Consider the following 113,928-nt stretch of genomic DNA (forward strand, 5'->3'; position numbering starts at 1 on the left):
GCAGCAGCCGCAGGCGTCCCCGCGATACGGCCGGCAGCAGGCTGCCTACACCCTCATTGGGATTGTCCAATAGTGGGCGATCGCAGGCACTATCCCTGACTCACATAGCGTAGCAGGGTCGAACGGGCACCCACGCCCAAACGGAAAGCACCACCGCCCGAGCCACCAACACCGTGAAATTGATTGCCAGCCGCACAGGCGACGCGCTTTTTGGTTACTTTTTGGCGCTCGGCCAAAAAGTGACTCGCCGGCTACGCCGGCGAAACAGCAGCGCCCGCCAAGCACGACGCCCTACCGCAAGCCAAAAAGCCGCTCCACCCCTTAATCCGGCACCGCCATCACCCCACTCTTCAGCAACGCCGCCACCAGGTCCGACTGCGTCACCATCCCCACCACGCGCCGCTGATCATCGATCACCGGCGCATGATGCAGCCCGCCGTCGGAGAACGCCTGCGCCAGTTCCACCATCGGCTGCTCGGGCCGCGCCGTGACCACGGCATGCGTCATCAGGTTGCGCACGGTGCCGGCCAGACGCCGTGCCCCGGTATCGCGCTGCGCCGCAAAAAAATCGCTTTGCGTGACGATCCCCACCAGCTTGCGCGTCGCGTCCACCACCGGCAGGGCCTTGATGCGATGCCGCGACAACAGATGCCCGGCTTCATGCGCGGGCTGGTCCGGCGTCACCGTGATCACGTCGCGCGACATGATTTCGCCGCACAGCACGTTGCCGAAATGACGGCGATACGCGCGCAACTGCGCCGCCACCAGGATCTGCTCGAGGTCGTCTTCCTCGATATCCAGGAATTCGCCGCGCACCTTCAGCGCCGCATCCAGGTCCGCGCGGGTCACGCCGACGCGCTGGGTGGGCGGTAAGTCCCGGGTGCCATGCTGAACCGCGGGTTCGGGCGGACGATGCGGGTAGCGCCGGCGCGACAGGTTGTTGAAGGCCAGCGCCATCATCAGCATCAGCATCGAATTGAACAGCACCGGCACGGCCACGAAGCCGAAGCCCAGCGCACTGACCGCCGGCCCGCCGAAGACGGCGGTGATGGCCACCGCGCCGCTGGGCGGATGCACGCAATGGAACTGGAACATCAGGGCAATGGCGACGGCGACCGCGACGGCGGCAGCCAGGCCGGGATCAGGGATCCAGCGCGCGCAGGCCACGCCGACCACCCCGGCGATCAGGTTGCCGCCGATGATCGACCACGGCTGCGCCAGCGGTGAGGCCGGCACCGCGAACAGCAGCACCGCCGAGGCGCCCATCGGCGCGACAAACCAGGGGTTGAAGCCGCCCAGGGTCTGGTGGCTGATCCATTCGGTGCAGAGCAGGCCCAGCAGCGCGCCGAAGCAACTTTTGAGGCGCTCCTTGCGGCTGGCAGCGACCGGCAAGGGAACGAATGTGCGCAGCCAGGCACGGGCGTTATGCGCCAGGGCGGAGACGGGGGCGGTTGGCATTCTTGTAACGGGGGGCGCTTTGGAATGGTGCACGTAATATATCACGGGGTGATATATCGGGTTGCCCTTGGTGCAGCGCATCCCGCTGATGGGGCATGCCGCACCGCACAAGGGCACGGCAGGGCAAGCCCGCCCTCGAGAGGTAGCGCCGCGGCGGCCCTATTTATAGGTCGACAGCAGGATGCTGGTCTCGGTGGCGCTGATGCCGTCGATCAGCCGGATCCGGTCGAGCGCGCGGTCGAAGGCCTCGAGCGTGTCGGCGCGCAGCTCGGCGATGATGTCCCAGCGGCCGTTGGTGGTGTGCAGCGCCTGCACGTTGGGCTCGCCGCGCAGCGCCTGCAGCACGGTGCGGGTCTTGTTGCCGTCGACGGCAACCGTCATCCAGGCGCGGATGCGGTGCGCCTCGGCCTCGGGCCGCAGGCGCACGGTGTAGCCGACGATGAGCCCTTCCTGTTCCAGTTTGTCGATGCGGTTCTGCACCGTCGCGCGCGACACGCGCAGCGCCTGCGCCAGTGCCGTCACCGGCGTGCGTGCGTTGTCGCGCAGGAGGGAAATCAGCTGCTGGTCGGTGGCATCCATGGGGCGGGGCGGGGGTGATTGGCAAAGCGCCAGCGACATCTGGCATTTTGCTTAATGGTAGGCGCAAACTGGGCAGTTTGCTGGCTTTTGGCTAACGCGGGCTTGCGCCAGAATTCAATCGAGCGATGGATTTCCAGACGCAACCCCCGCCCCGCCACCCCAACCAGGAGCCGCCGTGATCCAGACCCCGACCATCTTGCTAGTCGAGCCCACCTTCTACGACGTGTCTTACAGCATCAACCCGTGGATGGATCCGGCCGCGTGGGCGCGCGATCCGCACGGCATGCACCGCAATGCGATGCAGTCGTTCCACGCGCTGCGCGACGCGCTCGGGCGCGCGGGCTTCGCGGTGGAGCTGGCGCCGGGCGCGCCGGGGCAGCCCGACATGGTGTTCCCGGCCAACGCCGCCGTGGTGCTGGACGGGCGCGCGTTGCTGGCGCGCTTCCGCTATCCGCAGCGCCGCGGCGAGGAAGCGCCGTTTGCCGACATCTTTGGCAAGCTGCGCGAGCGCGGTCTGCTCGACGAAGTCGCGCTGCTGCCGGAAGGGTGCTACCAGGAAGGGGCCGGCGATTGCATCTGGGACGCGGGGCGCGGCCATTTCTGGGCCGGCTTCGGACCGCGTTCGTCGCACGAGGCGGCGCAGGTGGTGTCGCGCTATTTCGGCAAGGACGTGGTGGCGCTGGAGCTGGCCACCGAGCAGAGCTATCACCTCGACGTGTGCTTCTGCCCGCTGTCGGGCGGCGAGGTCCTGTACTACCCGCCGGCCTTCAGCGCAGCGGCGCTGCGCGAGCTGCGCGCGCGCGTGCCGGCGCGGCTGCGCATCGAGGCCAGCGCCGACGACCTGCGCCATTTCAGCGTCAATGCGGTCAACCTGGACGACCAGGTGGTGATGACCCGCACCACGCCGCACCTGCGCACCGAGCTGGGACGGCGCGGCTACCAGTTGCATGAGGTCGACCTGTCGCCGTTCATGCTGTCGGGCGGCGGCGCCTATTGCATGACCTTGCGGCTGGACCGCAGCAGCGGTCGCGGCGTCGCCGCGGCGGCCGCCTGAGCGCAGGGAGAGGGTCATGAAGAACACCGTCCGATCATTGTTTCTCGACGCCACCGACGTCGCCCGGCTGGTGGCCGCGATCGGCCCGCAGGCCGCCATCGTCGACCTGGCCGTACAGGTGCGCCAGGCGTTCGCGCGCTGGGCCGATTTCGACAAGTCCGCGCGGCTGGCCAGCCATTCGGCGCGCGGGGTGATCGAGCTGATGCCGGTCAGCGACGGCAGCCAGTATGCCTTCAAGTACGTCAACGGCCATCCCCGCAATGCCCAGCACGGCATGCCCACGGTGATGGCGTGCGGCCTGCTGGCCGAGGTGGAAACCGGCTTCCCGCTGATGCTGGCGGACCTGACGCTGGCCACAGCGCTGCGCACCGCGGCTACCTCGGCGCTGGCGGCGCGCGCCATGGCGCGACCGGGCGCGGCCACCATGGCGCTGATCGGCAATGGCGCGCAGGCGGAATTCCAGGTGCTGGCCTTCCATGCGATGCTGGGCGTGCGCGAGATCGCCGCCTATGACATCGACCCCGCTGCCAGCGCGCGGCTGATGCGCAATCTTGCCGCCGTGCCCGGCCTCGCGATCCGGCGTGCCGATTCGATCGAGGCCGCGCTGGCCCGCGCCGACATCGTCTCCACCGTCACCGCCGACAAGACCCGCGCCACCATCCTGACGCCGGACCTGGTGCGGCCCGGCATGCACCTGAACGCGGTCGGCGGCGATTGCCCCGGCAAGACCGAGCTGCATGCCGATATCCTGCGCCGCGCCCGCATCGTGGTGGAGTACGAACCGCAGACCCGCATCGAGGGCGAGATCCAGCAACTGCCCGCCAACGCGCCCGTGACCGAGCTGTGGCAGGTGCTGGCGGGCCAGGCCCCGGGCCGCGCGGCGGCGGACGAGGTGACCGTATTCGATTCGGTGGGGTTTGCGCTGGAAGATTATGCCGCGCTGCGCTGGCTCTATGCCGCGGCGCAGGCGCATCGCGCCGGCACCGCGGTGGAACTGGTGGCGATGCCGCCCGACCCGCGCAACCTGTACGGCTGGATGCTGGCGCAGGCGGAGGGCGGCGGCGCCGGCCGGCCAGTGCCACTGCCGGCGGCCGTGGCCTGAAGCGTGGCCTGAAGCGTGGCCTGAAGCGTGACCCGAGGCGTGCCCCGGGGCTTCAGGCGGCGCGGCCCATCATCAGCTGCGCGCGCAGGAAGCCCTTGACCTCTTCGAGCGAGGGCGTCTTCAGGAACACCATGATGCCCCAGTGCTGCAGGGCATCGGCCACGCCGTCATAGGCCTGGCGGTTGGTGATGACGGCAAAGATGACGTGCTGGCTGGCAAAGAAGTTCTGCAGCTTCTCGACGGTGGCCGACTCGGCATCGTTGAGCTCGTCGACGTAGTAGAGCACCACGCGTGGATGCTCGCTGACCGAGGTGATGACGGTGTCGAGCACATCGTCCACCACCACGCTCTTGAGCGGAAGGCCCCATTTGGCGAGCTGGCCGTGGATGCGCTGCGCCTCCTGGTGGTTGGGGTGGAACACCACCAGGTCGAGCCCGTGCGGCGACGCCGACTCGGGCCCGATGCGCGTCGCCAGCAGGCGATGCACGGTTTCCTTGTGGATGCGCCGATGGCCGCCGTTGGTCTTCCAGGCCCCCAGTTCGCCGCGCTCGACCATCTTCTGGACGGTGCCCAGTGAGACGTTGAGCAGTTTTGCCGCTGTCCGCGTGCTGTAGTAAGGCTTTTCAGCCAGTGCCGGATCAAGTTTCATCCCATCACCCGTAGTCCATAGGCAGTCGCGCCCTCATGGCGCACGCGGCCCCTGGCACTGGCGCCGCGCGTTTGTCACTGCCAACAGTTGACTGACCCTGTGTGCCCGGCCCGCTCCCCCGCCGGCCAGGCTGCTTTTTGTGGTTGTTTTGATCTTTTGTGCATTTCCAGCAAGCGCAGCGCGATCCCAATGTATTGGATGTCTCGATGCTGGATTTGCTGGAAGCTAATAATATGCCGCAAACGACAAAGTATCTGTAGGAAAAAACATAAATCTGCGGGGCTTTTGTTTTTTAACGCACATTGAGTGCGTTGTGATGACATCAGGTTGTCAGTGCAGACCTGCCAGCATCGTCATGGTTCCCATGACTGCAATGTCTGCAGCGCTTGCTGAATTCAGCGGGTGCTTCACAGCTTCACAATCCGTGCTTGCGCACCTTGTCGAACAGCGTGGTCTTGGCCACGCCCAGCGCTTCGCTGGCGCGGCTCAGGTTGCCGTCGTGGCGGCGCATGGCGTCGGCAATCAGCGCGCGCTCGAACTGCTCGACGGCCTGCGCGAGCGGCATGGCCTCGGGTGCGGTGGCGCCCTGGCCGGGGTTGCAGCCGAGGCCCAGCACATGGCGCTCGGCGAGGTTGCGCAGCTCGCGCACGTTGCCCGGCCACGGGTAGGCCACCAGCGCCGACAGTTCCGCCGGCGTGGCCGGCACCGCGTCGCGCTCGAAGCGCAGCGCGGCCTGCGCGACGAAATGTTCAAACAATGCCGGCACGTCCTCGCGCCGCTCGCGCAGCGGCGGCAGTTCCAGCGTGATCACGTTCAGTCGGTAGTACAGGTCGGCGCGGAACTGGCCGGCATCGGACAGCGCGCGCAGGTCGGCCTTGGTGGCGGCCACCACGCGGGTGTTGACCGGCACCGGCTGGTTCGAGCCCAGCCGTTCCACCACGCGTTCCTGCAGCACCCGCAGCAGCTTGATCTGCAGCGGCATCGGCATGCTCTCGATCTCGTCGAGAAACAGCGTGCCGCCTTCGGCATGCTCGACCTTGCCGATGCGGCGGCGCGCGGCGCCGGTGAAGGAGCCGGCCTCGTGGCCGAAGATCTCGCTTTCGAACAACTGCTCGGGCAGGCCGCCGCAGTTGATCGCGACAAAGTTGCGCGCATGGCGCTGGCTGGCCTCGTGCAGGCAGCGCGCGACCAGCTCCTTGCCGGTGCCGGTCTCGCCGTGGATCAGCACGTTGGCGTCGGTGCCGGCCAGGTCGGCGATCAGGCGCCGCAGCCGCTCGACCGCGGGCGAATGGCCGATCAGGCGGGTTTCGAGTTTCTCGCGGCCGGCCAGCCGTTCTCGCAGTTCTGATACTTCCAGCGCGAGCCGGCGCTGCTCCAGCGCGCGGCGGGTGGCATCCACCAGTTGCTCGGGCGAGAACGGCTTTTCCAGGAAGTCGTAGGCGCCTTGTTTCATCGCCTGCACCGCCAGCCCGACGTCGCCGTGACCGGTGATCATGATCACCGGCAGTGCTGGGTCGCGTGCGCGCAGTTGCGCCAGCAGCGCCATGCCGTCCTGTCCGGGCAGGCGGATGTCGCTGACCACCACGCCGGCGTAGCCGGGACCGGCCTCGCGCAGCGCGGCCTCGGCGCTGCCGACGCCGCGCGTGGCGATGCCTTCCAGGCGCAGTGCCTGCTCGCAGCCCAGGCGCACGTCGGCATCGTCCTCGACGACCAGTACGGTCAGATCAGCCGGCATGTTCGGCATCCTGTGAATAGGATTCCAGCGCCAGCGGCAGCACCAGCGTGAAGCAGGCGCCGCCGTCCGGATGGTTGGTGGCGGACAGGCTGCCGCCGTTCTCGTTGAGGATGCCGGCCGACAGCGTCAGCCCCAGCCCCAGCCCCTGCCCGGCGGGCTTGGTGGTGAAGAACGGTTCGAACAGCCGCGCGAAGGCTTCCTCGGACAGGCCGGCGCCGTTGTCGCGCACGGTCAGGTGGACCATGCCCCCGGCCACGTGCGCATGCAGCGCGATGCGCGGGCCAGGCCTGCCGGCCACCGCGTCGAGCGCGTTGCCGAGCAGGTTGACCAGCACCTGTTCCAGCCGGTTGGGGTCGCACACTACCGTTAGCGCCGGGTCGACATCGCGCTGCAGCGCCGGCTGCACCGCCTCGACGCGGGTCTGCAGCAGGAACAGCGCGTTGTCCACCGCCTCGGCGAGTTCCGCCTGGCGCCTGCCGTTGCCGGGCTTGCGCGCGAACGACTTGAGTGCGCCGGTGATGCGGCCCATGCGCTCGACCAGACCGATGATGGTGTCGAGGTTGGCACGCACCGTGGCGTAGTCGCCGCGCTCGAGGAACTTGCCGGTATTGCCGGAGATGGTGCGCAGCGCCGCCAGCGGCTGGTTCAGCTCGTGCGCGATGCCGGTCGACATCTGCCCGACCGCGGCCAGCTTGCCGGCCTGCAGCAGCCCGTCCTGGGTCTGGCGCAGCACGGTCTCGGCGCGGATGCGCTCGGTGACTTCGGCCTGCAGGCGCTGGTTGGTAGTGGACAGGTCGGCGGTGCGCTCGGCCACCTTGCGTTCGAGTTCGCTGTTGGCCGCCTCCAGCGCGGCGCGCGCCGCCAGGCGTTCGTTGATGATGCGCCGGCGCACGTTCCAGGCCGCGCCCAGCAGCAACACGAAGGCGGTCAGCACGCCGGCCAGCGCCGCGGTGTTGAGCGCGGCCACGCGCGCCTGCGAGGTATTGGTCAGCAGCGTCAACTGCCAGTCGGTGCCGGGCAGCGCGGCATGCTGGGCCAGCATCGGCGGGCCGCGGCGCAGGCGCACCAGCTCGTCGCTGCTGCTGCCGTTGCCGTTGTCGAGCTTGCGCACCAGGTCCAGCGGCAGCTGCGGCAGCGGGGCCCGGTTGTACTGCAGGCTGCGCGCCAGGCGCTCGCGCGCCTCGGCCGACAGCGGGCGCAGCGCGGCCAGCTTCCACGACGGGTCCGAGGCCAGGATCACCACGCCGTTCTCGTCGGTCAGCAGCATCTGGCTGTCGGCGCCCTGCCAGCGGTTTTCCAGCGGCTCCAGGCCGATCTTGACCACCGCCACGCCCACCGGGTTGTCGCGCTCGCCCAGCGGCGCCGACAGGTAGTAGCCGGACTCGCTGCGCGTGGTGCCGACGCCGTAGAAGCGGCCCAGCTGGCCCTCCATGGCCGAGCGGAAATACGGGCGGAAGCTCAGGTCTTCGCCGAGATAGCTGTCCGGGCGCTGCCAGTTGCTGGTGGCCAGCACCTTGCCGTGCGCATCCAGCACATAGATCACGCGCGTGCCTGCGCGGGTATTGAGCGCGCTCAGGTATTCATTGGCGCGCGCGGTGCGCGCGGCATCGTCGGGGCGCAGCAGCAGCGCGGCGATGCGCTCGTCCAGCGACAGCAGGCCGGGCACGTAGTCGTAGTGCGCCAGCTCGCTTTCCAGTGCCTGCGTGTACAGCCGCAGTTGCACCTGGCCGCGTTCGGCCTGGCGCGCCAGCGCGCCGTCATAGGTGTAGCGATAGCCGAGCGCGCCCGCCAGTCCGACCAGCACGGCCAGCGCCAGCAGCGCCAGCAGCGGCGCGGCGCCGCGCAGGCCGTGGGGCAGGCGCGCGCCGTTGGCCGCGCCAGGGGCAGCGCAGGCCGCCGAAGCCGCAGGGCTGGCGGCGGGGGCGCGGGGGGTATCGCCGGGAGGGTGTAACGGGCCAGTCATCAGGTGTTGGGCGAGGCAGGTGGCATAGCCGCCGCGCCGGCAATGGCTGGAGCCGGGCGCGGGAGCCTACTTTTACCACACCAATGGGGGGTGCCGGCCGCCGCAATGCAAAAAGGCCCGGTTGCCTGATCGGCAACCGGGCCCCTGGCACGCCAGGCGGACGGTGTTACTTGGCCGCCAGGGCCTGGGCAGGTGCCAGGCCGGTGGTGGTATCCGCGGCGGGTTCATCCTCCTCGGACGTTACCGGCGCGCCGATGGCGCCTTCGCTTTTGGCGACGACGGCGGTGGCAATCGCATTGCCGAGCACATTGGTCACGGTGCGACCCATGTCGAGTACGTGGTCGATGCCAAGCACCAGCAGGATGCCGGCCTCGGGCAGGCCGAACATCGGCAGCACGGCGGCGACCACCACCAGCGAGGCGCGCGGTACGCCGGCGATGCCCTTGCTGGTGACAAGCAGGACCAGCAGCATGGTGATCTGCTGGCTCAGCGACAGCTCGATGCCATACACCTGCGCCACGAACAGCGCGGCAAACGAGGTGTACATGATCGAGCCGTCCAGGTTGAACGAGTAGCCCAGCGGCAGCACGAAGTTGGTGATGCGCTCCTTGACGCCGAAACGGGTCAGCTGGTCGATCACCTTCGGGTAGGCCGATTCGCTGCTGGCGGTGGCGAAGCCGATCATCAGCGGCGCGCGCATCTGCTTGAGCAGGCGGAACACGTCACGGCCCAGGAAGAAGTAGCCGCCGGCGATCAGCGCCACCCACAGCAGCGCCAGCGCCAGGTACAGGCTGCCCAGCAGCTTGGCGTACACCACCAGCACGCCCAGGCCCTGCGCGGTGATCACCGCCGCGATCGCGCCGAACACGCCCACCGGGGCAAATGCCATCACGTAGTTGGTGACCTTCAGCATCACGTCGGCCAGGCCCTCGATGCCCTGCAGCACCGGCTTGCCGACGCCGTCCTTGACGGTGCCCAGCGCAAAGCCGAAGAACAGCGAGAACACCACGATCTGCAGGATCTCGTTGTTCGCCATCGCCTCGACGAAGCTCTTGGGGAACATGTGCGCGATGAAGTCGCGCAGGTTCAGCGCCCCGGTCTTCAGGTTCGAGCTGGCGTCCGCGGCCGGCAGCGCCAGGTTCATGCCGTGGCCGGGCTGCAGCAGGTTGGCCATGACCAGGCCGAGCAGCAGCGAGGTGACCGAGGCGCCGATGAACCACATCATCGCCTTCATGCCGATGCGGCCGACGGCGCGGCCATCGCCCATGCTGGCGATGCCGGCCACCAGCGTCGCGAACACCAGCGGGCCGATGATCATCTTGATCATCCGCAGGAAGATGTCGGTCAGGATGGACAGGTGGTTGGCAATCGATTTGGCGGTGGCAGCATCCGGCGCCAGGTTGTGCGCGGCGGTGCCGGCCAGCACGCCTAGCAGCATCGCAATGAAGATCAGGGTGGGCAGTCGATTCAGTTTCATCGTGGATCAGGCCTGTGCGACCGTTCCCGGGAAGGGACGGGCGACTGTATTGCAGGAAGGCTGGGCGACGTCGGGGCGCCGGGCCGGCCGTGTCAGGGTTCAGCGCGGCAACAGGTGCCGGGGGTGCGCCGGGATGGCGACGGGGGTGGGCAAGGCGGGGTCGGTCATGGGTGTGTCCTCCTTTGTTTTTTCGGCATCGGCCGGGACGCTGGGGGCGTGCCGGCGTACCTGTCTGGCGCTGTGAGCGGCGGCCTATATTGCACGCGCCGTGCCAGCACAGAGGTCTCGCAGGAGCACTGCAAGCCATTGAATGCAAAGGAGAAAATAAAGTGATTCCGGCGCACGGTTCGGGAAACCGGATGATCTGGCGGAAGCCCGTTCGGTAATCCGAACGGCGTTCTAGGTGTAAACCCTGGGGTTTTGGGGGCGGAGGGGGATGGTTTGCCGCAGGCTTGCTCCCCTCTCCCGCAGCGCGGGAGAGGGGCCGGGGGGAGGGGCCGGTGGGGAGGGAAGAGAGAGTAAGCCGTCGCGGGACGAGGACCGTGCCGCTTGTTCAGCCGCCCAGCAGCCGGTAGCACAGCCTTGCCGCTACCCGCGCGCCGCAGCCGTCGCGGTCGTACAGCGGGTTGAACTCGGCAAGGTCCGCCACGCGCAGCTTGCCGCTGTCGCGCAGCAGCGTGGCGATGGCCTCGACCACCGCCAGCGGCACGCCGTAGGCGGCCGGGGCCGAGACGGCGGGCATGACCGCGGCGGGCAGCACGTCGAGGTCGATGCTCAGGTAGACGTGGTCGGCATCGGCGACCCAGCGCTCCAGTTCGGCCAGGCGCGCGTCGAGGTGGCGCTCCTGCAGGTCGGTGTCCTCGACCTGGCGCACCCCCAGCGCGTGCGCGCGCGCGAACAGCGCGGCGGTATTGGCCAGCCGGCTGACGCCCAGGCAGGCGTAGTCGAACGGCAGGCCGCGTTGCCGGCAGTCGTCGGCGATCTGGTCGAACGGCGTGCCCGAGCTGCCGGGGCGGCTGCCGCGCAGGTCGAAATGCGCGTCGAGGTTGACGATCAGCACGCGGCCGCGGTCGCCGCGCGCATCCAGGTGCAGGCGCAGGCCCTGCCACGTGCCCCAGGCCACTTCATGCCCGCCGCCCAGCACCAGCGGCCAGGCGCCGACCGCCAGTTCGGCGGCGACGGCGCGGCCCAGGCGCTGCTGCGCGGGCTCCAGCGCATCGCCTTCGCAGTGGATGTCGCCGCCGTCGATCAGGCGGCCGATGCCGTGCGCCGGCACGCCGGCCAGCGCGCGGCGGATCTCGCGCGGGCCGGCGGCGGAGCCGGGCCGGCCCTGGTTGCGCACCACGCCGGCGTCGCAGCAGAAGCCCAGCAGCACCGGCACGCCGGGCGTGCGCGGCGTGGCGGGGCCGGTGACGATCTCGAACAGGCGGCGCGTGTCGCCGGCCTCGCCGGTATCGCGGCGGCCGCGCCAGACCATCTCGTGGCCGCTGACGGCGGCAGCGTCGGTGGCCGGCGCGAAGTCTGCCAGGTCGCTCATTTCAGCCGCCGCCCCAGCGTTTCGGGCACCATCAGCAGGCCGAGCAGCGACACCAGGCCGCAGCCGATCACGTACAGCGCCGGGGCGTTGGCGTCGCCGGTGGCCTGGATCAGCTGGGTCGAGAAGTACTGCGCGAAGCCGCCGAAGATGGCGATGGCGACGCAATAGGCGATCGACAGGCCGGTGGCGCGCAGGCGCTTGGGCAGCACCTCGCTGACCAGCACCATCGATGCCGGCGCGGTCATCGACATCGGCACCGACAGGCATGCCACCACCACCAGCAGCCGCGCCAGCGAGGGCTCGGCATTGATCAGCACGAAGGCCGGGTAGATCATCGCCAGCAGCGCCACGCGCGACCACAGCACCACCGGCTTGCGGCCGACGCGGTCGGCCAGCCAGCCGGCGAACGGCGACAGCGCCACCTGCACCGCCGCGGCGACGCAGCCCGCCCAGATGCCCAGCGACAGCGGCATCTTCAGCACGCTCACGGCGTAGTTGCTGAGGTAGTAGACGACGATATAGGTGGAAGAGGCCAGGCCGATCATCAGCAGGATGCTGGCAAAGACCTCGCGCGCATGCTGGCGCAGCAGCGGCCATTGCGCGGCGTGCTCGCCGTGGTGCGCGGGCGTGGCGGTCTCTTCCAGGCGGCGGCGGATCAGCAGGCCGACCGGGATCACCAGGATGCCAATCAGGAAGGCCAGGCGCCAGCCCCAGGATTCCAGCTCGGCCGGCGCCAGCAGGTTGCTCAGCACCAGCCCGGTGACGGCGCCCAGCAGCGCCGCCAGGCCCTGGCTGAACGGTTGCCAGGCGGTATAGAAGCCGCGCGTGCGGTCGTCGGCGTATTCCAGCAGCAGCGCGGTCGACGCGCCCATCTCGCCGCCGATGGCGAAGCCCTGCACCAGCCGCGCGATCACCACCATGATCGGCGCCAGGATGCCGATCTGCGCGTACGGCGGCGTGACCACGAAGATCAGCGAGCTCAGGCCCATCAGCCACAGCGTCAGCGCCACCGCGGGCTTGCGCCCGGCACGGTCGGCATACATGCCGATCAGCAGGCCGCCGAGCGGACGCATCAGGAAGCCGACGCCGAAGGTGGCGAACGACATCAGCAGCTGGCCGCTGGGGTTGTCGACGGGAAAGTACAGGCGGCCGATCAGCGTGGCAAAGAAGCTGTAGACCACGAAATCGTAGAACTCGAGGCCGTTGCCGATGGTGATTGCGGCAATGGCGCGGGTGCGCGACAGGGCTGGGTTGTGGGCGCCGGCCTGAGCGCCGGCTACACCATCGTAGGCGGGCGCAGTGGTATTGGATGGCATGCGGATTGTCTCCCGGTGAGGCTTGGTGTAATCAGCTTGTTTTCTCCCCTCTCCCACGCAAGTGGGAGAGGGGCGGGGGTGAGGGCGGGAGTTTCCACGAAGTGGGGCGTCATCATGCTTGGCGCACGCCGCCCCTCACCCCCTGCCCCTCTCCCGCAAGCGGGAGAGGGGAGCAAACATTGGGTTCTTGAACGCTCGTCAGCCGCGCAGCATCGGCAGGTCCAGGCCCTGCTCGCGCGCGCAGTCGACGGCGATCTGGTAGCCGGCGTCGGCATGGCGCATCACGCCGGTGGCGGGGTCGTTGTGCAGCACGCGGGCGATGCGCGCGGCGGCTTCATCGGTGCCGTCGCACACGATCACCACGCCGGAATGCTGCGAGAAGCCCATGCCCACGCCGCCGCCGTGGTGCAGCGAGACCCAGGTCGCGCCGCTGGCGGTGTTCAGCAGCGCGTTCAGCAGCGGCCAGTCGGAGACGGCGTCCGAGCCGTCCTGCATGGCCTCGGTCTCGCGGTTGGGGCTGGCGACCGAGCCCGAGTCCAGGTGGTCGCGGCCGATCACGACCGGCGCCGACAGCTCGCCGCTGCGGACCATCTCGTTGAACGCCAGGCCCAGCTTGGCGCGCAGGCCCAGGCCGACCCAGCAGATGCGCGCCGGCAGGCCCTGGAAGCTGATGCGCTCGCGCGCCATGTCGAGCCAGCGGTGCAGGTGCTCGTCATCGGGGATCAGTTCCTTGACCTTGGCGTCGGTCTTGTAGATGTCCTGCGGATCGCCCGACAGCGCGGCCCAGCGGAACGGGCCGATGCCGCGGCAGAACAGCGGGCGGATATACGCGGGCACGAAGCCGGGGAAGTCGAAGGCATTGGCCACGCCTTCTTCCTTGGCCATCTGGCGGATGTTGTTGCCGTAGTCGAAGGTCGGCACGCCCAGCTTCTGGAAATCCAGCATGGCTTGCACATGCGCGGCCATCGAGGCCTTGGCGGCCTTCACCACCACGGCCGGCTCGCGCTGGGCGCGCTCGCGGTATTCGTCCCAGCTCCAGCCGGCGGGCAGGTAGCCGTTGAGCGGGTCGTGCGCGCTGGTCTGGTCGGTGACCATGTCGGGGCGCACGCCGCGGCGCACCAGTTCGGGCAGCACTTCGGCGGCGTTGGCGCACAGCGCGATCGAGATCGCCTTGCCTTGCGAGGTGTAGCGGTCGATGCGGGCCAGCGCGTCGTCCAGGTCAGTGGCCTGTTCGTCGACGTAGCGGGTCTTCAGGCGGAAATCGATGCGGCTCTGCTGGCATTCGATATTGAGCGAGCAGGCGCCGGCCAGCGTCGCGGCCAGCGGCTGCGCGCCGCCCATGCCGCCCAGGCCCGCGGTCAGCACCCAGCGGCCCTTCAGGTCGCCGTGGTAGTGCTGGCGGCCGGCTTCGACGAAGGTTTCATACGTGCCCTGGACGATGCCCTGGCTGCCGATGTAGATCCAGCTGCCGGCGGTCATCTGGCCGTACATGGCCAGGCCCTTGGCGTCGAGCTCGTTGAAGTGTTCCCAGTTGGCCCAGTGGGGAACCAGGTTGGAGTTGGCGATCAGCACGCGGGGGGCGTCGCGGTGGGTGCGGAACACGCCGACCGGCTTGCCCGATTGCACCAGCAGGGTCTGGTCGTCTTCCAGGCGGGTCAGGGCTTCGACGATGCGGTCATAGCATTCCCAGTTGCGCGCGGCGCGGCCGATGCCGCCGTAGACCACCAGTTCCTTCGGGTTCTCCGCGACCTCGGGATCGAGGTTGTTCATCAGCATGCGCAGCGGCGCTTCGGTCAGCCAGCTTTTCGCCGTCAGCGTGGTGCCGCGCGGGGCGCGGATTTCGGTGTCGCGGAAACGCGTGGATTGGGTCGGGGTCTGGGTCACGGGAAACTCCTTCGGTCTTGCGGATCTGGAACGCGCGCTTTGGGTCAACGCATAGGCATGTATATTCCTGTATATACAAGTTGGGTTGAATCGGGGTATTCCCGAAGGGCGTTCGTTGCCGTTGTGTCGTTTGAGGCGCTTATGCGCGCGCGACCGGCGGCAGTCGGCGTAGAACCGCCTGCTCGATTACCTGGACCCGAGAGGCAGCGCGGCGACGGTGGTCGTGATCACGATCCGCGCAGCGTAAGGGCCAGCGCGCCGGCCGCTGCAAGGATCAGGACGTGAACCGGCCTTCCAGCCGATGCAGCGAACCGGGATGCACCAGCCGCACCGACGTCACCACCCGGCCGGCGGACCAGGTGCGGCGGCGGATCAGCAGGCACGGCTCGCCGCGTTCGATGGCGAGCAGTTCGCACTCTTCCGCCAGCGCCAGCACGGCCTCGACCACGTGCTCGCCCTCGGTCAGCGGGGCGATGCGCGACAGGTACTGGTAAGGGGTTTCGCTGGTGAAATCCTGCGCCAGGTAGTCCGGGGCGACCGCGGCGTTGACATAGCGGTCTTCCAGCTGGATCGCCACGTCGTCCTCGTAGTGGACGATCACCGAATGGAACACCCGCGCCTCCAGTGCGACCTCCAGTGCCGCGGCCTGCGCCGGACCCGCGCGCTCGGCCGCCAGGCTGACCACGCGGGCGCGATGGCGGTGCCCGCGCGCGGCGATGTCGTCGGCGATATTGTTGACGGCATACAGCGCGGTGCGCCGCTTGGGTTCGGCAACGAAGGTGCCGACGCCCTGCAGCCGCACCAGCATGCCCTCGGCGGTCAGCTCGCGCAGCGCGCGGTGCACGGTCATGCGGCTGACGCCGAGCGCCTCGACCAGCTCGGTCTCGGACGGCACGCGGTGATGGGGCGGCCAGCTGCCGTCAGCAATCCGGCTGCTGATGTGCTGCTTGACGCGCGCATACAGCGGCGCCGGCATCGGGTCGGACACGAGCGACAACGGGTTCCCCTTGGTTTCGGCCAGGCGGCCAGGCGGCCAGGTGGCCACGCGGACAGGCGCCGAATGTATCACGGCCGCTGCGTGGGCAGTCCGGCGGGCTATGAGGCCTGCGCGTTGCGCTGCGCGTATCCGGCCAGGAATACGTCCAGCGCCACCGGCCGCCCGATCGCATAGCCCTGCGCGTAATCCACGCCGATCGCGCGCAGCGCATCGAGGGTGCGTTCGTCCTCGACCCATTCCGCCACCGTGCGCACGCCCAGCCGGTGCCCGATGTCGTTGATCGAGCTGACGATCTCGCGGTCCACCGCGTTGTCGGCGAGCTGCCGGATAAAGCTGCCGTCGATCTTGAGGAAGTCCACCGGAAACTGCTTCAGGTAGGCGAACGACGACAGGCCCGAGCCGAAGTCGTCCAGCGACACGGTGCAGCCGGCGCGCCGCATCTCCGCCACCAGGCGGTTGGCCGCCGCCATGTTGTTGATCAGCGCGGTTTCGGTGATCTCCAGACGGATGCGATCGGCGGGCAGCGCGCTGGCTTCGAGCTCGGCATGCAGGAACGGCAGCAGGAAGGGCTCGCCCAGCGAGTTGGCCGACAGGTTGATCGATACCGACAGCCCCGGCACCGCGCGCAGCCGCTCGCCGTAGCCGCGCAGCACGTTGCGGATGACCCAGCGGTCGACATGGCCCATCAGGTCGTAGCGCTCGGCGGCGGGAATAAAGGCGCCGGGCAGGATCAGTTCGCCGTGCTCGTCGACCATGCGCACCAGGATCTCGATATGGCGGTGGCCGCTGCCGTCTTCGCCCGGTTCCGGCTGCAGCGCGCGGATCTCCTGCGCGAACAGGCGGAAGCGGTTGGCTTCCAGCGCCGAATGGATGCCGGCGGCGACTTCCAGCTCGCGGTGGTGGCGGCGCGCGTCGCTCTCGTCGCGGCGGTAGACCGAGACCCGGCTGCGGCCCGCGGCCTTGGCCGCATAGCAGGCCACGTCGGCACGGCTCATCAGCTCGCTGACCGGCGGCACGTCGAGGTCGATGGCGGCGATGCCGATGCTGGCGCCGACGTCGTACACGCGCCCCTCCCACGGGAAGCGGCGCCCGCGGATGGCGTCGATCACGCCCTGGCAGACCTGCTCGGCCTGGTCGACGGTGCAGTCCTTGAGCAGCAGCGCGAACTCGTCGCCGCCCAGGCGCGCCAGCACGTCGTCCGGTCGCACATGGTTGCGGATCATGTAGCCCAGCTCGCGCAGCAGCACGTCGCCGGCGCCGTGGCCGGCGGTGTCGTTGACGATCTTGAAGCGGTCCAGGTCGATAAAGCACAGCGCCGCGCGATGGCCATGCAGCCGCGCGGCGTCGCACGACTCGCGCAGGCGCTTCTCGAACCAGGTGCGGTTGGGCAGGCCGGTCAGCGCATCGTGCATGGCCGAGCGCGCCAGCTCGCGCTGCAGCGCGCGCGCTGCGGTGATGTCCTGGAACACCAGCACCGCGCCCAGCACCTCGCCGCGCGCGGTCAGCACCGGCGCGGCCGAGTCCTGCACGTCGTGGCGCTCGCCGGTCAGGCTCTGCAGCACCGCGCCCTCCTGCAGGTAGGCCGGCGTCAGCGTGCGCAGGCAGGCCTCGACCGGGCTCGGGATGGGCTCGCCGGTGCTCTCGTCGAGGATGCGGAAGACCCGTTCCAGCGGCAGCCCGGTGGCGGCGGCCATGGTCCAGCCGGTCAGCTGTTCCGCGATCGGGTTCATGAAGGTCACGTGCATGGTGGCGTCGGTGCAGATCACCGCATCGCCGATCGAGCGCAACGTGATATGCAGGCGTTCCTTCTCCTCGAACAGCGCCTCGGTCAGCCGGCGCTGGTCGGTGGTGTCCCAGTTGGTGCCGACCAGCGCGTGGGCGGCGCCGTCGGCGCCGCGGGCCACCATCGCCATGGCGCGCACGTGGCGCACCTCGCCGCCCGGGCGCACGATGCGGTATTCGGTGTCGAACGCGGCCTCGCCGCGGATGGCGCGGCGCATCTCGCCACGCACGCGGCTGGCATCGTCGGGGTGCAGCAGCGCAATCCATTGCTCCGACAGCGGCGCGCCGCCGGCCGGGTCGGTGCCGTGCAGCGCATGCATGCGCGCATCCCAGGTGATGCCGGCGCTGGCCAGGTCCCATTCCCAGATGCCCACGCCGCCGGCTTCGACCGCCAGCTGGATGCGCCGCGACAACCGTTCCAGCTCTTGCTGCGCCAGCTTGCGCGCGTGGATGTCTTCCACCTGCGTGATGAAGTGCTGCGGCTCGCCGGTCTGTTCGTCGCGCACCAGCGAAACCGCCAGCAGCACCCAGCGGTAGTGGCCGTCCTTGTGGCGGTAGCGCTTCTCCAGGCGATAGGCCTCGACCTTGCCGGACAACAGGTTGGCGACCTGGCGCAGGTCGCCGGTCAGGTCGTCGGGATGGGTCAGCTGCTGGTAGCTCAGCTCGCGCAGTTCGGCCGCGCTGTAGCCAAGCAGCTCGATCATGGCGCGGTTGACGGTCTGCCAGCGGCCGTCCATGTCGACCAGCGCCATGCCGATGGCCGAATGCTCCATGGCCTGGCGAAAGCGCTTGTCGCTGCTGCGCAGGCTGGCGCGGCCGTGCCGGTTCTGCTCGGTCAGGTAGGCGATGCAGACCGGCAGCACCATGATCACCGCGGCCGACAGCGGCACCGCTTCATGGCGGTGCGACAGCAGCATCAGCGCCTGCAGGCACAGCGTGGCCACCAGCGCCAGCAGCGCGGTGGCAAAGGGGTTGCCGGCCAGCGCCAGCAGCACCAGCGGCAGCGACATCGCGGCGAACGGGTCGTGCCCCTGCCATTGCGCCAGGGTGCCGATGGCCAGGCTCAGCGCCAGCGCGCCCGCCTGCGGCGCCAGCATCGGCCGCGCCGCGGCGGCGCGCACGCGCACCGCGGTCATCGACAGCATCAGCGGCAGCAGCAGCGCCATACCCAGCGCGCTGGCCTGCCACCAGGTCCACCACACCGGCGCGAAGCGGCTGCCCGCGACCGCGGCGATGGCCGCCGCGCCGGCGGTGGCACCGACCGTCGGCGCCAGGATGCCGCCGACCGCCAGCATCACCGCGAACGCGGCCAGCGGGCCGTGGCGTCCGGTCACGCCATGCCGGTCCAGCAGGCGCAACAGCAGCAGCGCGGACAGTATCTCCGCCAGGTTGGCCCCGGTCAGCAGCAGCGCCGTGCCGACGCTGTCGCCGGCGCCGTGGTTGGCCAGCACGCTGGCCACCAGCATGCCGGCCAGCAGCCACGGCGCCTCCGCGCGCGGCCGCTGCAGCAGCAGGCCCAGCCCGAACGCGTTGGGCAGCCACACCGAGGCCACGGTACCGGGCAGCCGCGCCAGCCAAAGCGCCGCCGCCGCCAGCACGAAATAGCAGGCGCCGGCCAGCAGCAAGGGCAGCCATCGGCGCGGCGCGGCGGAAGGGGCTGGAGCGGCCGGGTGGCTCGGCGGGGCCGTATCGGGCGTCATGGACGAGATCGAGGCAAAGGCGGTGCGATGCGGTGGGAGGGAGGCGGCATGCCCGGCGCGGCCCGGCGGCATGCCCCCGGAACGCCCGGACAGACTGCCGCCCAGCGTAGGGGCAATGTAGCGAGGATAAGCGCGTGGCCATCGGCAGGACAGGGGGCAGGTTGGGGGTTACTTGCCTCTGGTGTTGGGGGCGATTTTTTGGTAGGGGATGCAATTCCGGCGCGAGCCGGCCGGTCCGGGCTGCCGCATGCCTCGCCGATCTGCCTTCCGATAACCTCCCCGGTAATCGCGCCGCCGCGCCCCCGCGCCGATCATGCAGCCATGGCCTGACGCCAGGCCCCGAGAGCCTGACCACCAACCCCCAAGGAGAATGCCATGTCCGCTGCCACCCAGTCCCACCAGGCTGAACACGCCGCCACCCTTGCCGACCGCTACCTCGCCGCCTGGAACGAGACCGATGCCGCGCGCCGGCGCGAGCTGATCGCGGCGGCGTGGACGGAAACGGCGTGCTATGTCGATCCGCTGATGCGGGGCGACGGCCATGCCGGCATCGATGCGATGATCGCCGCGGTGCAGGCGAAGTTTCCCGGTTTCCGCTTTACCCGGGTGAGCCCGGTCGATGCGCACGGGGAGCACCTGCGCTTTACCTGGGAGCTGGGCCCCGCCGGCGAAGCGGCGCTGGTGGTCGGCACCGACTTTGCCACGGTGTCGGCCGACGGCCGGCTGGCGCGCATGACCGGCTTCATCGACCGCGCCCCGGCCGGGCTGGCCTGAACGCCGCCGGCGCTGCGCTATGTTGCCTTTCCCACCGACAGCCCCCGGGGCACTGGCCGCAAGCTGCGGCATCCAGTGCGGCGGACAGGGGAAGGCAAATGGCGCGGGTTCTGCGGATGGCGGCATGGGGGCTTGCCGGCACGGCCGTCGTGGTGGCCGCGGCGGCGTACGGCGCGGCATGGGTCGGGGAGCGCAAGGCACAGCGCGTGGTGGAAGTCCCGGTCGCCCCCGTTGCCATCCGCGAGGATCCCGCCGCGATCGCCCACGGCAAGTACCTGTATGAATCGCGCGGCTGCATGGAATGCCATGGCGCCGGCGGGGGCGGCAAGCAGGTGATCGACGACCCCGGCGGCCTGCGTGTGCGCGCGCCGGACCTGACCCGCGCCAACCCGGCCATCGCCGCCTACCAGCCGGTGGACTGGGTGCGCAGCATCCGCCATGGCGTGGCGCCCTCGCTGCGCCCGCTGCAGGTCATGCCCAGCGAAGACTACAACCGCCTCAGCGACGAGGACCTCGGCGCGCTGATCGGCTACCTGCGCAGCCTGCCCGCGGCGATGGGCGCGCCCGCCGAGATCACCATGCCATGGCTGGTGCGCGCGCTGTATGGCGTGGGGGTGGTGCAGGACGCGGCTTCGAAGATCGACCACAGCCTGCCGGCGCAGGCAGCGATGGCGCCCGAGCCGACGCCGCGCTATGGCGCCTATGTGGCCAATGTCTGCCTGGGATGCCACGGGCCGGCGTTCCGGGGCGGCAAGATCCCTGGGGCGCCGCCCGACTGGCCCGCGGCCGCCGACCTGCGCCCGGTGCCCGGCGGCGCCATGGCGCGCTACCGCGAGCCTGCGGCGTTCATCGAGATGATGCGCAGCGGCAAGCGGCCCGACGGCACCGCGCTCAGCCGGGTGATGCCGTTCGATTCCTTCGGGCGCATGAACGATACCGAACTGACCGCCTTGTACCTGTTCCTGGCCGGTCTGCCGCAACGCTAGCCGCGTGCCAGCCGGCGCCCGGCCGCGATGCCGGGCAGCTCGACCCAGCGGTGCAGCAGCCAGGCCAGCGCCAGCGCCAGGCCGGCGTCGATGGCAAAGCGCAGCAACTGCATGGCGGTCTGGTCCGCGCCCAGCTCGGGCATCAGGCGCTTGACCGCTTCGATCACGGTGGGATGGGTCAGGTAGAGGGCGTAGGACAGCTCGCCCAGCCAGATCAACGCGCGCGGCACGCGCAGCATGCCGGTGTGCTCGGCGGCGACCACCCCGGCCACCAGCAGCGCCGCCGGCAAGCCGCGTCCCGCCAGGCTGAAATCCGGTCCCACCAGCGGCAGCGACAGCGCGAACGCCGCGCTGCCGATTGCCAGCATTGACAGCGCGGACGCCGGCGTCAGCAAGTGGCGCCAGCGCGCGTAGGCCCATGCCAGCCCGCAGCCCAGCAGGAATTCGAGCACCAGCGGATTGCTGACCATGGCCAGCCACGGTGAAGCGAACGCATAGCCCTGGGCGGGATCGGCCACCAGCGTGCCGAAGCGCCACCACGGCAGCACCAGCGTGAGCAGCGCGAACACCCCCAGCACCACCAGCAGCGCGCGCCGCCCGGCCAGCAGCAGCCCGAGCGCAAACACCGCGTAGAACGCCAGTTCGTAGTTGAGCGACCAGCCCACGTACAGCGCCGGATAGCCGTAGTAGGGCGCATGGCTGGTGGATGTCGGCAGGAACGCCAGCGACGCGGCGAACAGCGCCGGCGTGACCGGGTTGAGCAGCAGCGCATGGATGGCCGACATGGTCCAGTACGGCGGCGCCAGCCGGCACAGGCGCCGGACCATGAAGCTGAGCGGACGCTCCGGCCGGGGCCGCGCCAGCACCGCGACCCAGGCGATGATGAAGCCGCTGATGACGAAGAACACATCGACGCCGACATGGCCGCGCTTGATCACGTTGTGGGTCAGCCAGTTCAGCACCGGCGCGTTGGCACCGCCCAGCGTGAGCCCGGAGTGGTAGAGCACCACCATGGCGGCGGCCAGTCCGCGCAGGGCCTGGATGCTGTCGAGCCGCGCTATCGAAGGTGACGATGCGGTGCGAGTGCGGGCCGCTGGCAAGGCGGTCGTGCCGGGCGCGGCAGCGGTGTTCGGAGCCGAGGCCGTGCCGGCTGCGGGAAACGAATTTTCTGGAATAGTCGATGGCACTGTTTCAGCGGCGGGAATCCGATCACACCGGAATCCCGTCGGGATGGCAAGGCAATCCATGAGGGACAGCCGTTCGTTGCACAAAGTTCGTGCAACCGGCGATGACGGGCACGTTAGTGCGCAAAGTGTCCGGCAAGGTGCCGCAAATTGCACTATCCTCACTTGTCCGTTGCGCCAGGCTGCGGCGCACAGGCAATGACCAGCGGGCAACGTACCCAAGGAGTGTCCCCCAAATGACCACCCTCTCCATCAACGTCAACGGCAAGACCCGTGAAGTCGACGTGGACCCGTCCACGCCGCTGCTGTGGGCGCTGCGCGACAACCTCGAAATGACCGGCACCAAGTTCGGCTGCGGCATGGCCGCGTGCGGTGCCTGCACCGTGCACGTCAACGGCCAGGCCACGCGCAGCTGCGTGACGCCGGCCTCGGCGGTCGCCGGGGCACGCATCACCACCATCGAAGGCATCGGCGCCGACCGCGTCGGGCGCGCCGTGATCGACGCCTGGCTCAAGCACGATGTCGCGCAGTGCGGCTACTGCCAGAACGGCCAGGTGATGAGCGCCGTCGGCCTGCTGCGCAGCAAGCCGCGGCCCACCGACGCCGACATCGACCAGGCCATGGCCGGCAACCTGTGCCGCTGCGGCACGTACCAGCGCATCCGCGCGGCGATCAAAGACGCCGCCCGTGCGCTGGCCTGAGCGGGAGGAACCGATATGCGTATCCGAGGCATCGAAGCCCTGGCTGGCGGCCAGGCAGGCAACAGCGGCGAAGCGCGTGCCGACGCCGGCGTGGCGACGCTGGACCGCCGCAGTTTCTTGAAGCTGACCGGCCTGGCCGGCGGCGGGCTGGCGCTGGGCGTGGCACCGCTGGCGCAGGCCCAGGAGGGCGCCAAGCCCAAGGCGCCGCCGGCAGCGCCGCAGGCGTTCCTGATCATCGCACCCGACAACACCGTGACGGTGGCGGTGAACCGGCTCGAATTCGGCCAGGGCGTGCATACCGCGCTGCCGATGGCGCTGGCCGAAGAGCTGGATGCCGACTGGCGCAATGTGCGCGCGGCACTGGCCCCGGCGGGCGATCCGTACAAGGACCCCGGCTTCGGCATGCAGATGACCGGCGGTTCCACCGCGCTGAACCACTCGTTCCAGCAGTACCGCGAACTGGGCGCGCGTGCCCGCGCGATGCTGGTTGCGGCCGCGGCGCAGCGCTGGAAGGTCGACCCGGCCAGCTGCAAGGTCGAGCAGGGCGTGATCACGTCCGGCAGCCAGCGCGCCACCTTTGGCGAACTGGCGCCGGCGGCGATGGCGCTGCCGGTGCCGCAGCAGGTCACGCTGAAGGATCCGGCGCAGTTCCGCATCGTCGGCAAGCCCACGCCGCGGCTGGATGCGCGCGGCAAGATGGAAGCGACCACGCCGTTCGGCATCGACACGCAGCTCAAGGGCATGGTGGTGGCGGTGGTGGCGCGGCCGCCGCGCTTCGGCGGCAAGGTAAAGAGCTTCAGCGCCGACAAGGCCCGTGCGGTGCAGGGCGTGCGCGGCGTGCTGCAGGTTCCGGTCGACCGCGGCGGCAGCGGCGTGGCCGTGATCGCCAGCGGCTACTGGCCCGCCAAGATGGGCCGCGATGCGCTCGAGGTCCAGTGGGAGGACGCCGGCTCCAAAGTATCGTCGCAGGCCTTGTTCGATGAATATGCGAAGCTGGCCGGCCAGCCGGGCACGGTCGCGCGCGCGGGTGAGGGCGATATTGCCGCGGCGATCCAGCGTGCGCCGCGCAAGATCGAGGCCGACTTCCGCTTCCCGTACCTGGCGCACGCGCCGATGGAGCCGCTGAACTGCACGCTGCAGCCGGAGGTGGCCGGCGGCAAGGTGCAGTCGGTCAAGGTCTGGGTGGGCTCGCAGTTCCAGACCGTCGACCAGGCCGCGGTGGCGCGCACGCTCGGGCTGGCGCCGGACAAGGTGGTGCTCAACACCATGATGGCCGGCGGCGGCTTCGGCCGGCGCGCGGTGCCGACCTCCGACTACATCGTCGAGGCGGCCAACGTGCTCAAGGCCTGGGTCGCCGCGGGACACACCGAGCCGCTCAAGGTGGTGTGGAGCCGCGAGGACGATATCCGCGGCGGCTACTACCGCCCGCTGCATCTGCACCGCGCCCACATCGGCCTGGACGCGCAGGGCAAGGTGATGGGCTGGCAGCACACCATCGTCGGCCAGTCGATCCTGAAGGGCACGCCGTTCGAGCCGTTCATGGTCAAGAACGGCGTCGATGCCACCATGACCGAGGGCATAGTCGAGAACGACTACGACCTGCCGCTGCAGATGTCGGTGCACCACCCGCAGGTGGACGTGCCGGTGCTGTGGTGGCGCTCGGTCGGCAATACGCATACCGCCTTCGTCAAGGAAACGCTGGCCGACGAGATGGCCGCCGCCGCCAAGCAAGACCCGGTGGCATTCCGCCTGGCGCGGCTCGACGAAAAGAAGCACGCGCGCCATCGCGCCGCGTTGCAACTGGCGGTGGACAAGTCCGGCTACGGCAAGCGCAAGCTGCCCAAGGGACATGCCTGGGGCGTGGCGGTGCATGAGTCGTTCAGCACCGTGGTGGCGTATGTGGTCGACGTCTCGGTGGTGAAGGGCGAGCCGCGCGTGCATCGCGTCACCGCCGGCGTGCATGCCAACCGCGTGGTCAATCCGTTGTCGGCGGAAGCCCAGATCCAGGGTGCCTGCGTGTTCGGGCTGGCCATGACCCGGCCCGGGTTTGCCATCGAGATCGAGAACGGCGCGGTGAAGAACAGCAACTTCCCCGACTATCCGCCGCCGCGCATCACCGACGCGCCGGTGGTGGACGTGTTCTTCGTGCCGTCGCAGGACAACCCCACCGGGCTGGGCGAACCCGGCGTGCCGCCGATCGCGCCGGCGGTGGCCAATGCGCTGTTCACGCTGACCGGCAAGCGCCAGCGGCAATTGCCGTTTGTGATGGCCTGAGCGCGGCCAGGCGGTGCACTGGCGCTGTTGTAATCGCGCCAGTGTCCGCCCGGCCGTGGCAGCACCTATTGCCTTTGCGGGGCGAGCCGCGTAGAACGGGGAAAACCGCGCGCGCCAGGCAGCGCGGGCAAGAGTGACCCCCGCATCGCCCCCGCCGCCGCGTATCGCCCGGCCGGGGTGCCGTGCCCGGACCGAGGTGTGATCATGGAGACCCAGGAAAGTACCCTGACGCTGGCGCTGATGACCGAACCCGCGCGCATCCGCATCTGCCGCGCGCTGCTCGACGCCGGCGAGGCCGGGCTGCCGGCCTCCGAGCTGGCGCAGGTGGCGCGACTGAGCCTGGGGCGCGCCGGCCACGTGTTCTCGGAGCTGGTGCAAGCCGACGTGCTGGCGCTGTCGATCCAGGAGCGGCGGGTCTGCTACGTGCTGAAGGCGCGGCGCGCCGTTACCGAAGCGCTGGGCTATATCGACGCCAGCGGACTGGCCGACTGACACGGCAAAACGGGCCCCGCGGGGCCCGTTTGCATTGGGGCGGCGGTGTGCGCCGCGACCGCTGCGTCACTGCTTGGGCGCGGTCATTTCCTGGCGGGCCGCTGCGTCCGCAGCCTTGTTCTCGACCTTGCGTTCCTGCTTGGCCGCGCCGACTTCGTCCTTGTATTCGCCCTTGGCGGCCTTTTTCTTCGCCTTGTATTCGGCGGCAGCCTCGCGGCGCGCCTCGCGACGCTCGACCAGCGGGTCCTTCGGCGGCTGGATCTGGGTCACGCCGGGAGCGGTGCCCTGGCCGGCGGGGCTGGCCGCGGTGGCCGGCACGGCAGGCGTTGCAGGGGTTGCGGGCGTTGCCGGCATGCCCTGCGCGGCGGGGGTTGCCGGCGTGGCGGGGGTGGCAGGCGTGGCGGTCTGTGCGATGGCCGCGGCGCAGCTGAGGCCTGCCAGGCCTGCCGCAATCACGCTGGCGATTCGGGTATGGCGAGCGGGTTGTTTCGGATCCATGGAATACCTCCAGGGTTAGGGTCGGAAGCGCCGGCCCGGTCGGGGCCCAGCGCGACGTATGCCGCACATGCTGGCCTGGGCGGGCTTGTGGCGACAAGGCCAGTCTAGGCAGCGGCCAGGCTTGGCGCTGTCGGGCAGGCGCCGATGAGACGCCGGAATTGCTCCTACAAGCGCACCGTCGCGGCCGCGCACACCGGTTTCAGGCGTCTTTCATTTCCTTTAATTCCGCGGCAAGAAGATTCACTTCTGCCGACGCGGCACTTCCGCCACCATGGCCCCCAGAAAGCGTGACGCGCGGTCCGCCAGCCTGGACCCGCTGCCGATGACGCTGTTGTCACGATGCTGATGCAGCGTGCAATGGCCCAGGACCGGATGAGGGAATCGATGCGAGCGCAAGGCCCCCTGGTGTTGACGTTGCTGGCCGGCCTTGCGGCCGCGCCGGTGCCCGCGCTGGCGCAGACCGAGCCGGCGTTTCGCGTGGTCGGCACCAATGTGCAGAAGCACGCCAGTGCGGTGCTGACGCTGATGTCGTTTGCGGTCGTACCGGACCTGGCGTCCAGCTCGCTTTCCATCAGCAGTGCCAGCACCGACAACCCTGACCTGACCCTGTGGCAGCTCGGCGGGGGCTTTACGCTGAGCCAGTCGTTTCCGCTCTATCTGGAAGGGTCGATCGCCTACAACCGCTACGACCCCGCCTTTGTTGCCTCCAACGGGCTGGAATCCCGCACGCTGCCGGCCAAGTGGAACACCTTCGCCGGCACCGTTGGCGTCGGCTGGGATTTTCCGCTGATCCCAAGCAAGGAGCTGGTGTTCCGCCCCATCTTCAACGCTTCGCTGGGCCGCGTCGCCAGCGACCTGTCCATCGCCCAGTTCGCGGTCGAGCACAAGACCGGGCGCGACATCGCCTTCCTCGACGACGGCGTCATGAATGCCTATGGCCTGGGCGGATCGGTGATGCTCGACTGGGAAAGCCACCGCGACAACCGCGATATCGACGTGGAACTGCGATATACCAACATCTACCTGCGCAGCTTCGGCGACTCGTCCGGCCTGGAGGCCTCGTCCGTCGCGCAGACCGCCAGCCTGTACGCGCGCTGGCGCGCGCCAACCGGGTTGCGCGCGCTCGACCGGCCGGTGCGCTACGTGCTGGAGCTGTCGCACTCGCATTACCTCGGCAACCAGGCGGGTGCGCTAGGGTTCAACTACCTCACCACGCTGGGCACCGGCCTGGAACTCGACACCAGCGCCCACGAAGTGTTCGTGACCCGGATCCGCGCGGTGGTGCGCTATGTCTTCGGGAACAACGTCTCGGGGGTGTCGTTCGGGCTTGCCGCGAGCTTCTAGCCCTGCGCGCCTGTCCCCGCAGCGCCGGGGCTACCGCTTCCGGGCACAGCCGACGGCGCGCCGGCATCGACGGCCGGCACGATCACCGCAATGGCGTCACGCACCAGCGCATCGATCTCTGTGTCGTCCGGACGGATGCCGGTGGCCAGCGTACGGTGCAGCACGCTGGCCAGCACCATGCCATGGAACAGCCGGGCGCTGACCTCCGGGCTGGCCGAAAGCCGCGCGCCTCTCGCCTGCTGGCTGTCAAGGAAGGCCGCCACATAGGCGCAGGTCGCCGCCGGGCCGCGCGTATACCAGGCGTTACCCAAGGCCGGAAAACGCCGCGATTCGGCAAAGATCAACCGCAGGAAGGCCAGGTGGCGTTCCTCCAGCAACGACTGCAGGAAGCTGTGGGCGATCTTGTCGAGCCCCTCCGCCGCCTCGCAGTGCGACACATCCACGCTCTTCTCGGTCTTTTCAAGGAAGCGGTCGCACAGCCGCTCCACCACCGCCACGAACAAACCGTCCTTGCCGCCGAAAAAGCTGTAGACGTTGGTCTTGGAGCCCCCGCACGCCTTGACGATGTCGTCCAGGCTGACGCCGTCGTAGCCGTGCTCGAGAAACATGTCGGCGGCGGTGCTCAGGATCAGCGCGCGCTTCTCTTCGCCACGGCGCGTCATGCGCTGGGGCGGGCGGTGCGCAGAGTTGTCGGTAACGCTTGCGGGTGATGCCATCGGGTAGCCGGGAGTGACAAGGGACGGGCGCTGGCGCCTCGCGCAGTCTACCAAATGCCGGTGTGATGCCAGCGGCCGCCAGGCCGTCGCACCGTTCTTCAAAAACTTTGATTGATACCTTCTGATTAATTTAGTACCGTACGGTACGGTTTTACTATATTTGGACCGTGAGAGGCGCGCGGCAAGTGCCCCGCCTGACACAAGTTCTTCTCAAATGGAAAAGGAGTATGTGATGAAAAAAGCATCGATTGGCGCAGCCCTGCTGGTAGTGATGGCGGCCGGAGCGCAAGCCGCGGTGCGTGCCCCCGAGGTCTACACGAACGGTGGGCATGTCGCTCAGGCATTGCAGCGTTCGCAGTCGGGCCGCCTGGCTGACGAGCAGTTTCGCCGGATCGCCGTACGCAAGGCGGATCCGTTCACGGATGGCGCGCGCCAAATGGATCCGTTCACCGACGGCGCAGCGCGCCAGGTGGATTTGTTCACCGACGGCGCCCTCGCAAGCATCGGCAACACAGACCCGTTCACGGATGGCGCCTGACTGGCAAGCGGTCCTGCACGCCGAAGGGCAGTGCCGGCCGCACGCGGACGATGGTTGGTGCGGGTTTACCGTTCTTGCGGAGCCTCGCACCTCCACCTAAAATAATTCGCATATCGCATTTGATTGCGCACAGCGCAAAAAAGGGAGACGACGTGGCGGAGACGAAACACCCCCGGGCAGCCGGGCAGACCAGCATCGCGCAGGTGGATATCCACGGCGTGTCGGTACATGGCAAAGACCTGAGCGAGGCCCTGATCGGCAAGACTGGCTTCACTGCCTACTTCCTGTTCCTGCTCACCGGCCGCGAGCCTGACGCAAAGCTGGTGGCGATCACCGATGCCTGCCTCGTCGCGATCGCCGAGCATGGCCTGGTCCCCTCGGTGCAGGCCGCGCGCATGACGCTGGCCGCGGCGCCGGATGCGTTGCAGGGCGCAGTGGCGGCTGGCGTGCTGGGTTGCGGCTCGGTGATCCTTGGCGCATCGGAAAGCGCGGGCCAGCTGCTCGCGGAAGTGCTTGCCGGCCGGGAACACGGCACGCTGGCCGAAAGCGCCAACTCCGTGGTCCGGGCCGTGCGCCAGGCGCGCAAGCCGCTGCCTGGCTTTGGCCATCCGACGCACAAGCTAGGGGATCCGCGCGCGCACCGGCTGCTGGCCATCGCGCGTGAGCGGGGCATCGCGGGCGACCACGTGGCCGCGCTGGAAGCGGTAGCCGCCGCCGTGCCCGAGCACTACAGCAAGCCCCTCCCGCTCAATGTTTCGGGCGCGATCCCCGCGGTCCTGCTGGACGCCGGCTATCCCGCCACCGCGCTCAAGGGCGTGCCGCTGCTGGCGCGCGTGGCCAGCCTGATCGCCCACCTGCAGGAGGAGCGCCGCCAGCCCATCGGCTTCATCCTGGCCGAGGCCGCCGAACACGCCATTGCCTACAGCGCCGCGCCGGCGCAAGCATCATGAACGCGCCCGCCAGCCACATCGGCACGATGGCGCCGCTCGACGTGCTCCGGCAGTACCCGGCGCACGACTTCACGCTGACCGGTTTCCTCGCGGCTCGCGTGGCGGCGCATCCGGACAAGCCGGCGTTGCTGTTCGAGGGCCAGGCCTGGAGCTATCGCGAGCTCGATGCGCGGATCGCAGGGGCCGCGCAATGGCTGGCGCACGCCATGCATGTGCGCCGCGGCGACCGCGTCGGCGTGCTGTCCGCCAACCATCCGTCCACGGTCGTGCTGATGTTCGCGCTGGCGCGCCTGGGCGCGACCATGGTGCCGGCCAACCCGGAATACCGCCTGGACGAGGCGCTGTACGTGTTCGGGCATGCGCAGGTGTGCGGGCTGGTGTGCGCGCCGGCCACGCTGGCAACCGGCGCGGCCATTGCCCGCGCGCTCGGCGGCGAAGTCTGGCTGTGCGCCAACGAGCCCGGCGACCATGGCGTGCCGACGCTGGCGCAGTCGATGGCGGCGGACACCGGTGAGTTTGCCGACGAACTTGCCGACCACGGCAGCGAGCGGGACACCGCGCTGATCATCTATACCTCCGGCACCACGGGCTTTCCCAAGGGTGCGATGCACAGCCACCGCGGCTATGTGCTGACCGCCGAAGCCTTCGTCGGCCGGCTGCAGCTGCAGCCCGACGAGCGCGTGATGTGCGTGATGCCGCTGTTCCATATCAATGCGCTGATGTACTCGGTGGGCGGGGCGCTGGCATGCGGCGGCTGCCTGGTGCTGATGCGCAGGTTCTCGGCGTCGTCGTTCTGGCGCTTTGCCGCCGAGACCGGCGCGACGGAGGTGAACCTGGTGGCAGCGGCCGGCAGCATCCTGGCCCGGCGCCCGCGGGCCGAGTTCGTGCCCGCTCACCGCATCACCAAGATGTTCATCGCGCCGCAGACCGAGGAAATGGTGCGCGTGATGAAGCAGGAGTTCCACGTGCCGCGTCTGATCGAATGCTACGGCATGACCGAGATCCCGGGGGTGATCGCCAATCCGTTCGACGGCCCGCACAAGCTCGGCACCATGGGCCTGATCTCGCCGCATCCGGATCCGGCGGTGCCGCTGCCGCAGGCCCGCATCGTCGACGACGAGGGCGGCGAGGTGGCTCCCGGCGGCGAGGGCGAATTGCTGATCCGAACGCCCACGCTGATGCAAGGCTACTACCGCGACCCGGCGCAGACCGAGGCGGCGTTCCGCGACGGCTGGTTCGCCACCGGCGACCTGGTGCGCCAGGACGAGGATGGCTACTACGTCTTTGTCGCGCGCAAGAAGGATGTGATCCGGCGCAAGGGCGAGAACGTATCGGGTGCCGAGCTCGACCGCATTTTCGGCGAACACCCCGCGGTGGAAGAGGCGGCGGCCATCGGCGTGCCGGCGGACCTTGGCGAGGAAGAGATCCTGCTGGCGGTGCAGTTCCGCCCGGGCCAGTCGGCCGATGCGGCCGAACTGCTCGACTGGGCGCGCGGCCGCCTGGCCGTGCACAAGCTGCCGCGTTATATCGCCACCGTCGAGGCGATCCCGCACACACCGACGCACAAGCCCGCCAAGCACAAGCTGAAGGCCGACCGGACACTGCTGGCGCGCGCGGTGGATCTGTCAGCCACGGGCCAATAGGCGCGAACCAAGGAGACAACCATGAGCACCCAGGACAACTACACCCTGCAGCGCGCGCTGGCCGCCATGTGCACCGGCGCGCCAGGCTCGGACGCTGCCCTGCAGGCGCAATTCGGCGTGGCGCTGCGGCATTTCCACGCCATGCTCGACGAGCTGCAGCTGACCGATGCACAGCTCTACCGCATTGCCGCCTGGCTGGGCCGGGTGGCCGCGCAGGATGAGCTGATCATGCTGTGCGACATGATGGGCCTGACCATGCGCGCGCTGGACCTGGCGCGCACCGGCGCGCAAGCCACGCCGCAGAACGTGACCGGCCCGTTCCCCAAGGACCAGGTTGCCGAAGGCAGCAACCCCTGCCACCTGGCGACGGCGGAGGAGCCCGGGCAGCGGCTCGAGGTGCGCGGCCGCGTGCTGGATGCGCGCACGGGCCAGCCGGTGCCGGGGGCGACGCTGATCGTGTGGCAGCCCAACCAGTTTGGGCGCTACGAAAACGAAGACGACTCCCAGTCCGAAGACAACCTGCGCGGCAAGCTGCGTTGCGATGCGGAAGGCGGCTTCCGGATCTTCACCGTGCGGCCGGGCGGCTACATCATCGGGCGCGAGGACACCGAGGTCGGCGTGCTGATGCGGCGCCTGGGTCGCAACCGCCAGCGCGCGCCGCATATCCACTACCGGGTGGTGCAGCCGGGATACCGCACGCTGACCTCGCAGATCTATTTCAAGGGCGACCCCGCCAACCCGGTCGACTGCATCTTCTCGACCATCGACGACCACATCGTCGAGGTCGGGCCCCATCCGGAGCGAGACGGCTACCAGCTGGTGATGCTGGAGGTGTTGATCGAGCCCGGGATCGCGCCAGTGGCGGTCTGAGTCGTGCGCAGCTCAGGAGGCCGCCAGGATCGAATGCGCCAGCGTGGGCGCGCGGCGGATGGCGGCCTCGATCATCGCGGCCGCCTCGCGCAGTGCCGGCAGCCGTGTCGCGACCAGCTCGTCGGGGCTGGTGCGCTCGGTCTCGGTGGAGCAGTTGATGGCGGCGATCACGCGCTGCTGGGGGTCGCGCACGGGCACGGCGATCGACAGGACGTTGAGTTCGAGCTGGCCTTCCTGGACCGCATAGCCCTGTTCAAGCGTGCGTGCCAGCGCCGCGCGCAGCGCATCCGCATCGCTGAGCGTCTTCGGCGTGAATTTCTGGAACGGTGCCTGGTCCAGGACCTTGTTCTGCTGGGCCTTGGGCGCATGGGCCAGCAAGGCAAGGCCGAGCGAGGTGCAATGCACCGGCAGCCGGTAGCCGACCGAGGCGCGGAACGCGATGCGGCGCTGGCTGGGCACATGCGCCAGGTAGACCACGCTGTCGCCGTCGAGGATGGCGAGCGAGACCGAGTCGCGGAAGCGCTCGGCCACTTCCTGCAGGAAGGGCTGGACGATGTCGCGCAGGTTCATCGAGCTGAGGAAGGCGGCACCCAGCGACAGCACCTTGGGCAGCAGCACGAAGCGCCGCCCGTTGGCGCCGATGTAGCCCAGCGCCTGCAGCGTCAGCAAGGCACGGCGCGCGCTGGCGGGCGTCATGCCGGTGGCCTGGGCGACTTCGCTCAGTGTCATTTCCGGCGTGGTGTCGGTAAATGCCTGGATCACCGCCAGGCCGCGCGCCAGCGCCGCGACGTAGTCGCGGTGGCCTTCTTCGAGCTTGCGCGGGGTGTCCTGGTCGGCGGGGGCGGTGGGTTTGGCGGCGGACGTCATGCACGCATTCTATCCGCAACGTCCAGGCCTGAACAAAAGGCGGGCCGGCGTGCCGCAGCACTGAATTGAGGACAAGCAAGGAGACATCATGACCGAACCCAACCGCCCCGCGAGCCTGCTCGACAAGCTCTGGGCCAGCCACGTGATCCACCAGGAAGCCGGCGGCCCCGCGCTGGTCTATATCGACCGCCACCTCGTCAACGAGGTGACCAGCCCGCAGGCCTTCGAAGGGCTGCGGCTGAACGGGCGCAAGGTATGGCGCGCCGCCTCGGTGCTGGCCACCGCCGACCACAACGTGCCCACCACCGCGCGCAGCCAGGGCATTGCCGATCCGGTGAGCCGCGCGCAGGTTGATGCGCTCGACCGCAACTGCGAGGAGAACGGCATCGTCAACTTCGGCATGGACGATCCGCGCCAGGGCATCCTGCATGTGGTGGGGCCGGAGCGGGGCGCGACCTTGCCCGGCATGACCATCGCCTGCGGCGATTCGCATACCTCCACCCACGGCGCGTTCGCGGCGTTCGCGTTCGGCATCGGCACCTCGGAAGTGGAGCAGGTGCTGGCGGCGCAGTGCCTGTGGATGAAGAAGCCGAAGTCGATGCTGGTGCGCGTCGAGGGCGAGCTGGGCAAGGGTGTTGCCCCCAAGGACATCGCGCTCGCGCTGATCGGTCGCATCGGCACGGCCGGCGCGACCGGCCATGTGATCGAATTCGCCGGCAGCACCATCCGCGGCCTGAGCATGGAAGCGCGCATGACGGTGTGCAACATGGCGATCGAGGCCGGCGCGCGCACCGGCATGGTAGCCGTGGACGAGACCACGCTGGACTACCTGCGCGGACGCCCGCAGGCACCGCAGGGCCGGCTGTGGGATGCGGCCGTCGAATACTGGCGCACGCTGCGCAGCGACCCCGGTGCGACCTTCGATGCCGTGGTGGAGCTCGACGCCGCCACCATCCGCCCGCATGTGACCTGGGGGACGTCGCCGGAAATGGTGGTGCCCGTCGGCGCCCGCATTCCCGATCCGCGCGACGAGCGCGACCCGGTGCGGCGCAAGGGCATCGAGGCGGCGCTGCGCTACATGGGCCTGCTGCCGAATACGCCGATCGAAGCGGTCGCGGTCGACAAGGTCTTTATCGGGTCGTGCACCAACGCGCGCATAGAAGACCTGCGCGCCGCGGCGGAAGTCGTGCGCGGCCGGCATGTGTCGCCGCGCATCCGGCAGGCGCTGGTGGTGCCGGGCTCGGGGCTGGTCAAGTCCCAGGCCGAGGCCGAGGGGCTCGATCAGGTCTTTGTCGCGGCGGGCTTTGAATGGCGCGAGCCGGGCTGCTCGATGTGCCTGGGCATGAACGACGACCGCCTTGCCGCGGGCGAACGCTGCGCATCGACGTCGAACCGCAATTTCGAAGGCAGGCAGGGACCGGGCGGACGCACCCACCTGGTGAGCCCACAGATGGCGGCCGCAGCCGCCGTCGCGGGCCACTTCGTCGATGTCCGCACGTTGTAACAGCAGAGGAAGCCGAGCAATGAAAGCCTTTACCACCCTCGATGGCCTGGTCGCGCCGCTGGACCGCGCCAATGTCGATACCGATGCCATCCTGCCCAAGCAGTTCCTGAAATCCATCCGGCGCAGCGGCTTTGGGCCCTACCTGTTCGACGAATGGCGCTACCTCGACCACGGCGAGCCCGGGCAGGACTGCAGCGCGCGGCCGCTGAACCCGGATTTCGTGCTGAACCAGCCGCGCTATCGCGGTGCGTCGATCCTGCTGGCGCGCGAGAACTTTGGGTGCGGCTCCTCGCGCGAGCATGCGCCGTGGGCGCTGGAAGACTTCGGCCTGCGCGCGCTGATCGCGCCAAGCTTTGCCGACATCTTCTACAACAACTGCCTGAAGAACGGCCTGCTGCCGATCGTGGCGGCGCCAGAGGTGGTCGACCGCCTGTTTGCCGAAGTGGCTGCCACGCCGGGCTACCGGCTGAAGGTAGACCTGGCCACGCAGCAAGTCATCACGCCGGCCGGTGACGTGATCCCTTTCATGCTCGACCCGTTCAAGCAGCATTGCCTGCTCAACGGGCTGGACGATATCGCCCTCGCGCTGCGCCATGCCGCGCAGATCGACGCGTACGAACAAGCGCGGCGGCAGCGTGAACCCTGGTTGTTCAACTGAACGGAGATCCGGCCGCACGAGCCGGAACGCCTCACAACGACAGATGGAGACATGATGGACCGGAACACCCACATCCCTCGCGCGCTGTGCGCCGCCATGCTCGGCCTGGCCTGCTGCGCCGGCGCAGGCGCCGCCCTGGCACAGGCCTATCCCGCACAGCCGATCCGCATGGTGGTGCCCTACGCGCCCGGCGGTACGACCGACATCATCGCCAGGCAACTGGCCCAGCGCATGTCCGAGAAGCTGCGCCAGCCGGTGGTGGTGGAGAACAAGAGCGGCGCCAACACCGTGATCGGCGCCGACGCGGTCGCCAAGGCGCAGCCAGACGGCTACACGCTGCTGCTGACCAACGACGCCACCTTCGTGCTCAATCCGGTGGTGCTGCCATCGGTGTCCTACAACGTCGCGCGCGATTTCGCGCCGGTGGCGGCGATCGGCTATGTGCCGCTGGTGATGGCGGTATCGGGCAGCCTGCCGGTGGACAGCGTGAAGGAGCTGGCGGCCTATGCCAAGGCCCGCCCGCAGGCGCTCAGCTACGGCTCGTTCGGTGCCGGCAGCCAGCCGCACCTGATGGGCGCGCTATTCAACAAGCTGGCCGGCACGGACCTCGTGCACGTGCCGTACAAGGGCTCGGCCCCCGCCGTGGCCGATGTCGTCGGCGGACAGATCCTGATGACGTTCCCGGCGCTGCCGACGATCCAGAGCTTCGTCGCGGCGAAGAAGCTCAAGGTGCTGGCGGTCAGCGGCGACAAGCGCACGCGCGCATTGCCGCAGGTCCCCACCTTCGAAGAGGCCGGCTACAAGGAGATGAATATCTCCGCGGTCTACGGCGTGCTGGCGCCGGCCAAGGTGCCGCGCGCGGTGGTCGACAAGCTCAATGCCACCATCCGCGAAATCCTCGACGAACAGGATTTCGTGGAGAAGCACTTTGCGGCGCAGGGGATGGTGCCGATGAAGCTGACCCCGGAACAGTTTGCCCGCTATATCGAAACGCAGACGCAGCAGACGCGCAAGGTCGTTGCCCTGTCGGGCGTCAAGGTCGAGTGACCGGAAGGCAAGGACATGAAAGACGTGAATCACGAACGCACCTCGTCCTCGCCGCGCATCGGCTGGATCGGTATCGGAGCCATGGGCAGGCCGATGTGCCTGAACCTGCTGAAGGCCGGCCACGCGCTGACGGTGTTCGACAAGGTGCCCACCCAGTGCGAGCCGGTCGTTGCAGCGGGTGCCCACGCCATGCCGTCCGCGAGGGATGTGGTAGCGCAATCCGATGTGGTGTTCTCTACCATCTTCGATGACAGCAGCTTGCGCGCGCTGTTCCTGTCCGACGGCGGCATTGCCGCTGCGGCGGCCACGGGCCAGGTCTTTGTCGACATGAGCACGGTATCGCCAGAAGCCTCGGCTGAGGTGGCCGAGGCACTGGCGCGGCGCGGCGCCAGCTGGCTGCGCGCGCCGGTGTCCGGCACGGTGTCGCTGGCCGCGAGCGCGCAGCTGAGCTGCTTTGTGTCCGGGCCACGCGAGGCGTTCGCTGCGGTGCAGCCGCTGCTGGCCTGCCTGACCGCGCGCCAGTCTTATGTCGGCGGCGGCGACGAGGCGCGCGTGATCAAGCTGATGATCAACATGATGGTGTTCATGAGCACCGCGGTGATCGGCGAAGGGCTGGCCTTCGGCGAGCGCGCCGGGCTGGACCGCGCGCTGATGGTCGATGCGATCAATGACAGCATCGTCGGCAGCGCGCACTACCGCACCAAGGCCGACAAGCTCAAGCAGCGCGAATACGGCGCGGCGGGGCCGATCTCGCTGGTGGCAAAGGACCTGGACCTGGCCCTTGCCGTGGCGCGCGACAACGCCGTGGCCCTGCCGATCTCGTCGCTGGTGCGGCAGTACCTGGCGATGATGCAGCAGCGCGACCTGGGCCATCTCGACATTGCCGCGCTGGCCGATGTGCCGGCGTGGAGCAGTGCGCCGGGCGGGGTGGCGCGCTAGCCGCCTTCAACTGAGGCGCGCCGCGAGAGCGCGCCCAAGACCCATGAATCATGACAAAAAGGATGGAGACATGAACCTCAAGCAAATCATCCGGACGCCGCAGGGCGTCCTGTGCGCCGCGGTGGCCGGAGTGATGTTCGGACTGGCGCAACAGCCGGCGCTGGCCCAGGCCAGGACCGGCGCGGAGCCGGTGCGCATCGGCGGCCTGTTTTCAACGACCGGCGGCCTCGCCGCCGTGGGGCTGGCCGAGCGCGAAGGCGCGCTGCTGGCGCAAAAAGTCATCAATGCCGGCGGCGGCATCGGCGGGCGGCCGCTGGAGCTGGTGGTCGAGGACGACGGCTCCAGCCCGGATAGCGCCGTGGCCAAGGCCAACGCGCTGCTGCACACGCACAAGGTGCGCGCCATCGTCGGCCCGTCCGGCATCGCGCAGACCGTGGCCATCGGCGGCATCACGCAGGCGCAGAAGGTGCCGCTGTTTGCGTTCTCCGGACTCGGGCCGGCGGTGGAACGCGAGCGTACCTGCGTCTTCCACCTGACGCCCTCGCAGGAACTGAATGCGCGCGCGGTGCTGTCCTATGCGCGCGACAACGGCCTCAAGCGCATCGGCGTGCTGCACGATTCGGGCTACGGCCAGGTGGTGTGGAGCAGCATGAAGACGCTGGATCGGCAATACGGCGTCGCCTTCGTGCAGGTCGAGAAATTCGAGATCGCCGCCACCGACGTCACCACGCAGGCTGCCAAGCTCAAGGCCGCCACGCCGGACGCGATCGTCGTCATCTCGACCTCGCCCGCGCCGTTCCGCAATGTGCGCCAGCTGAAGGTCGGCGCGCCGATCATCTCCGTGCACGGCACCGCTACCTACGAGACCGTCAAGGGCATGGGCGAGGCCGCCGACAACATCATCCATCCCGAGTTCATCGTTTCCGAAGATCCGCTGCCGGCGCAGAAGGAGTTTGTCGAGGCTTACCGCAAGGAGTACGGCAAGCTGCCCAAGCATTTCGCCGCGGTGGGCTGGGATGCGGTGATGGCGCTGGCCAGCGGCCTGAAGGCGGCGGGCGCCGATGTGGCCGGCGACAAGCTCTGCAGCGCGCTGCGCCGGCCTTACCAGGGCGTCACGATGGGCTATGACTTTTCTGCGCCCGATATGGGCGGCATGACGCTGGCCGGCTTTACCTACTCGAAGCTGCAGAAGGGCCAGTTCGTGCGGCTGGACTACAAGGCCCGGCCCTAGCCGGTGTAGCGGCAAAACGCATCGGCAAAAGGATCGGCAATGTCTGACACCCTAGTTATCCAGGCGGTCCTGTCCGGGATCACCAACGGTTTCGTCTACGCGCTGATCGGCGTGGGCATATCGATCATCTTCAAGGGCACGCGCATCGTCAATGCGATGCAGGGAGAGTTTGCGGTGATTGGCGCGCTGGTTGCGGTATTCGCGCTCAAGACGCTGGGCTTGCCTTATCCGGTGGCGATTGCCGGCGGCATTGCCGCCGGCGCTGCCAGCGGCCTGGCCATCGACACGTTGTTCGTGCGCCCGATGATGCGGCGCGGCGCCGGCGAGGAGAGCTTCCTGCTGCTGACCATCGGCCTGGCGTTCGCGCTGTCGGCCGCGGCGCTGTATTTCGGCGGGCGCGATTCGCACCTGCTGCCGGCCATCGGCGGCGAAGGCGTGGTGGAGCTGCTGGGAGCGACTGCGCCCATGCATGCCCTGGCGCTGGTGGGCATTGCGGTGCTGCTGGTGGCGGCGTTGCGGCTGTTCTACACCAAGACGCTGGTGGGCCTGGCCATGACGGCGGCGTCGCTGGACCCCGACGGTGCCACCACCACCGGCATCAACGTCCGCCGCATGCGCACGCTGACCTTCCTGCTCGGCGGCGGCTTCGGCGCGGTCGCAGGTGTGCTGGTGACGCCGCTGCTGTCGATGAACTACCAGATGGGTATCGGCCTGACGCTGAAGGGCTTTGCCGCGGCCATCCTCGGCGGGCTGGGCAATCCGCTGGGCGCGGTGGTGGGCGGGTTGCTGCTGGGTCTGACCGAATCGCTGGCGGTGGTGGGCTTTCCGTCGGGCTATCGCGACGTGGTCGCGCTGTCGATCCTGGTCGTCATCATGATTCTGCTCCCCAACGGCGTGCTGGGCCGCGCGGGGCGCAAGGGAGGATAAGCATGAATGCATCATCCAACGCCACGCGCTGGCTGGTGGTGGCCGCGGTGGTAGTGTGGGCGCTGGCCGGGCAACTGCTGTCGCGCCACCACATCGACCTGCTCAACTTCGCCGCCATCCTGGCCGTGGGCGGCCTGGGCGTCGGCCTGCTGCTGGGGCAGTGCGGCATCGTCAACCTCGCGCAGGCCTCGTTCTACGGCATCGGCGCCTATGCCTCGGCCTACTGCACCACGGTGCTGGGATGGCCGGCCCTGGCCGGTGCCGCGGCAGGCCTGCTGGCCAGCGCGGCGCTGGCGGCGGCGATCGGCCTGCCGGTGCTGCGCCTGGGCGGCTTCTTCCTGGCACTGGCGACGCTGGCCGTCGGCAGCATCGCCAGTGTGCTGTTCTTCGAATGGGACTGGCTGACCGGCGGCACGCTGGGCATCGGTGGCATCCCCAAGCTGTCGCTGTTCGGCTTCCTGCTGGATACGCCGGAGCGCTACCACTACTTTGCCTGGCCGCTGGTGGCGCTGCTGCTCTGGCTGGTGGACAACCTCGTCAAGGGCCGCCCCGGCCTGGCCATGCGGGCCATGCGCGACGCGGCGCCGGCCGCACAGGTGCTCGGCATCGACATGCACCGGCTGAAGACCGCGATGTTCGTGCTGTCGGCCATGCTCGGCTCGCTGGCGGGAACCCTGTTTGCGCACTACGTGTCGTTCGTCAGCGTGCAGAGCTTTACGGTGGAGCGCTCGATCGTGTTCCTGCTGGTACCGGTGGTGGCAGGGGCGCGCTCCACCTACGGCGTGGTGATTGGCGCATTGTTTGTGTCGCTGGTACCGGAGCTGCTTAGCGGACTGGGAGACTTCCACCAGGTGCTGTTTGGCGCGGCGCTGGTGCTGGTGGTCACGTTGATGCCCGGCGGGATCATGGGTGGGCTCGCGGGCGTGATTAGCCGCATGCATCGCCGCACCGTCGGCCGCACGCAGAACCCCGCATTGAAGGAGGTCCGATGAAATCCGCCATCGCTGAATTCGGCGCCAGTGCAGCGGGCGCGGCACAAGCGCAAGCCCTGCTGCGGGTCGAAGCGGTCGCGCACAGCTTTGGCGGCCTTGACGTGCTGCGCAATGTTGCGTTCGATGTGCCGGCCGGCAGCATCGTCGGCCTGATCGGCCCCAACGGCAGTGGCAAGACCACCTGCTTCAACATCATCTCCGGCTTTCTGCGCCCCAAGGGCGGCAAGGTGCTGCTGGCAGGGCGCGACATCACCGCCGACAGCGTGCAGCAGCGCAGCCGCGCCGGACTGGTGCGCACATTCCAGACGCCGCAGGTGTTCGAGCACATGACGGTGCTGGAAAACCTGATGGCCGGCTGCCACAAGGCCACGCGCTCGGGCGTGGTGCATGCGATGCTGCGCTCGCCGCTGTCGCGCCGCGAGCTGCAGTCGATGCACGAGGCCGCGCTGGCATGCGCACGGAAGTTCGGTCTGGAAGGCCTGCTGCAGCACCGCGCCGGCACGCTGCCTGCGGGCCAGCGGCGCATCGTGGAACTGGCGCGCGCCTGCATCGGCGAACCCAGCCTGCTGTTGCTGGATGAACCGTCCTCGGGGCTGAACAGCGAGGAAATCGAATTGCTGCGCGCGTGGATCCTGCGCCTGAACGGCGAAGGCATGACCATCCTGCTGGTGTCGCACGACATGGGGCTGATGACGATCTGCGGCAGCGCCCACGTGCTGTATTACGGGGAAATCATCGCCAGCGGCACGCTGCAAGCCGTGCAGGCCGACCCGCGCGTGCGCGAAGCCTATATGGGAGTCTGACCATGCTGAAAGTGAAAGGCCTGCACGCCGGCTACAGCCCGGTGCCAGCGCTGCATGACATCAACATCGAGGTCGGGCCGGGCGAGGCGGTGGCCGTGGTAGGTGCCAATGGCGCGGGCAAGACGGCGCTGGTGCGCACGCTGTCCGGGCTGGTGCGGCCGATGGCGGGCAGCATCGTCAAGGATGGGGTGGAAATCGGCCACGTGCCGGGGCATCGCCGCTTCGAGCATGGCATTGCCGTGGTGCTGGAGAACCGCAACCTGTTCGGCGAGCTGTCGGTGCGCGACAACCTGCGCCTTGCCGAGCAAGCCGGCAGGCGCGCGCGTGGCGGCGCGATGCGCTTCACGCACGACGAAGTCTGCGAACTGTTCCCGCTGCTGCGCGAGCGCGGCAGCGGCCAGGTTGGCCTGCTCTCGGGCGGGCAGCAGCAGATGGTGGCGATCGCCCGCGCGCTGCTGCTGCAGCCCGACCTGCTGATCATGGACGAGCTGACCACGGGCCTGGCGCCGCGCATTGTCAAGGAAATCCTGGCCGTGCTCAACCGGCTGCGCGAGCGCGGGCTGAGCATCGTGCTGGTGGAACAGAGCGTGGCGATTGCCGCGGAGATGACCGACCGCGCCTACGTGCTTTCGGTGGGACGGGTGATCCACGAAGTGCGGCGCGGAGAGTGGCAGGCGCTGCTGAACGACAAGACGCTGGTGAAGGCGTATCTGCATGGCTGAGGGCACCGACATGGGCAAGACGGACACGAAGACCGGAGGGTATATGGAAGATCTCGCTGCGCTCAGGCAGGCGGATGCCGCGCGATACCGCGCAATGCTCGCCGGCGATATCGCGGGGCTGGAAGACCTGCTTGCGGATGAACTCAGCTATACCCACTCCTCGGCGTTGCGCGAGGACAAGCAGGCATACCTGGCATCGCTGCGCAGCGGGCGGGTGCGCTACCTGCGGGCCTCGGTACAGGAGGTGGGGCAGGAAATCTACAACGACATCGCGGTGATGCAGGGCAAGGCCCTGCTGGTTGCCGTGGTCGACGGCGTGGAACGCACGCTGGACAACCGCTTCCTCAGCGTGTGGAAGCGGCGGGAGGGCGCGTGGCAGATGCTGGCGTGGGCCTCGACGCCGATCCCCGCGCCGGCTGCTGCGGCCCCAGGCCAGGCATTTCAATAGGTATATGGGATATGGACTTCATCATTCATTGCCTTGACCACGCCGATGCCTTGCAGCGCCGGCTCGACAGCTACGACGCACATCGCGCCTACCTGGCAACCGCAGAGGTCCGGTGCGTAATGTGCGGGCCGTTGATGTCCGACGACGGCGCGCGCATGATCGGCAGCTTGTTCCTTGTGCGTGCGCAGGACAAACAGCAGGTCATCGACTTCAACCGGGCCGATCCCTTCCAGCAGGCGGGCGTGTGGAAAGAGATCCATATCCATCCGTTCCTGCTGCGGGTGGACAACCATCCAGGCGCACAGCGCCCGCTTTAGTTCACCGGTAGTGAGCAGGCAGCCGTGCATGGATTGCAGCGCCATGCAGAAGATTTCACCACGCGTGTCCAACCGAACCGGACGCGCATTCACAGGAGCGGAAGATGAGCAAGACCTACAAGCGTTTGGACAAGAGCCAGGCTGCGGTGCTGATGGTGGATCATCAGGCCGGCCTGCTGTCGCTGGTGCGCGACATCGAGCCGGACAAGTTCAAGAACAACGTTCTCGCCATGGCGGATCTGGCCAGGTATTTCAAGCTGCCGACGATCCTGACCACCAGCTTCGAGGACGGCCCCAACGGGCCGTTGGTGCCGGAGCTCAAGGCCATGTTCCCCGATGCGCCGTTTATTCCGCGCCCCGGGCAGATCAATGCGTGGGACAACGAGGACTTCGTCAAGGCGGTCAAGGAAACCGGCAAGAAGCAACTGCTGATCGCCGGGGTGGTGACTGAAGTCTGCGTGGCGTTTCCGGCATTGTCGGCGATCGAAGAGGGCTACGATGTGTTCGTGGTGACCGATGCATCCGGTACCTTCAATGAGGTGACGCGGGAATCCGCGTGGCACCGCATGGCCGAGGCCGGCGCCCAGCTGATGACGTGGTTCGGCGTTGCCTGCGAGCTTCATCGCGACTGGCGCAACGACATCGAGGGGCTGGGGACCTTGTTCTCCAACCATATTCCCGACTACCGGAACCTGATTACGGCGTACACCACCGTGAAGGGCGGCAAATAAACATCGCGTCAGCGCGGGGCCACCTGGCACCGCGCTGGCCGTCGGCCTGGCAACCAGGAATATTCTGCAGGCGATGCGGGGCGAGTCCCGATTCGTGCCGCATCGTCGACGTTATCGCGATGATCCAAAGCATCGCTTCCGGCGCAATCCTTAGCCCCGGCTCTCCATGTGCGCTGCGCCCGTCCTCCGGGAAAACCCGCATCCAGCGCCTGTCTTGAAATGCCCCTACCCCGTCCCTATAATTAGCACTCGTCAGGGGTGAGTGCTAACAGCCCTCTGCGACACCTGAACATTTCTGACGGCCGTCGCCTCGGTAGCCGGCCGATTTGTGATCAAAAACTCACTTTGTATCTAGGAGTCCGTATGAATCTGCGTCCTCTGCACGACCGCGTGATCGTGAAGCGTCTGGACAACGAAACCAAGACCGCGTCCGGTATCGTGATTCCCGACAACGCTGCCGAGAAGCCCGATCAAGGCGAAGTGCTGGCAATCGGTCCCGGCAAGAAGGATGACAAGGGCAACAACATCGCCCTGGACGTCAAGGTCGGCGATCGCGTGCTGTTCGGCAAGTATGCCGGCCAGGGCGTGAAGGTGGATGGCCAGGAACTGCTGGTCATGCGCGAAGAAGACATCATGGCCGTGGTCAACAAGTAATCCGTTACTTGTAGCCCCACCCGTACAGATTTCAGGAGATTCAGAACATGGCAGCAAAAGACGTAGTGTTTGGCGACGCCGCCCGTGCCAAGATGGTCGAAGGCGTGAACATCCTCGCCAACGCAGTCAAGGTGACCCTGGGCCCGAAGGGCCGCAACGTGGTGCTGGAGCGCAGCTTCGGCGGCCCGACCGTGACCAAGGACGGCGTGTCCGTGGCCAAGGAAATCGAGCTGAAGGACAAGCTGCAGAACATGGGCGCCCAGATGGTCAAGGAAGTGGCTTCCAAGACCAGCGACAACGCCGGTGACGGTACCACCACCGCTACCGTGCTGGCCCAGTCGATCGTGCGCGAAGGCATGAAGTTCGTTGCCGCCGGCATGAACCCGATGGACCTGAAGCGCGGCATCGACAAGGCTGTCGCCGCCGCCGTGGAAGAGCTGAAGAAGGTCAGCAAGCCCACCACCACCAGCAAGGAAATCGCCCAGGTTGGCGCGATCTCGGCCAACAGCGACACCTCCATCGGTGAGCGCATCGCCGAAGCCATGGACAAGGTCGGCAAGGAAGGCGTGATCACCGTCGAAGACGGCAAGTCGCTGGCCGACGAGCTGGAAGTCGTGGAAGGCATGCAGTTCGACCGCGGCTACCTGTCGCCGTACTTCATCAACAACCCGGAAAAGCAGGTTGTCCAGCTGGACAGCCCGTTCGTGCTGCTGTTCGACAAGAAGGTTTCGAACATCCGCGACCTGCTGCCGGTGCTGGAGCAAGTGGCCAAGGCCGGCCGCCCGCTGCTGATCATCGCTGAAGACGTCGAGGGCGAAGCCCTGGCGACCCTGGTGGTCAACAACATCCGTGGCATCCTGAAGACCGCTGCCGTCAAGGCTCCGGGCTTCGGCGACCGCCGCAAGGCCATGCTGGAAGACATCGCCATCCTGACCGGCGGCACCGTGATCGCTGAAGAGATCGGCCTGACGCTGGAAAAGGCGACCCTGAACGACCTGGGCCAGGCCAAGCGCATCGAGATCGGCAAGGAAAACACCATCATCATCGATGGCGCCGGCGACGCCGCTGCGATCGAAGGCCGCGTGAAGCAGATCCGCGCCCAGATCGAAGAAGCGACCTCGGACTACGACCGTGAAAAGCTGCAAGAGCGCGTGGCCAAGCTGGCCGGCGGTGTTGCCGTGATCAAGGTTGGCGCTGCCACCGAAGTCGAAATGAAGGAAAAGAAGGCCCGCGTGGAAGACGCCCTGCACGCCACCCGCGCTGCGGTGGAAGAAGGCATCGTCCCCGGCGGTGGTGTGGCCCTGCTGCGCGCCCGCGCTGCGATCTCGGCACTGACCGGCGAAAACGCCGACCAGAACGCCGGTATCAAGATCGTGCTGCGCGCGATGGAAGAGCCGCTGCGCCAGATCGTGCTGAACGCCGGTGAAGAAGCTTCGGTGGTCGTTGCCAAGGTGATCGAAGGCAAGGGCAACTACGGCTACAACGCCGCCTCGGGCGAGTACGGCGACCTGGTCGAAATGGGCGTGCTGGACCCGACCAAGGTCACCCGCACCGCACTGCAGAACGCCGCTTCGGTGGCTTCGCTGATGCTGACCACCGACTGCGCCGTGGCCGAAACGCCGAAGGAAGAGTCGGCTCCGGCAATGCCGGGCGGCATGGGCGGCATGGGCGGCATGGAAGGCATGATGTAATCCATCCCCGGCCAACTGCCCGTGAGGGCAGGCTGCGATGAAAAACCCCCCGCGGACGCGAGTCCGCGGGGGGTTTTTGTTTGGATGGCCGGCGCGGGAGTGCGCGGGCCGGCTTGCGTCAGACTTCGACCACGCAGCACCAGTCGAAGGACTTGTTCTCCAGCTCGCCGGTACGACGGCTGACATAGCCGCGCGGGTTGCACACCACGCGCGAGTTGTCGACGCAGTAGTCGAAGCTGGTGTGGGTATGGCCGTGGATCCACAGGTCTGCCTGCGCCACCAGGTCAGGCCGGCGTGACAGGAAGCCGCCGGAGACCAGGTCGTGCGAGAAGCGCGGATCCAGGCTGCCGAGGTCCGGGCCGTGGTGCGTGACCACCACCGTCTTGCCGGCGTAGGGCAGCGCCAGCTGCGCCGACAGCCAGTCGGACGCGGCCAGGTGGCGTGCCAGTGCGTCCTGCGGCGTGAACTGGCGCATGTGGCCATCGGCGCCGCGGATCTCGATCAGCCGGTGGTCGTACATCGCTTTCGCGCACGCCTGCATCGCCTCGTCGCGCCGGTCGGTGCCGAACAGCGTGTAGTCCGTCCACCACGTCGTGCCGATGACGCGCACGCCGTCGAATTCCGCGACGTCGCCATTGAGCAGGCGCACCTGCGGATGCGCGGCCGCGGCCTCGGCCATCTGCTGGTCGACGGTGTCGAAATTGCTCTCGTAGTACTCGTGGTTGCCCGGCACATAGACCACCGGCTGGCTGAACGTGCCGATGGCCCAGTCGATGCCGTCGCGGCCGTTGGCGATGTCGCCGGCCAGTATCACGAGGTCGGCGTCGCATGCCGGTACGGACTGCGGCAGGTTGTGTTCGATGTGGAGGTCGCTCAGGATGCGTAGCTTCATCGGGACTCCAGGCGGGTAGGGCGCGCGCTGCGTGGCCTCGGCGCCGCAGGGGATTGCCTGCATTCTTCAGAAGCCAGACCGTCCGGTCAAGCCCCGGGACTCGCCCGGCAAAGCAAAAAAGCCCGGAACCTGGGTTCCGGGCAAGTGACTGTCTTGCCGGCATTGCACCGGGAGACAGCCGGGGGAAACTGTCGCGGTTTCCCGGAGGGCTTAACCTCCTTGTCCCGCCATGGTTGGCAGCAGCACGCGATAGATCTGGATGAAGGCCGGCCCCAGCAACACCAGCAGCAAGGACGGGAAGATGGTGAAGATCAGCGGGAACAGCAGCTTCAGCGCAATCTTGGCGGCCTGCTCCTCGGCGCGCATGCGGCGCTTGGTGCGCAGCATGTCGGACAGCACGCGCAGCGACTCGCCCAGGCTGGTGCCGAAGCGGTCGGCCTGGACCAGCATCGAGGCGAACTTGTCGACGTCTTCGACGCCGGTGCGCAGCGCCAGGTTGGTCAAGGCCTTTTCCTTGGAGAAGCCCGAGCGCAGTTCCAGCAGCATCAGCTGCAGCTCATCGGCCAGCACCGGGCAGCGCAGCGCCAGTTCGTCGGCCACGCGCATCAGCGCCGCGTCCAGGCCGAGGCCGGCTTCGACGCAGACGGTCAGCAGGTCGATCACGTCGGGGAATTCTTCGAAGACGGTGCGCTGGCGCTGGGAGACTTTGCGGGCGAGGACTATGTTGGGGAGGTAGTAGCCGGTGGCGGCAAGCAAAGCCAGCAGTGCGAACATCAGCTGCTGGCTTTGCTGTCCGGGCTGGCTGCTGACCGCCAGCAGGCCAAGCATGGGCAGGCCGACGGCCAGTACTGTCTTGGCGCCGAAGTACAGCGGCGCGGCGCTGGCACTGCGCCAGCCGGCATTCATGAAACGCACGCGCAGCTGCGAGTTCTCCCAGCCCTCCTTGGGCAGCGACAGCCGCGATATCGGCTGCGCCCACTTCACCAGTTTTTCGATCAGCGCCTGCTGCCGGCCCTGGTCGGCCTCGAACGGGCCGGCCTGGCCGGCGATCTGCTCGGCCCGCCCGCGCAGCCGATGGGGCGCGAGTGCATAAAGCACGCCGAACACCGTGCCGAACGCCGCCACGAAGATCAGTGCGAGCACGATCATCTGGTCGCCCTGGAACCCCTGGAAAATCTCTTGCATGATGGACTCCCCGTCAGTATGGCTGTCCAAGCCCTGCTTCTTCTGGTGTTGCGCCGAGATAATCGCAGCCGGTGTCTCAGACCCGGATCCGGATGATCTTGCGCATCCACAGCACGCCAAAGGTCATCGACACCAGCGCCCCGCCGATCATGCGCAGCCCCAGCGGGTCTTCCCACAGCACGTTCATGAAACCGGGATTGATCACCAGGATCATGCCGGCGGTGCCGAAGGGCAGCAGCCCCAGCACCCATGCCGACAGCTTGCCTTCGGCCGACAGCACGCGGATCTTGTCGAACAGCTTCAGGCGCTCGCGCACCATGGTGCCGATCGTGTCGAGGATCTCGGCAAGGTTGCCGCCGCTTTCGCGCTGGATCAGTACCGCGATGACAAAGTAGCGCAGGTCGGCCACCGGCACGCGCATGGCCAGGTTGGTCATGGCTTCGTCCAGCGCCACGCCGTAGTTGATTTCTTCGAAGGTGGTGCGGAACTCCGGCCCGATCGGCGCCTTCATTTCCTGCCCGACCATGCTGAGCGCGCCGCTGAACGAGTGCCCGGCGCGCAGGGCGCGGCTGATCATGTCGACCGCATCGGGCAGTTGCGCTTCGAGCTGCTTGAGCCGCTTGGCGCGCAGGTGCACCACGTGCAGCACCGGCAGCATGGCGGCCAGCACCGCGCCGAGCATCACCAGTGAAGCCGGTACCGGCAACAGCGGAATCAGTGCGACCGTGCACAGAACCACCATGGCGCAGTACCCGAACAACTGTGCCACCGACCAGGTGCTGCCGGACTGCTCGAGCCAGCGGTCCAGCGCGCCGATGCGCGGCACCCGCATCAGCCACTGCTGCAGGCGCGGCGAGTCGGCCAGCAGGCGCTTCTTCAGGATCGAGAGCTGCTCGGCACCGATGTGTCCGCCGGCCGACAGCGCCCGAAGCCGCGCTTCGATACGCTTGGCCGCGGGTCCGTGGGCATTGTTCCACCACAGGTAGATGCCCTCGACGCAGAGCACCACGGCGACGAACAGCAGGATGCCGAAGGCGTAGAAGATCGTACTCATGTGTGGCTCCCCCGGATGGATCGTATTGGTATTGGCCCTGACTGGTCAGACTTCGTAGCGCTTGGCGGGATCGTAGGTATCGTCAGGCAGTCCCACGCCGAACACGCGCAGCCGTTCGGCAAACTTGGGATAGACCCCGGTGGCGCGGAAGTTGCCGCGCACGGTCCCGTCCTTGTCCACCCCGGTGCGCTGGAACGTGAAGATCTCCTGCATGTTGATGATGTCGCCCTCCATGCCGGTGATTTCCTGGATGCTGATGATCTTGCGGCGGCCATCGGTCATGCGCGCGGCCTGCACGATCACCGTGATGGCCGAGGCGATCTGCTGCCGCATGGCCTTGGCCGGCATGGTCAGGCCGGCCATGCTGACCATGTTTTCCAGCCGTGTCAGCGCATCGCGCGGGGTGTTGGCGTGGATGGTGGTCAGCGAGCCCTCATGGCCGGTGTTCATCGCGTTGAGCATGTCCAGCGCCTCGCCGCCGCGCACTTCGCCCAGGATGATGCGGTCCGGGCGCATGCGCAGCGCGTTGCGCACCAGCGCGCGCTGCGTGATCTCGCCCTTGCCTTCGATATTGGGCGGGCGCGTTTCCAGCCGCAGCACGTGGGGCTGGCGCAGCTGCAGTTCCGCGGCGTCTTCGATCGTGACCACGCGCTCGTCCTCCGGGATAAAGCCGGACAGGATGTTCAGCAGCGTGGTCTTGCCGCTGCCGGTGCCGCCCGACACCAGCACGTTGACCTTGGCCTGCGACAGCGCCTGCAACAGCTGCGCCATCGGCGGCGTCAGGCTGCGCAGGTTGACCAGGTCGGCCACCTGCAGCGGATTCACGGCAAAGCGGCGGATCGACAGCAGCGGCCCGTCGATGGCCGAGGGCGGAATGATGGCGTTGACGCGCGAGCCGTCCGGCAGGCGCGCGTCGACCATCGGGCTGGTTTCGTCGATGCGGCGCCCGACGCGCGACACGATCTTCTCGATCACCTTCATCAGATGCGCGTCGTCGTAGAACACGACGTCGGTCAGCTCCAGCTTGCCGCGCCGTTCGACATAGGTCTGGCGCGCGGTGTTGACCAGGATGTCCGACACGGTCGGGTCTTTCAGCAGCGGCTCGAGCGGGCCGAAGCCGAACATCTCGTCGTAGATCTCGACGGTCAGCTGGCGGCGCTCGGTGTCGTTGAGCAGCACCTTCTGTTCGTCGACGATCAGGTTGACCAGCGCGGTGATCTCCTGGCGCACCTGTTCCTGCGGATAGCGTGCCAGCCGCTCCAGCTCGACGCGGTCTAGCACGGTCTCGTGCACGTCGCGCTTGAGCTGATGGTAGCCGCCCGATACGGACGCGGCCGAGGTCGCAAACTGGATCGCGGCGTGGCCGTTGGCAGCGAAGGCAGGCCCGGCATTGGCCAGTTGTTCTCGGATCGACATGATGGACTCCTCGTTGACAGGTGCGGCTGACCGTGGCCGGTCGGGGCAATCGGTGGAATCAGGTACTCTTCGCGCGCAGCATCAGCCGGCGCAGCGGCGACGCGGTTTCGGTCCGGGTGCGCCGCTCGGCCTCGGCCGGGCCGCACAACTGCGTGGCCATGGCCTGGAGCGCGCGCGTCATGGCGCTGCGCCGGCTCAGCTTGGCCACCGGCTCGCCGTGGCTGATGGCCTCATCCACGGCCGCCGGGTCGTCGGGCAGGGTGAAGGCGGCCTTCACGCCGAAGATCTCTTCCATGGTGGCGCGCGGCATCTCGTGCTTGCGGCCAGTGCGGTTGAGCACCAGGCGGACCTTGTCGGCGGAGTAGTGCAGGGCGCTCAGGATGTCGAGCAGCCTGCGTCCCGGACGACCGAAAGAGATCGCGGGTTCGGCCACCACGCAGATGCGGTCGCTGTGGTCCAGCACGCCGATCGACAGCGGATCGATGCTCTGCCCCAGGTCGAAGATCACGAAGTCGTAGGCCGGCTGTACCACCGAAAGGATCCACTCGAGCTTGTCCTTCTGGATCTGGCTGGCCTTGACCGGGTCGGAGGCGCCGGCCAGCATGTCGAAGCCGTTGTCGACGTGCACCAGGCAGGCCTCGAGGAAGGCGCTGTCCATGCGGTCGATCTGGCTGCAGATCTCGGGCAGCGTCGACGGCGGGATCTTGTCGCTGACGATATAGGTCAAGTCGCCGAAATGCCGGTTCAGGTCGACCACCAGCGCGCGCTTGCCCAGATGCCGCGCCAGCGCGTCGCCCAGGTTGGCCGCGATGAAGCTGGTGCCGGCACCGCCCTTGCAGGAGATCATGGAGATTACCTGCGCGGTGTCCTGCGCGCGCGGCACGTGGGTGGCTTCCACGCGCCTGAGCGCCTCGGACAGTTGCGCCTTGTCCAGAGGCCATGGCAGGACGTCGCGGATACCGGCGCGCATCGCCCTGATCAGCACCTCCGAGCCGGGCGCCGGCGTGACCAGGATGCACGGCAGCTCGGGATGCTGCTGGCGCAGCAGTTCGACCGCCTGCATCTGCTGCGCGCTGATGGCGGGCAACTCCAGAATCAACAGGTCGGCCAGGCGCAACCGGCTGGCATGCAAGGGGAAGCGGCCCACGCCCTCCTGCAGCGTCATGGCCTGGAAGTTGCCCACCGTGGCGCTGATCCGGTGGATCTCGGCCAGCCGGTCGGCGTCTTCGGAAACGATCAGAATTCTGAGCATGGTGTGCTCCTGGTTCATGCGCGCTAGTTGCAGATCTTGCCGCTGGTGGAGGAGTCGAGGCTTTCCCGCGGCAGCGTGGTCGTGAACGGGGGCAGCGACACCGTGATCGGCACCACCGGAATAAAGGTCTTGACCGAGACGTTGGCCACGCTGACGGTGACAGCGCGGCAGGAATTGCGTGCGGTGTCGGCGTCGGCGTCGCAGCCGCTCGGCTCGTAGGCGACCTGGATGTTGCTGGTCTTCAGCAATGGCATGAGAAGCGTCATCCGGTCCTTGATAGCGGTGTCGGTGACGTCGCACACCACGGCGATGCGTGCGCCCAGCCGGGTGGCTTCGCCGGCAGTGTTCCAGTAGAACAGCACGCGCGAGAATTCAGCAATGCCGATCAGCAGCATGAAGAAGATGCTGGCGACCAGCGCGAACTCGATGGCGGCTGCGCCGGTCTGGCGCGAACGTGGGCGCGGGGTGCGGATCGGGCTCATAGCACCTGCCTCATTACCGTGGTGATGTCGGAGAACGCCAGCGCGCCCACATTGAGGTAGCTCTGCATGGGCGAGTAGGTGAAGCCCGAGATCTTCACAGCCACCAGATTGATAGTGCCCGCCGGCGTGCCGGAACTGCCGCCGCCTTCGTAGATGGCGACATTGGCAAACTGCTTGCCGGCGCAGCCGCTCGAGTCAACCCGGTCGCAGACCACCACCATCGACGTGCTGAGGCCGTTCACCAGCGCGGTGCCGCTGCAGGTGGTCTTGCCATAGACGGCCATGCACTTGGCCTGGTCCACCGGGTAGTTGGGCTCAGTGGGCGCGTACTGCGACAGGAAGCGCGCCGCGTCACGCGTGGACTTGGCCAGGGCGTTGTACTGGTAGATGGCGCGCCCGAACTCCGCCACGCCGGTCACCAGCATCAGCAAGGGCACCAGGACCAGCGCGAACTCCACGGCGACCGCGCCGCGGCGATTGCACCTGCGTTGCCTGCATCGCTTCATGATCGGCTCCTATTGCACCAGCACCGGCACGCGCGGGCCCTTGCCGTTGCTCGATCCGGGCACGCCCTGGGTCGCGCACGGGCTGGTGGGATCCTTCGAATCGCCGAGGTACTCGATGTAAGTCACGTCCTTTACGCTGGGATCCTGCATCGGTTGCACCATCAGCATGCAGGCCCAGGAGTCCACCGTGGCTTGCTTGGTCGAGGCAAGGTCATTGCAGTTCACCACGGGCACCTGTACCAGCCTGCGGTCGGCGCCGGCCTGATGGACCGCCTTGGTCGAAGCCGTGCCATGGGTCGACAGTCCGCTGTTCGTGTCGGTCTGGTACGGCTCGTTGGTGCCGCGCTTCTGGATGAAGTCCGGGTAGGCGTTGCCGCCGTTCGGTGAATTCCACGTTGTAACGCTGTAGGAATAGCCCGTGAAGTCCGGTGTGCCGTGCTCCGGTCCCTTGTAGGAGCCGGTATAGATGCCGAAGCGGGTGTTCCACGCGGGTATCAGCGATGAAATGCTGCCTGGCTGGCCGACCTTGGAACCCACTACCGACAGGTCGCACTGCCCCGAGCCGGCCAGCAGATCCGCCAGTTCGGAGGCGCCGCCGCCGGGGGGAGTCAGGTCAGCCCAGCCAAAGCTGCCGGGACCGTAGGGGTCCTTTTCGTCCTTGGATTTGATCCAGTCGCCGCGGTTGTAGGCGGTCCTGACCGGATTCGCGGTCTGCGGCGTGCAGATGTAGACCGGGATGGCGCAGGCCGTCTGCGCGCTGGTGGTGGTGGCGACCGCCATGGCATTGACGGTGCTGGGCTGGATATTCATCCCCGGCAGCGTGTTGAGGACCTGGATGAACCACTGGGCAATCCCGGTGCGCTCGGCCGTGCATTTGACGTACTTGATCTTGTCGAGCGAGTAGGGGACCTTGTCCTTGGTATAGAAGGTGTTGTCAGGGGTGTCGCTGTACGAGACGTTGAGGTTCTCGAACATCTCCACGGCCTTGCCCTGGAACAGGGCGGCGTTGCTGGTGCCGGTGGTCAGGCCGGCGGCCTCGGACACCAGCAGAGGCGTGGCCCCCGTGACATCGCGCGCAGCCGCCAGTGCGCAGGCATCGACGCTGTTCTGCAGCTCGCTTTTGGTCACATAGAGCTTGCCCAGGTCGAGTGCCAGCCCGACAAAGCCAATCAGCACGGCAAGCGACAGCCCGACGATGATCGCCACTGCGCCACGCTGGCGTCTGCGCCGTGTCAGCGTGGTCCGTGCGAAGCCCGATGTAGACATGATAGCCTCCGCGTTTCCGGGGTTCAGCGGCTGCCGCCGCCACTCATGCCAATGCCACCATAGCCGCCGGCGCCGAAGTCGATGGTCATGGACGGCGCTCCGCCCTGCTGGCCATTCGACAGCGAGCGGTCGAAGTTCCTCATCGCTGCCACGGCGGTCTTGCCGTCGGTGCCGGTGACGGTCGGCAGGCCGGCCGGCGCGTCGGGATTGATGATCTGCATCTGCGTGACGGTGGCCAGCGCCACGCCGCGCTGCCCGTCCCACACGGGCGTAGTCGTCATGCAGCCCGACAGGCCCACGCAGGCGAGGCCGCCCAGCACTACGACGGTGGCGCCGCGCGAAAGCTTCAGGGTCTTGTTCATGGTCGTTCTCCGGTTCTGCGGTTGGCGCGGCGGGTCAGTTGCCGCCCGATGCGGTGCGGCCGGTGGTGCCCGCCGCCGCGGCCCTGGCTTGCGCCAGCCGGGCGGCGGTGGCCTCGATGCGGGCAATGCGCGCGGCGGTGTCTTCGGTGGGTGCCGGGGCCACCGCGCTGATGCGCGCGGGAGCCGCGGGCGCGGGCAGGGACGGACGCGGCCCGGCTGCCGCCGCGGCCGGCGGTGCGGCCGGCGCCGGCTCGTCCAGCGGCCTGCCCGTCGGCACGGCCGAGACCGCGGTGGCCGGCGCGCCTTCGCTGCGCGGTGCCGGCGGCGGCGCGGCGGGCGCGGTGGCCGGCGCGGCGGGCTGCGACGGCGCCGGGGCCGGTTGGGTCGGACGCTTGCCGTCGCCTTCCATATTGCCCATGAAGTACAGCGACAGCGGGTTGGGCGCGGAGAAGCTGTCGGTCGGCAGCGGGTAGTTGCTGGTCTGCATCGGCTTGACCAGGCGCGGCGTGATGATGAATACCAGCTCGGACAGATCCTGCTGGTATTGCGTGCTGCGGAACAGCGTGCCCAGCACCGGCACTTCGCCGGCACCCGGCAGCGCCTTGAGCGAGCCGCGCGCGCTGTCGGTCAGCAGGCCGCCGATGGCGAAGCTCTCGCCGTCGCGCATCTGCACCGTGGTGGAGGCGCGGCGGGTGGTGATCACCGGCAGGATGGTCTGGCCGGCCAGCGTGCCGCCGCGGATGGTGGCGCCGGTCGGCGACAGTTCGGACACCTCCGGTGCCACCTTCAGGTGGATGCGGCCATTGGCCAGCACCGTGGGCGTGAACTTCAGGCCCACGCCGAACTCTTCTTCCTGCAGCGTGACGGTGCCGGCGCCGTTCAGCACGTTGGCCTGCGCCACCGGGATATAGATCTTGCCCCCCGCGAGGAAGCTGGCTTCCTGGCCGCTGATGGTGACCAGGTTCGGCTCGGCCAGGATCTTGACCAGGCTGTCGTTCTTCTGCGCGTCGATGGCGAACTCGAACGGCAGGTTGTTGGCCTTGCTGCCGAAGAACGCGGCCGACGCGCCGGTCAGCAGCGAAGTCACCAGGCCGCCGGTCCAGGAACCGAAGCCGCCCTGCAGGTTCACCGCGGAACCGAGCTGGTTCAGCAGCGTCTTGGACACCTCGGCCACCTTCACTTCCAGCATCACCTGCTGCGGGGTGTCGACCGACATCATGTTCAGCACGCTGCCCTTCTTGCTGCCGTCGCCGCCCTGTGCCGCGTTGGCGTAGGCCTGCGCAATCTCCATGGCCTGCTGTGCCGACTGCGCGTTGGTAACGCTGCCGGTCAGCACGAGATTGTCGGCGGCGGTGGTCACGCGGATGCCGGACTCGCCCGGCAGCAGCTGGCTGAGCGAGGTCTGCAGCCCGCCGGCATCGGCGTTGACCACCACGTTGATGATGCTGCAGCTGCCGCTGCGGCCCTGCACGATCATGTTGGTGGTACCCACGGTGCGGCCCAGCACATAGAGCGTCTGCGGCGACACCATGGTGGCCTGCACCACGTTGGGGTTGCCCAGGGTACGGTTGCGTACCGGCTCCTGCAGCGTGATCAGCTGCGACTTGCCGACCGGAACCACCACGCTCGATTCACTGCGGATGGCGCCGGTGCAGTTGGGACCGCGCGCTTCCGCGGAAGGCGCGGCCGGGGCCTGCGCGGCCGGCGCGGCGCCGGGCGTCATGCTGATGGTCATCTGCATCGGGCCCTGCGGCGCCTTGGCCGCGGCCGGCGTGGTGGCGCGGGTCAGGTTGCCTGCCTCGACCGCGGCTTGCGCCGCGACGGCCAGTGGCGTGCAGAGGATGGCGGCCAGCACCAGGATGCGGGTGCCGCCTGCGGCGTCGGATCGTGTCTGGTTCATTTTGAGTCTCCCCCCGGAGAGGCTGTGTTGCAGCTCAGGATTCGTTAAATGCCATGGTGCCGGTGCTCAGAAGCACTCGACGCCGCCCTGCATGCCTGCCAGCACGCCGATGCAGTTGCCGCGCGCGGGGGCTGTCGCCACGGTGCGCGTCTTGACCACGGTACGGGTCTCGGTCTTGGTCACGACCTTGGGCGGTGCCTCCGGTGCCTTGCCCAGCAGCGTGCCCTTGGTGGCGCCGCCGGTGCTGATGTCGGCCACGTCCATCTGGTTGCGCAGCACCAGCGAGAGCGTGCCCACGCTGCGTGCCACGTCGAGCTTCTCGGCCTGGTCGGGCGTGACTTCAAGCGTCACGGCGTTGACCACCTTGGGCTGGGTTTCGTCGCGGCTGACCTGTTGCGCGACCGCCAGCACCAGGATCTTCTCCAGCACGATCTTCGAGATGCTGCTGTTCTGGCTGGTCTTCGCTTCTTCGTTGGTGTTGACGATCACGTCGACGTAGTTGCCCGGCAGTGCGAAGCCGGCCACCCCCACCACATCGTTGACGCGGACCGTGATGGCGCGCTTGCCGTCGTTGATCACCGCCGACAGGCCGCCCTTGGTGCCGACCGGCGCCAGCTTGGCGTCGAGGACGGGTTCGCCGCGCTGCAGGCTGGTGCGGACCACGCGTCCTTCCAGCGCCTTCGGGTCGGTGAAGGCACCCGGCGGCACGCTGCCCGCCGGCCAGCTGACCATGCGCAGCTGGCCGCCGTTGAGCGGCTGGCCGAGATTGAGGTCATTGGCCGCCACGACCACCTGCTTGACCGAGCCGGACGACTGCTGGACCAGCCATCGCGATGCCGATACCACAGCCGCCACGCCGGCGACCAGGGCGACCAGCAGCATCAGGATTGCGCGTGTGTTCTTCATGATGACTCTCCCCTACAGTTGTCCCGAGTATCCGGTAGTGCAGTTCAGCTTGCGGCGCGGTGATCGTCCGTCCAACGGCGCGTGGTGTCCGGAGGTGGCATCGGCTCGGCCGTGGTGCGCAACCCGTAGTAGCTCTGCCAGGCTGACAGCAGGCCTGCTTCGGTGACCTGCGCGGCGCAGCCGTGGTACCGCACGCCCGAATCCACCAGGCGCAGCAGGTCGCGCGGGATGCAGGCAAGCAACGGTGTATCGCTGGCGTAGTGCAGGTTGCCCACCAGGAAGTCGAACACGGTGTCAGTGCTGGCCAGGCCGAATTCGGCGGCGGTGCGGTGATACACATCGCGGTAGTCGTCCACCGACAACGGCCCTACATAGAGCTTGCTGCCCAGTCGGCGCAGGAAGGCATCGTCGCCCAGCGCCGCCGGTTCGAGATTGGTCGAGAACACTGGCCAGACGTCGAACGGCACGGAGAAGCGCACGCCCGTGTTGAGCGTAAACATGTCGACCGACCGGTCCAGTGGCACGATCCACCGGTTGAGCAGGTCGGCGACACCGACTAGCTGGCGGCCCAGGTCGTCGACGATATAGATGCCGTTGTTGGCCTTCATGTGCGGGGGCGCCTGGTAGAAGCCGGCAGTGCGGTCATAGCGCAGGTCCAGCATGGACAGCGTCAGTTCCCCGCCTGACAGCACCACCGGGCGATGGCACAAGACCCAGCGGCGGTCGAGCGAGCGATGGCCCAGCGACGCGTCGCCGTTGTCGAAGGGAGCATGCACCAGCGGGTCAAAAACCTGGACGATTTCTCCGGCGACGGTGATGGCGTGCGGCACCGGCACGGCCCCGGGCAACAGCATGCCCAGGCGCTGCGCCAGGTAGGTCTTGCCACTGCCGGCGGGGCCATAGATCATCAGCGCGCGGCAGGTATTGAGTGCCATGCCGATCGCGTCCAGCAGGTGGGACGGGACCACCAGGTCGTGAAAGGCGGCAGTGACATCCGCCTTGCCCACCTTTGCATGGCTGACCGAGTGGCTCGTGATGGCGGCTATGTAGGCATCCAGCGTGACCGGCGCCGCTCCCAGGTAGCTGCAGCGCGCAGACGCTTCCGCCGCGCGCGCATATCCCGCATCGGTGAGGCGGAAGCGGACGTCGAGGTCGCTGGCGCCACGATGCGCGACTTCCAGCAAGCGTTCGCGCACGGCCACGGCAGCCACTTCATTCACCACCAGCGCCGGCAGTTTGAGCGTGTCAGTCAGCACCGCCAGCGTGACAGTGCGGTGCAGGTAGGCCGCCTTCATCAACAAGCCGAGCAACTGGGCGGTGTCCAGGCCGGTGTCGGCGACGGTGCGCGGCGGCGCGTACCAGGCTGGCAGCGGCAGCGTGTCATGTTCGGCATTTCTGCCGCTCGCGACGGGCTCCAGGAGCCGCGTGGCGTGGCGCGATTCGTGATGCTCGATCATTGCCGTCCCCTGTATTCTGATCTGCGAGTTCACTTCAGCGCGCCCGCCGCGGCCGGCGCGATTGTCATGGCTGCCTCACGTACCGGCAAAGAGCATGGCCAGCGTGCCTGCTGCTATGGCAACGCCGTAGGGCAGCGAGCCGGCTGATGTCCTGGCCTCCGCTTGCGTCGGCGCGGTGCGATGATGAACGGCCATGCCCAGCAACATGTGGCCGACCCTCGACAGCGTTGCGCGGGCCTGGCCGGTAAACAGAAGCAGTGTCAGTGCCCAGACGCCGCCGATCAGCCAGGTCGCAAGCGCGATCTTCGGCACCATGCCTGCACCAAGCCAGGCGCCCACGGCTGCCATCAGCTTGACGTCGCCCGCGGCCATGCCGCGCAGAAGGTAGAAGGGCAGCAATATCGCCAGGCCGGCCAGCCAGCCATAGAGCCATGCGAGCGACCCTGTGGTCATTCCCTGGATGGCTGCCTGCATGGGCAGGGCCGCGAGCCATGCGCCGAAAGTCAGCCAGTTCGGGATGCGACGACGGTCCAGGTCGATGGCCGCGGCGGTCGTCACGATGCCGATCGTGATGGGGCCGACTAAGGTCGCGAGAGTGGCGGATTGCATGGCGTCAGGCTGGCAAGGTTGGATGGCGGCGTGTTCGTTGGTCCCGATGCCTCAAGGCATCCTGGAGGCGATCAGTTCGTACATGAGCTTCACGGCGTCGCCGACCGCCGAGACCGCGCTGACAATGGCGACCGCGATCAGCATGCCGAGCAACGCGTACTCGATGGACGCGACGCCTGCGTCGTCATGCGATAGCTTCGATATGGCGGTGTAGAGCTTTTGCATCGCGCGTTCCTGCTAGCGTCAGTGCTACGTTGAGCGTCGTGGATCCCGCATGGCCGCCCTCGCGGGCAGCCATGCGGGCGCGCCGGTCAGGTGTTGGCCGACGTGAGGTAGCTGCCAATCTTGCTGAACACGCTGTTCAATTGCGTGCCAACGGTCTGGACCGAGACGATAATGACAATGGCGATGAGGGCGGCAATCAGGCCATATTCAATGGCCGTTACCCCGTCTTCGTCGCGCATGAACTGCTGGAACATGGTGGTCAGGGCTTGCATGACAATCTCCTTTGATCGAGAACAACTACTCGGTACTGCAGGACAGCGAAACCGCTGTTTGGGAAAGCTGACATGACCGGTTCAAGACCGGCGGGCGCGGGAGCCGGGCGGCGCGCAGATGGCACACGCATGGAACGGCCAGCGGCCAGGACCGTGCATGCCCAGAGGGCTGCGCGCCTGCAACCGACGCTCTGCCGACGCGTGCATGCATCGCGCAGCATGCTGCGCATGCTGGGCGCGGGCCATGCAACGGAACGGCACGCTGCCGCCCAGCCGGGCAGCGGCAGGGTGGCTGGCTTGCATGTGCGGCAACGCCGGTTGGTGGACGGCAGGCATGGTGAAGCTCCCCGTATATTTCTTCTGTTGTCGGCCAGATTGCACCGGCATCGCGGCAACCCGATGCTGATGGCGATGCAGCGTGCCATGGCATAGGCAAGGCGCGGGCCAGCTGGCGTGAAGCCGTTGTCCCACAAGGCTTTCCAGCCATCGGTGCAGCATCGGTGCGGGCCTGGTCAGCACCGCAGCGGCGTTCTGGGCGTGCTTCGTTGCCAGCCGGAAACGCACGCCGCGCAAGCTAATTCGGATGACTCGACCGATGCACTAGTGCACATCCCCGCGCACCGCTCGGCGCCGCCCGGCATGGCGCCCTGATCTCAGCCAAAAGCATGAGCCCGCGAGGTGGGCCGCGTGCAGTGCCTCGGGCGCCTGGACGACCCGATTGGCCCACTCGCCTGAGCGTTGCTGCCGTGGGCCGCCTGATGGATGAGGACGCGCTGCCCGAGGCCAGCGTTTCCGAATAGAAACATCACGGCTGCCCGGTAGCCCCCGCGCTGTTTTAAGAAGAGCCTGCAGGATCCTCGCCGCCCCTTGTGAAATCGACGTTCCACGCCCGACCAGGCCCCATGATTCAGGATGGAAACGTTGTGCGAGGCGGCGCTGGACGAGCCCGGGAAGGTGCGCGTCCCGGCATCCCCGCTGGCTTGCGTTCCCGCGGCTGTGCGACAACACTGAACCGCGGAGGCCGGCTGTTGGCGGCGCTCCTGCGAAGTCGAGGATGGCAACCCAAGGGCCGATGACGACGGAGCTGGCCATGAGTCGATGGCGCGTGCGCATGCTTGCACGTAGGCAGGCACGCGACAGGCTGCGATCGACAGCACGGGCAGCCGCGGCTGCCCGACAACGTGAGTCTGCGGAGCGAGCGACATGGCTTTTCCGAACCTAATGCACAGCAAGCAACCGATCGGCGTGCCGGGCGGGCACTGGCTCGATGCGGGCCGTCTATGGCTGTATACGTGCGCGGGGCTGATCTGCTACGTGTCGTTCCTTGGAATCTGGATGTTCCGGGCCTGGGTCTTGACCGTTCCGGGGCTTATCCAGCCGGGCGCAGATTTTGTCGTCTTCTGGAGTGCGGCGAGCGTGGCGCTCGAGCAGGGCGCAGCAGCGCCGTACAACTATGACCTGCTGCACGCCAAAGAGATTTCAGTCATGCCTGACCTTGCGTCCGGCGATGGCATGCTGCCATGGTTTTATCCGCCTACATTCCTGCTGCCTCTGCTGCCGCTTGGCCTGTTGCCCTATTGGTGCGCGGCCCTGGTGTTCCTGTTGGGCGGCTTCGGTTGGTATGGGCTCGCGATGTCCCGGACCTTGCCGTGGCGCGGGGCATGGATTGCCGCATTGGGATTTCCGGGAGTCGCCATCGGCGTTGCGACCGGGCAGAACTCGCTTTGGCTGGCCGGCACCGCGGGCCTGGCCCTGACGCTCCTGCACCGACGCCCGATGTTGGCCGGGATGTTGCTCGGGCTGCTTACGGTCAAGCCACACCTTGCGATCATGTTCCCGCTTGCCTTGTTCTGCGCCGGCGCGTGGCGTGCGTTGCTCGGATGGATGGCGAGCGCGACGGCGCTGGCCGTCCTGTCGCTGGTGTGCTTCGGGGTCGAACCATTTCTCGCATTCCTGAAAGCAACAGGCGTTGCGCGCGCGGCAGTCGAGGACGGTTCGGCGATGCTGGTGCGGATGCCCACGGTGTTTGCGGCCGTCAAGCTGCTGCTCGGAGGCGTTACCGTGCCCTATGTCGTGCATGCGACGTCCGCCTGTGCGGCAGTGGCAGCGGTGATCTACGCATGGTCACGTCCCTGCAGCTTTGCACTGCGTGCAGCGCTGCTATGTACTGCCATGCTGTTGGTTCCTCCCTACCTTTACGACTACGACCTGGCTTTCCTGGGTGTCGCCATCGCGTGGCTGGGCCTTCATGCCCATCGCTACGGCTGGCTGCCTGGCGAGCGTGAGTTGCTGATCCTGTTGTGGCTGCTGCCTCTGTACGGGCTGCTGGCGGGAGAGTGGGTCGGGATACCGGTGATGCCGGTCGTGTTGTTGCTGGCGCTGGCGCTTGCCGTCTGGCGCGTCCGGCTGGAACGGACAGGCAAGGCATCGCTCGATGCCTGATCACAGAGCTACGGCGGCCATCCGATAGTTTCGCCGGGCCGAAGACAAGCGCTGTATAGCGCAAGCATGACGGCGCGCACCAGATGCGGCGTCTCGGGGAGAAGAATCATGTCGGGTCCATATGATGTCAGGCTGCTTTCCTTGGTGGTGCCTTGCTACAACGAGTCGGACAGCATCGGCAGGTTTTTCGACTGTGTCATTCCGGTGCTCGAAACCATCGATGCGATCCGCTTCGAGCTTGTGCTGGTCAATGACGGCAGCTCGGACGACACGCTGGATCAGCTGATTGCGTACTCGCACCGGGATCCTCGGGTGCGGGTCGTTGATCTGACGCGGAACTTCGGCAAGGAAGCGGCCCTGACTGCGGGCCTGGACGAGGCACTGGGCGATGCGGTAATCCCGATCGATGCCGATCTGCAGGATCCGCCCTCACTGATCCCCGAACTGGTCAGGCGCTGGCGCGAGGGGGCAGAGGTGGTGCTGGCGCAGCGCAGCAGCCGAGCGTGTGATTCCTGGCTGAAGCGCGTCACGGCAGGTGCCTACTACCGCGTCCATAACAAGCTGTCCGACCAGAAGTTGCCGGTCAATGTGGGCGACTTTCGCCTGATGGACCGCGTGGTGGTCAATGCCCTCAAGCAGATGCCGGAGCGGCGCCGCTTCATGAAGGGCCTGTTCGCCTGGGTTGGCTACCGCACCGTGATCGTGCCGTACGAGCGCGAGGCGCGCAGCGCCGGGCATTCCAAGTTCTCGGGCTGGCGCCTGTGGAACTTCGCGCTCGAGGGCATCACCAGCTTCAGCACCATGCCGCTGCGCAGCTGGACCTACATCGGCGTGGCGATCGCGCTGGGGGCGTTCGGCTACGGCGCCTTTATCGTGGCGCGCACGCTGGTGCTGGGCATCGATGTGCCGGGCTATGCGTCGCTGCTGTCGGTGCTGCTGTTTCTCGGCGGCATCCAGCTGATCGGCCTCGGCGTGGTGGGCGAGTATGTCGGCCGCATCTACGACGAGGCCAAGGGCCGGCCGATCTACCTGGTGCGGCGCCGCTACCAGGAGACGGGGCAAAGCCGGAACATGGCGTCGGGACGGCGCGTGATCCGCATCGATCGCGGGCAAGTCAGCAACGGCCGCTGAAGCTCAATGCCGCCGGGCCCTGCCGCGAATCAATCGCGGTAAGTCCAGGCCCGGTGCAGCAGGTAGGTGAACACCGGCACGGTCAGCACCACACCCGCCAGCCCGGCCCAATAGCTGGCGCCGAGCCGTTGCGCGGTCCACGAGATACCGACGGTCAGCGCCAGGCCCAGCAGCGAGACGCTGGCAAAGCGTCGCAGGGTACGGTGGCGCAAGCGCGAGGAAAAGCTCCACAGGGTATTGAGCAGGTACGAGCACGCTGTCGCGCATACGAAGGCTACGCAGTTGGCCGCCACCGGCGAGGCATCGAGCGCGTTGATCAGCGTGGCCGTGATGGCGACATGCACGCCGGTCGAGGTGGCGCCGGAGAATAGAAAACGCGTGAATTGGCGCAGCCCGGGCGCGGTGCCGCTGGCGTTCACGATGCGCGCAGCACGGCCATCAGCGAAATGCCGAACGGCAGCGAGCCGCGCGCAAGCCAGTGGCGCTCCGCGCGGAACACGCGGTGCAGCACGTGGTTGACCGGCGCGGCCGGGACGCCGGCGCCGGTCGCGTGGCGGCTGCCACGCAGGCGGTCGCCCATGCGCGCGGCGACGGCCAGCGGGAACAGCATCGTGTTGAAATACGACATCCGCTCCACGTGCAGGCCACAGCGGCTGGCCAGCGCGTGCAGCGAACGCTTGCTGTAGCGGCGCTGGTGATGCAGGAAGACGTCGTGCGCGCTCCATAGCCACTGGTAGGCGGGCACGGTGACCAAGACCGCGCCGCCCGCCTTCAGCAGCCTGGCCGCGCAGTCGAGCGAGCCGGCATCGTCGGCGATGTGCTCGAGGCAGTCGAGCAGGCAGACCAGGTCGAAGCTGTGCCCGGCGAACGGCATCTGGTCGGGGCACCTGCCGTGGCGCAGGTCACAGGCGTCGCCAGCTTTCTCGCGCGCAAGGCGCAGCGCGGTGCCGTCCATTTCTACCGCGCTGACCTGGCCGAACTGCGACAGCATCGCCAGGTTGCCGCCGGTGCCCGCGCCGATCTCCAGGATCGACGCCCGGCGCGGCAAGGCCAGGCCGCAGAGGATGGTGGCGACGATCTCGCGCCGGCCACGGAACCACCAATGGCTGGCTTCGGTGTCGGCCATTTCAAGGTACGCGTCAGGGGACATGGATCCGATCCTTCAATGGGAGCGTTGAGGTGCTAGCCCTGCACGCAGATCAACCCCAGGTCTCCCTTCTTCACCTGCAGCTTGTAGTCGCGCATCAGCCGGAACAGCGTCACCCGCGAGATCCCGAGCTCGGCGGCCACGTCGATCAGCCGCTCATGGTGCCGCTGCAGCGCTTCGACAATGGCGTTCTGCTCGGCGGCCTCCCGGATCGCGGCCAGCGTTTGCGGGCGATCGTCGGCGGGCGCGGCCAGTTCCAGGTCTGCGGGCTGGATCACGCCGTCTTCGCACATGGCCGCGGCGTGGCGGATCCGGTTGATCAGCTCGCGCACGTTGCCGGGCCAGGTGTGCAGCTGGATTGCGCGCAGCGCCAGCGGCGAGAAGCCGCGGATGCGCGCCGGCGACTGCTTGCGCACGGTGTCGAGCACGTGTTCGGCGATCAGCAGGATGTCGCTGCCGCGCTCGCGCAGCGGGGGCTGGCGCACGCGCAGCACGCACAGCCGGTGGTACAGGTCGCCGCGGAAGCGCTCGGCGGCGATCGCGGCCTCGAGGTCGACGTGGGTGGCGGAGATGATGCGCACGTCCACCTCGACCGACTCGGTGCCACCCAGCCGCTCGATGCGCCCGGTCTCGAGGAAGCGCAACAGGCTGGTCTGGCTTTCGATCGGCATGTCGCCGATTTCATCGAGGAACAGCGTGCCGCCCTGGGCCATCTCGATGCGGCCCGGCTTGCGCTTGGTGGCGCCGGTGAAGGCGCCGCGCTCGTAGCCGAACAGTTCGGACATCAGCAGCGTGGGCGGGATCGCCGCGCAGTTGACCGCGATGAAGGGGCGCGAGGCCCGCGCCGAGGCGCGGTGGATGGCCTGCGCGGCAAGTTCCTTGCCGGTGCCGGACTCGCCCGAGATCAGCACCGGCGTGTCCCAGCGCGAGACCTTCTCGATGCCGCGGAACAGTGACTGCATGGCCGGGCAGCTGCCGATCATGCCGTCGGGGCGGGCCGTGCGCGGGGTCTCATGCTGCGCGCCGGGCCGCAGCCGGGCCATGCCGAGCGCATGGCCCAGGGCCTCGGCCAGGCGCGGGTGCTCGAGCGGCGCGGTGTGGTAGTCGACGAAATACAGGCCGAGCAACCGGCGCGCGGTTTCGCTCAACGTGTGCTGGCCGGCGACGATGCCGATCCAGCCGATATGCCGCTGCGCCAGCCAGGGCTCGAAGGTTTCCAGTTCGGCATCGCCGAAACCGCCTTGCAGGTCCAGCAGCGCGGCAAGGGGCTGGCTGGTCGGAGACAGGGCCTGCAGGTCCTGCAGGTTCGACGCAAAGCTGATTTTCCAGCCGCGCTGGGCAAACAGCCGGCACAGCGTGGCGTCATGGTGTTGCGACAGGTACAGCAGCGGGCGGTTGGCGTACGCGCTCATGAGATTTCCCCGGATTCTTGTTATTTGCGGAACTGGCGGCCGGCAAGGCCGGCCGCTCGCTCCGTTGGCTCTAAGGCTTGCGCCGGCGCATCGTGGCGATGCGGCGCGGCGCGCTCCCCAATTTCTGTTGTTCCACCCCGTTCTTGTCCGGGCGCACCGGCATGCCGGCTTGCCGCGGGATTCAGGTGGCACGGACCCCTTGCTTGCGCTTGCGGCCCGTGCGCCTGAATGACCTCCGCTTTATCTTGTCGACCCCATGTCATGGCGGGTGTCGATGCGGACCAGTTCCTGCCGCGTGGCCCCCGCTTACAGCGCCAGTCCAATTCCCGCCCTGGGTTGCGGGGTCGTCCTGAAACTGATCCTCGGCGAACGCGTGCCAGTGTGTTTGCCGCTTTCGTTTCAGACTTCCCCTTTGTTCCGGGCTTCTGTTCGCGGCGACATATCTGCGACGAATGTGCCAGAGCTAGCTAAGTCATTGAAAAGAAAGGTAATGCGCTAATTTGCCGAAGGCATCGCCGGCACGGTGCGATCAAAAACGTTCCGCTCTTGTTACGCCGCGCGGCCATTTCATGCTGCAACGCAAAAAATCCATTCGCGGCAAAGCAACGTATCGGGCACGAAATCATGGGGTGGGGTGCAGAATGAGGCATTTTTTGCTCGCATAGCCCACCTAAACGAGGGAGTGCAAAATTTGAAACACGCGCGGCGGAGGGCTCCGATACTGCACCTTACCTCCCCGCAAAACAGTTTCATTTCCGTTACAAGGATTTGAAGGGCATACATCTTCCGCCGACATGGGGCGGCCGCGCCGACCTCAGCCTTTTGGTGTCGCGCACTCGCCGGCAGCGCGCACGGATGGAGAAAACCGACGCGTTGACAGGCCTTCGGACGAATCGCGGCCGGCCGACTCAGCCGCTTCTCATCTGTTTGGATGGGCAGGGCAAGATTTCCACGCAGGCTGGCACGTGGAGCCAAATGGTTGCATCCGTGAAACTCGGAGCCCGTGCCGACGATGCGGCTCGGTCCTGGCGCGTATGAGGCGGGTGGGGCCTGGCAGGCGCCAAGCCTTTGATTTAGCGGGCCCAGACGAAAATGATTCGTATTGCCAACATCGCGGCGCCAAACAATTTCACGGATGAAACTGCCCGGCATTGCCGGTGGCAACCGCGGTCGCCTGCGCGCCTTCGCCTTCCAGACGCACCTGTTCCTGCAGCCAGGCATGAAACTGCTGGATGGCCTTCTCGCGCGGGTTGCCTTCGCGCCAGGTCACCCAGTAGTGCAGGCTCGACGGAATCCGCGTGGGGCCGATCTGCACCAGCTCGCCGCTGGCCAGGTAGTCGTGCGCCAGTTGCGCGCGCGCCGTCGCCACGCCCAGCCCGGCCACGGCCGACTGCAGCATCAGGCCGGCGTCCTGGAAGATCGGACCGCGCTCGGGTTCGTCGCCAGGCAGGCCGGCGGCCTCGAGCCAGTCGCGCCAGGGCCGCAGGGCAAAGCGCAGCATCGGCAGGCGCGGCACGTCGGCCAGCGTAAAGCCGGGGTAACGCGCCAGCAGCGCGGGGCTGGCCACCGCGATCACGTGGTCTTCGATCAGGTTGTGGCACTCGAAGCCAGGCAGGTCGATGCGCTGGTGCCAGATGCCGACATCAACGCTGTACGGGTCCGGGGGCGTGATCTCCGCATGCAGCCGCAGGTGCAGGTCCAGCGCAGGCACCTGGGCATGCAGGCTGGGCAGCCGGCGGATCAGCCAGGCATTGGCCAGGTCGGCCATCACGCTGACCTGCAGCCGGATCACCGGCGGCCCGGCGCGGTTGCCGGCCTCGCGCAGCGCGCTTTCGATGTCGTCGAGCGCGCCGCGCACCTGTTCGGCCAGCCGCGCGCCCACGCTGGTGGGCGCCATCTGGCTGCCGCTGCGCTGGAACAGCTTGGTGCCCAGGCTGGTTTCGAGCGCGCGGACGTGATGGCTGATGGCGCTGTGGGTCAGGGCCAGCTCCTCGGCCGCGCGCGAGAAGCTGCGGTGGCGCGCGGCGGCCTCCAGTGCACGCAGCGCTTGCAGCGGCGGCAGGTGGACGGGGCGGGTGGAAGCTCTGGCGGGGGCCTTGGCCATGGTGGTCAAATTCTACTCACAATTGGCGCGGAATTTCCGGTTGTCCCTGGAGGGAATCACGGCAAGGGACTGCGGGATATTGGACCACTGCGAATCGGCTGCCGGCGTGTGGAGCCGGCCGCGTGGCATCCGGCTTGCGGCGCGTGGTCCCCTAGCTCTTAAGGTTGATTCGCCTAAAGGACGATGCCGGTCATGCGCGCCGCACAGTATCTTGCCCCTATCAGCTTTGCCTGGCGACGACGCATCGCGAATTGCCGTCAGGTCATGCCGGGGGGCGACAAAAATGACAACGGGGACTCGGGTCTTTACCCGTGGGGATGCGCTTAGATGGGGTGTGGTCTTGCTTGTGCTGGTACTCGACGGAGCCTGGCTCGCCGTGAGCGGGCGTTCCGTGACTAGCGCCAGCCTGAGCGGTAGTTGCCTTGGCGTGGCTATGCTGGCTGCGATTGCCATGGCGCTGAGCCTGATCGCCTCCCATCCCCGTATTAACGCTACCTTGCGTGGGTTGCACTATCGGCGTCTGGCGCTGGTGGCGCATAGCGGCGCGCTGCTGGTCGCTTTCACCAACGTCATGGGTGTCATGTCATATTTGCTGGTGACACTGGCGCCCCCGTTGGTGGACGGCCGGCTGGCGGCGCTCGATCAGATGCTGGGCTTCGATTGGCCGCGGACATACGCCTGGGTGCGTGCCCATCCGGGCCTTGATTACGTTCTGAAGCTTGCCTACCTCAGCGGACTCGCCCAGCTGGTACTCGTTCCAATACTGACTGGTTTGCTCGGGCAGGCTGCCTATCTGCGCGAGTTCCTTGCGAACCTGATGTTGTCTTGCGTGCTGCTGTTGCTGATTGCCGCGCCTTGGCCCGCGGCCGGCGCCTATGTCAGCTACGGTCTGGCCAGTGCAGACGAGGTCGCCACGGTCGCGCACTTCGCCCAACTTCGCGACGGCACCATGCAAGTGTTCGATTTGGGCCAAATGCAGGGACTGGTTTCGCTGCCGTCCTATCACACCGCGCTGGCCCTGATCTTCATCCAGGCGATGCGCTGGTCGAAGATCGGTTTCGTCCTTGCTTGCGTATTGAACGGTCTGATGATTCTTTCCACGCCCACAGAGGGAGGCCACTACCTTGTGGATGTGGTCGCGGGGGTCGGGCTATGGGCGTTGACAGCAGGCATGCTGCATGCATTTGCCGGGCGGCGCACGCCGGCGATGGTCGGTCAAGCGGCGCCGGCACAGCTGGCTTGAGGGAACGGCGGGCGCGGAAGAGAGCAGCCCAGCAGAAAACGATAACAATAACCTTCGGGGAATGGTCATGGAACCAGGCAATCCCATCGATGCCGCCGTCCCGGCGGGAACCGGGGAAGCATTTGGCCGGCCCAGTGCGGCAACGCAAGGCCAGGAAGTGCGCTGGCGGCGAATCCTCTGCGTGCTCTTCTTTTTCTCTGGCTTCCCCGCGTTAATCTACCAGTTGGTTTGGCAGCGCGCGCTGTTCCGCATTCTTGGCGTGAATATCGAGTCGGTGACGATAGTCGTCACCGCTTTCATGCTCGGGCTCGGCCTTGGCAGCCTTGCGGGTGGACTGCTATCGAGGCGGCGCGGCCTGGCGCTGCTTCCCCTGCTCGCTGCCATCGAACTCCTTACCGGCGCTTTCGGCCTGGTGTCACTCGGCATTTTCGATCGGGTCGGGTCGCTGGCGCTTGGCTTGCCCTTGGCTGTGACAGCAGCCATGACGCTGGCATTGGTGCTGGTGCCGACCCTGCTGATGGGCGCCACCCTGCCGGTGCTGGTCGGCCATTTGGCGCCGCGTTCCGGCAACGTCGGCAATTCGGTGGGGCTGCTTTACTACGTCAATACCTTGGGCGCGGGGGCCGCCTGCCTTGCCTGCGCGGTGGTGCTGTTTCCCTTCCTTGGCATGCAAGGCGCGGTATATGTGGCGGTCGGGTTGAATATTGCGGTCGCTTTCGGAGCACTGCTCACGTACTGGCGCGAAGGCAAGGGCCTGCATATCAGCCGGGCGCGGCCCGTGGCTACACCAACGACCGCGCCTGCGTTGAAATTCCCTGTCGTCTTGATGCTGGCCTGTATCGGCGGAGCCATTTCGCTGTCGTATGAGATCTTCTTCTTCCGCACGGTCTCCTATGCGTCGGGCGGCAGCGCCTTCGCTTTCGCCGCAATCCTGGGCGCGTTCCTGGTAGGCATCGCCTCGGGTTCGCGCCAGGCGGGAGAATGGTGTGATGGCGCGATAGCGCACGGCATGCGGCGCCTGGCGGGTGCGCTGCTCAAAGCCAACCTGGCGGGCCTGCTGTTCTTGCCCGTGCTGGCACATTTACAACTGCCTAATGGTGTGCTGCTCGGTGCCTTGCTCCTGATGGTGTACCTGGTGGCACGCAGTTGGGGCTCGCTGCTCCCGTGCCTGGCCCATTGGGGCGTCGCGGCCGACGCTCACGCCGGCATGCGCACCGCGCTGCTTTATCTTGCCAATATCATCGGGTCCGCCGCGGGCAGCGTCGTCACCGGCTTCGTGCTGATGGAGCATATGGGCCTGGTCAGCATTGCCGTGGTGCTGGTCGGCGCCGGGGTGGCATGTTCCCTGTTGCTGGGCGCTTGCTTGCCCTTGCCACCGCGCCTGAAACGTTGGCACGGGGGAGCCGCCTGCGCAACGGGCGTGTTGGCCATGGCGGCACTGCCCCCGCTTGGCGGGACTGTGCTGGAAACACTGTTGTGGAAAGGCGCGCCCGATGCCAAGGGACCCTTTGTGCAAGTGATTGAAAATCGCAGCGGCATCATCACGGTAGATCAGGAGGGTACTGTGTACGGTGGGGGCATGTACGACGGCCGCTTCAACGTGGACCTGGTGCATGACACCAACGGAATCCTGCGGCCCTACGCGCTGAACCTGTTCCATCGTCACCCACGCGACGTGCTGATGATCGGCCTTTCCTCGGGATCGTGGGCGCAGGTGATCGCCAACAACCCGGAGGTCCGCTCGCTTACCATTGTCGAGATCAATCCGGGCTATGTGGAACTGCTTGCCCGCAATCCGGAAGTAGCCTCGGTTCTCCGCAATCCCAAGGTGACCATCGTCGTCGACGACGGCCGCCGCTGGCTTCGCCTGCATCCGGAGCGTCGCTTCGACGCCATCGTTTCCAATACCACCTGGCATTTTCGGGCCAATGCCACCAATCTGCTGTCAGCGGAGTTTCTGCAACTGGCCGATCACCATCTGAAGCCGAGCGGCATTCTGTACTACAACACCACTGACTCGGAACGGGTCCAGCGAACTGCATGCCTGGCGTTTCCCTATGGCGCGCGCTTCAGCAATCATATGGTGGTGTCGCGCGCGCCGCTGGCCTGGGACTTCGAGCACTGGCGACGCACGCTGGCAGCCTATCGCATCGATGGCCGGCCTATCCTGGACCCGGGTCGCCAGCAGGGCCGCGTGCTGACCGACAGCTTGAATGCCGTGTGGCGATCCATTGAGCAGGGCGGCGGATCAGGAAGCGCCGATGCCATGGAAGCTTGCCCGCGCATTCTGGCCAGGACGGCCGGGCTAACGCCGATCACTGACGACAATATGGGTACCGAATGGCGTCATCCGCTCAGGCTTGATTGAGTGTCGGTGAGCCAGCTCTCGAGCGGACTGGGTCCGACTATCCAGCGCAATTGTGAGCGGCTGGCCCCGGCCGAGAAACGCTTCGCCATGGACGTCAAATTCTATTCACAATTGCGGTGGGTATCTTTCGTTGGCTTTGCCATGTCAGAGGGAAGACAATGCAGGCCATATGACGACTACGACTTCCACCTTGTCTTCCACATCCCCGCAAGCGCGACCCGAAGCCAGTGCGCCCGCCCGCTGGCGCGTGCTGGCCGTGTTTTCGCTGGGCTTTCTGATTTCCTATCTGTTCCGCGGCGTCAACCTGGGCTTTGCCCCCCATCTGACGCGTGAACTCGGCCTCAATGCCGGTGACCTGGGCCTGCTCACCAGCTTCTATTTCCTTGGCTTTGCGTGTGCCCAGCTACCGGCGGGCATCCTGCTGGACCGCTACGGCCCGCGCCGCACCGAAGCGGCGATGCTGCTGGTGGCGGTGGCCGGCTCGCTGGTGTTCGCGTTCGCGCCCGGCATGGCGGGACTGGCCGCAGGCCGGCTGCTGATCGGCGTTGGCGTGTCGGTGTGCCTGGGTGCTGCGATCCAGGCGTTGTCAATGTGGTTCCCGCTGTCGCGCATGCCCCTGCTCAACGGCGTGGTGATGGCCATCGGCGGCCTTGGTGCGGTGCTCGTCGGCACGCCACTGACCTGGCTGCTGTCGTATACCGACTGGCGCACGGTCAGCATCGGCCTCGCCTGCGTGTCGCTGGCGATGGCGGCGCTGCTGTGGTTCAGCGCGCCCGACAAGCCCCGGGTCGGCAAGGAAAGCCTGCGCGAGCAGCTGCGCGGCACGCGCCAGATCCTGGGCAGCGAGCGCTTCTGGCGCGTGGTGCCGCTGACGCTGCTCAACCAGGGGGTATTCCTGGCGGTGCAGACGCTATGGGTGGGCGCCTTCCTGCGCGACGTGTCCGGCTACGATGCGGGCAACAGCGCGCGGCTGGTATCGGTGATTGGCTTTGCGATGATGGCGGGCTGCGTTGGCTCGGGCTGGGCCGCGCGGCACCTGGAACGCCTGGGCGTGAGCCTCTATGCCTTTGCCGGCACCGGCATGACCGGCTTTATCGTGATCCAACTGCTGCTGATGGCGCAAGTGCCGCTGCCACCGGTGCTGATGTGGGCAGCGTATGGCGTGTTCGGCTCCAGTGGCATCTTGACCTACGCAGTGCTGGCGCGCAGCTTCCCGGATGCACTGATCGGTCGGGCAACGACGGCCATGACGCTGACCGTGTTCCTGTCGACCTTTGCTTGCCAGGTGGGTGTGGGACTTGTGCTGGACTTGTGGGCAGCGACCGCCGGACATTACCCGAAGGCAGCGCACCTGACGGCATGGGGCGGGCTGGTGGGATTGCAGGTGCTTGCGGCCGTGTGGTATCTGATGGGGGCGCGCCAACCCCGCTGACGACGACTGGGGCGATCGCCGGCCCTTTTGCATCGGGCCGGGAATCGCGCCCCAGTGGCCGGGCGAATCCTCAGTAAATGCCCGGCAATACGCGGTACCGTACTTTTTCGCGATAGCGAAGGTATTCGGAATCGTTAGAGAGCAGCTCTTCTTCCCGGGTGATCCGGACATACTGCAGGGCGTACAGTCCGGCATAGACCAGCAGGTTTTGCATGCCGAAATTCGTGAGCAGGAAGCCGATGTCGGCAATGGCGTATCCCAGGTAGATCGGATGCCGCACAATCCGGTAAGCCCCGTGCGATACGATGCCGCGATTGGCAGGCAGTATCCCGAACGAAAACCGAAGCGTGAACTTTGCATAGATCTGCCAGGCGAGCCCGGCGGCTTGCAGGCCGGCGCCAACTATTTCCGGTACCAGGCGATCCCCCGGCGCCAGTTGAATGGCAAGGAAGTAGTAGGAAGCGCCCAGCGAGCAAAGGATGGTGACTGGCTGCCAGTCCCGTTTCTTGGGAACCCTGACAAACAGGGAAAGCCCGAGGGTCAGGCAATTTGCGAACACCAGCAGCAGCAGCGTGATTCGCGTCGGGTCGGCAAGCCATTGCCGGATCGCCACGTATGCGAACCCCGCGAGCAGTATGGCGGTGGTGCTTCTGAGACCGGCCTCGACCAGCAATTCCCGAAGATTTATTCTGGTCGCGAGGCCAGGGCCGCACTGATCCTTGTATGCCTGGTATTCCTGCATGGCTTCCCCTTGTACGCGGAAGCTTGGCGCTCCGCTTCGCTGGCTTTGGTGCAGCTGTCCACCAAGGGTAGCCCGCGCGCGACAGACGCCATATCGGGTAGAAGTATGTTTCTCCAATGGAACGCGCAGGCACTTTAAGCATGCCGACTAATGTCCGGATGCCACATCGACCGCCGTTGCGAATGGAGGGCGCAGCGGCGCAGGCCTACAGAAACACCGGCCGATCGTCCAGCTCGTTCGGGTTATGCCCGCCGTCCGACGGGAAGTGCGTGGCCAGCAGGCCATGGATGCGCGCCACTGTGACCAGCACCGGCCGCACCGACAGGTCCTGCCTGAGGCCCTGCGCCAGTTCATCGCACAGTTCGCGCCAGGTGGCGGGCCCCACGCTGGCGTCGATGCCGCGGTCGGCCAGCAGTTCGACGGCGTGGTCGGCCAGGTTGATGTAGAGCAGTACGCCGGTCTTGTCCGCGGTGTTCCAGACCTCGAGCGCGCCGAACAGGAAGCGCGCGCGCTCGCGCGGCGTGACCCCGGCCCAGGCGTCGCCGACCGGCAGGCTGGCCTCGATCACCACGCGGATCTCGCCGCGGTGGCTGGATTCGCCGGCGTGCACGGCGTGGTGCAGCTGCTGCTGCGCCTCCGGCGGGAAGTGCCTGCGCGCGGTGCCGGCGGTGGTGGCGATATGGTGGAGGGCGCGTTTGAGATGCGGCATGGTTGTCGTTCCTCGTGCTGTCACCAGTTGCCGGACGCGCCGCCGCCGTCGAAGCCGCCACCGCCGCCGCCGCCAAAGCCACCAAAGCCCCCGCCGCTGTCACCGCCCCCGCCGAAACCGCCGCCCCAGCCGCCGCTGCGCCGGCCCCAGTCGTGTCCGATGGTGTAGCCGCCCAGGCCGCCGAGGCCGCCGGCGATCACGTCGCGGCCGCGCCGGGTGGTGACGATCTGCGGCCCGCGCCGGCGCAGGATGGCGCTCAGGAAAAAGAACACGATGATCGCCAGCGGCAGCAGCGCCGGCAGCCACTGGTCCAGTGCCGCGGCCTGCTGCGCCTTGCGCTGCGGCGCGGTCAGGCCTTCCTTGTCGATGGTGGCCTGGATTGCCGAGATGCCGGCGGCCAGCCCGCCGTAGAAGTCGTTCTGGCGGAAGTGGGGCGCCATCACGTCCTGCAGGATGCGCTTGGACATGGCATCGGTCAGCGAGCCCTGCACGCCCCGGCCCACCTCCAGCCGCATCTTGCGCAGGCCGGGCGGGTTGTCCTTGGCGATCAGCACGATCACGCCGTCGTCGATGCCCTGGCGCCCGGCGCGCCAGGCATCGGCCACGCGGATGCTGTAGGCGTCGATCGGCTCCGGATCGGTGGTGGGCACCATCAGCACGAAGATCTGGCTGCCGCGCTGCTGCTCGTATTCGGCCAGCACGTTTTCCAGCGCGCCGCGCTGCTGCGGCGTCAGCGTGCCGGTCAGGTCGGTGACGCGCTGGGTCAGCGGCGGCACCGCGACGAAGCCGTCGGCCGCCAGTGCCGGACCGCCCAGCAGGGCCGCCAGCCACAGCAGGGCCGCGGCGAGCCAGCCGTGCAGGTGGAACCAACGCCGGGGGTGGCGCATCGCTGCCATCCCGTCAGAACTTGACCGCGGGCGGCGTCGAGATGGCCTTCTCGTTTTCCACGGTGAACGAAGGCTTGACCGGGTACTTGAAGATCATCGCCGTCAGGTTGGTCGGGAAGCTGCGCGCCAGCACGTTGTACTGCTGCACCGCGGCGATATAGCGCTGGCGTGCCACGGTGATGCGGTTCTCGGTGCCCTCGAGCTGCGATTGCAGGTCGCGGAACGAGGCATCGGCCTTGAGCTGCGGGTAGTTCTCGGACACCGCCAGCAGGCGCGAGAGCGCGCCGGACAGTTCGCCCTGCGCCTGCTGGAAGCGCTTGAAGGCTTCCGGGTCGTTCAGGGTCTCGGGCGAGACCTGGATGCTGGTGGCGGCGGCGCGCGCCTTGGTCACCGCTTCCAGCGTCTCGCGCTCGTGCGAGGCGTAGCCCTTGACGGTGTTGACCAGGTTGGGGATCAGGTCGGCGCGGCGCTGGTACTGGTTGATGACTTCGCCCCAGGCCGCCTTGACCGCCTCGTCCTTGGCCTGGAAGTCGTTGTAGCCGCAGGCCGACAGCAGGCTGGCCATGACCGCCAGCACCAGCCAGCGCAGCACGGACAGCGGCGAGCGGGTGGACAGCGAAGGGGACGAGGATGCGCGCATCGGAGGCTCCGGCGATTGGACGAACTCCAAGTGTAGCGCACCGCCTTTGTCGTCACGCGTGGGCCGCCGGCGCAACCTGGCGCCGGGCGGCACGCGTGCGCTCAGGCTGCCGCGAAGGCCTTGCGCGCGGCCTCGAAGGTGGCGCCCAGGATGGCGTCGTCGTGCTGTGCCGAGACAAAGCCGGCTTCGAATGCCGAGGGCGCCAGGTAGACGCCGTGGTCCAGCATGGCGTGGAAGAAGCGGTTGAAGCGGGCGGTGTCGCTCTGGGTGACTTCGGCGAAGCTGCCGGGCACGCCGTCCCGGAAATAGAGCCCGAACATGCCGCCGACGGCATCGGCGGCGAACGGCACGCCGGCCGCCCGGGCGGCTTCGGCCAGGCCATCGGCCAGCTTGCGCGTTTGCGTGGCCAGGCGGTCATAGAAGCCGGGCGCCTGGATCAGCCTGAGCGTGGCCAGGCCTGCCGCGACCGCCAGCGGGTTGCCCGACAGCGTGCCGGCCTGGTACACGCCGCCCAGCGGCGCCAGGCTGGCCATGATGTCGCGCCGCCCGCCGAACGCCGCCGCCGGCATGCCGCCGCCGATGACCTTGCCCAGGCAGGTCATGTCGGGACGGATGCCGTAGTGCGCCTGCGCGCCGCCGAGCGCCACGCGGAAGCCGGTCATGACTTCGTCGAAGATCAGCACCGCGCCATCGCGGCTGCACAGTTCGCGCATCGCCTGCAGGAAGGCATCGCTGGCGCGCACCAGGTTCATGTTGCCGGCCACCGGCTCGACGATCACCGCGGCGATCTCGCCGGCATGCTTGGCGAAGGCCTGTTCCAGCTGCTCGACGTTGTTGTACTCCAGCACCATGGTGTGGCGCGTCACGTCGGCCGGCACGCCGGCCGACGACGGCGCGTTGCGGGTGGTGTCGGCAAAGGTCAGCAGGCCGGAACCGGCCTTGACCAGCAGGCTGTCGGCGTGGCCGTGGTAGCAGCCTTCGAACTTGATGATCAGGTCGCGGCCGGTAAAGCCGCGCGCCAGGCGCAACGCGCTCATGGTGGCTTCGGTGCCGGAGGAGACCAGGCGCACCTGCTCGATCGACGGCACCAGCTTGCAGATTTCCTCGGCCATGGTGATCTCGGCCTCGGTCGGGGCGCCGAACGAGAAGCTGTGCGCGGCGGTTTCCTGGACCGCGCGCACCACCTCCGGATGGGCATGGCCGACGATCATCGGGCCCCACGAGCCGATGTAGTCGATATAGCGCTGGCCGTCCGCGTCCCACATATACGCGCCCTCGGCGCGCGTGATGAAGCGCGGCGTGCCGCCTACCGAACGGAAGGCGCGCACGGGCGAATTGACACCCCCGGGAATGGTCTGCTGGGCGCGGTCGAAAAGCTGCTGATTACGGGACATGGCGTTGAGGTGAAGACAGGACTGCAGGGATCGTGCTCGCCGAGCCTCCGGGCCTGGCGTTGACATGCGGCAAAAACAGCGGAAGTTCACTGCAATTGCCCGCCAATCGTGCGCTAACAAGGCGCTAACGGGTGCGAACACGGCGGAACTGGCCCGATTCCGGCCCTCGCGCGGCTGGCGCCGGCGGCACGGTTTCGGTACCATCTGCGCTGGATTTTAATGGAGAGTGGCCAGAGCCTGTTATGGAATACAAGACTTGGATGTGCCTGATCTGCGGCTGGATCTACGACGAAGCCGCAGGCGCGCCGGAAGACGGCATCGCCCCCGGCACCCGCTGGGAAGACGTGCCGATCAACTGGACCTGCCCGGAATGCGGCGCGCGCAAGGAAGATTTCGAGATGGTCGCGATCTGAGCGGCCACTATTTAGAAGAACAACAATACAGCGGGCGCGCCCGTCGCGCCGATGCGACAGAACGCTGCCGGGGGCTGGCCGCACCGGATTGACGGCCCCCCGGCGTCTTGTCACACTCTGTTGCAAAAATGACTGGCTGTCCCTCCGCCCGCGCGGCGGGGAGGACGGCGGGCAGATGCGGGGATCACGCATCGCCACTGCCGGGCTCAGTCCGGCCTTGGAAGGGAAATAAAAAGATTTCGGGGGTCCGTCGGGGCGCGCATGGGTCGCGCTGCTCCGCACGGGTGTTCTCTGGTGCTTGCCGGCGCTCCGCCAGGAGCCGCTGGTCGCGGGAACAACATGCGGGTCGCTCATTTAGAAGAAAACCAGCGGGTCAATACCGCCGGCGCCCACGGTGTGGCGCCTGGCGTTCCTGTTCCGGGTGCCGCGCCGGACATCAAGCAGGACTTCAAGTCCGCGATCGCTTCGCAGCCGCGCCGCAAGGTGCTGGTCATCGACGATTCCAGCACCATCCGCCGTACCGCGGAAATCTTCCTGGCGCAGGCTGGCTACCAGGTGATGCTGGCCGAGGACGGCTTCGAGGCGCTGGCCAAGGTGGGCGAGCTGCACCCCGACCTGGTCTTTTGCGACATCCTGATGCCCCGGCTGGACGGCTACCAGACCTGTTCGCTGATCAAGAAGAGTCCGCGTTTCCACGCCATCCCCGTGATCATGCTGTCCTCGCGCGACGGCGTGTTCGACCGCTCGCGCGGCCGCCTGGTCGGCGCGCATGGCCACCTTGCCAAGCCATTTACCCGCGACGCGCTGCTGCAGGCCGTGCAGGCCTGCCTGCCATGCCAGCCCGCGGGCGAGGCGTTGCCGGCCTGAACGGCAGGCGCGCCGTGTACGAATCGAAGGAAAACCTCATGACCGCCATTCACAAGATCCTGATCGTCGACGACTCCCCGACCGAAGCCCTGTTCATGTCCGACCTGCTCGGCAAGCGCGGCTTCAAGGTCGCGGTCGCCAGCAACAGCGAGCAGGCCTTCGCCCGCCTGCAGGCCGAAGCCTTCGACCTGATCCTGATGGACGTGGTGATGCCCGGCCAGAACGGCTACCAGGCCACCCGCGCGATCAAGCGCGACGACCGCTTCAAGGACATCCCCGTGATCATGTGCACCAGCAAGGGCCTGGACACCGACCGCATCTGGGGCATGCGCCAGGGCGCCTCGGACTACATCGTCAAGCCCGTCGACGGCGAAGAGTTGCTGGGCAAGATCGCCGCGCTGGCGCACTGAGCCGCCCGCGCCGGCCGCACGGCAAGCCACTGCCACCTGTTCCGGGGACCGCCATGAACGCGCCACGCCAAGACCTCCGCGCCCGCCACACCCGCCTGCAGGACTACCAGGCCATGCTGGCCCGGCGCCTGCGCGAGGCGCGCAGCCTGCCGGCCGCCGACAGCTACCTGGCGCTGCAGGTGGGCGCGCGCCACTGGCTGCTGCCGCTGGCCGATGCCGGCGAGGTGCTGGATATGCGCCAGCCCAGCCCGGTGCCGCTGACGCAGCCGTGGTACAGCGGCCTGGTCAACGCGCGCGGCAGCCTGCTGGGGGTGATCGACTTCAGCCTGTTCTGCGGCGGCGCGCCAACGCCGCTGCAGCCGGGCAGCAAGATCGTGGTGCTGTCGCGCGACGCCGAGCGCGCCTGCGCGATCCTGGCCACGCGCGTGGCCGGGCTGCGCCATGCCGCCGACCTGGGTTTGCCGCACGGCGACGCCGCTGCCGCCGGTACCGAGCCGGCGCCGGCCTGGGAAGGGCAGCGCTATGCCGACCGGGATGGGCGCGACTGGCAGGTGCTGGACGTGCGCGCGCTGCTGGACGCCCCCGCCTTTCTGCAGGCGGGTCGGGCCGCCGCCTGACGCGCGCGGCCGCTCACACCCGGCACGGACAATGACGGCGCGCAGGCCATAGCCTGCAGCACCCGGCACGAGCCGCCGGGATGACAACGATAAAACGGAAGAGGGTGCCATGGGTTTCAAGAACTTCAGCCTGGGCCGGCGCACGCCGGCAGCCGACGCCGCCACCGGCCTCGCAGGTGGTCCGGACGGTCCGGATTTTGTGGACGGGCCCGGCATGGCCTTTGCCGGGAGGCCCGAACCCGCGCCCGTGCCGCCCGCCGCCGCGGGGCTGGGCGCGACGCCGCTGGAGCACCTCGGCCGCTGGCTGGGCCGCATGCCGTTCGCTTCGCAGCAGCGGTTGCTGACCGTGGGCGTGGTGGTGTCGCTGGTGGCGCTGCTGGGCTCGGTGTACCTGGATAACCGCATCGCCAACAATGCCGCCGCGCAGATCGAGGTGGCCGGCGACATGCTGATGCACTCGCAGCGCCTGGGCAAGGCGGTGCCGGTGGCGCTGCTGGGCAATGCGCAGGCCTTCACCCAGCTGCGCCAGTCCCGGGATGCGCTGTCGGGCGACCTGACGGCGCTGCGGCAGGGCAGCGACGAAAAGCGCGTGCGCGCCACCACCGGCGCGGCCGAGCCGCTGCTGCAGACCGCCATGCAGTCCTGGCAGCGCTCCGAGAAAAGCGCCGCCGACGTGCTGGCGCAGCAGCCGGTGCTGACCACCATCGGCCAGACCCTGCAGATCTTCAACGCCTCCAACCCCGAACTGCTCGAAGCGGCCGAACAGGTGGCGGCGATCAAGCTGCAGTCCGGCGCCAATGCGCGCGAGGTGGCGGCCTCGGCGCAGCTGGTGATGCTGACCCAGCGCCTGGGCAAGAACCTGAACGAGTTCCTGGCCGGCGAAGGCGTCAACCCCGAGACCGCGTTCCTGCTGGGCAAGGACACCAACACCTTCCGCGAGACCCTGGACGGCCTGCTCAACGGCAGCGAGGCGCTGCGGCTGTCCGCCGCCACCGACGAGGAGACGCGCGGCTACCTGCAGCAGCTGTCGCAGCGCTTCGAGGCGGTGCAGAAGACCACCCAGACCATCCTGCAGAACCTGCCCGGGCTGATCGCCGCCAAGCGCGCGCAGCAGCAGATCTTCAACGACAACGAGGCGCTGCGCGCGGAACTGTCGGCGCTGCAGCGCGCGTATGCGGAGTCGGCGCGCAGCCGCCCGGTGACGCTGGGCGCGACCGTGGTGTCGGCGGCGCTGACGCTGCTGTGCCTGGTCGGCCTGGCCGCGCTGTACCTGCGCGATTCGCGCATGCGCGCGCTCGAAGCCGAGGCGCGCGAGCGCGAGGCCGAGGCCCGCCGGCTCGACGAAAAGCGCAACAACGACAACACCCAGAAGGCGATTCTGCAGCTGATGAACGAGCTGCAGGATATCGCCGACGGCGACCTGACGCGCCAGGCCACCGTGACCGAGGACATCACCGGCGCCATCGCCGACTCGGTCAACTACACCGTGGAAGAACTGCGCGAGCTGGTCGGCCGGGTGCAGCAGACCGCGGGCGAGGTGACGCAGGCCTCGGGGCAGGTGCAGGCCACCTCGACCCAGCTGGTGTCGACCACCGAAGAGCAGTCGCGCCAGATCCGCCAGACCGGCGAGTCGGTGGTGGAGATGGCCGACCGCATCACGCAGGTGTCGCGCGGCGCGGCCGAATCCGCCAACGTGGCGCGCGCCTCGCTGTCCGCCGCGGAACAGGGCCAGCAGGCGGTGCAGAACGCGATTGCCGGCATGAACGACATCCGCGAGCAGATCCAGGAAACCTCCAAGCGGATCAAGCGGCTGGGCGAGTCGTCGCAGGAGATCGGCGAAATCGTCGAGCTGATCTCGGATATTACCGAGCAGACCAACGTGCTGGCGCTCAACGCCGCCATCCAGGCGGCATCGGCGGGCGAGGCCGGGCGCGGCTTCTCGGTGGTGGCGGAAGAAGTGCAGCGGCTGGCCGAGCGCTCCGGCGAGGCCACCAAGCAGATCGGCGCGCTGATCCGCACCATCCAGACCGATACCCAGGACGCCGTGCACGCGATGGAGCGCAGCACCCAGGGCGTGGTCGAAGGCGCGCGGCTGTCGGACCACGCCGGCGCGGCGCTGGTCGAGATCGGCCGCGTGTCGCGCCAGCTGGCGGAGCTGATCGAGCAGATCTCGCAGTCGACCTCGCACGAGGCCGACCTGGCCACCACCGTGGCGCGCCATATCGAACGCATCCTGCACGTCACCGAGCAGACCACCACCGGCACGCGCCAGACCGCGCAGTCGGTGCGCCAGCTGACGCTGCTGAGCGAGGAGCTGCGCAACTCGGTGTCGCGCTTCAAGATCGACTGAGTGGCCGGATGACGCCTGCGACCGCTTCCGCGCACCGCGGCCCCGCGCCTTATGCCAACTCCGCACCCGCCGCCCGTTGCGGCGGGCGGCCCGCGGCTGCCGTGCCGGCGCCGCACTGGAAGCCGTCATGTCCCTGAATTCCCCCATCCCGCGCGACGCTGCCGCATCCGGTATGCCGGCCGGCCCCGACGCCCTGCCTGAACCCGAACCCGCACCGTTGCCGGCCGGCGCGCAACCGTTGCCCGCCGGCGGCGCCGCGCGCGACCTGTCCGGCCTGGCGTGGCTGGCGCCCAGCCTGCGAAGCGCGCTCGAAGACGCCGCCGCGGAGCTGGGCCACTATGTCGACGAAGTGCGCCAGGCGCCCGAGGCGCTGGGCGCGCGCGATACCACCTCGCTGCGGCTGGCCGGCCAGCATCTGCACCAGGCCGCCGGCGCGGTGCATATCGTCGGGCTGCGTGGGACCGATCCGTATTGCCAGGCGCTGCGCCGCCTGCTCGATGCCATCGACGCCGGCAGCGTTGCCGCCGGCCCGGAGGCGCTGGAGGTATTCCGCGCCGGCGTGCAGGCGCTGGCCGAATATGTCGACGACCTGATGGCGGGCGACGACGAGGCCCCGCTGCGCCTGTTCCAGCCCTATGCCGCCGTGCTTGCCAGGCTGGGCGAGGAACGCGTGCATCCCGCCGACCTGTGGCTCGACGAGCTGCAGATGCTGCCGGGCATGCTGCTGCCGCCGAAGGGGCCGGCCGCGGTCACGCGCGCGCGCCAGCAGTTCGAATCGGCGCTGCTCAAGGCGCTGCGCCTGCCCACGCCATGCGCCGACGCGGCGCTGCTGCGCGAAGCCTGGCTGCCCCTGCACGCGGCGCTGGATGAACTGCGTGCCAACGAGCAGGAAGCGCGCCGCGCCGCCGACCATCCCGACCGCGGCGTCTGGCATGTGCTTGGGCTGGTGTGCCGTGCGCTGGCGCTGGGCCTGCTGCCGTCGGACCTGCTGGCCAAGCGCTTTGCCGGGCGCGCCAACCTGCTGCTGCGCCAGTACCAGCAGGGCCATGTGCGCGTGCCGCAGGCGCTGCTGAACGACGCGGTGTTCCTGCTGGTCTGCACCGGGCCGGGCGAGCGCGGCAACGGCGGCAACGACGACGCGGCGGCGCTGCGCGCCGACATCGCGCGCACGCTGGCGGCGTTCCGTCTCGATGCCGCCCATGCGCAGGCAAATGCCGATTTCCGGCTGCGCTACTACGGCTGGCTCGACCCGATCGACACGCGCAACCTGCAGCAAGCCGCGACCGGGCTGGAACGCGCCGCCGCCGCCGACCAGGCCGCGTGGGAGATCGCGCTGGCCGCGCTGGCCGAGGCCGCGCAGCCGCTGGCGCAGCCGGCCCTGCAGCGTTGCCTGGCGCAGGCCGCCATGCCGGGGCGCGAGCGCGATGCGGGCGATGCGCTCGGCGCCGCCGGCATCGCGCTGTTCCTGTCGCGCGCGCTGGCGCTGCCGTGGCGCGTGCACGGACAGTCAGCCCATCCGGCCGCGGCGCACTTTGCCGCGCAGTGCGACGCGCTGGCCGCCTGCCTGGCGGACCCTGCCGCTGCCGCGCCGGCCTGGCTGGCGCGCATGGTCGACGAAGCGCGCGCCCAGGCGCAGCGCAGCGAAGCCGTGGCGCAACTGCGCGCGCAACTCGACAGCGGTGAATCCTGGCTCGACAGCTATGACCGCAATGCGGCGCGCCCCGACGGCGCCGCGCACCTGCGCGACGCACGCCAGGCCTTTGCCGCGCTGGCGGGAACGCTGGCGCAGCTGCGGGCTTCGTCGGCGCTGCCGGGCGCGCTGGCCGGCGAGGCCGCGCAGGCCGGCGCGGCCGTGGAGGCCGTCAAGACCCGCCTTGCCGATCAGGCCGAGCTTGCCGACGCCAGCGCGCGCGCGGCGCTGTTGCGCACGGTGGCGGCGGAACTGGGCGTGGTCCACGCGTTCGCCGATGCGCTCGAATTCGGCCGTGCCCGCCCCGCCGAGGCCTTGCCCGATGTTGCTGCCGAGGGTGATGCGCACGCGCCGCAGGATCCGCTCGAGGCGGCGCGCGCCGCCGCCGACGAGGCTCTGCGTGCCGGCGCCGTTTCCGACGCGCCGGCGGTGCAGCGGCTGCGGGCCGCGCTGCAGGCGCTGGCCGACCAGGCCGCGATCGACGACGACGCCGCGCTGCGCCGCCAGGCCGCCGATGCCGTCACGCAGTGCAACGCCTGGCTGGCCGGCAGCGACGACGCCGGCGCGCGCATGGTGATGGCGCTCGCCGCGATCCCCGCGGAGCCCGCGCCGGTGCCGGCCGGCTCGGCCATGCCGTCCCCGCCGTCCATGCCCGCGGCCGGCGACCATGCCGCCATCGATGCCGAGCTGCTCGACATCTTCCTGAACGAGGCCGACGAGGTGCTGGGCGGCATCGCCGGCGACCTTGGCGCCGGCGTCGAGGCGCTGCGCGATGCCGACATGCTCAGCCGGCTGCGGCGCGCCTTCCATACGCTCAAGGGCTCCAGCCGCATGGTCGGCCTGCATCGCTACGGCGAGGCCGCATGGGCGGTGGAACAGGTGATGAACCTGTGGCTGGCCGAGGCGCGCGAGCCAGCGCCGGCGCTGCTGGCACTGCTGCGTCGCGCGCATGCCGAGCTGTCGGCGTGGGTGGCGCGGCTGCACGGCGACGCCGCGGCGTGGCACGACATCGCGCCGCTGGTGGCAGCCGCCGAGGCGGTGCGCGATGCCGGCACCGCCGCGGAGACGGCGCAGGCCGCGCCCGACGTGGTTGTAGAGGATGCGCCGAACGAGCATCCGGACGCAGCGGCAACGGACGTCGATACTGATGCGCCAGCCGACACCGGTACGCCCGACCACAACGTAATCCCGTTCCGCCTGGCCGGCGGCCTGTCGGACGAAGACGACCACTACAAGGTCATCGGCCCGGTGCGCATCGGCCTGGCGCTGTACAACGTCTACCTGCAGGAGGCCGATGGCCTGCTGCGCCAGTTCGCCACCGATATCTCCGAATGGCGGCACGAAGCCCACCCGTGCCCGAGCGAGCTGGCGCTGCGCGTCGCCCACACGCTGCAGGGCAGTGCGTCGACCGTGGGCCTGGAGCCGGTGCGCGAAATCGCCGAGGCGCTGGAAGCGTTGCTGCTGCAGCTGGGCGCGCATCCGGTGGCAATGCATGCAGGCGATTTCCGGCTGCTGGAGCAGGCCGCCGAGCGCATGCGCGGCATGCTGCACCAGTTTGCCGCCGGCATCTGGCCGCAGGCGGACGCCGGGCTGCGCCGCAGCCTGGTCGAGTTCGGCGAGCGCGCCCTGCTGCGTCCGCGCGTGGCGCTGCCCGCGCCGCCGCCGGCCGAGGCCGATGACGCGATGGCGCAGGTATTCGGCCGGCTGCCGCCCGCGGCACAGTCCGCATCCGATGTGCCGCCGGCGGACGAGGCCGGGGCAGCGCCTGCGGCGCCGCCTGTCACCGCCCATGACGCGGTGGTGATCGCGCTGCCGACGGTGCCGCGCGCGCCCGAGGCGCCCGCCGTCGACGTCGGCGCCGCACCGGATCCAGCGCTGGTGCAGATCTTCCTGGAAGAGGCGCAGGGCTCGCTGCCCGAACTGGGCAGGCTGTTGCGCGGCTGGGAAGCCGCGCCCGACGACGCGCGCCATGGCGGGCTGGTGCTGCGCGCACTGCATACGCTCAAGGGCAGCGCGCGCATGGCCGGCGCGATGGCGCTGGGGCAGGCTGCGCACGAAATGGAGACGCTGCTCGACGGCACGCTGCGCGGGCAGGGGCAGCAGCCGGTTGCGCCGAAGGTGTTCGAGCGGCTCTACGCCTGGTACGACCGCATCCTGGCGCATGCCGAGGCCTTGCAGGCCGGCCGGCTGCTGCCGGCCGACGACCCTGATGTGGTCAGCGGCCTGGCAGAACCGCAGCAGCCGTCCGCCGCCGCCGTGCCTCAGCCCGAAGACGCCGAAGCTCCCGGCGCCTGCGCCGCAGAGGCGTTTGCGCCCGAACTGCCCGCGGTGCCGGGGCCGTCCGACGTGATGGTGCCGATGCCGCCGGCCGCGCCGCTGGCTGCGCTTGCACCGCTGGCATCGGCGGAGCCGCAGCGCGCGCTGGTGCGCGTGCAGGCGCGCGCGCTCGACACGCTGATCAACGAGGCCGGCGAGGTCGGCGCCACGCGCGCGCGCCTGGACAGCGAGCTGGAGTCGATGCGCGCCTACCTGGGCGAACTGAACGACAACGTCGCGCGCCTGCGCGGACAGCTGCGCGAGATCGAGATCCAGGCCGAATCGCAGATGGCGTCGCGCATTGCGGATGCGCAGCACAAGCAGGAATTCGATCCGCTCGAGTTCGACCGCTTTACGCGCTTCCAGGAACTGACGCGGATGATGGCCGAGTCGGTCAACGACGTCGCCACCGTCGAGCAGAACCTGCAGCGCGGCTTCGACCGCGCCGCCGGCGACCTGGCCGCGCAGGCGCGGCTGACGCGCGGTCTGCAGCGCGGCCTGATGCAGGCGCGCATGGTGCAGTTCGACGCGCTGGCCGAGCGGCTCTACCGCGTGGCGCGGCAGGCCGCGGCCGAGACCGGCAAGGAAGTGCGGCTGCTGATCAAGGGCGGCACGGTGGAGATCGACCGCTCGGTGCTGGACCGCATGGCGGGCCCGATCGAGCACCTGATCCGCAACGCGGTGGCGCACGGCATCGAGCCCGCCGCGCAGCGCCGCGCCGCGGGCAAGCCCGCCACCGGCGCGCTCACGCTGGAAGTGCAGCAGGAAGGCAACGAGGTGGTGCTGCATTTCATCGACGACGGCGGCGGGCTGGACCTGGCGCGCATCCGCGCGCGCGCGGTCGAGCGCCGGCTGCTGGCGCCGGACGACGATGCCGGCGAGGCGCGCCTGACCGAACTGATCTTCACTCCCGGCTTTTCCACCGCGGAAGCGGTGTCCGAACTGGCCGGCCGCGGCGTGGGCATGGACGTGGTGCGCGCCGAAACCGTGGCGCTCGGCGGGCGCATCACGCTGGCATCGCAGCCGGGGCAGGGCACCACCTTCACCGTGCACCTGCCGCTGACCACCGCCATCACGCAGGTGCTGGTGATCGCACTGGGCGCGCGCCGCTATGCGGTGCCCAGCGGCATGATCGACCAGGTGCAGCAACTGCGCGCGCCGGCGCTGCTGGATGCGTACAACCACGGCCGCCTGGCGGTGGCCGGCGCCGAGGTGCCGTTCTTCTACTTCGGCGCGCTGCTGGAACAGGGCGAGGCCGCGCCCGCGGGGCGCAAGTATTCGCCGGTGGTGGTGGTGCGCAGCGGCGCCGAGCGCGTCGCCGTGCATGTCGACGACGTGGTCGGCAACCGCGAAGTGGTGGTCAAGCACATCGGTCCGCACCTGGCGCGGCTGGAGGGCATCGCCGGCGCGACCACGCTCGGCGACGGCGAGATCGTGCTGATCTACAACCCGGTGGTGCTGGCGCAGCGCTTCGTGCGCGAGCGCGGCCGCTCGCTGCCGCTCGATCCGCCGGCACTGCCGCAATCGACGCAGCAGCCGGCGGTCGCGCCGCAACCAGGCGCGGTCGCGGAACTGGCGCGCGACGGCACCGCCGAGCCAGTGGCCGGCCTGGCGGCCCAGCCTACCGTGATGGTGGTCGACGATTCACTGACCGTGCGCAAGGCCACCCAGCGCCTGCTGGGCCGCGCCGGCTACCACGTGGTGCTGGCGCGCGACGGCGTCGACGCGCTCAAGCAGCTGCAGGACGTGATGCCGGACGCGATGCTGGTCGATATCGAGATGCCGCACATGGACGGCTTCGACCTGACCCGCAACGTGCGCTCCGACGCGCGCACCGCGCACCTGCCGCTGGTGATGATCACCTCGCGCACCGCGGAAAAACACCGCCGCTACGCGGAGGAAATCGGCGTCAACGTGTACCTGGGCAAGCCGTATAACGAGGATGAACTGCTGGGGACGCTGCACCGTTTGCTGGGTGAACGGGCGGCGGGAACGGCGGGGTCGGTGGCGCAGATGCTGGGGGACGGGCCACCAGGCTGAGGGTTTGCTCCCCTCTCCCGCAAGCGGGAGAGGGAGTACCCAAGCGGTCATGCAAAGCGCATCAGTGCTTCAGCCCCACTACCACCGCATCTGCGCATTCTTGCTGTTGGTGCTGACCGTCATGTTCTTGGTCCGGCCCTGATAGGTCGCACGCACGTTGTAGGTGCCGGACGGCGCCTTCAGCAGGCAGCGCGGCCCGTCGGCGACAAAGCTCGCCACTTCCTTGCCGCCACGCATCAGCTTGACGTCGACATCCGACAGGAATTCGCCGCGCTCGCCCTGTGTGAACAGCAGGCTCATGTTGTACTTGCGCGCCTGCGATTGCAGCGCGACCTGCTCGTCCTCGGCCACGCCGCCGCAGATATAGGCGACCGGGCCGGCCTGGCGCTGGACCATCGCGTCACGCGGCGGCGGCGGGGGCGGCGCGGTCAGGGGCGGCCGTGGCTGCGACGGGGCTGCCACCGGCGGCGGCGCGGGCACCGCGGGCGGCGTGCCGGTAGGTGCGGGCATCGGTGAAGCGGTTGGCGGCGGCGCCGCCGTGGCCGGCGCCGTCATGCCGGGCGCGGGCTGGGTGGCAGGCGGCATGGTGGCCGCTGGCGGCACTGTGGTGGCGGGCGGCACGGTGGCGGCCGGGGGCATGGTCGTGGCGGGCGGCGTGGCGACGCCCGGCGTCGGTGCCATGGTGCCCGGCGCAGGGGCCGGTGCGGCAGTCGCTGGCGCGGCCGGGGTTGCCGGCGCGGGGTTGGCATCGACCACGGGTGCCTGCGCATGGCTGGCGGCGGGCACCAGGGCCAGCAGCGCGACCACGCCGGCGCTGAGCGCGAGCACCAGGCGCTTCACGCGCGAGCGGCGCGCCAGGCGCGCTTCGATGATCTTCAGCGAACGGGTAGGGGCAAACGGGAGCAATTGCGGCATCGTGGCCTCCTTGGCAAGCTTGGGAATCAGATGCCCGGAGGACCCCGTCGGGATCACTCCGGGTGTCTCTTTTCCATGCTAGGGCCCAGGAATAGGCGACACTGCCGGGCGTGGTCCTACATCCGCGTCAGCCGACGGCGCATTCGCGCCGGCAAGCGGCGCGCGCGCGACTTCACTTCCGGCTTACCAGCCGCTTCGGTACCGACAGCGTCAGCGCCGCGCCGACCACCAGGCATGCGGCCAGCAGGTACATGCCGGAATCGGTGCTGTGGGTCAGGTCCTTGAGCCAGCCCACCGCGTACGGGCTGAGAAAGCCGGCGAGGTTGCCGAGCGAATTGATCAGCGCAATACCCGCGGCCGCGCCGGTGCCGGCCAGGAACGCCGTGGGCAGGCTCCAGAACAGCGGCAGCGTGGTCAGGATGCCGATCGTCGCCAGCGTCAGCGCCACCATCGCCAGCGTGGTGTCGCCGTGCCATTGCACCGACAACAGCAGCCCGACAGCGCCGGCCAGCGCCGGCACCGCGATATGCCAGCGGCGCTCGCCGCTGCGGTCGGCGCTGTAGGCCACCAGCACCATGCCGATCACCGCGCAGCCATAGGGGATCGCGGTCAGCAGGCCGATATCGAGCGCGCCCTTGACGCCGGTCTGCTTGATGATGGTCGGCAGCCAGAAGCTGACGCCGTACAGGCCCATCACGAAGCAGAAGTAGATCGCGCTCATCAGCCAGACGCGCGGGCTGGCAAACACGGTGCGGATCGGCGGGTCTTCCTTGTGCGCGTTCTCGCTGGCGATATTGCGCTCCAGCAGCGCCTTCTCATCGGCCGACAGCCATTTGGCGTGGGCGATGCGGTCATCCAGGTAGGCCAGCACCCACAGGCCCACCAGGATCGATGGAATGCCTTCCAGCAGGAACATCCACTGCCAGCCGGCCCAGCCGTTGTGGCCGTCGAAGGACTGCATGATCCAGCCCGACAGCGGCCCGCCGATCACGCCCGACAGCGCGATCGCGGTCATGAAGAAGGTGGTGGTGCGCCCGCGCCGGTTGGCCGGGTACCAGTAGGTCAGGTACAGGATGATGCCCGGGAAGAAGCCGGCCTCGGCAATGCCGAGCAGGAAGCGCAGCACGTAGAACATGGTCGGCGTGGTGACGAACATCATCGCCGCCGAGATCGCGCCCCAGGTGATCATGATGCGCGCGATCCAGATGCGCGCGCCCACCTTGTGCAGGATCACGTTGCTCGGCACTTCGAACAGGAAGTAGCCGATGAAGAAGATGCCGGCGCCGAGGCCGTAGACGGTCTCGCTGAACTGCAGGTCGTTCAGCATCTGCAGCTTGGCGAAGCCCACGTTGACGCGGTCCAGGTAGGCCACCACGTAGCACAGCAGCAGGAAGGGCACCAGGCGCCAGCTGACCTTGCGATAGGTGGCGTCTTCAAAGGCGGCGTCGCCGACGCCGGGGTTCACTGCGGTCGTTGTCATGCTGTCTCCTGAGGAATTGGCGTTTCTGTATGACGCGTTCTTGCAGCTACCGTACGACTGGGGAAGCAGGACCGGCGCGCGGCTTCAGACGCAGCGGCCGCCGTCCACTTCGATGCAGGTGCCGGTGATGAAGGCGGCTTCGTCCGAAGCCAGGTACAGGCAGGCGTTGGCCACGTCCTGCGGCGTCGACATGCGCCCCATCGGGATGGTGGCGAGGAAGCGTGCGCGGTTCTCGGGCGTGTCGGGCATGCCCATGAATTCCTCGAGCAGCGCGGTGGCGCCGATCACCGGGTTGACGCAGTTGACGCGGATATTGTCGGGGCCCAGCTCCGCGGCCATGGCCTTGCTCGCCGTGATCACCGCGCCCTTGCTGCCGTTGTACCAGACCAGCCCCGGCCGTGGCCGGATGCCGGCGGTGGAAGCGATATTGACGAACACGCCGCCGCCGCGCCGGCGGAAATGCGGCACGAACGCGCGCGCCGACCAGTAGATGCTCTTGACGTTGACGGCGTAGACGCGGTCGAACTCGTCTTCGGTGACTTCCAGGATCGGCTTGTTGCGATGCGTGGTGCCGGCGTTGTTGACCACGATATGCACATCGCCGAAGACGGCAAGGGCGGCTTCGCGCATGGCCTCGGTGTCGGCTTCGCGCGAGACATCGGCGCGCACCGCGCGGGCGCGCCCGCCGGCATCTCGGATCGCCGCGGCGACGCGCTCGGCGGCTTCCTCGCGCAGGTCGGCCACCACCACGTTGGCGCCTTCGCGCGCAAAGGTATGGGCAATGCCTTCGCCGAAGCCGGAACCGCCGCCGGTGACGATCGCTACCTTGTTGGCCAGTCTCATGGCTTGTCTCCTCAGTGTTTTGGTGATGTTCGGTGCAGGGCGGGACTAGTGCGAAAACGGCCCGCGCCCCCTCAGGGCATTCGCCACCATCATCAGCGCCAGCAGGAACGGCAGCGCGACATACAGGCACCAGTGCACGCGGTCGCCGACCACGTCGCCCCACTTGCGCTTGAACACCTGCAGCCGCGGCATGCCGGAAGGATTGGTGGCGCGCTTGTTCCGCACATGCCAGGCCATCCAGAAAAAGAAGATGGCGAAGGCGACCGACAGGAAATTGATGTTACCCATGTTGAATGGCGATGGTTTTCAGGGTGGTGAATCCGTACAGGGCCTCGAAGCCCTTTTCGCGGCCGTAGCCGGACTGGCCGCTGCCGCCGAAGGGCAGCTCCACGCCGCCGCCGGCGCCGTAGTTGTTGATGAAGACCTGGCCCGCGCGCAGCTTGTGCGCGAGGCGCAGCTGGCGCCCGCCGTCGCGGGTCCAGACCCCGGCGACCAGCCCGTAGGGCGTGCCGTTGGCCAGCGCGATGGCTTCGGCCTCGGTGTCGAACGGCATCGCCGCCAGCAGCGGGCCGAACACCTCTTCCTGCGCCAGCCGGTGCGCGGGCGGCACGTCGCGGAACAGCATCGGCACCTGGTAGTAGCCGGCCTCCGGGGCCTCGGCCACGATCTGGCCCTGCGCCATCACCGCCACGCCGGCGTGCTGCGCGTCCGAGACGAAATCCCACACGCGCTGCTGCTGCTTGCGGCTGATCAGCGGGCCGCATTCCAGGTCGAGCTCGGACGGGCCCACGCGCAGCGATTCGAACACCGATGCGAGCCGGTCCAGCAGCAGGTCGTAGACCGGGCGCTCCACCAGCAGGCGGCTGCCGGCCGAGCAGGTCTGGCCGGCGTTCTGCACGATGCCGTTGACCACCACCGGCACCACCGCGTCAAGGTCGGCATCGGCGAACACGATCTGCGGCGACTTGCCGCCCAGTTCCAGCGTGACCGGCACGTGGTTCTCGGCGGCAAGCTGCGACACCAGCTTGCCGGTCTGCGGCGAGCCGGTGAACGAGATGTGGTTGATGCCCGGATGGCGCGCCAGCGCGGCGCCGGCCTCGTGGCCGTAGCCGGTGATGATATTGAGCGCGCCTTCGGGCAGGCCGGCCTCGGCGGCGATCTCGGCCACGCGCAGCAGCGACAGGCAGGCGTCCTCGGCCGGCTTGACCACGCAGGCGTTGCCGGCTGCCAGGGCCGCGCCGACGCTGCGCCCGAAGATCTGCAGCGGGTAGTTCCACGGGATGATGTGGCCGGTCACGCCGTGCGGCTCGCGCACCGTCAGCACGGTGTAGCCGGGGTTGTAGGGAATGGTCTGGCCGTGCAGCTTGTCGACCGCGCCGGCGTAGAACTCGAAGTAGCGCGCCACCGCGCGCGCGTCGGCGCGGGCCTGGCGCAGCGGCTTGCCGGTGTCGCGGGCCTCGAGCGCGCCGAGTTGCTCTTCATGGGCGATCAGCGCCACGGCGACGCGGTTGAGCAGGCGCACCCGCTCGGCCGGGGCCATCTGGCCCCAGGCGCCGTCGGCGGCCTGGCGTGCCGCATGGACGGCGACGTTGATATCGGTGGCGTTGCCGCGCGCAATCTCGGCGAAGGGCTCGCCGTTGGAGGGATCGAAAACCTTGATGCGCAGGCCATTGTCGGGCGCGATCAGGCGGTTGGCGACGAAGTGCTGGGCGTGCATGGGTGGCTCCGGGGCAGCATAGGGGCAGCGTTAGGGCAGCGTTAGGCAGCGCAGGGGCTGCGGCTATTCAGTGTCGGCTGAAGAATGCGCCATTATCGCCGACGCCGGCGTCGCTGCAACGCGTTGCAGCGGGCTGGCGAAGCCAGGACCGGCGACGGCTTGTCAGCAACCGGTCAGGCGCGAGCCGCTATAATGCCCGCCATCCGACAACACAGCGCAGGCATCTGGAGAACCGCATGAGCTTCAACCTCGTATCCCCGGGCAAGGACATCCCCAACGATTTCAACGTCATCATCGAGATCTCGGCCCAGAGCGATCCGGTGAAGTACGAGGCCGACAAGGAAACCGGCCTGCTGTTCGTCGACCGCTTCATCGGCACCGGCATGCGTTACCCGGCCAACTATGGCTACATCCCGCAGACCCTGTCGGGCGATGGCGACCCGGTCGACGTGCTGGTGCTGTCGCCGTTCCCGATCCTGGCCGGCGCCGTGGTGCGTTGCCGCGCACTCGGCATGCTGAAGATGACCGACGAGTCCGGCGTCGACGCCAAGCTGGTCGCCGTGCCGGTCGACAAGCTGTCGCCGGCCACCGCCTACATGAAGGGCCTGTCCGACGTGCCGCAAAACCTGCTGGACCAGATCAAGCACTTCTTTGAGCACTACAAGGCACTGGAAGCCGGCAAGTGGGTCAAGGTGGAAGGCTGGGCCGGCATCGAGGAAGCCCACAAGGAAATCACCGACGGCGTGGCCAACTACAAGAAGTAAGCTGAACGCCCGCTGAACAGACCCCGCTCCGGCGGGGTTTTTTATTGCCGAGCGCTTGATGCGCGTTAGCACCCGGCAAAGTGGCCTGGGCTACGCTAGGCGGGTACAAACAAGAGGAGTCCCCATGCATCCCATCACCGAAATCCAGCCGTTGCCGCAGACCCTGCCATCGTCGCGCCGCTATGACCGGCTGGCGGTGTCCTTCCATTGGGCGGTGTTCGTGCTGGTGGCACTGGCCTATGCCGCGATCGAGCTGAAGGGCAGCTTAGCCAGGGGCACGCCGCCGCGCGCGCTGGCCATGGCGGTGCATGAATGGGCCGGCGCGCTGGTACTGGTGCTGGCGGTACCGCGGCTGCTGTGGCGGCTGGTGCGCGGCGCCCCGGCGCCGGAGCCGGGCGCGCGCTGGATGCAACTGGCCGGCGCGGCCATGCACTGGCTGCTGTACCTGTTCATCCTGGCCCAGCCGCTGCTTGGCCTGCTGGCGATGAATGCCGGCGGCCATCTGCTGGCGCTGCCTGCGCTCGGCATCGAAGTGCCGGCACTGGTCGCGCCCGACCCGGCGCTGAAGGACAGCGTCAAAGAGCTCCACGAAACCCTCGGCACCGCGTTCTACCTGATCATTGGCCTGCATGCGATGGCATCGCTGTTCCATCACTACATGCTGGGCGACGACACGCTGCGGCGCATGTGGCGCTGAGCGACGCAGGCGTCAGGCACGCGCGAACGGGTTGCGCTCGCCCAGCTCGTCCAGGTAGGCGTCGATACCCTGGCGCTCGCGTGCGAGGAAGCGCTCGACCGCATCGGCAAAGGCCGGGTGCGCCAGCCAGTGGGCCGAGCGCGTGGCCACCGGCAGGAAGCCGCGTGCCATCTTGTGCTCGCCCTGCGCGCCGCCTTCGAAGGTGCCGATGCCGTGCTCGATGCAGAACTCGAGCGGCTGGTAGTACGCGGTCTCGAAATGCAGGCACGGGTGGTATTCCAGCGCGCCCCAGTAGCGCCCGTAGAGCGTGCTGACTTCCGGCGCAGCGTCATAGACCAGCAGCGAGCTGGCGATAGGCTGGCCCGCGCGCTCGGCGATCACCAGCAGCAGGTGCTGCGGCATCGCGGCGCCGATGCGGCGGAAGAAATCCAGGTTCAGGTAAGGCGTGGAATGGTGCTCGCGGTAGGTCTGGCGATAGCAGCGGTTGAAGAACTTCCACGCCTCGTCGTCGATCTCCGCGCCGCGCAGCCGGCGGAAGCTGATGCCCGCCTGGGCCACCTGCCGGCGCTCGGCGCGGATGTTCTTGCGCTTCTTCTGCGACAGCGTGGCGAGGAAGTCGTCGAAGCCGCCGTAGTTTTCATTGGTCCAGTGGAACTGCACGCCGTGCCGCATCAGCATGCCGGCCTGCGCCATCAGCGCGGCTTCGGCCTCGTCCGGAAACAGGATGTGCAGCGACGACATCTGGCTGTCGGCGGCCAGCGCCAGCGCCACCTGCAGCAGCAGCCGGCGCGCCTCGGCGTCTTCGGCCAGCAGCCGCGCGCCGCGCACCGGGGTGAACGGAATCGCCGCCAGCCACTTGGGGTAGTACTCGATGCCGTTGCGCGCATAGGCGTCGGCCCAGGCCCAGTCGAAGACATACTCGCCATAGGAATGCGCCTTGGCGTACAGCGGCATGGCGGCGGCCAGCCGTTGCGGACGGCCCGCCGCGGGCGGCGCCCATAACGTGAGGAAGCGCGGATGCCATCCGGTATCCGGGCAGGCGCTGCCGCTGGCGTGCAGCGCGTGCAGGAAGGCATGCTTGAGGAAGGGCGTGGCGTCGGCATGACGGGCCACCAGGGCGTCCCAGGCGGCGGCATCGACCTGGCCCAGGTCGGAGACGATCTCGGTACGGTATTCCGGGGCGGCGTCGCCCGCTTCGCTGCGCGTTTGCCGTGCCGGCTGGCCCTGTCCGGGCACGCTTGATTCAGACTGCATTGCACCAGTTCCCTCTGTGGACCGGTCGAGTCTACCGGAAACCCCGCCCCAGGGCCGGCGTCGTAAAATGGAGCCTCCTGGTCAATAGTGCTTTCCCAGGCATCCACGGATGCTGCGGACGACCCGCACGCTTGCGGCTGGTTCAACGGCCCACCGCACGACTCCCAACACCAAGGCCCGATATGAAAAACCTGTTTTTCAACCTGTATTCGCACGGCTTTGCGCGCGTCGCGGTGGGCGTGCCGGTCTGCCGCGTGGCCGACCCGGCCTTCAACGCCAACGAGACCATTGCCCTGGCGACGCAGGCGGCGCAGCGCGGCGCCGTGCTGGTCGCGTTCCCGGAACTGGGGCTGTCGGCCTACACCTGCGACGACCTGTTCCACCAGCGCGCGCTGCTGGATGCCTGCCAGGCGGCGCTGGCCACCATCGTCGAGGCCTCACGCAAGCTGCCGGCGGCAATGGTGGTGGGGATGCCGCTGCGGGTCGAGCACCAGCTGTTCAACTGCGCCGTGGTGGTGGCGCGCGGGCGCATCCAGGGCGTGGTGCCCAAGACCTACCTGCCCAACTACTGGGAGTTCTACGAGGCACGCCAGTTCAGCGCCGCCGACAACGCCGCGGTCGATTCGATCGAACTGCTGGGCCAGCAGGTGCCGTTCGGCGCCGGCCTGCTGTTCGAGCTCGAGGACATCCCCGACTTCCGCTTCCACGCCGAAATCTGCGAGGACGTATGGGTGCCGATCCCGCCGTCGTCGTTCGCGGCGCTGGCCGGGGCCACGGTGCTGGTCAACCTGTCGGCATCGAATATCGTGGTGGGCAAGTCCGGCTACCGGCACCAGCTGGTGTCGCAGCAATCGGCGCGCTGCCTGGCAGCCTACCTGTACACCTCGGCCGGCAAGGGCGAGTCGTCCACCGACCTGGCCTGGGACGGCCAGGCGCTGATCTGCGAGAACGGCGAGCTGCTGGCCGAGTCCGAGCGCTTTGCCGACACCTCGCACCTGCTGTTCGCCGATATCGACGTCGAACGGCTGTCGCGCGAGCGCATGCACCAGGTCACCTTCGGCGACTCGGTGCGCCGGCACAAGGACGAGGTGGAGCGCTTCCGCGTGGTGCGCTTCCCGCTCGACCTGACCCTGGAAAAGTCGCTGCCGCTGGAGCGCAACGTGGCGCGCTTCCCGTACGTGCCGGCCGATCCGCGCCAGCGCGACGAACGCTGCATGGAGGTCTACAACATCCAGGTGCAGGCGCTGGTGCAGCGGCTGTCGGCAAGCAAGATCAGCAAGGTGGTGATCGGCGTCTCGGGCGGGCTCGATTCCACCCACGCGCTGCTGGTCTGCGCCAAGGCGATGGACCGGCTGGGCCTGCCGCGCGCCAATATCCTCGCGTACACCATGCCCGGCTTTGCCACCAGCGGGCGCACGCTGCAGCAGGCGCGCCAGCTGATGCAGGTGGTGGGCTGCAGCGCGACCGAGATCGATATCCGGCCGTCGTGCCTGGCGATGCTGAAGGACCTGGGCCATCCCTATGCCGCCGGCGAGAAGGTCTACGACGTAACCTTCGAGAACGTGCAGGCGGGCGAGCGCACCAACCACTTGTTCCGGCTGGCCAACTACAACCATGCCATCGTCATCGGCACCGGCGACCTGAGCGAGCTGGCGCTGGGCTGGTGCACCTATGGCGTGGGCGACCACATGTCGCACTACAACGTCAACGCCAGCGTGCCCAAGACGCTGATCTCGCACTTGGTGCGCTGGGTCGCAGAGACCGGGCAGGTGGGCGAGGGCGGCTCGGACGTGCTGCTGGCGGTGCTCGACACCGACATCAGCCCCGAGCTGATCCCCGGCGACAGCAACCACGGTCCGGAACAGAAGACCGAGAGCACCATCGGCCCGTACGAGCTGCAGGACTTCAACCTCTACTACACGCTGCGCTTCGGCTTTGCCCCGTCCAAGATCGCCTTCCTGGCGCAGCATGCCTGGGGCGACCGCGAGCGCGGCATCTGGCCCAACGGCCCGCACGTCGTGCGCAACCAGTACGGCCTGCCCGACATCAAGCGCAACCTGGCCATCTTCCTGGACCGCTTCTTCCGCACCAGCCAGTTCAAGCGATCATGCGTGCCGAATGCGCCCAAGGTGGGCTCGGGTGGCTCGCTGTCGCCGCGCGGCGACTGGCGCGCGCCCAGCGATTCGGAATCGGTGGTGTGGCTGGCGGATCTGGAAAAGGTGCCGGACTGAGGGCCTGGCCCGAGGGACATGGCGCGGGAGTGCCGGTTTGCGCACAGGTTCTCCAGTGGCTGCCCACAGGGTTATCCACAGGCGCGGACGACGGCGGATGCGCGCCACCCCACGCAGCAGCGGCGCCGGCAGCGGGCGTGGCGGAAATGCAAGCGCCCAAGGGCTGTTAAAATGCCCTCCGGAGAGCGCCGCGTCCGCGGCGATGCGCCGCCGGGCGGCGTGAACAAACGATAAACAGGGGCCAGTCATGAAGCAGATTACCGCCATCATCAAACCGTTCAAGCTCGACGAGGTGCGTGAAGCCCTGGCTGACGTCGGCGTGACCGGGCTGACGGTGACCGAAGTAAAGGGATTTGGCCGCCAGAAAGGGCATACCGAGCTGTACCGCGGCGCCGAGTACGTGGTCGACTTCCTGCCCAAGATCAAGATTGAAGTGGTGGTGGCCGAGAACCAGCTGGACACCGTGCTGGACGCCATCGTCAAGGCCGCCCACACCGGCAAGATCGGCGACGGCAAGATCTTCGTCACCGAGATCGAGCGTGTGATCCGCATCCGCACCGGCGAGCAGGACGAAGCCGCCGTCTGAGCCATCGGCCGGTTCGGCCAGCGCAGCGACACGCCGCCCTGCAGGGCGGCGTTTTCATTGGTGGGTCCGCCTTAGCCGCCGCTCAGCTGGGCAGCTTCCAGCCATAGCGCACCGAGGCCAGGCGCATGGCGATGATCGCCAGCGCGCCGGTCAGCAGCGCCGCCTCCTGCTGCACCTCGACCCAGGTCAGGCCGATATAGATCCAGCAGCCGATGAACGAGCAGGTGGCATAGGGCGAGCGGTCGCGCAGGATCATCGGCACTTCATTGCACAGCACGTCGCGCACCACGCCGCCGAACACCGCCGAGATGATGCCCATCATGACCGCCACGGTCGGCGTCATCTGCGCCACCAGCGCCAGCGAGGCGCCGGTCACCGAGAACAGCCCCAGGCCGATGGCGTCGGCCACGATCATGGCCCGGTCCGAAGCCACCCGGCTGACCACGCGCAGCACGAACGACGCGCCGAACGACATCACGAAGATCAGCAGCACATAGCCTTCATGGTCGACCCAGTAGAACGGGCGCCGGTCGAGCAGCACGTCGCGCACGGTGCCGCCGCCGAAGGCTGTGGCAAAGGCCACCACGAAGGTGCCGACCACGTCCAGGCGCTGCTTGCGGGCATCGACCACCCCCGAGACCGCGAAGGCCAGCACGCCGATCACCTCCATGATGTGGAGGATCAGGGGCAGCCGCCCCATCAGCAATTCGAGCGGAACGTGCATCCGGGACGCGGCGTCAGGCGCGCGGCTGGCGCAGCAGCACCATCAGCGCGCCGGCGCCGCCTTCGGCTTCGCGCGCCTGCACGAAGGCCAGCACTTCCTCCTTCTGCACCAGCCAGCTGCGCACCTTGCCCTTGAGCACCGGCAGCTTGTCGGGCGAGCCCAGGCCCTTGCCGTGGATCACGCGCACGCAGCGCACGCCGTTGCGCACCGAACGGCGCAGGAACTCGGCCAGCGCCTCGCGCGCCTCGTCGCTGCGCAGGCCGTGCAGGTCGACCTTGTCCTGCGGCACCCATTCGCCGCGGCGCAGCTTGCGCACCACGTCCATGCCGATGCCGGGCCGGCGGAACGACAGCGTCTCGTCGGTCTCGAGCAGGCTTTCGACATCGAACTCGTCCGACAGCGACGCCTGCAGCACCGCCTGGTCGTTGCGCTGCGACTGCACCGGCACGGGTGCGGGCTTGCTGGGGGGGTGGTGGGCGCGGTTGCGGTCGCGCAGCTGGCTGACCTGGCCCACGCTGGCGCGGAACACATCGGCTTCGGCGCGGGCGCGCTCGGCTGCCTGCTCGGCGGCGACGCGCTCGGCTTCGCGGCGCTCGGTGTCGGCCTTGAGGGTGTCGCGCAGCCTGGCAAGGTCGTTCAGGCCGAGGCGTTGGGGCGGTCGGTCGGGTTTGCGGGCGCCGTGCGTCATTGAAAAAAATCTCCGGAGGCTCGGCGCCGATTATATCGACTGGCGGGGCCGCGGGCGGGCCCGCGCCCGTGTGACGCACCGGCGGTGATGGCCGCCGGCGCAGGGGTTGTTTACTTCAGGGCTTCGACAAAGCGTTGGGCGTCCAGCGCGGCCATGCAGCCGGTGCCGGCGCTGGTGATGGCCTGGCGGTAGACGTGGTCCTGCACGTCGCCCGCGGCGAACACGCCCGGCACGCTGGTGGCGGTGGCATCGCCCTGCAGGCCCGACTTGGTCACCAGGTAGCCGTTTTCCATGGCCAGCTGGCCGGTGAACAGGTCGGTGTTGGGCTTGTGGCCGATGGCGATGAACACGCCGGCCAGCTTCAGGTCTTCGGTCTGGCCGGTCTTGGTGCCGCGCACGCGGATGCCGGTCACGCCGGAGTCGTCGCCCAGCACTTCGTCCAGCACGCTGTCGTAGCGGATCACCACGCGGCCTTCCTTTTCACGCTGCAGCAGGCGGTCGACCAGGATCGGCTCGGCGCGGAAGCTGTCGCGGCGGTGGATCACGGTGACCTTGCTGGCGATATGCGACAGGTACAGCGCTTCTTCCACGGCGGTATTGCCGCCGCCGACCACGGCCACTTCCTGGTTCTTGTAGAAGAAGCCGTCGCAGGTGGCGCAGGCCGACACGCCGCGGCCCATGAACGATTCTTCCGACGGCAGGCCCAGGTACTGTGCCGAGGCGCCGGTGGCGATGATCAGCGCGTCGCAGGTGTACTCGCCGGCGTCGCCGATCAGCGTGAAGGGGCGGGCCGGCTGGCCCTTGTCGTCCACCAGCTTCGCGGTATGGATGTGATCGAAGATGATTTCGGTCTTGAATTCCTCGGCATGCGCCAGCAGGCGCTGCATCAGTTCGGGGCCCTGGACGCCCTTGGCATCGCCCGGCCAGTTCTCGACGTCGGTGGTGGTCATCAGCTGGCCGCCCTGTGCCAGGCCGGTGATCAGCACCGGCTCCAGGTTGGCGCGGGCCGCGTAGACCGCGGCGGTGTAGCCGGCGGGACCGGAACCGAGAATCAGCACTTTTGCGTGTTTTGCCATGATGCGTTCCTGTGGCCGGTGCGGCATGATGCCCACCGGCATTGCTCGAAAGCGACATTATAAGAGGAGCCGCATTTGCTCACTGTTGCAAATTCCAATGGGTGCGATAGTCTCGGGCCACGTTAAAATGGCCGCCACGATGCCTGTCCGTCACCCGGCGAAAGAACGCCGGCCGCCGGCGGCATCGGTCCGAAACCGATCCGGAATCCCCTAACACGCGAGTTTCAACCAGGCATGGCCCGAGCTACCACGACCACCCGCACCGATCCCTCAGCCTTGCCATCCCGCATCGGCAAACTGCTGGGCGAAGTCCGCTGGTTCCTGCTGCTGGCCGTCACGCTGGGTTTCCTGTGCGTGCTGGCCAGCTACAGCAAGACCGATCCCGGCTGGTCCCATGCCAACCAGGTGGCCGATATCCATAACCTGGGCGGCCGCGTCGGCGCCTGGGTGGCGGATGTGCTGTTCTTCATCTTCGGCTTTTCCGCCTACTGGCTGGCGGTGCTGCTGGTGCGCCGCTGCTGGCGCGGCTGGCGCACGCTGACCGCCGAGCTGCCCGAACGCACCGACCACGGCCTGCACCGCCAGGGCGTGACCGTCAGCTGGATCGGCTTCGTGCTGACCCTGTTCTCCAGCATGGGCCTGGAGGCGATCCGCATGTATCCGCTGCGCGCCGCGCTGCCGCGCGCACCCGGCGGGGTGCTGGGCGACCTGCTCGGCGGCTGGCTGCAGGTGGCGCTGGGCTTCACCGGCGCGACCCTGCTGCTGATGCTGCTGCTGGCGATCGGGCTGTCGCTGTTCTTCCATTTCTCGTGGCTGAGCGTGGCCGAGCAGATCGGCGGCTTTGTCGAGACCCTGTTCCTGGGCTTCAAGGCCCGCCGCGAGAGCAAGCAGGACCGCATCATCGGCGAGGCCGCCAAGACCGAGCGCAAGGAAACCGTCGAAGTGCAGCGCGTGCGCATCGAAGAGGCGGCGCCGGTGCAGATCGTGCGCCCGCAGGCGGTGCCCAAGCACGAGCGCGTCGAGCGCGAGAAGCAGCAGCCGTTGTTCGCCGATATCCAGGATTCGGACCTGCCGCCGCTGTCGCTGCTGGATCCGATCCCGCCGCACCAGGAAACCGTCAGCGCCGAGACGCTGGAGTTCACTTCGCGCCTGATCGAGAAAAAGCTCAAGGACTTCGGCGTCGAGGTCAAGGTGGTGGCGGCCTACCCGGGCCCGGTCATCACCCGCTACGAGATCGAGCCCGCCACCGGGGTCAAGGGCAGCCAGGTGGTGAACCTGGCGCGCGACCTGGCGCGTTCGCTGTCGCTGGTGTCGATCCGCGTGGTCGAGACCATCCCGGGCAAGAACTACATGGGGCTGGAGCTGCCCAACCCGAAACGCCAGACCGTGCGCCTGTCGGAAATCCTGGGCTCGCAGGTCTACAACGAGAGCGCCTCCAGCCTGACCATGGCGCTGGGCAAGGACATTGCCGGCAAGCCGATGGTGGCCGACCTGGCGCGCATGCCGCACTGCATGGTGGCGGGCACCACCGGCTCGGGCAAGTCGGTGGGCATCAATGCGATGATCCTGTCGCTGCTGTACAAGGCCAAGCCCGAAAGCGTGCGTCTGATCCTGATCGACCCGAAGATGCTTGAAATGAGCGTCTACGAGGGCATTCCGCACCTGCTGTGCCCGGTGGTGACCGACATGCGCCAGGCCGGCAACGCGCTGAACTGGGCCGTCGGCGAGATGGAGCGCCGCTACAAGCTGATGAGCAAGCTGGGCGTGCGCAACCTGGCCGGCTACAACAAGAAGATCGACGAGGCCGCGGCGAAGGAAGAGAAGATCCCGAACCCGTTCAGCCTGACCCCGGACGCACCGGAGCCGCTGGAAAAGCTGCCCACCATCGTCATCGTCATCGACGAGCTGGCCGACCTGATGATGGTGGTCGGCAAGAAGGTGGAAGAACTGATCGCACGGATCGCACAGAAGGCGCGCGCGGCCGGCCTGCACCTGGTGCTGGCCACGCAGCGCCCGTCGGTGGACGTGATCACCGGCCTGATCAAGGCCAACGTGCCGACCCGGATCGCGTTCCAGGTCAGCAGCAAGATCGATTCGCGCACCATCCTCGACCAGCAGGGCGCCGAGACGCTGCTGGGCATGGGCGACATGCTCTACCTGGCGCCGGGCACCGGCCTGCCGGTGCGCGTGCACGGCGCCTTCGTCTCGGACGACGAAGTCCACCGGGTGGTGGAAAAGCTCAAGGAGTCGGGAGAGGCCAACTACATCGAGGGCATCCTCGAAGGCGGGCTGACCGATGACGGCGGCGGTGGCGACGGTTTCGGCGGCGGCGCCGGCATCGGCGGTGGCGGCGGCGAAGCCGATCCGCTGTACGACCAGGCGGTCGAGGTGGTGCTGAAGAACCGGCGCGCGTCGATCTCGCTGGTGCAGCGCCATCTGCGCATCGGCTACAACCGCGCCGCGCGGCTGCTCGAGGATATGGAGAAGGCCGGACTGGTCTCGGCCATGTCGGGCAACGGCAACCGCGACATCCTGGTGCAGGGTGGGGGCGCCGCGCGCGAAGATGACTGAGCGCCGCTCGCGCGGGCCTCGTAATATCCCGTTACCCGGCGGCGCGCGGTGCGCGGAATCCCCGCGCTGACGGCGCCTCTAAAGGACAGGTCGCACGCGCCAGGCCCGTATGCGATACGGCGGGGCGCAGCACCAACCCTACAACTACCAGGACCCCAACCATGCCAAACCGCATCCTCGTGTCGGCGTGCGCCGCGCTGGCGATGTTTGCGCTGCAGGCGCCGGCCCACGCCGCCGCCACCGACCAGCTGCAGAGCTTTGTTACCGGCGTGAAGAGCGCGCGCGGCGAATTCACGCAGCGCCAGGTCAAGGGGCAGGGCGCCAACGTCAAGGTGACCGGCACCTCCAGCGGCACCTTCGTGTTCTCGCGTCCGGGCAAGTTCACCTGGCGCTATACCAAGCCCTACGAGCAGCTGCTGCAGGCCGACGGCCAGACCCTGTACATCTATGACAAGGACCTGAACCAGGTCACCGAGCGCAAGCTCGACGGCGCGCTGGGTTCCAGCCCGGCGGCGATCCTGTTCGGCAGCAACGACCTCGATAAGAACTTCGTGGTCAGGAACGGGCCGACGCGCGACGGCGTGGAATGGCTGGAGCTGACGCCCAAGGCCAAGGACACGCAGTTCGAGCGCATCGGCATCGGCTTCAAGGCCGGCAATCTCGAAGCCATGGAACTGCGCGACGCGTTCGGCAACACCACGCTGCTGACCTTCACCGGCATGCAGAAAAACCCGCCGCTGGCGGCCGATGCGTTCCGGTTCACGGTGCCCAAGGGCGCCGACGTGATGAAGCAATGAGGGCCGCCATGATCGATGCGCGCGAAGGGTCGGCACCCGCTGACGCAACCTATCGTCGTCCTGGCCGGATGGTGCTGGCCTGCGCCGGCGTGCTGGCGCTGGCGGCATGCGCCAGCAGCGGCGGCGGCGCCAGCAAGTTCGATGTCGACGCCTTCCTGCGCGCGCCGGACTCGGCGTTGCCGGAGGTGGTCGGCAATCCGGCCTTTCTCTCGGCCACCCGCGTGCCGGCCAACGAATGCGCGGTGATGCTGCAATCGGCCAGCACCGGCGTGCTGGAAGACCTGCCGCCGAGCAGCAACGCGCGCGGCCCGGCCTGGCTGCTGCACCCGAAGGACCAGCCAGGCCAGGTATGGCTGGTGGTCAGCGAGGCCGGCGGCGAGCGCACCTGCCATGGCCCGTTGCCGGCCGATGCGATGAAGACCCTGGCCAAGCGCGCCAGGGGCTGAGGCATCGCCGGCGCCGCTCAGTGCGGCCTGAACCCTATATGGGCCATGTGTCCCAGAATCCTCTGACTCGCCAACCCTGACAGGAGCCCCCATGATCGCGATGCTTGCCACCATGCGCAGCCGCACCCATCAACTGCTGTGGCTGGCCGCGGGCGGCGCGTTGCTGGCCGGCTGCGCGGCCGCGCCGACGGAGCCGGCAGCGCCGGCACCGGCGCCGGGCCCGCAAGGCTCGCTCGGCACGACGGCCGGCTGCGCCGCGGACAAGCTGGCCGACGACGCACTGGTCGGCAAGCCCGAGGCCGAAGCCATCGGCCTGCTGCAAGGCTGCACGTGGCGCCTGGGCGAACGCGACGGCCAGCAGTTCCCCGGCACCATGGACTACAACCCGCAGCGGCGCACGCTGGGGATCAAGGCCGGCAAGGTGGTGTGGGTGCGGCGCGGCTGAGGCCGCGTTCATCCCGGAGTTGACGGGTCACCTTGACCCGGCGCAAGCGCCGTCAAACATGACAGAAATGTAATTTGACCGCCTGAACAAGAATCAATATTGTTTTCCGCTAACCGGAATCCAAACACCGGGCGGCCTTGGGGGTGCCCGGCGGCTGCCCAAACCATGCTGGGGAGCCAACCGCGTGAAAACCACCATCCGAACCTTGCTGCCGCGCGCCGCGGCACTGGCCCTGCTGACGCTGCCGCTTGCCGCGGCGGCCCAGGAAAAGGTGCTCAACCTCTACACCGCACGGCACTACCAGACCGACGAGGCGCTGTACGCCAACTTCACCAAGCAGACCGGCATCAAGATCAACCGCATCGAAGGCCAGGAAGATCCGCTGCTGGAGCGCATCCGCAACGAAGGCGCCAACAGCCCGGCGGACGTGTTCATCACGGTGGATATCGGGCGCCTGTGGCGCGCCCAGCAGGCCGGCGTGTTCGCGCCGGTGAAGTCCAAGGTGCTGGAGTCGCGCATCCCGTCCAACTACCGCGATCCCAATGGCGAGTGGTTCGGCTTCTCGGCCCGCGGCCGCGTGATCGCCTACAACAAGGCCGCGGTCAAGGCCGGCGACATCGCCAGCTATGAAGACCTGGCCGATCCCAAGTGGAAGGGCAAGGTCTGCACGCGTTCCAGCGGCCATGTCTACAACCTGTCGCTGATTTCCAGCCTGATCGCCCACGACGGCGAGGCCCGCACCGAGCAATGGGCGCGCGGCGTGGCCGCCAACCTGGCACGCGTGCCCAAGGGCGGCGACACCGACCAACTCAAGGCCGTTGCCGCGGGCGAGTGCGACGTGGCCATCGCCAACACCTACTACATCGCGCGGCTGCTGAAGTCGACCAAGCCCGAAGACAAGGCCGTGGCCGACAAGCTGGGCGTGGTGTGGCCCAACCAGTCGAGCCAGGGCGTACACATGAACGTCTCCGGCGGCGGCATGCTCAAGCACGCGCCCAACAAGGATGCGGCGGTCAAGTTCCTGGAGTACCTGGCCAGCGACGAGGCGCAGCGCTACTTTGCCGACGGCAACAACGAATGGCCGGTGGTGAAGGGCGTGAAGGTCAGCAACCCCGTGCTCGAAGCGCTGGGCGAGTTCAAGTCCGACACCATCAACGTGGCCGAGCTGGGCAAGTACCAGCCGCAGGCGCAGAAGCTGGTGGATCGGGCGGGGTTCAAGTAAAGCCGAAGGATGGCTTGACTCTGGTTTTCTCACCTCTCCCGCGCGCGGGAGAGGGAGCAAACAGCGGTTGCTGAGTTGTCGGCAGCCAGACCTTGCGGTCACAGCAAGAACCGCTTGTTCCCCGTCACCTGCGTCGGTTCGACCTTGCGGAACGTCAGCTTGACGCTGCTGTTGAGCCGGCGCCCCGCCTGCCGCCGCACCAGCGCCCGATGCAGCAGTCCCTTGTGGCCGACCGTGCCTTCGGCATAGGGCTGGTCCGAGGTCGAGCCCAGCGCCATTGCCGCCAGCGCCTGGTTGCGCTCCGCGGCGCTCTTCTCCAGCAGCTTGTCCAGCGCCATGCGTGCCCGCACCTGTGCCGCCAGCGCGGTATCGCCCGGGTTGGCGCGGGCGCGCTCGGCATCCCATGGCAGTTGCACCTTGCCGGCCAGGCGGCGCAGCGCGGCGCGCAGTTCGGCGCCGTCCATGCGGGTTTCCTGCACGATCCACACGGCATCGTGGCGCACCGCCGCCTCGGCATCGGCCATGCGGCGCACCAGCGCGGGCTGCAGCGCGGGTGCCGAGAATTGCCGCGCGCGGCGGATCGCATTGAGGGCGATGCGGCGTACCTGCGGGTTGGCGTGGTCGAACAGGTCGTCGATCACGCGCGCGGCGGCGTCGGCCGCGCCGATCATCTCGGCCAGCTGTCCGGCCAGCGAGACTTCTTCCACGCCGCTCAGCTTGTTGCGGCTGAGCCGGTTCAACTTGAACAGCAGGATGTGATATCGCAGCATAGGCTCTTGCGCGGCGGGCATGCCGCGGGTCGCGCCCGGGCGGATGCCGGGCCATAAGAGGCTATCGGCGCGGGACGCGCGCGACTTTAGCGAGACCGGGGCGGCTCAGTGCTGCGCCTGGCGGCGGATCGTGCGCGACAGCACGATCACCGGCAGCAGCCCGACCGCGACGATCACCAGCGAGGCGGTGGCGGCCTCGGTCAGGCGTTCGTCGGCGGCCAGGTTGTAGGCCTGCACCGCCAGCGTGTCGAAATTGAACGGCCGCATCACGAAGGTCGCCGGCAATTCCTTCATTACGTCGACAAAGACGATCAGCGCGGCGGTCAGCAGGCTGCCGCGCAGCATCGGCAAATGCACGCGCCGCAGCGTGGCGCCGGGGCCGTGGCCCAGGCTGCGCGCGGCGGCGTCCATGCTGGGCGTGATCTTGCCCAGCCCGGCATTGACGGTCTGCAGCGCCACGCCCAGGAAGCGTACCAGCAGCGCATAGACCAGCGCCGCGATGCCGCCGGTCAGCAGCAGCCCCACCGAGACCCCGAACTGCTGCTGCAGCCAGGCCGACAGCGCATTGTCCAGCCGCGCCACCGGCACCAGCACGCCCACCGCGATGACGGAGCCCGGCAGCGCATAGCCCATGCCGCAGACCCGGGTCAGGCCGCGCATCAGCCAGCTGCGCTTGCCGTTGACGGCGCGCGCGGCATAGCCAACCGCCAGCGCGACCGCCACCGCCGCCAGCGCGGTGGCGCTGGCCAGCAGGAAGCTGTTGCGCACCAGGCCGACAAAGCGCGGGCCAAACTGTGCGTCGCCATCGGTAAAGGCCATGCGGCACAGCATCAGCGCGGGCACCACGAAGCCCAGCAGCACCGGCACCAGGCATGCCGCCAGCGCTAGCCAGCCTTGCGCGCCGTCCAGCGTCCAGGCCGCGGCGCGGCGCTGGTTGCCGAACACCTGCGCGCGGCCGCGGCTGGCGCGCTCCATCAGCAGGATCGCGGCGACGAACAGCAGCATGCAGGCCGACAGCTGCGCCGCGGCGTTCTTGTCGCCCAGCGAGAACCAGGCGCGGTAGATGCCGGTGGAGAAAGTCGGGATGGCGAAATAGGCGACGGTGCCGAAGTCCGCCAGCGTTTCCATCATCGCCAGCGCGGTGCCGGCGACGATGCCCGGTCGTGCCAGCGGCAGCACCACGCGCCAGAGCCGGCTCCAGGCGCCATGGCCGAGCAGGCGCGCGGCCTCGAGCGTGTTCTGGGTCTGCTGCAGGAAGGCGGCGCGCGCGGTCAGGTAGACGTACGGGTACAGCACCAGCGAGAACAGCGCGATCGCGCCGCCGAGCGAGCGGATTTCGGGAAACCAGTAGTCGCGGGCGCGCCAGCCGGTCAGCTCGCGCAGCCAGCCTTGCACCGGGCCGGCGAACTGCAGCGCGTCGGTGTAGGCGTAGGCGATCACGTAGGCCGGCATCGCCATCGGCAGCACCAGCGCCCATTCCATCACGGCATGGCCGGGAAAGCGGTAGGTCGAGACCAGCCACGCGGTGGTCACGCCCAGCAGCAGCACGCCCGCGGCCACGCCGCATAGCAGCCAGACGGTATTGAGCACATATTCGGCCAGCACCGTGTCGAGCAGGTGGCGCCAGGTGTCGCCGGCGGGCAGCAGCACGGCCGAGGCGATCACCAGAACCGGCACGGCAATCAGCAGCGCCATTGCCACGGTGGCCAGGGTCAGGGGATGGAAGCGGCGGCGGCTGGACAGGAGCATGCGCGGGAATGGTGAGCAAAGTGCCGCCCGCCGAACCTTTGCCTGGCGGCGCGGTGTGCGGGCTGACGCATTCTAGCAATGCCGGCGATGTAGGCGCGCCGGACGAAGCTCGGACACCGGCCGCACGGGCCGGCACGTCCCTATAATGCGCACATGCGAACCGATTCCTATTCACGCCTGCCCGGCACCCAGGCCCGCACCCGGCCGGCTACCCGAGCCGATGCTCCGGATGTGGCCGTCCCCGCTCCGGCTGTCATCGAGGTGGAGCGTATCCGTCACGCCTTCGGCCGCCATGCCGTGGTCAAGGGCCTGTCTTTCTCGGTGGCGCGCGGCCATATCGCCTGCCTGCTGGGGCCCAGCGGCTGCGGCAAGACTACGGTGCTGCGCGCGATCGCGGGCTTCGAGCCGCTGCAGGACGGACGCATCTTGCTGGACGGGCAGACCGTGTCCTCTTCCGGCACGCTGCTGGCGCCGGAGCAGCGCCGCATCGGCATGGTGTTCCAGGACTACGCGCTGTTTCCGCACCTGGACGTGGCTGCCAACGTCGGCTTCGGCCTGATCCGCGCCAGCCGGGCCGAGCGCGCGGCGCGGGTGGACGAGGTGTTGCAGCTGGTGGGCCTGGACGGCGCCGGCCGCCAGTACCCGCACGAACTGTCCGGCGGCCAGCAGCAGCGCGTCGCGCTGGCACGCGCGCTGGCGCCGCGCCCGGAACTGCTGCTGCTCGACGAGCCGTTCTCCAACCTCGACGTCGACCTGCGCGAACGCCTGAGCCTGGAAGTTCGCGCGATCCTGAAGGCGCAGGGCACCACCGCCATCCTGGTCACGCATGACCAGCACGAGGCCTTCGCCATGGCCGACGAGATCGGCGTGATGCACGACGGCGTGATCGAGCAATGGGGCAGCGCGCACGACCTGTACCACCGTCCGGCGTCGCGCTTTGTCGCCGGCTTTATCGGCCAGGGCGTGCTGATGGCGGGGCGCGTGCGCGATACCGCGCAGATCGAGCTGGAACTGGGCCTGCTGCGCCCGGCCGTGCCGTTGGACCTGCCGGCCGGCGCGGCGGTCGACGTGCTGGTGCGTCCCGACGACATCATCCACGACGACGCCAGCCCGATGCGTGCCGAGGTGGTGCACAAGGCCTTCCGCGGCGCCGAGATCCTGTACACGCTGCGCCTGGCCAGCGGTGGCCGCGTGCTGGCGCTGGTGCCCTCGCACCACAACCACGCCGTGGGCGAGCGCATCGGCATCCGCGTCGAGATCGAGGACGTGGTGGCGTTTGCCGCCTGAGCGCGCGCAATCGCGCCGGTGCCGATGGTCTACACTGTGGCGTTCTGCATCTTGCGCACTGACAGGGCCTGACTACCGTGGCGGACACGCTGTTTTCCGAATCTCCCGACCGTTCCCGGCAACCGCTGGCGGAGCGCCTGCGCCCGCGCACCATCGACGAGGTGATCGGGCAGCAGCACCTGCTCGGCGCGGGCAAGCCGCTGCGCGTGGCGTTCGAGTCGGGCGAGCCGCATTCGATGATCCTGTGGGGACCGCCCGGGGTGGGCAAGACCACGCTGGCGCGGCTGATGGCCGACGCGTTCGACGCCGAATTCATCGCGCTGTCGGCGGTGCTGTCGGGGGTCAAGGACATCCGCGAGGCGGTCGAGCGCGCCGAGCAGTTCCGCGCCCATGGCCGGCGCACGCTGGTGTTCGTCGACGAGGTGCACCGCTTCAACAAGAGCCAGCAGGACGCGTTCCTGCCGCATGTGGAAAGCGGGTTGTTCACGTTTATCGGTGCCACCACCGAGAACCCGTCGTTCGAGGTCAACGGCGCCTTGCTGTCGCGCGCGGCGGTCTACGTGCTCAAGAGCCTGGACGATGCCGAGCTGACCCAGCTGGCGCTGCGCGCCTCCGAGGAACTGGGCGGCATCGGCTGGCAGGATGAGGCGCTGCAGCTGATCGTCGCCTCCGCCGACGGCGACGGGCGCAAGCTGCTGAACAACATCGAGATCGTCGCGCGCGCCGCGCGCACGGCCGGCGCCGCGCAGATCGACACCGCGCTGCTGGGCAGTGCCCTGTCGGAGAACCTGCGTCGCTTCGACAAGGGCGGCGATGCCTTCTACGACCAGATCAGCGCGCTGCATAAGTCGGTGCGTGGCTCGGATCCCGACGCCGCGCTGTACTGGTTCTGCCGCATGATCGACGGCGGCGCCGACCCGCGCTACCTGGCGCGCCGCATCGTGCGCATGGCGTGGGAGGATATCGGCCTGGCCGATCCGCGCGCCGCGCGCATCACGCTGGACGCAGCCGAGACCTACGAGCGGCTGGGCTCGCCCGAGGGCGAACTGGCGCTGGGCCAGGCGCTGATCTACCTGGCGGTCGCGCCCAAGTCCAACGCCGGCTACAACGCCTACAACGCGGCGCGCGCCTTCGTTGCCAAGGACAAGTCGCGCGCGGTGCCGGTGCACCTGCGCAATGCGCCGACCCGGCTGATGAAGGAGCTGGGTTACGGCCACGCCTACCGCTACGCGCACGACGAGCCCGAGGCTTACGCCGCCGGCGAGCATTACTTCCCGGACGACCTCAAGGCGCAGGGCTGGTACCAGCCGGTGCCGCGCGGGCTGGAAGGCAAGATCGCCGAGAAGCTGCGCCACCTGCGCGAGCTGGACGACGCCTGGCATCGCGAACAGCGCGCCGCGAAGGCGAAGGACGGTGGCAAGGGCGGCAAGTCCGGGGAGTAGGCAGGCGGTCGGGCGCAGTTCGCTCGTGCCGGGCCATGCGGGTGCAGTAAAATGGCGGGTCCGCCGGCATGTCGCTGGCCCTGCACTTCACCCTAGCAACATGCTCGACATCCAGCTGTTCCGCAAAGACATCGACGCCGTGGCGCAACGCCTTGCCACGCGCGGCTTCCAACTCGACGTGGCGGCGTTCCAGGCACTCGAGGCCGAACGCAAGCAACTGCAGACCCAGACCGAGGAACTGCAGGCGCGCCGCAACAGCCTGTCCAAGCAGATCGGCATGCTCAAGGGCAAGGGCGAGGATGCCTCGGCCGTGATGGCGGAAGTGGGCGGCATCGGCGACACGCTCAAGGCCTCGGCCGCGCGGCTGGACGAGATCCAGGCGCACCTGGGCGAGCTGATGCTGTCGATTCCCAACCTGCCGCACGAGAGCGTGCCGGTGGGCAATGACGAGACCCAGAACGTCGAGGTGCGCCGCGTCGGCGAGCCGCGCCAGTTCGACTTCGCCGTGCGCGACCACGTCGACGTGGGCGAGAAGCTGGGGCTGGACTTCGACACCGCGGTCAAGGTCACCGGGTCGCGCTTCTCGATGCTGCGCGGCGGCATGGCGCGCCTGCACCGCGCGCTGGTGCAGCTGATGCTCGACACCCATACGCAGGAGCACGGCTACACCGAGATGTACGTGCCGTACATCGTCAACGCCGCGTCGATGCGCGGCACCGGCCAGCTGCCCAAGTTCGAGGAAGACCTGTTCAAGGTGCCGCGCAAGGTGGGTAGCGAGGAAGGCGAGCGCATCGAGAACTTCTACCTGATCCCCACCGCCGAGGTGCCGCTGACCAACATCGTGCGCGACGCCATCATCGCCAGCGAGAAGCTGCCGCTGCGCTTCGTCGCGCATACGCCGTGCTTCCGCTCCGAAGCGGGTTCGTACGGCAAGGACACCCGCGGCATGATCCGCCAGCATCAGTTCGACAAGGTCGAGCTGGTCCAGGTGGTGCCCGCCGACCAGTCCTTCGACGCACTGGAGCAGCTGACCGGCCACGCCGAGGCGATCCTGAAGAAGCTGGAGCTGCCGTTCCGCACCATCGTGCTGTGCACCGGCGACATGGGCTTCGGCAGCACCAAGACCTACGACCTGGAAGTCTGGATTCCCGCGCAGAACACCTACCGCGAGATCAGCTCGTGCTCCAACATGGGCGATTTCCAGGCGCGCCGGATGCAGTCCCGCATGCGCACGGGGCAGGGCAAGCCGGAACTGGTGCACACGCTGAACGGCTCGGGGCTAGCCGTCGGCCGTACGCTGGTGGCGATCCTGGAGAACTACCAGAACGCCGACGGCTCGGTCACGGTGCCGGCCGCGCTGCAGCCGTACATGGGCGGCACCACCCGCCTGGAGCCGGAACTCTAAGGCGCGGCAATAAGGCGCCGAAAAAATCTGCCGCCAGCCTCTTGCATCGGCTGGCGGAGCGTGGCTATAATCTCGGTTTCGCCACACGGCAACAAGTTACCGGAGAGGTGGCAGAGTGGTCGAATGTACCTGACTCGAAATCAGGCGTACCGGCGACGGTACCGTGGGTTCGAATCCCACCCTCTCCGCCAAAACAAGAAGCTGTCGGCATCGACCACCGGCAGGCAACAACAGCGTAGTAAAACTCAGGCCGACGCCCACGAAAGTGCGCGTCGGTTTTGTTTTTTCCGCGGCCGGTTTGGTGCCGCGGCTGCGAGGGGCGCCAGGGTGCCGCCGTACGCGCCGGCCGGTGCACTATCATGGCGATCCGCAACGCAGGATGCCGCATCATGACCCAGCCCCCCGACAAAGCAGCCGCCGCTCCGGCCTCCCAGGTCTTTCATGGCGATCCGTCCGAACTGCCGGCCGATGCCGGCCTGGTCTACGGCATGCCGTACCGGCACTACAAGGGCGGCGCCTATACGGCGGTAGGCGTCGGGCGCTTCGAGGCCGACCTGGCGCCGGTGGTGGTCTACCGCGCCATGCGCGATCCGTCCTTGCTGTGGGTGCGCCGCGCCGATGTGTTCAGCGAGCCGGTGGCGACGCCGCAGGGCGAGGTGCCGCGCTTCGCGCCCGACTGGCCCGCGGCGCTGGCTTGCCTGGATTTCCTGCCGCGCCAGGCGGTGCTCGACGTGCTGGCGCTGCACGACACGCCGTACCGCCGCTACCACGACCGCCGCCATATCCTGGAAATGTTCGAGGCCGCCCATACGCGCGGCGTGGTGCTGGACCGGGCGCAGGCGCTGGCGGTGCTGTGCCACGACGCGGTCTATGTGCCGGGCTGCGAGCACAACGAGGCTGCCTCGGCCGCCATGATCGAATCCGTTGCGCCAGGTGAGGCGCGCGCG

Annotated in this window: 100 protein-coding genes and 1 tRNA gene (1 of these 101 only partly in view); 51 read left to right on the forward strand and 50 right to left on the reverse strand. The window is 68.3% G+C overall.

The genetic code is table 11. The features are described 5' to 3' along the window. Positions 1–321 precede the first annotated feature (321 nt). Together U9J39_RS13910 and U9J39_RS13915 are read right to left on the reverse strand one after the other, a co-directional pair. Entirely contained in the window at positions 322–1,458 is a 1,137-nt protein-coding gene (locus tag U9J39_RS13910; protein ID WP_111518692.1) for an HPP family protein, read from the reverse strand. Positions 1,459–1,617: 159 nt separating this feature from the next. After that, positions 1,618–2,037: an Lrp/AsnC family transcriptional regulator gene (locus tag U9J39_RS13915; protein WP_115706124.1), complete on the reverse strand. Its 420-nt coding sequence runs from the start codon at positions 2,035–2,037 to the stop codon at positions 1,618–1,620. A 175-nt stretch (positions 2,038–2,212) separates the two neighbouring features. On the opposite strand from U9J39_RS13915, the gene U9J39_RS13920 reads away from it, so the two are divergent. Together U9J39_RS13920 and U9J39_RS13925 are read left to right on the forward strand one after the other, a co-directional pair. After that, a complete protein-coding gene (locus tag U9J39_RS13920) occupies positions 2,213–3,091 on the forward strand; it encodes a dimethylarginine dimethylaminohydrolase family protein (protein ID WP_115708431.1) in 879 nt (292 codons plus the stop codon). Between the two features lie 16 nt (positions 3,092–3,107). Continuing rightward, the gene (locus tag U9J39_RS13925) at positions 3,108–4,193 is read left to right on the forward strand and encodes an ornithine cyclodeaminase (protein ID WP_326347318.1); all 1,086 of its coding nucleotides are present in this window, start codon (positions 3,108–3,110) and stop codon (positions 4,191–4,193) included. A gap of 52 nt (positions 4,194–4,245) precedes the next feature. Here the strand turns inward: U9J39_RS13925 and U9J39_RS13930 are convergent, their stop codons facing one another. The 9 genes from U9J39_RS13930 to U9J39_RS13970 all read right to left on the reverse strand — a co-directional run bounded on the left by U9J39_RS13930 (position 4,246) and on the right by U9J39_RS13970 (position 19,233). Continuing rightward, positions 4,246–4,842: a helix-turn-helix domain-containing protein gene (locus U9J39_RS13930; protein WP_115679566.1), complete on the reverse strand. Its 597-nt coding sequence runs from the start codon at positions 4,840–4,842 to the stop codon at positions 4,246–4,248. Positions 4,843–5,257: 415 nt separating this feature from the next. Continuing rightward, positions 5,258–6,577 carry a sigma-54-dependent transcriptional regulator gene (locus U9J39_RS13935; protein WP_115681389.1) on the reverse strand — a complete coding sequence of 440 codons (1,320 nt, stop codon included), beginning with the start codon at positions 6,575–6,577 and terminating at the stop codon, positions 5,258–5,260. Beyond that, entirely contained in the window at positions 6,567–8,540 is a 1,974-nt protein-coding gene (locus U9J39_RS13940) for a sensor histidine kinase (protein WP_326347319.1), read from the reverse strand. The genes U9J39_RS13935 and U9J39_RS13940 overlap by 11 nt, the downstream gene beginning before the upstream one ends. Positions 8,541–8,706: 166 nt before the next feature. Then, positions 8,707–10,017 carry a dicarboxylate/amino acid:cation symporter gene (locus U9J39_RS13945; protein ID WP_116312231.1) on the reverse strand — a complete coding sequence of 437 codons (1,311 nt, stop codon included), beginning with the start codon at positions 10,015–10,017 and terminating at the stop codon, positions 8,707–8,709. A gap of 553 nt (positions 10,018–10,570) precedes the next feature. Further along, positions 10,571–11,554, reverse strand: coding sequence for a formimidoylglutamase (gene hutG, locus U9J39_RS13950; protein ID WP_326347320.1), 984 nt, complete (start codon positions 11,552–11,554; stop codon positions 10,571–10,573). Next, on the reverse strand, positions 11,551–12,870 hold the full coding sequence (locus U9J39_RS13955) for an MFS transporter (protein WP_116312233.1): 1,320 nt from the start codon (positions 12,868–12,870) through the stop codon (positions 11,551–11,553). The genes hutG and U9J39_RS13955 overlap by 4 nt, the downstream gene beginning before the upstream one ends. A 198-nt stretch (positions 12,871–13,068) precedes the next feature. Next, the gene (gene hutU, locus U9J39_RS13960) at positions 13,069–14,754 is read right to left on the reverse strand and encodes a urocanate hydratase (RefSeq protein WP_115679572.1); all 1,686 of its coding nucleotides are present in this window, start codon (positions 14,752–14,754) and stop codon (positions 13,069–13,071) included. Positions 14,755–15,028: 274 nt separating this feature from the next. Further along, positions 15,029–15,730, reverse strand: a complete 702-nt coding sequence (gene hutC, locus U9J39_RS13965; protein WP_172581769.1) for a histidine utilization repressor — start codon at positions 15,728–15,730, stop codon at positions 15,029–15,031. 119 nt (positions 15,731–15,849) lie between these two features. After that, positions 15,850–19,233, reverse strand: a complete 3,384-nt coding sequence (locus tag U9J39_RS13970; protein ID WP_116313235.1) for a diguanylate cyclase — start codon at positions 19,231–19,233, stop codon at positions 15,850–15,852. A gap of 375 nt (positions 19,234–19,608) precedes the next feature. Here U9J39_RS13970 and U9J39_RS13975 point away from each other — a divergent pair, with 375 nt between their 5' ends. Both U9J39_RS13975 and U9J39_RS13980 read left to right on the forward strand, forming a co-directional pair. Beyond that, the gene (locus U9J39_RS13975) at positions 19,609–20,007 is read left to right on the forward strand and encodes a nuclear transport factor 2 family protein (RefSeq protein ID WP_115708445.1); all 399 of its coding nucleotides are present in this window, start codon (positions 19,609–19,611) and stop codon (positions 20,005–20,007) included. A 98-nt stretch (positions 20,008–20,105) separates the two neighbouring features. Next, the gene (locus U9J39_RS13980; RefSeq protein ID WP_115679575.1) at positions 20,106–20,993 is read left to right on the forward strand and encodes a c-type cytochrome; all 888 of its coding nucleotides are present in this window, start codon (positions 20,106–20,108) and stop codon (positions 20,991–20,993) included. Here the strand turns inward: U9J39_RS13980 and U9J39_RS13985 are convergent. Next, positions 20,990–22,093: an acyltransferase family protein gene (locus U9J39_RS13985; RefSeq protein ID WP_326347321.1), complete on the reverse strand. Its 1,104-nt coding sequence runs from the start codon at positions 22,091–22,093 to the stop codon at positions 20,990–20,992. The two genes, U9J39_RS13980 and U9J39_RS13985, sit on opposite strands and share 4 nt — an antisense overlap. 320 nt (positions 22,094–22,413) lie before the next feature. Here U9J39_RS13985 and U9J39_RS13990 point away from each other — a divergent pair, with 320 nt between their 5' ends. From U9J39_RS13990 to U9J39_RS14000, 3 genes are all read left to right on the forward strand, one after another. After that, positions 22,414–22,878: a (2Fe-2S)-binding protein gene (locus tag U9J39_RS13990; RefSeq protein WP_115679577.1), complete on the forward strand. Its 465-nt coding sequence runs from the start codon at positions 22,414–22,416 to the stop codon at positions 22,876–22,878. Positions 22,879–22,893: 15 nt separating this feature from the next. Beyond that, a complete protein-coding gene (locus tag U9J39_RS13995; RefSeq protein WP_326347322.1) occupies positions 22,894–25,152 on the forward strand; it encodes a xanthine dehydrogenase family protein molybdopterin-binding subunit in 2,259 nt (752 codons plus the stop codon). 204 nt (positions 25,153–25,356) lie between these two features. Then, positions 25,357–25,644 (forward strand): ArsR family transcriptional regulator, encoded by a 288-nt coding sequence (locus U9J39_RS14000; protein ID WP_115708453.1) that lies wholly within the window; start codon positions 25,357–25,359, stop codon positions 25,642–25,644. A gap of 66 nt (positions 25,645–25,710) precedes the next feature. On the opposite strand, the gene U9J39_RS14005 is transcribed toward U9J39_RS14000, so the two are convergent. Beyond that, the gene (locus U9J39_RS14005) at positions 25,711–26,142 is read right to left on the reverse strand and encodes a hypothetical protein (RefSeq protein WP_116294447.1); all 432 of its coding nucleotides are present in this window, start codon (positions 26,140–26,142) and stop codon (positions 25,711–25,713) included. A 384-nt stretch (positions 26,143–26,526) separates the two neighbouring features. Here U9J39_RS14005 and U9J39_RS14010 point away from each other — a divergent pair, with 384 nt between their 5' ends. Next, positions 26,527–27,486: a hypothetical protein gene (locus U9J39_RS14010; protein WP_442784898.1), complete on the forward strand. Its 960-nt coding sequence runs from the start codon at positions 26,527–26,529 to the stop codon at positions 27,484–27,486. Here the strand turns inward: U9J39_RS14010 and U9J39_RS14015 are convergent. Next, the gene (locus tag U9J39_RS14015; RefSeq protein WP_115708457.1) at positions 27,483–28,202 is read right to left on the reverse strand and encodes a TetR/AcrR family transcriptional regulator; all 720 of its coding nucleotides are present in this window, start codon (positions 28,200–28,202) and stop codon (positions 27,483–27,485) included. The two genes, U9J39_RS14010 and U9J39_RS14015, sit on opposite strands and share 4 nt — an antisense overlap. A 232-nt stretch (positions 28,203–28,434) precedes the next feature. On the opposite strand from U9J39_RS14015, the gene U9J39_RS14020 reads away from it, so the two are divergent. The 4 genes from U9J39_RS14020 (at position 28,435) to U9J39_RS14035 (ending at position 32,203) form a co-directional block, all read left to right on the forward strand. Further along, a complete protein-coding gene (locus tag U9J39_RS14020) occupies positions 28,435–28,740 on the forward strand; it encodes a hypothetical protein (RefSeq protein WP_116313237.1) in 306 nt (101 codons plus the stop codon). Positions 28,741–28,892: 152 nt separating this feature from the next. Further along, positions 28,893–29,690: a citryl-CoA lyase gene (locus U9J39_RS14025; protein ID WP_115708461.1), complete on the forward strand. Its 798-nt coding sequence runs from the start codon at positions 28,893–28,895 to the stop codon at positions 29,688–29,690. Next, positions 29,687–31,333 (forward strand): class I adenylate-forming enzyme family protein, encoded by a 1,647-nt coding sequence (locus U9J39_RS14030; protein ID WP_326347323.1) that lies wholly within the window; start codon positions 29,687–29,689, stop codon positions 31,331–31,333. Before U9J39_RS14025 ends, U9J39_RS14030 begins: the two co-directional genes overlap by 4 nt. A 21-nt stretch (positions 31,334–31,354) precedes the next feature. Then, the gene (locus U9J39_RS14035; protein ID WP_116312240.1) at positions 31,355–32,203 is read left to right on the forward strand and encodes a dioxygenase family protein; all 849 of its coding nucleotides are present in this window, start codon (positions 31,355–31,357) and stop codon (positions 32,201–32,203) included. A 12-nt stretch (positions 32,204–32,215) separates the two neighbouring features. Here the strand turns inward: U9J39_RS14035 and U9J39_RS14040 are convergent, their stop codons facing one another. After that, on the reverse strand, positions 32,216–33,070 hold the full coding sequence (locus U9J39_RS14040; protein ID WP_115679584.1) for an IclR family transcriptional regulator domain-containing protein: 855 nt from the start codon (positions 33,068–33,070) through the stop codon (positions 32,216–32,218). Between the two features lie 88 nt (positions 33,071–33,158). On the opposite strand from U9J39_RS14040, the gene leuC reads away from it, so the two are divergent. From leuC to groL, 14 genes are all read left to right on the forward strand, one after another. Next, entirely contained in the window at positions 33,159–34,574 is a 1,416-nt protein-coding gene (leuC, locus tag U9J39_RS14045; protein WP_326347324.1) for a 3-isopropylmalate dehydratase large subunit, read from the forward strand. A gap of 19 nt (positions 34,575–34,593) precedes the next feature. Continuing rightward, positions 34,594–35,232, forward strand: a complete 639-nt coding sequence (gene leuD / locus U9J39_RS14050; protein ID WP_115708469.1) for a 3-isopropylmalate dehydratase small subunit — start codon at positions 34,594–34,596, stop codon at positions 35,230–35,232. Positions 35,233–35,286: 54 nt separating this feature from the next. Beyond that, the gene (locus U9J39_RS14055) at positions 35,287–36,279 is read left to right on the forward strand and encodes a Bug family tripartite tricarboxylate transporter substrate binding protein (RefSeq protein ID WP_326347325.1); all 993 of its coding nucleotides are present in this window, start codon (positions 35,287–35,289) and stop codon (positions 36,277–36,279) included. Positions 36,280–36,294: 15 nt separating this feature from the next. Beyond that, positions 36,295–37,218: an NAD(P)-dependent oxidoreductase gene (locus tag U9J39_RS14060; RefSeq protein ID WP_326347326.1), complete on the forward strand. Its 924-nt coding sequence runs from the start codon at positions 36,295–36,297 to the stop codon at positions 37,216–37,218. Positions 37,219–37,288: 70 nt separating this feature from the next. Continuing rightward, a complete protein-coding gene (locus U9J39_RS14065; protein ID WP_326347327.1) occupies positions 37,289–38,449 on the forward strand; it encodes an ABC transporter substrate-binding protein in 1,161 nt (386 codons plus the stop codon). A gap of 39 nt (positions 38,450–38,488) precedes the next feature. Then, a complete protein-coding gene (locus U9J39_RS14070) occupies positions 38,489–39,376 on the forward strand; it encodes a branched-chain amino acid ABC transporter permease (protein WP_111518761.1) in 888 nt (295 codons plus the stop codon). A 2-nt stretch (positions 39,377–39,378) separates the two neighbouring features. Next, entirely contained in the window at positions 39,379–40,368 is a 990-nt protein-coding gene (locus U9J39_RS14075) for a branched-chain amino acid ABC transporter permease (RefSeq protein WP_326347328.1), read from the forward strand. Beyond that, the gene (locus U9J39_RS14080; protein WP_326347329.1) at positions 40,365–41,171 is read left to right on the forward strand and encodes an ABC transporter ATP-binding protein; all 807 of its coding nucleotides are present in this window, start codon (positions 40,365–40,367) and stop codon (positions 41,169–41,171) included. The genes U9J39_RS14075 and U9J39_RS14080 overlap by 4 nt, the downstream gene beginning before the upstream one ends. Before the next feature lie 2 nt (positions 41,172–41,173). Beyond that, positions 41,174–41,893 carry an ABC transporter ATP-binding protein gene (locus U9J39_RS14085; RefSeq protein WP_326347330.1) on the forward strand — a complete coding sequence of 240 codons (720 nt, stop codon included), beginning with the start codon at positions 41,174–41,176 and terminating at the stop codon, positions 41,891–41,893. Beyond that, positions 41,886–42,341, forward strand: coding sequence for a nuclear transport factor 2 family protein (locus U9J39_RS14090; protein WP_326347331.1), 456 nt, complete (start codon positions 41,886–41,888; stop codon positions 42,339–42,341). The genes U9J39_RS14085 and U9J39_RS14090 overlap by 8 nt, the downstream gene beginning before the upstream one ends. An 11-nt stretch (positions 42,342–42,352) precedes the next feature. Continuing rightward, positions 42,353–42,658 (forward strand): YciI family protein, encoded by a 306-nt coding sequence (locus U9J39_RS14095; protein WP_111518769.1) that lies wholly within the window; start codon positions 42,353–42,355, stop codon positions 42,656–42,658. Between the two features lie 104 nt (positions 42,659–42,762). Further along, positions 42,763–43,389 (forward strand): isochorismate family cysteine hydrolase YcaC, encoded by a 627-nt coding sequence (gene ycaC / locus U9J39_RS14100; protein ID WP_326347332.1) that lies wholly within the window; start codon positions 42,763–42,765, stop codon positions 43,387–43,389. Positions 43,390–43,752: 363 nt separating this feature from the next. After that, on the forward strand, positions 43,753–44,043 hold the full coding sequence (groES, locus tag U9J39_RS14105; RefSeq protein ID WP_008644494.1) for a co-chaperone GroES: 291 nt from the start codon (positions 43,753–43,755) through the stop codon (positions 44,041–44,043). Between the two features lie 47 nt (positions 44,044–44,090). Beyond that, positions 44,091–45,734, forward strand: coding sequence for a chaperonin GroEL (groL, locus tag U9J39_RS14110; RefSeq protein WP_115708473.1), 1,644 nt, complete (start codon positions 44,091–44,093; stop codon positions 45,732–45,734). Between the two features lie 118 nt (positions 45,735–45,852). Here the strand turns inward: groL and U9J39_RS14115 are convergent, their stop codons facing one another. From U9J39_RS14115 to U9J39_RS14185, 15 genes are all read right to left on the reverse strand, one after another. After that, positions 45,853–46,626 carry a metallophosphoesterase gene (locus tag U9J39_RS14115; protein ID WP_326347333.1) on the reverse strand — a complete coding sequence of 258 codons (774 nt, stop codon included), beginning with the start codon at positions 46,624–46,626 and terminating at the stop codon, positions 45,853–45,855. Positions 46,627–46,836: 210 nt separating this feature from the next. Further along, a complete protein-coding gene (locus U9J39_RS14120; RefSeq protein WP_115708477.1) occupies positions 46,837–47,811 on the reverse strand; it encodes a type II secretion system F family protein in 975 nt (324 codons plus the stop codon). Between the two features lie 76 nt (positions 47,812–47,887). Continuing rightward, positions 47,888–48,865 carry a type II secretion system F family protein gene (locus U9J39_RS14125; protein WP_115708479.1) on the reverse strand — a complete coding sequence of 326 codons (978 nt, stop codon included), beginning with the start codon at positions 48,863–48,865 and terminating at the stop codon, positions 47,888–47,890. 45 nt (positions 48,866–48,910) lie between these two features. Beyond that, the gene (locus tag U9J39_RS14130; protein WP_012352008.1) at positions 48,911–50,281 is read right to left on the reverse strand and encodes a CpaF family protein; all 1,371 of its coding nucleotides are present in this window, start codon (positions 50,279–50,281) and stop codon (positions 48,911–48,913) included. A gap of 58 nt (positions 50,282–50,339) precedes the next feature. Further along, a complete protein-coding gene (locus tag U9J39_RS14135; RefSeq protein WP_115711569.1) occupies positions 50,340–51,533 on the reverse strand; it encodes an AAA family ATPase in 1,194 nt (397 codons plus the stop codon). 23 nt (positions 51,534–51,556) lie between these two features. Further along, a complete protein-coding gene (locus U9J39_RS14140; RefSeq protein ID WP_115708481.1) occupies positions 51,557–52,015 on the reverse strand; it encodes a TadE/TadG family type IV pilus assembly protein in 459 nt (152 codons plus the stop codon). Continuing rightward, complete coding sequence (locus tag U9J39_RS14145; RefSeq protein ID WP_115708483.1) at positions 52,012–52,521, reverse strand: TadE family protein; 510 nt, start codon at positions 52,519–52,521, stop codon at positions 52,012–52,014. The genes U9J39_RS14140 and U9J39_RS14145 overlap by 4 nt, the downstream gene beginning before the upstream one ends. A gap of 9 nt (positions 52,522–52,530) precedes the next feature. Continuing rightward, positions 52,531–53,787: a pilus assembly protein TadG-related protein gene (locus U9J39_RS14150; protein WP_115708485.1), complete on the reverse strand. Its 1,257-nt coding sequence runs from the start codon at positions 53,785–53,787 to the stop codon at positions 52,531–52,533. A gap of 23 nt (positions 53,788–53,810) precedes the next feature. Further along, positions 53,811–54,149: a hypothetical protein gene (locus tag U9J39_RS14155; protein ID WP_115708487.1), complete on the reverse strand. Its 339-nt coding sequence runs from the start codon at positions 54,147–54,149 to the stop codon at positions 53,811–53,813. A gap of 34 nt (positions 54,150–54,183) precedes the next feature. Next, entirely contained in the window at positions 54,184–56,049 is a 1,866-nt protein-coding gene (locus U9J39_RS14160; RefSeq protein ID WP_326347334.1) for a type II and III secretion system protein family protein, read from the reverse strand. Positions 56,050–56,115: 66 nt separating this feature from the next. Beyond that, positions 56,116–56,955, reverse strand: coding sequence for a Flp pilus assembly protein CpaB (gene cpaB / locus U9J39_RS14165; protein WP_115708491.1), 840 nt, complete (start codon positions 56,953–56,955; stop codon positions 56,116–56,118). Between the two features lie 44 nt (positions 56,956–56,999). Next, entirely contained in the window at positions 57,000–58,412 is a 1,413-nt protein-coding gene (locus U9J39_RS14170) for an ATP-binding protein (protein WP_115708493.1), read from the reverse strand. 75 nt (positions 58,413–58,487) lie between these two features. After that, on the reverse strand, positions 58,488–59,021 hold the full coding sequence (locus U9J39_RS14175) for an A24 family peptidase (RefSeq protein WP_326347335.1): 534 nt from the start codon (positions 59,019–59,021) through the stop codon (positions 58,488–58,490). A gap of 51 nt (positions 59,022–59,072) precedes the next feature. Continuing rightward, a complete protein-coding gene (locus U9J39_RS14180) occupies positions 59,073–59,246 on the reverse strand; it encodes a Flp family type IVb pilin (RefSeq protein ID WP_115708497.1) in 174 nt (57 codons plus the stop codon). 86 nt (positions 59,247–59,332) lie between these two features. Next, entirely contained in the window at positions 59,333–59,518 is a 186-nt protein-coding gene (locus tag U9J39_RS14185) for a Flp family type IVb pilin (RefSeq protein WP_025582744.1), read from the reverse strand. Between the two features lie 1,203 nt (positions 59,519–60,721). Here U9J39_RS14185 and U9J39_RS14190 point away from each other — a divergent pair. Both U9J39_RS14190 and U9J39_RS14195 read left to right on the forward strand, forming a co-directional pair. Then, on the forward strand, positions 60,722–61,960 hold the full coding sequence (locus tag U9J39_RS14190) for a glycosyltransferase family 87 protein (RefSeq protein ID WP_115708498.1): 1,239 nt from the start codon (positions 60,722–60,724) through the stop codon (positions 61,958–61,960). Positions 61,961–62,068: 108 nt separating this feature from the next. Next, a complete protein-coding gene (locus U9J39_RS14195; RefSeq protein WP_326347336.1) occupies positions 62,069–63,091 on the forward strand; it encodes a glycosyltransferase family 2 protein in 1,023 nt (340 codons plus the stop codon). Positions 63,092–63,120: 29 nt separating this feature from the next. Here the strand turns inward: U9J39_RS14195 and U9J39_RS14200 are convergent, their stop codons facing one another. From U9J39_RS14200 to U9J39_RS14215, 4 genes are all read right to left on the reverse strand, one after another. Next, positions 63,121–63,510 carry a GtrA family protein gene (locus U9J39_RS14200; RefSeq protein WP_116312247.1) on the reverse strand — a complete coding sequence of 130 codons (390 nt, stop codon included), beginning with the start codon at positions 63,508–63,510 and terminating at the stop codon, positions 63,121–63,123. Continuing rightward, positions 63,507–64,241 carry a class I SAM-dependent methyltransferase gene (locus U9J39_RS14205; protein ID WP_115708503.1) on the reverse strand — a complete coding sequence of 245 codons (735 nt, stop codon included), beginning with the start codon at positions 64,239–64,241 and terminating at the stop codon, positions 63,507–63,509. Before U9J39_RS14205 ends, U9J39_RS14200 begins: the two co-directional genes overlap by 4 nt. A gap of 32 nt (positions 64,242–64,273) precedes the next feature. Continuing rightward, on the reverse strand, positions 64,274–65,650 hold the full coding sequence (locus tag U9J39_RS14210) for a sigma-54 dependent transcriptional regulator (RefSeq protein ID WP_326347337.1): 1,377 nt from the start codon (positions 65,648–65,650) through the stop codon (positions 64,274–64,276). A gap of 1,129 nt (positions 65,651–66,779) precedes the next feature. Continuing rightward, on the reverse strand, positions 66,780–67,754 hold the full coding sequence (locus U9J39_RS14215) for a LysR substrate-binding domain-containing protein (protein WP_115708507.1): 975 nt from the start codon (positions 67,752–67,754) through the stop codon (positions 66,780–66,782). 433 nt (positions 67,755–68,187) lie between these two features. Between U9J39_RS14215 and U9J39_RS14220 the strand changes: the two genes are divergently transcribed. From U9J39_RS14220 to U9J39_RS14230, 3 genes are all read left to right on the forward strand, one after another. Then, complete coding sequence (locus U9J39_RS14220; RefSeq protein ID WP_240987648.1) at positions 68,188–68,997, forward strand: phosphatase PAP2 family protein; 810 nt, start codon at positions 68,188–68,190, stop codon at positions 68,995–68,997. 67 nt (positions 68,998–69,064) lie between these two features. Further along, positions 69,065–71,365 carry a spermidine synthase gene (locus U9J39_RS14225; RefSeq protein ID WP_115711571.1) on the forward strand — a complete coding sequence of 767 codons (2,301 nt, stop codon included), beginning with the start codon at positions 69,065–69,067 and terminating at the stop codon, positions 71,363–71,365. 169 nt (positions 71,366–71,534) lie between these two features. After that, positions 71,535–72,797 (forward strand): MFS transporter, encoded by a 1,263-nt coding sequence (locus tag U9J39_RS14230; protein WP_115708511.1) that lies wholly within the window; start codon positions 71,535–71,537, stop codon positions 72,795–72,797. A 70-nt stretch (positions 72,798–72,867) separates the two neighbouring features. Here U9J39_RS14230 and U9J39_RS14235 read toward each other — a convergent pair whose 3' ends face one another. The 5 genes from U9J39_RS14235 to hemL form a co-directional block, all read right to left on the reverse strand. Next, the gene (locus tag U9J39_RS14235; protein ID WP_116312250.1) at positions 72,868–73,539 is read right to left on the reverse strand and encodes a methyltransferase family protein; all 672 of its coding nucleotides are present in this window, start codon (positions 73,537–73,539) and stop codon (positions 72,868–72,870) included. A gap of 205 nt (positions 73,540–73,744) precedes the next feature. After that, entirely contained in the window at positions 73,745–74,248 is a 504-nt protein-coding gene (locus U9J39_RS14240) for a TPM domain-containing protein (protein WP_062797253.1), read from the reverse strand. 20 nt (positions 74,249–74,268) lie between these two features. After that, positions 74,269–75,135 carry a TPM domain-containing protein gene (locus tag U9J39_RS14245; protein WP_326347338.1) on the reverse strand — a complete coding sequence of 289 codons (867 nt, stop codon included), beginning with the start codon at positions 75,133–75,135 and terminating at the stop codon, positions 74,269–74,271. A gap of 13 nt (positions 75,136–75,148) precedes the next feature. Beyond that, a complete protein-coding gene (locus U9J39_RS14250) occupies positions 75,149–75,775 on the reverse strand; it encodes a LemA family protein (RefSeq protein ID WP_025582727.1) in 627 nt (208 codons plus the stop codon). Positions 75,776–75,876: 101 nt separating this feature from the next. Beyond that, positions 75,877–77,169 carry a glutamate-1-semialdehyde 2,1-aminomutase gene (hemL, locus tag U9J39_RS14255; RefSeq protein ID WP_115679661.1) on the reverse strand — a complete coding sequence of 431 codons (1,293 nt, stop codon included), beginning with the start codon at positions 77,167–77,169 and terminating at the stop codon, positions 75,877–75,879. A gap of 242 nt (positions 77,170–77,411) precedes the next feature. Here hemL and U9J39_RS14260 point away from each other — a divergent pair, with 242 nt between their 5' ends. The 6 genes from U9J39_RS14260 (at position 77,412) to U9J39_RS14285 (ending at position 87,872) form a co-directional block, all read left to right on the forward strand. Continuing rightward, positions 77,412–77,582: a rubredoxin gene (locus U9J39_RS14260; protein WP_010813017.1), complete on the forward strand. Its 171-nt coding sequence runs from the start codon at positions 77,412–77,414 to the stop codon at positions 77,580–77,582. A 339-nt stretch (positions 77,583–77,921) separates the two neighbouring features. Then, positions 77,922–78,449, forward strand: coding sequence for a response regulator (locus tag U9J39_RS14265; protein ID WP_326347339.1), 528 nt, complete (start codon positions 77,922–77,924; stop codon positions 78,447–78,449). Positions 78,450–78,487: 38 nt separating this feature from the next. Next, positions 78,488–78,859 carry a response regulator gene (locus U9J39_RS14270; RefSeq protein ID WP_012352035.1) on the forward strand — a complete coding sequence of 124 codons (372 nt, stop codon included), beginning with the start codon at positions 78,488–78,490 and terminating at the stop codon, positions 78,857–78,859. Between the two features lie 53 nt (positions 78,860–78,912). After that, entirely contained in the window at positions 78,913–79,476 is a 564-nt protein-coding gene (locus U9J39_RS14275) for a chemotaxis protein CheW (protein ID WP_115708521.1), read from the forward strand. A gap of 109 nt (positions 79,477–79,585) precedes the next feature. Beyond that, the gene (locus tag U9J39_RS14280; RefSeq protein WP_326347340.1) at positions 79,586–81,826 is read left to right on the forward strand and encodes a methyl-accepting chemotaxis protein; all 2,241 of its coding nucleotides are present in this window, start codon (positions 79,586–79,588) and stop codon (positions 81,824–81,826) included. 127 nt (positions 81,827–81,953) lie between these two features. Beyond that, a complete protein-coding gene (locus U9J39_RS14285; protein WP_326347341.1) occupies positions 81,954–87,872 on the forward strand; it encodes a hybrid sensor histidine kinase/response regulator in 5,919 nt (1,972 codons plus the stop codon). 78 nt (positions 87,873–87,950) lie between these two features. Here U9J39_RS14285 and U9J39_RS14290 read toward each other — a convergent pair whose 3' ends face one another. The 5 genes from U9J39_RS14290 to U9J39_RS14310 form a co-directional block, all read right to left on the reverse strand. Continuing rightward, positions 87,951–88,787 carry a hypothetical protein gene (locus tag U9J39_RS14290; RefSeq protein WP_326347342.1) on the reverse strand — a complete coding sequence of 279 codons (837 nt, stop codon included), beginning with the start codon at positions 88,785–88,787 and terminating at the stop codon, positions 87,951–87,953. 172 nt (positions 88,788–88,959) lie between these two features. After that, positions 88,960–90,267: an MFS transporter gene (locus U9J39_RS14295; protein WP_116312257.1), complete on the reverse strand. Its 1,308-nt coding sequence runs from the start codon at positions 90,265–90,267 to the stop codon at positions 88,960–88,962. An 84-nt stretch (positions 90,268–90,351) separates the two neighbouring features. Next, positions 90,352–91,110: an SDR family oxidoreductase gene (locus U9J39_RS14300; protein WP_115708531.1), complete on the reverse strand. Its 759-nt coding sequence runs from the start codon at positions 91,108–91,110 to the stop codon at positions 90,352–90,354. A 45-nt stretch (positions 91,111–91,155) separates the two neighbouring features. Beyond that, entirely contained in the window at positions 91,156–91,398 is a 243-nt protein-coding gene (locus tag U9J39_RS14305) for a hypothetical protein (protein ID WP_010813008.1), read from the reverse strand. Beyond that, a complete protein-coding gene (locus U9J39_RS14310) occupies positions 91,391–92,827 on the reverse strand; it encodes an aldehyde dehydrogenase family protein (protein ID WP_115708533.1) in 1,437 nt (478 codons plus the stop codon). Before U9J39_RS14310 ends, U9J39_RS14305 begins: the two co-directional genes overlap by 8 nt. 236 nt (positions 92,828–93,063) lie before the next feature. Here U9J39_RS14310 and ppa point away from each other — a divergent pair, with 236 nt between their 5' ends. Beyond that, positions 93,064–93,591: an inorganic diphosphatase gene (ppa, locus tag U9J39_RS14315; RefSeq protein WP_012352043.1), complete on the forward strand. Its 528-nt coding sequence runs from the start codon at positions 93,064–93,066 to the stop codon at positions 93,589–93,591. 124 nt (positions 93,592–93,715) lie between these two features. Next, complete coding sequence (locus U9J39_RS14320) at positions 93,716–94,288, forward strand: cytochrome b (protein WP_326347345.1); 573 nt, start codon at positions 93,716–93,718, stop codon at positions 94,286–94,288. Positions 94,289–94,300: 12 nt separating this feature from the next. On the opposite strand, the gene U9J39_RS14325 is transcribed toward U9J39_RS14320, so the two are convergent. After that, positions 94,301–95,542 (reverse strand): GNAT family N-acetyltransferase, encoded by a 1,242-nt coding sequence (locus tag U9J39_RS14325; protein WP_326347346.1) that lies wholly within the window; start codon positions 95,540–95,542, stop codon positions 94,301–94,303. A gap of 182 nt (positions 95,543–95,724) precedes the next feature. On the opposite strand from U9J39_RS14325, the gene U9J39_RS14330 reads away from it, so the two are divergent. Together U9J39_RS14330 and glnK are read left to right on the forward strand one after the other, a co-directional pair. Beyond that, the gene (locus U9J39_RS14330) at positions 95,725–97,773 is read left to right on the forward strand and encodes an NAD(+) synthase (RefSeq protein WP_326347347.1); all 2,049 of its coding nucleotides are present in this window, start codon (positions 95,725–95,727) and stop codon (positions 97,771–97,773) included. A 247-nt stretch (positions 97,774–98,020) separates the two neighbouring features. After that, the gene (gene glnK, locus U9J39_RS14335; protein WP_006162803.1) at positions 98,021–98,359 is read left to right on the forward strand and encodes a P-II family nitrogen regulator; all 339 of its coding nucleotides are present in this window, start codon (positions 98,021–98,023) and stop codon (positions 98,357–98,359) included. A gap of 82 nt (positions 98,360–98,441) precedes the next feature. Here the strand turns inward: glnK and U9J39_RS14340 are convergent, their stop codons facing one another. The 3 genes from U9J39_RS14340 to trxB form a co-directional block, all read right to left on the reverse strand. Then, the gene (locus tag U9J39_RS14340) at positions 98,442–99,083 is read right to left on the reverse strand and encodes a trimeric intracellular cation channel family protein (protein WP_115679673.1); all 642 of its coding nucleotides are present in this window, start codon (positions 99,081–99,083) and stop codon (positions 98,442–98,444) included. Positions 99,084–99,096: 13 nt separating this feature from the next. Beyond that, positions 99,097–99,771, reverse strand: a complete 675-nt coding sequence (locus tag U9J39_RS14345) for a Smr/MutS family protein (protein ID WP_115708543.1) — start codon at positions 99,769–99,771, stop codon at positions 99,097–99,099. A 110-nt stretch (positions 99,772–99,881) separates the two neighbouring features. Then, positions 99,882–100,847: a thioredoxin-disulfide reductase gene (gene trxB / locus U9J39_RS14350; RefSeq protein WP_115681404.1), complete on the reverse strand. Its 966-nt coding sequence runs from the start codon at positions 100,845–100,847 to the stop codon at positions 99,882–99,884. A 234-nt stretch (positions 100,848–101,081) separates the two neighbouring features. Here trxB and U9J39_RS14355 point away from each other — a divergent pair, with 234 nt between their 5' ends. The 5 genes from U9J39_RS14355 to U9J39_RS14375 all read left to right on the forward strand — a co-directional run bounded on the left by U9J39_RS14355 (position 101,082) and on the right by U9J39_RS14375 (position 106,328). After that, a complete protein-coding gene (locus U9J39_RS14355) occupies positions 101,082–103,418 on the forward strand; it encodes a DNA translocase FtsK (protein ID WP_326347348.1) in 2,337 nt (778 codons plus the stop codon). Between the two features lie 161 nt (positions 103,419–103,579). Continuing rightward, positions 103,580–104,215 carry an outer membrane lipoprotein chaperone LolA gene (gene lolA, locus U9J39_RS14360; RefSeq protein WP_115708546.1) on the forward strand — a complete coding sequence of 212 codons (636 nt, stop codon included), beginning with the start codon at positions 103,580–103,582 and terminating at the stop codon, positions 104,213–104,215. 68 nt (positions 104,216–104,283) lie between these two features. Then, positions 104,284–104,661 carry a hypothetical protein gene (locus U9J39_RS14365; protein WP_240991288.1) on the forward strand — a complete coding sequence of 126 codons (378 nt, stop codon included), beginning with the start codon at positions 104,284–104,286 and terminating at the stop codon, positions 104,659–104,661. A gap of 91 nt (positions 104,662–104,752) precedes the next feature. After that, positions 104,753–105,106 (forward strand): hypothetical protein, encoded by a 354-nt coding sequence (locus U9J39_RS14370; protein WP_115708550.1) that lies wholly within the window; start codon positions 104,753–104,755, stop codon positions 105,104–105,106. A gap of 184 nt (positions 105,107–105,290) precedes the next feature. After that, on the forward strand, positions 105,291–106,328 hold the full coding sequence (locus U9J39_RS14375; protein ID WP_115708552.1) for a Fe(3+) ABC transporter substrate-binding protein: 1,038 nt from the start codon (positions 105,291–105,293) through the stop codon (positions 106,326–106,328). A 98-nt stretch (positions 106,329–106,426) separates the two neighbouring features. On the opposite strand, the gene U9J39_RS14380 is transcribed toward U9J39_RS14375, so the two are convergent. Then, the gene (locus U9J39_RS14380; RefSeq protein WP_115708554.1) at positions 106,427–107,098 is read right to left on the reverse strand and encodes a hypothetical protein; all 672 of its coding nucleotides are present in this window, start codon (positions 107,096–107,098) and stop codon (positions 106,427–106,429) included. A gap of 105 nt (positions 107,099–107,203) precedes the next feature. Beyond that, on the reverse strand, positions 107,204–108,847 hold the full coding sequence (locus tag U9J39_RS14385; protein WP_115708556.1) for an ABC transporter permease: 1,644 nt from the start codon (positions 108,845–108,847) through the stop codon (positions 107,204–107,206). A gap of 153 nt (positions 108,848–109,000) precedes the next feature. Between U9J39_RS14385 and U9J39_RS14390 the strand changes: the two genes are divergently transcribed. The 5 genes from U9J39_RS14390 to U9J39_RS14410 all read left to right on the forward strand — a co-directional run. Then, positions 109,001–110,134: an ABC transporter ATP-binding protein gene (locus U9J39_RS14390; protein ID WP_116312264.1), complete on the forward strand. Its 1,134-nt coding sequence runs from the start codon at positions 109,001–109,003 to the stop codon at positions 110,132–110,134. Between the two features lie 77 nt (positions 110,135–110,211). After that, complete coding sequence (locus tag U9J39_RS14395; protein ID WP_326347349.1) at positions 110,212–111,576, forward strand: replication-associated recombination protein A; 1,365 nt, start codon at positions 110,212–110,214, stop codon at positions 111,574–111,576. A 100-nt stretch (positions 111,577–111,676) separates the two neighbouring features. Continuing rightward, entirely contained in the window at positions 111,677–112,981 is a 1,305-nt protein-coding gene (gene serS / locus U9J39_RS14400; RefSeq protein ID WP_326347350.1) for a serine--tRNA ligase, read from the forward strand. Positions 112,982–113,082: 101 nt separating this feature from the next. After that, a tRNA-Ser gene (locus U9J39_RS14405) sits at positions 113,083–113,172 on the forward strand. 168 nt (positions 113,173–113,340) lie between these two features. Then, on the forward strand, positions 113,341–113,928 hold the 5' portion of the coding sequence (locus tag U9J39_RS14410; protein WP_116312266.1) for a DUF1653 domain-containing protein. Its footprint extends 360 nt past the window's final position; 588 of the gene's 948 nt are visible here — the first part of the coding sequence; its start codon is at positions 113,341–113,343; the stop codon falls past the right edge of the window.

Source organism: Cupriavidus sp. SS-3 (assembly GCF_035818815.1).
In the GTDB taxonomy this organism is placed as follows: domain Bacteria; phylum Pseudomonadota; class Gammaproteobacteria; order Burkholderiales; family Burkholderiaceae; genus Cupriavidus; species Cupriavidus taiwanensis_C.

Bases quoted from the DNA above. Each gene is read 5' to 3' on its own strand.
- U9J39_RS14385 (WP_115708556.1), bottom strand. From the start codon at position 108,847: ATGCTCCTGTCCAGCCGCCGCCGCTTCCATCCCCTGACCCTGGCCACC.
- U9J39_RS14060 (WP_326347326.1), top strand. From the start codon at position 36,295: ATGAAAGACGTGAATCACGAACGCACCTCGTCCTCGCCGCGCATCGGC.
- U9J39_RS14030 (WP_326347323.1), top strand. From the start codon at position 29,687: ATGAACGCGCCCGCCAGCCACATCGGCACGATGGCGCCGCTCGACGTG.
- ycaC (WP_326347332.1), top strand. From the start codon at position 42,763: ATGAGCAAGACCTACAAGCGTTTGGACAAGAGCCAGGCTGCGGTGCTG.
- U9J39_RS14125 (WP_115708479.1), bottom strand. From the start codon at position 48,865: ATGAGTACGATCTTCTACGCCTTCGGCATCCTGCTGTTCGTCGCCGTG.
- U9J39_RS14340 (WP_115679673.1), bottom strand. From the start codon at position 99,083: ATGCACGTTCCGCTCGAATTGCTGATGGGGCGGCTGCCCCTGATCCTC.
- U9J39_RS14270 (WP_012352035.1), top strand. From the start codon at position 78,488: ATGACCGCCATTCACAAGATCCTGATCGTCGACGACTCCCCGACCGAA.
- U9J39_RS13955 (WP_116312233.1), bottom strand. From the start codon at position 12,870: ATGCCATCCAATACCACTGCGCCCGCCTACGATGGTGTAGCCGGCGCT.
- trxB (WP_115681404.1), bottom strand. From the start codon at position 100,847: ATGGCAAAACACGCAAAAGTGCTGATTCTCGGTTCCGGTCCCGCCGGC.
- U9J39_RS13945 (WP_116312231.1), bottom strand. From the start codon at position 10,017: ATGAAACTGAATCGACTGCCCACCCTGATCTTCATTGCGATGCTGCTA.
- ppa (WP_012352043.1), top strand. From the start codon at position 93,064: ATGAGCTTCAACCTCGTATCCCCGGGCAAGGACATCCCCAACGATTTC.
- U9J39_RS14005 (WP_116294447.1), bottom strand. From the start codon at position 26,142: ATGGATCCGAAACAACCCGCTCGCCATACCCGAATCGCCAGCGTGATT.
- U9J39_RS14205 (WP_115708503.1), bottom strand. From the start codon at position 64,241: ATGTCCCCTGACGCGTACCTTGAAATGGCCGACACCGAAGCCAGCCAT.
- hemL (WP_115679661.1), bottom strand. From the start codon at position 77,169: ATGTCCCGTAATCAGCAGCTTTTCGACCGCGCCCAGCAGACCATTCCC.
- U9J39_RS13930 (WP_115679566.1), bottom strand. From the start codon at position 4,842: ATGAAACTTGATCCGGCACTGGCTGAAAAGCCTTACTACAGCACGCGG.
- U9J39_RS14000 (WP_115708453.1), top strand. From the start codon at position 25,357: ATGGAGACCCAGGAAAGTACCCTGACGCTGGCGCTGATGACCGAACCC.
- U9J39_RS13935 (WP_115681389.1), bottom strand. From the start codon at position 6,577: ATGCCGGCTGATCTGACCGTACTGGTCGTCGAGGACGATGCCGACGTG.
- U9J39_RS14365 (WP_240991288.1), top strand. From the start codon at position 104,284: ATGGTGCTGGCCTGCGCCGGCGTGCTGGCGCTGGCGGCATGCGCCAGC.
- U9J39_RS14015 (WP_115708457.1), bottom strand. From the start codon at position 28,202: ATGGCATCACCCGCAAGCGTTACCGACAACTCTGCGCACCGCCCGCCC.
- U9J39_RS14225 (WP_115711571.1), top strand. From the start codon at position 69,065: ATGGAACCAGGCAATCCCATCGATGCCGCCGTCCCGGCGGGAACCGGG.
- U9J39_RS14065 (WP_326347327.1), top strand. From the start codon at position 37,289: ATGAACCTCAAGCAAATCATCCGGACGCCGCAGGGCGTCCTGTGCGCC.
- U9J39_RS14010 (WP_442784898.1), top strand. From the start codon at position 26,527: ATGCGAGCGCAAGGCCCCCTGGTGTTGACGTTGCTGGCCGGCCTTGCG.
- U9J39_RS14135 (WP_115711569.1), bottom strand. From the start codon at position 51,533: ATGCTCAGAATTCTGATCGTTTCCGAAGACGCCGACCGGCTGGCCGAG.
- U9J39_RS13980 (WP_115679575.1), top strand. From the start codon at position 20,106: ATGGCGCGGGTTCTGCGGATGGCGGCATGGGGGCTTGCCGGCACGGCC.
- U9J39_RS14130 (WP_012352008.1), bottom strand. From the start codon at position 50,281: ATGTCGATCCGAGAACAACTGGCCAATGCCGGGCCTGCCTTCGCTGCC.
- U9J39_RS14250 (WP_025582727.1), bottom strand. From the start codon at position 75,775: ATGCGCGCATCCTCGTCCCCTTCGCTGTCCACCCGCTCGCCGCTGTCC.
- groL (WP_115708473.1), top strand. From the start codon at position 44,091: ATGGCAGCAAAAGACGTAGTGTTTGGCGACGCCGCCCGTGCCAAGATG.
- U9J39_RS14055 (WP_326347325.1), top strand. From the start codon at position 35,287: ATGGACCGGAACACCCACATCCCTCGCGCGCTGTGCGCCGCCATGCTC.
- U9J39_RS13940 (WP_326347319.1), bottom strand. From the start codon at position 8,540: ATGACTGGCCCGTTACACCCTCCCGGCGATACCCCCCGCGCCCCCGCC.
- U9J39_RS14155 (WP_115708487.1), bottom strand. From the start codon at position 54,149: ATGAACAAGACCCTGAAGCTTTCGCGCGGCGCCACCGTCGTAGTGCTG.
- U9J39_RS13975 (WP_115708445.1), top strand. From the start codon at position 19,609: ATGTCCGCTGCCACCCAGTCCCACCAGGCTGAACACGCCGCCACCCTT.
- lolA (WP_115708546.1), top strand. From the start codon at position 103,580: ATGCCAAACCGCATCCTCGTGTCGGCGTGCGCCGCGCTGGCGATGTTT.
- U9J39_RS14285 (WP_326347341.1), top strand. From the start codon at position 81,954: ATGTCCCTGAATTCCCCCATCCCGCGCGACGCTGCCGCATCCGGTATG.
- U9J39_RS14325 (WP_326347346.1), bottom strand. From the start codon at position 95,542: ATGCAGTCTGAATCAAGCGTGCCCGGACAGGGCCAGCCGGCACGGCAA.
- U9J39_RS14310 (WP_115708533.1), bottom strand. From the start codon at position 92,827: ATGCACGCCCAGCACTTCGTCGCCAACCGCCTGATCGCGCCCGACAAT.
- U9J39_RS14040 (WP_115679584.1), bottom strand. From the start codon at position 33,070: ATGACGTCCGCCGCCAAACCCACCGCCCCCGCCGACCAGGACACCCCG.
- U9J39_RS14160 (WP_326347334.1), bottom strand. From the start codon at position 56,049: ATGAACCAGACACGATCCGACGCCGCAGGCGGCACCCGCATCCTGGTG.
- U9J39_RS14175 (WP_326347335.1), bottom strand. From the start codon at position 59,021: ATGCAATCCGCCACTCTCGCGACCTTAGTCGGCCCCATCACGATCGGC.
- serS (WP_326347350.1), top strand. From the start codon at position 111,677: ATGCTCGACATCCAGCTGTTCCGCAAAGACATCGACGCCGTGGCGCAA.
- U9J39_RS14150 (WP_115708485.1), bottom strand. From the start codon at position 53,787: ATGTCTACATCGGGCTTCGCACGGACCACGCTGACACGGCGCAGACGC.
- U9J39_RS14235 (WP_116312250.1), bottom strand. From the start codon at position 73,539: ATGCAGGAATACCAGGCATACAAGGATCAGTGCGGCCCTGGCCTCGCG.
- U9J39_RS14115 (WP_326347333.1), bottom strand. From the start codon at position 46,626: ATGAAGCTACGCATCCTGAGCGACCTCCACATCGAACACAACCTGCCG.
- U9J39_RS14090 (WP_326347331.1), top strand. From the start codon at position 41,886: ATGGCTGAGGGCACCGACATGGGCAAGACGGACACGAAGACCGGAGGG.
- U9J39_RS14190 (WP_115708498.1), top strand. From the start codon at position 60,722: ATGGCTTTTCCGAACCTAATGCACAGCAAGCAACCGATCGGCGTGCCG.
- U9J39_RS13990 (WP_115679577.1), top strand. From the start codon at position 22,414: ATGACCACCCTCTCCATCAACGTCAACGGCAAGACCCGTGAAGTCGAC.
- U9J39_RS14180 (WP_115708497.1), bottom strand. From the start codon at position 59,246: ATGCAAAAGCTCTACACCGCCATATCGAAGCTATCGCATGACGACGCA.
- groES (WP_008644494.1), top strand. From the start codon at position 43,753: ATGAATCTGCGTCCTCTGCACGACCGCGTGATCGTGAAGCGTCTGGAC.
- U9J39_RS14075 (WP_326347328.1), top strand. From the start codon at position 39,379: ATGAATGCATCATCCAACGCCACGCGCTGGCTGGTGGTGGCCGCGGTG.
- U9J39_RS13915 (WP_115706124.1), bottom strand. From the start codon at position 2,037: ATGGATGCCACCGACCAGCAGCTGATTTCCCTCCTGCGCGACAACGCA.
- U9J39_RS14290 (WP_326347342.1), bottom strand. From the start codon at position 88,787: ATGCCGCAATTGCTCCCGTTTGCCCCTACCCGTTCGCTGAAGATCATC.
- U9J39_RS14230 (WP_115708511.1), top strand. From the start codon at position 71,535: ATGACGACTACGACTTCCACCTTGTCTTCCACATCCCCGCAAGCGCGA.
- U9J39_RS14095 (WP_111518769.1), top strand. From the start codon at position 42,353: ATGGACTTCATCATTCATTGCCTTGACCACGCCGATGCCTTGCAGCGC.
- U9J39_RS13925 (WP_326347318.1), top strand. From the start codon at position 3,108: ATGAAGAACACCGTCCGATCATTGTTTCTCGACGCCACCGACGTCGCC.
- U9J39_RS14300 (WP_115708531.1), bottom strand. From the start codon at position 91,110: ATGAGACTGGCCAACAAGGTAGCGATCGTCACCGGCGGCGGTTCCGGC.
- U9J39_RS14170 (WP_115708493.1), bottom strand. From the start codon at position 58,412: ATGATCGAGCATCACGAATCGCGCCACGCCACGCGGCTCCTGGAGCCC.
- U9J39_RS14120 (WP_115708477.1), bottom strand. From the start codon at position 47,811: ATGCAAGAGATTTTCCAGGGGTTCCAGGGCGACCAGATGATCGTGCTC.
- leuC (WP_326347324.1), top strand. From the start codon at position 33,159: ATGACCGAACCCAACCGCCCCGCGAGCCTGCTCGACAAGCTCTGGGCC.
- U9J39_RS13910 (WP_111518692.1), bottom strand. From the start codon at position 1,458: ATGCCAACCGCCCCCGTCTCCGCCCTGGCGCATAACGCCCGTGCCTGG.
- U9J39_RS14020 (WP_116313237.1), top strand. From the start codon at position 28,435: ATGAAAAAAGCATCGATTGGCGCAGCCCTGCTGGTAGTGATGGCGGCC.
- U9J39_RS14380 (WP_115708554.1), bottom strand. From the start codon at position 107,098: ATGCTGCGATATCACATCCTGCTGTTCAAGTTGAACCGGCTCAGCCGC.
- cpaB (WP_115708491.1), bottom strand. From the start codon at position 56,955: ATGAAGAACACACGCGCAATCCTGATGCTGCTGGTCGCCCTGGTCGCC.
- leuD (WP_115708469.1), top strand. From the start codon at position 34,594: ATGAAAGCCTTTACCACCCTCGATGGCCTGGTCGCGCCGCTGGACCGC.
- U9J39_RS14275 (WP_115708521.1), top strand. From the start codon at position 78,913: ATGAACGCGCCACGCCAAGACCTCCGCGCCCGCCACACCCGCCTGCAG.
- U9J39_RS14085 (WP_326347330.1), top strand. From the start codon at position 41,174: ATGCTGAAAGTGAAAGGCCTGCACGCCGGCTACAGCCCGGTGCCAGCG.
- U9J39_RS14265 (WP_326347339.1), top strand. From the start codon at position 77,922: ATGCGGGTCGCTCATTTAGAAGAAAACCAGCGGGTCAATACCGCCGGC.
- U9J39_RS14240 (WP_062797253.1), bottom strand. From the start codon at position 74,248: ATGCCGCATCTCAAACGCGCCCTCCACCATATCGCCACCACCGCCGGC.
- hutG (WP_326347320.1), bottom strand. From the start codon at position 11,554: ATGAGCGACCTGGCAGACTTCGCGCCGGCCACCGACGCTGCCGCCGTC.
- U9J39_RS14320 (WP_326347345.1), top strand. From the start codon at position 93,716: ATGCATCCCATCACCGAAATCCAGCCGTTGCCGCAGACCCTGCCATCG.
- U9J39_RS14295 (WP_116312257.1), bottom strand. From the start codon at position 90,267: ATGACAACGACCGCAGTGAACCCCGGCGTCGGCGACGCCGCCTTTGAA.
- U9J39_RS13995 (WP_326347322.1), top strand. From the start codon at position 22,894: ATGCGTATCCGAGGCATCGAAGCCCTGGCTGGCGGCCAGGCAGGCAAC.
- U9J39_RS14280 (WP_326347340.1), top strand. From the start codon at position 79,586: ATGGGTTTCAAGAACTTCAGCCTGGGCCGGCGCACGCCGGCAGCCGAC.
- U9J39_RS14355 (WP_326347348.1), top strand. From the start codon at position 101,082: ATGGCCCGAGCTACCACGACCACCCGCACCGATCCCTCAGCCTTGCCA.
- U9J39_RS13970 (WP_116313235.1), bottom strand. From the start codon at position 19,233: ATGACGCCCGATACGGCCCCGCCGAGCCACCCGGCCGCTCCAGCCCCT.
- U9J39_RS14195 (WP_326347336.1), top strand. From the start codon at position 62,069: ATGTCGGGTCCATATGATGTCAGGCTGCTTTCCTTGGTGGTGCCTTGC.
- U9J39_RS14220 (WP_240987648.1), top strand. From the start codon at position 68,188: ATGCTGGCTGCGATTGCCATGGCGCTGAGCCTGATCGCCTCCCATCCC.
- hutC (WP_172581769.1), bottom strand. From the start codon at position 15,730: ATGCCGGCGCCGCTGTATGCGCGCGTCAAGCAGCACATCAGCAGCCGG.
- U9J39_RS14305 (WP_010813008.1), bottom strand. From the start codon at position 91,398: ATGGGTAACATCAATTTCCTGTCGGTCGCCTTCGCCATCTTCTTTTTC.
- U9J39_RS14390 (WP_116312264.1), top strand. From the start codon at position 109,001: ATGCGAACCGATTCCTATTCACGCCTGCCCGGCACCCAGGCCCGCACC.
- U9J39_RS14260 (WP_010813017.1), top strand. From the start codon at position 77,412: ATGGAATACAAGACTTGGATGTGCCTGATCTGCGGCTGGATCTACGAC.
- U9J39_RS14185 (WP_025582744.1), bottom strand. From the start codon at position 59,518: ATGCAAGCCCTGACCACCATGTTCCAGCAGTTCATGCGCGACGAAGAC.
- U9J39_RS14145 (WP_115708483.1), bottom strand. From the start codon at position 52,521: ATGAAGCGATGCAGGCAACGCAGGTGCAATCGCCGCGGCGCGGTCGCC.
- U9J39_RS14140 (WP_115708481.1), bottom strand. From the start codon at position 52,015: ATGAGCCCGATCCGCACCCCGCGCCCACGTTCGCGCCAGACCGGCGCA.
- U9J39_RS14080 (WP_326347329.1), top strand. From the start codon at position 40,365: ATGAAATCCGCCATCGCTGAATTCGGCGCCAGTGCAGCGGGCGCGGCA.
- U9J39_RS14345 (WP_115708543.1), bottom strand. From the start codon at position 99,771: ATGACGCACGGCGCCCGCAAACCCGACCGACCGCCCCAACGCCTCGGC.
- U9J39_RS14210 (WP_326347337.1), bottom strand. From the start codon at position 65,650: ATGAGCGCGTACGCCAACCGCCCGCTGCTGTACCTGTCGCAACACCAT.
- U9J39_RS14070 (WP_111518761.1), top strand. From the start codon at position 38,489: ATGTCTGACACCCTAGTTATCCAGGCGGTCCTGTCCGGGATCACCAAC.
- U9J39_RS14370 (WP_115708550.1), top strand. From the start codon at position 104,753: ATGATCGCGATGCTTGCCACCATGCGCAGCCGCACCCATCAACTGCTG.
- U9J39_RS14330 (WP_326347347.1), top strand. From the start codon at position 95,725: ATGAAAAACCTGTTTTTCAACCTGTATTCGCACGGCTTTGCGCGCGTC.
- U9J39_RS14035 (WP_116312240.1), top strand. From the start codon at position 31,355: ATGAGCACCCAGGACAACTACACCCTGCAGCGCGCGCTGGCCGCCATG.
- U9J39_RS14215 (WP_115708507.1), bottom strand. From the start codon at position 67,754: ATGGCCAAGGCCCCCGCCAGAGCTTCCACCCGCCCCGTCCACCTGCCG.
- glnK (WP_006162803.1), top strand. From the start codon at position 98,021: ATGAAGCAGATTACCGCCATCATCAAACCGTTCAAGCTCGACGAGGTG.
- U9J39_RS14245 (WP_326347338.1), bottom strand. From the start codon at position 75,135: ATGCGCCACCCCCGGCGTTGGTTCCACCTGCACGGCTGGCTCGCCGCG.